This window comes from Methylobacterium sp. SyP6R (genome assembly GCF_019216885.1).
GTDB lineage: Bacteria > Pseudomonadota > Alphaproteobacteria > Rhizobiales > Beijerinckiaceae > Methylobacterium.
On record NZ_JAAQRC020000001.1, the window covers coordinates 3,215,520 to 3,327,649 of the forward strand.

At 70.3% G+C, this 112,130-nt stretch carries 102 protein-coding genes, 7 tRNA genes and 1 pseudogene (1 of these 110 only partly in view); 61 read left to right on the plus strand and 49 right to left on the minus strand.

Annotation, left to right across the window (positions count from 1 at the left end):
• Positions 1–485: 485 nt before the first annotated feature.
• From HBB12_RS14885 to HBB12_RS14895, 3 genes are all read right to left on the minus strand, one after another.
• Positions 486–575: transfer RNA gene (locus HBB12_RS14885), tRNA-Ser, on the minus strand.
• A gap of 89 nt (positions 576–664) precedes the next feature.
• On the minus strand, positions 665–1,009 hold the full coding sequence (locus tag HBB12_RS14890; RefSeq protein WP_236990068.1) for a hypothetical protein: 345 nt from the start codon (positions 1,007–1,009) through the stop codon (positions 665–667).
• A 307-nt stretch (positions 1,010–1,316) separates the two neighbouring features.
• Entirely contained in the window at positions 1,317–1,838 is a 522-nt protein-coding gene (locus HBB12_RS14895) for a cupin domain-containing protein (protein WP_236990069.1), read from the minus strand.
• 588 nt (positions 1,839–2,426) lie between these two features.
• Here HBB12_RS14895 and HBB12_RS14900 point away from each other — a divergent pair.
• A complete protein-coding gene (locus HBB12_RS14900; protein ID WP_236990070.1) occupies positions 2,427–2,624 on the plus strand; it encodes a hypothetical protein in 198 nt (65 codons plus the stop codon).
• 64 nt (positions 2,625–2,688) lie between these two features.
• Here the strand turns inward: HBB12_RS14900 and HBB12_RS14905 are convergent, their stop codons facing one another.
• Both HBB12_RS14905 and HBB12_RS14910 read right to left on the minus strand, forming a co-directional pair.
• Positions 2,689–4,323 carry an ABC1 kinase family protein gene (locus HBB12_RS14905; RefSeq protein WP_236990071.1) on the minus strand — a complete coding sequence of 545 codons (1,635 nt, stop codon included), beginning with the start codon at positions 4,321–4,323 and terminating at the stop codon, positions 2,689–2,691.
• Positions 4,324–4,728: 405 nt separating this feature from the next.
• The gene (locus HBB12_RS14910; RefSeq protein WP_236990072.1) at positions 4,729–6,078 is read right to left on the minus strand and encodes a hypothetical protein; all 1,350 of its coding nucleotides are present in this window, start codon (positions 6,076–6,078) and stop codon (positions 4,729–4,731) included.
• A gap of 373 nt (positions 6,079–6,451) precedes the next feature.
• Here HBB12_RS14910 and HBB12_RS14915 point away from each other — a divergent pair, with 373 nt between their 5' ends.
• Positions 6,452–8,488, plus strand: a complete 2,037-nt coding sequence (locus HBB12_RS14915) for a transglycosylase domain-containing protein (RefSeq protein WP_236990073.1) — start codon at positions 6,452–6,454, stop codon at positions 8,486–8,488.
• A 49-nt stretch (positions 8,489–8,537) separates the two neighbouring features.
• Here the strand turns inward: HBB12_RS14915 and HBB12_RS14920 are convergent.
• Positions 8,538–9,779 (minus strand): annotated as a pseudogene (locus HBB12_RS14920) (IS110 family RNA-guided transposase).
• A gap of 461 nt (positions 9,780–10,240) precedes the next feature.
• On the opposite strand from HBB12_RS14920, the gene HBB12_RS14925 reads away from it, so the two are divergent.
• A protein-coding gene (locus HBB12_RS14925) for an IS5 family transposase (protein ID WP_442919232.1) occupies positions 10,241–11,082 on the plus strand; the annotation gives its coding sequence in 2 pieces (ribosomal slippage) (positions 10,241–10,631 and positions 10,631–11,082; 843 coding nt in all).
• A 276-nt stretch (positions 11,083–11,358) separates the two neighbouring features.
• On the opposite strand, the gene HBB12_RS14930 is transcribed toward HBB12_RS14925, so the two are convergent.
• The 6 genes from HBB12_RS14930 to HBB12_RS14955 form a co-directional block, all read right to left on the minus strand.
• Positions 11,359–12,081, minus strand: coding sequence for an ABC transporter ATP-binding protein (locus tag HBB12_RS14930; RefSeq protein ID WP_236990074.1), 723 nt, complete (start codon positions 12,079–12,081; stop codon positions 11,359–11,361).
• Complete coding sequence (locus HBB12_RS14935) at positions 12,078–12,872, minus strand: ABC transporter ATP-binding protein (RefSeq protein WP_236990075.1); 795 nt, start codon at positions 12,870–12,872, stop codon at positions 12,078–12,080. Before HBB12_RS14935 ends, HBB12_RS14930 begins: the two co-directional genes overlap by 4 nt.
• A gap of 5 nt (positions 12,873–12,877) precedes the next feature.
• Positions 12,878–13,717: a branched-chain amino acid ABC transporter permease gene (locus HBB12_RS14940; protein ID WP_236990076.1), complete on the minus strand. Its 840-nt coding sequence runs from the start codon at positions 13,715–13,717 to the stop codon at positions 12,878–12,880.
• A 5-nt stretch (positions 13,718–13,722) separates the two neighbouring features.
• Positions 13,723–14,604, minus strand: a complete 882-nt coding sequence (locus HBB12_RS14945) for a branched-chain amino acid ABC transporter permease (protein WP_236990077.1) — start codon at positions 14,602–14,604, stop codon at positions 13,723–13,725.
• Between the two features lie 195 nt (positions 14,605–14,799).
• Positions 14,800–15,945: an ABC transporter substrate-binding protein gene (locus HBB12_RS14950; protein WP_236990078.1), complete on the minus strand. Its 1,146-nt coding sequence runs from the start codon at positions 15,943–15,945 to the stop codon at positions 14,800–14,802.
• Positions 15,946–16,168: 223 nt separating this feature from the next.
• Complete coding sequence (locus tag HBB12_RS14955; RefSeq protein ID WP_236992783.1) at positions 16,169–16,657, minus strand: META domain-containing protein; 489 nt, start codon at positions 16,655–16,657, stop codon at positions 16,169–16,171.
• Between the two features lie 264 nt (positions 16,658–16,921).
• Here HBB12_RS14955 and HBB12_RS14960 point away from each other — a divergent pair, with 264 nt between their 5' ends.
• Entirely contained in the window at positions 16,922–17,215 is a 294-nt protein-coding gene (locus tag HBB12_RS14960; RefSeq protein ID WP_236990079.1) for a helix-turn-helix domain-containing protein, read from the plus strand.
• 395 nt (positions 17,216–17,610) lie between these two features.
• Here HBB12_RS14960 and HBB12_RS14965 read toward each other — a convergent pair whose 3' ends face one another.
• The 4 genes from HBB12_RS14965 to HBB12_RS14980 form a co-directional block, all read right to left on the minus strand.
• The gene (locus HBB12_RS14965; RefSeq protein WP_236990080.1) at positions 17,611–18,831 is read right to left on the minus strand and encodes an NAD(P)/FAD-dependent oxidoreductase; all 1,221 of its coding nucleotides are present in this window, start codon (positions 18,829–18,831) and stop codon (positions 17,611–17,613) included.
• A 201-nt stretch (positions 18,832–19,032) separates the two neighbouring features.
• Positions 19,033–19,827 carry an ABC transporter ATP-binding protein gene (locus HBB12_RS14970; protein WP_236990081.1) on the minus strand — a complete coding sequence of 265 codons (795 nt, stop codon included), beginning with the start codon at positions 19,825–19,827 and terminating at the stop codon, positions 19,033–19,035.
• Positions 19,827–20,600 carry an ABC transporter permease gene (locus HBB12_RS14975; protein ID WP_236990082.1) on the minus strand — a complete coding sequence of 258 codons (774 nt, stop codon included), beginning with the start codon at positions 20,598–20,600 and terminating at the stop codon, positions 19,827–19,829. The genes HBB12_RS14970 and HBB12_RS14975 overlap by 1 nt, the downstream gene beginning before the upstream one ends.
• A gap of 5 nt (positions 20,601–20,605) precedes the next feature.
• The gene (locus tag HBB12_RS14980) at positions 20,606–21,547 is read right to left on the minus strand and encodes an ABC transporter substrate-binding protein (protein WP_236990083.1); all 942 of its coding nucleotides are present in this window, start codon (positions 21,545–21,547) and stop codon (positions 20,606–20,608) included.
• Positions 21,548–21,760: 213 nt separating this feature from the next.
• On the opposite strand from HBB12_RS14980, the gene HBB12_RS14985 reads away from it, so the two are divergent.
• Complete coding sequence (locus HBB12_RS14985; protein ID WP_236990084.1) at positions 21,761–22,792, plus strand: SDR family oxidoreductase; 1,032 nt, start codon at positions 21,761–21,763, stop codon at positions 22,790–22,792.
• A 205-nt stretch (positions 22,793–22,997) separates the two neighbouring features.
• Here HBB12_RS14985 and tyrS read toward each other — a convergent pair whose 3' ends face one another.
• On the minus strand, positions 22,998–24,272 hold the full coding sequence (tyrS, locus tag HBB12_RS14990) for a tyrosine--tRNA ligase (RefSeq protein WP_236990085.1): 1,275 nt from the start codon (positions 24,270–24,272) through the stop codon (positions 22,998–23,000).
• A 129-nt stretch (positions 24,273–24,401) separates the two neighbouring features.
• On the opposite strand from tyrS, the gene HBB12_RS14995 reads away from it, so the two are divergent.
• The 3 genes from HBB12_RS14995 to trhA all read left to right on the plus strand — a co-directional run bounded on the left by HBB12_RS14995 (position 24,402) and on the right by trhA (position 27,632).
• A complete protein-coding gene (locus HBB12_RS14995) occupies positions 24,402–25,541 on the plus strand; it encodes an anhydro-N-acetylmuramic acid kinase (protein ID WP_236990086.1) in 1,140 nt (379 codons plus the stop codon).
• 163 nt (positions 25,542–25,704) lie between these two features.
• Positions 25,705–26,814, plus strand: coding sequence for a COX15/CtaA family protein (locus HBB12_RS15000; RefSeq protein WP_236990087.1), 1,110 nt, complete (start codon positions 25,705–25,707; stop codon positions 26,812–26,814).
• A gap of 92 nt (positions 26,815–26,906) precedes the next feature.
• The gene (trhA, locus tag HBB12_RS15005) at positions 26,907–27,632 is read left to right on the plus strand and encodes a PAQR family membrane homeostasis protein TrhA (protein ID WP_236990088.1); all 726 of its coding nucleotides are present in this window, start codon (positions 26,907–26,909) and stop codon (positions 27,630–27,632) included.
• A gap of 123 nt (positions 27,633–27,755) precedes the next feature.
• On the opposite strand, the gene HBB12_RS15010 is transcribed toward trhA, so the two are convergent.
• Positions 27,756–28,004, minus strand: a complete 249-nt coding sequence (locus HBB12_RS15010) for a hypothetical protein (RefSeq protein WP_099952958.1) — start codon at positions 28,002–28,004, stop codon at positions 27,756–27,758.
• A gap of 231 nt (positions 28,005–28,235) precedes the next feature.
• On the opposite strand from HBB12_RS15010, the gene HBB12_RS15015 reads away from it, so the two are divergent.
• On the plus strand, positions 28,236–28,451 hold the full coding sequence (locus HBB12_RS15015; protein WP_236990089.1) for a lipocalin/fatty-acid binding family protein: 216 nt from the start codon (positions 28,236–28,238) through the stop codon (positions 28,449–28,451).
• A gap of 464 nt (positions 28,452–28,915) precedes the next feature.
• Here the strand turns inward: HBB12_RS15015 and HBB12_RS15020 are convergent, their stop codons facing one another.
• Both HBB12_RS15020 and HBB12_RS15025 read right to left on the minus strand, forming a co-directional pair.
• Positions 28,916–29,410 (minus strand): DUF192 domain-containing protein, encoded by a 495-nt coding sequence (locus HBB12_RS15020; RefSeq protein ID WP_236990090.1) that lies wholly within the window; start codon positions 29,408–29,410, stop codon positions 28,916–28,918.
• A gap of 116 nt (positions 29,411–29,526) precedes the next feature.
• Positions 29,527–30,165, minus strand: a complete 639-nt coding sequence (locus tag HBB12_RS15025; RefSeq protein WP_236990091.1) for a cold-shock protein — start codon at positions 30,163–30,165, stop codon at positions 29,527–29,529.
• A gap of 244 nt (positions 30,166–30,409) precedes the next feature.
• Here HBB12_RS15025 and HBB12_RS15030 point away from each other — a divergent pair, with 244 nt between their 5' ends.
• Positions 30,410–31,486, plus strand: a complete 1,077-nt coding sequence (locus tag HBB12_RS15030) for an acetyltransferase domain-containing protein (RefSeq protein WP_442919266.1) — start codon at positions 30,410–30,412, stop codon at positions 31,484–31,486.
• A gap of 17 nt (positions 31,487–31,503) precedes the next feature.
• Here HBB12_RS15030 and efp read toward each other — a convergent pair whose 3' ends face one another.
• Positions 31,504–32,073: an elongation factor P gene (gene efp / locus HBB12_RS15035; RefSeq protein WP_236990092.1), complete on the minus strand. Its 570-nt coding sequence runs from the start codon at positions 32,071–32,073 to the stop codon at positions 31,504–31,506.
• Positions 32,074–32,227: 154 nt separating this feature from the next.
• On the opposite strand from efp, the gene epmA reads away from it, so the two are divergent.
• From epmA to HBB12_RS15060, 5 genes are all read left to right on the plus strand, one after another.
• Entirely contained in the window at positions 32,228–33,295 is a 1,068-nt protein-coding gene (gene epmA / locus HBB12_RS15040; RefSeq protein ID WP_236990093.1) for an EF-P lysine aminoacylase EpmA, read from the plus strand.
• Positions 33,292–34,365 (plus strand): lysine-2,3-aminomutase-like protein, encoded by a 1,074-nt coding sequence (locus HBB12_RS15045; RefSeq protein WP_236990094.1) that lies wholly within the window; start codon positions 33,292–33,294, stop codon positions 34,363–34,365. The genes epmA and HBB12_RS15045 overlap by 4 nt, the downstream gene beginning before the upstream one ends.
• Positions 34,341–34,958, plus strand: coding sequence for a glutathione S-transferase family protein (locus tag HBB12_RS15050; RefSeq protein ID WP_236990095.1), 618 nt, complete (start codon positions 34,341–34,343; stop codon positions 34,956–34,958). The genes HBB12_RS15045 and HBB12_RS15050 overlap by 25 nt, the downstream gene beginning before the upstream one ends.
• A 91-nt stretch (positions 34,959–35,049) precedes the next feature.
• Positions 35,050–35,754: a ribonuclease activity regulator RraA gene (locus tag HBB12_RS15055; RefSeq protein ID WP_236990096.1), complete on the plus strand. Its 705-nt coding sequence runs from the start codon at positions 35,050–35,052 to the stop codon at positions 35,752–35,754.
• 26 nt (positions 35,755–35,780) lie between these two features.
• Positions 35,781–36,584, plus strand: coding sequence for a YdcF family protein (locus tag HBB12_RS15060; protein WP_236990097.1), 804 nt, complete (start codon positions 35,781–35,783; stop codon positions 36,582–36,584).
• On the opposite strand, the gene HBB12_RS15065 is transcribed toward HBB12_RS15060, so the two are convergent.
• The 4 genes from HBB12_RS15065 to HBB12_RS15080 all read right to left on the minus strand — a co-directional run bounded on the left by HBB12_RS15065 (position 36,554) and on the right by HBB12_RS15080 (position 38,347).
• Positions 36,554–36,853 (minus strand): DUF3253 domain-containing protein, encoded by a 300-nt coding sequence (locus HBB12_RS15065; RefSeq protein WP_442919267.1) that lies wholly within the window; start codon positions 36,851–36,853, stop codon positions 36,554–36,556. The genes HBB12_RS15060 and HBB12_RS15065 overlap by 31 nt on opposite strands.
• Positions 36,843–37,547, minus strand: a complete 705-nt coding sequence (locus HBB12_RS15070; RefSeq protein ID WP_236990098.1) for a DUF599 domain-containing protein — start codon at positions 37,545–37,547, stop codon at positions 36,843–36,845. Before HBB12_RS15070 ends, HBB12_RS15065 begins: the two co-directional genes overlap by 11 nt.
• Positions 37,548–37,558: 11 nt before the next feature.
• Positions 37,559–37,852, minus strand: a complete 294-nt coding sequence (locus tag HBB12_RS15075; protein WP_236990099.1) for an acylphosphatase — start codon at positions 37,850–37,852, stop codon at positions 37,559–37,561.
• Positions 37,853–37,936: 84 nt separating this feature from the next.
• On the minus strand, positions 37,937–38,347 hold the full coding sequence (locus HBB12_RS15080; protein ID WP_236990100.1) for a hypothetical protein: 411 nt from the start codon (positions 38,345–38,347) through the stop codon (positions 37,937–37,939).
• A gap of 175 nt (positions 38,348–38,522) precedes the next feature.
• Between HBB12_RS15080 and HBB12_RS15085 the strand changes: the two genes are divergently transcribed.
• Genes HBB12_RS15085 through HBB12_RS15095 form a run of 3 tightly spaced genes read left to right on the plus strand, consistent with a single transcriptional unit; the run spans position 38,523 to position 41,803 of the window.
• Positions 38,523–38,864, plus strand: a complete 342-nt coding sequence (locus HBB12_RS15085; RefSeq protein ID WP_236990101.1) for a hypothetical protein — start codon at positions 38,523–38,525, stop codon at positions 38,862–38,864.
• Positions 38,865–38,873: 9 nt separating this feature from the next.
• The gene (locus HBB12_RS15090; protein ID WP_236990102.1) at positions 38,874–40,805 is read left to right on the plus strand and encodes an AAA family ATPase; all 1,932 of its coding nucleotides are present in this window, start codon (positions 38,874–38,876) and stop codon (positions 40,803–40,805) included.
• On the plus strand, positions 40,802–41,803 hold the full coding sequence (locus tag HBB12_RS15095) for a hypothetical protein (protein WP_236990103.1): 1,002 nt from the start codon (positions 40,802–40,804) through the stop codon (positions 41,801–41,803). The genes HBB12_RS15090 and HBB12_RS15095 overlap by 4 nt, the downstream gene beginning before the upstream one ends.
• Before the next feature lie 78 nt (positions 41,804–41,881).
• On the opposite strand, the gene HBB12_RS34500 is transcribed toward HBB12_RS15095, so the two are convergent.
• Together HBB12_RS34500 and HBB12_RS15105 are read right to left on the minus strand one after the other, a co-directional pair.
• Positions 41,882–42,634 (minus strand): glyoxalase superfamily protein, encoded by a 753-nt coding sequence (locus tag HBB12_RS34500; RefSeq protein WP_442919268.1) that lies wholly within the window; start codon positions 42,632–42,634, stop codon positions 41,882–41,884.
• Between the two features lie 192 nt (positions 42,635–42,826).
• On the minus strand, positions 42,827–43,510 hold the full coding sequence (locus HBB12_RS15105; RefSeq protein ID WP_236990104.1) for a hypothetical protein: 684 nt from the start codon (positions 43,508–43,510) through the stop codon (positions 42,827–42,829).
• A gap of 333 nt (positions 43,511–43,843) precedes the next feature.
• Here HBB12_RS15105 and HBB12_RS15110 point away from each other — a divergent pair, with 333 nt between their 5' ends.
• The 3 genes from HBB12_RS15110 (at position 43,844) to HBB12_RS15120 (ending at position 46,211) form a co-directional block, all read left to right on the plus strand.
• Entirely contained in the window at positions 43,844–44,608 is a 765-nt protein-coding gene (locus tag HBB12_RS15110) for a trna delta -isopentenylpyrophosphate transferase (protein ID WP_236990105.1), read from the plus strand.
• Between the two features lie 182 nt (positions 44,609–44,790).
• Entirely contained in the window at positions 44,791–45,681 is an 891-nt protein-coding gene (locus HBB12_RS15115) for a dienelactone hydrolase family protein (RefSeq protein WP_236990106.1), read from the plus strand.
• A gap of 110 nt (positions 45,682–45,791) precedes the next feature.
• Positions 45,792–46,211 carry a response regulator gene (locus HBB12_RS15120; RefSeq protein WP_236990107.1) on the plus strand — a complete coding sequence of 140 codons (420 nt, stop codon included), beginning with the start codon at positions 45,792–45,794 and terminating at the stop codon, positions 46,209–46,211.
• A gap of 3 nt (positions 46,212–46,214) precedes the next feature.
• Here HBB12_RS15120 and HBB12_RS15125 read toward each other — a convergent pair whose 3' ends face one another.
• The 3 genes from HBB12_RS15125 to HBB12_RS15135 all read right to left on the minus strand — a co-directional run bounded on the left by HBB12_RS15125 (position 46,215) and on the right by HBB12_RS15135 (position 48,745).
• Complete coding sequence (locus tag HBB12_RS15125; RefSeq protein WP_442919363.1) at positions 46,215–46,673, minus strand: RidA family protein; 459 nt, start codon at positions 46,671–46,673, stop codon at positions 46,215–46,217.
• Positions 46,674–47,160: 487 nt separating this feature from the next.
• Positions 47,161–47,589 carry a hypothetical protein gene (locus HBB12_RS15130; RefSeq protein ID WP_236990109.1) on the minus strand — a complete coding sequence of 143 codons (429 nt, stop codon included), beginning with the start codon at positions 47,587–47,589 and terminating at the stop codon, positions 47,161–47,163.
• A 34-nt stretch (positions 47,590–47,623) separates the two neighbouring features.
• The gene (locus HBB12_RS15135) at positions 47,624–48,745 is read right to left on the minus strand and encodes an AI-2E family transporter (protein WP_442919364.1); all 1,122 of its coding nucleotides are present in this window, start codon (positions 48,743–48,745) and stop codon (positions 47,624–47,626) included.
• A gap of 283 nt (positions 48,746–49,028) precedes the next feature.
• Here HBB12_RS15135 and HBB12_RS15140 point away from each other — a divergent pair, with 283 nt between their 5' ends.
• The 10 genes from HBB12_RS15140 (at position 49,029) to HBB12_RS15185 (ending at position 57,804) form a co-directional block, all read left to right on the plus strand.
• Positions 49,029–49,316, plus strand: coding sequence for an acyl carrier protein (locus HBB12_RS15140; protein ID WP_203156095.1), 288 nt, complete (start codon positions 49,029–49,031; stop codon positions 49,314–49,316).
• A gap of 23 nt (positions 49,317–49,339) precedes the next feature.
• Positions 49,340–49,804 carry a 3-hydroxyacyl-ACP dehydratase FabZ family protein gene (locus tag HBB12_RS15145; protein ID WP_203156094.1) on the plus strand — a complete coding sequence of 155 codons (465 nt, stop codon included), beginning with the start codon at positions 49,340–49,342 and terminating at the stop codon, positions 49,802–49,804.
• On the plus strand, positions 49,801–50,940 hold the full coding sequence (locus HBB12_RS15150) for a beta-ketoacyl-ACP synthase (protein ID WP_236990111.1): 1,140 nt from the start codon (positions 49,801–49,803) through the stop codon (positions 50,938–50,940). The genes HBB12_RS15145 and HBB12_RS15150 overlap by 4 nt, the downstream gene beginning before the upstream one ends.
• Positions 50,937–52,223 carry a beta-ketoacyl-ACP synthase gene (locus HBB12_RS15155; protein WP_236990112.1) on the plus strand — a complete coding sequence of 429 codons (1,287 nt, stop codon included), beginning with the start codon at positions 50,937–50,939 and terminating at the stop codon, positions 52,221–52,223. The genes HBB12_RS15150 and HBB12_RS15155 overlap by 4 nt, the downstream gene beginning before the upstream one ends.
• Positions 52,220–52,987, plus strand: a complete 768-nt coding sequence (locus HBB12_RS15160) for an SDR family oxidoreductase (protein ID WP_236990113.1) — start codon at positions 52,220–52,222, stop codon at positions 52,985–52,987. Before HBB12_RS15155 ends, HBB12_RS15160 begins: the two co-directional genes overlap by 4 nt.
• 12 nt (positions 52,988–52,999) lie before the next feature.
• The gene (locus tag HBB12_RS15165) at positions 53,000–53,302 is read left to right on the plus strand and encodes an SH3 domain-containing protein (protein ID WP_236990114.1); all 303 of its coding nucleotides are present in this window, start codon (positions 53,000–53,002) and stop codon (positions 53,300–53,302) included.
• A gap of 271 nt (positions 53,303–53,573) precedes the next feature.
• A complete protein-coding gene (locus tag HBB12_RS15170; RefSeq protein WP_236990115.1) occupies positions 53,574–54,596 on the plus strand; it encodes a zinc-binding dehydrogenase in 1,023 nt (340 codons plus the stop codon).
• A gap of 154 nt (positions 54,597–54,750) precedes the next feature.
• Entirely contained in the window at positions 54,751–55,764 is a 1,014-nt protein-coding gene (locus HBB12_RS15175) for a lipid A biosynthesis lauroyl acyltransferase (RefSeq protein ID WP_236992786.1), read from the plus strand.
• 40 nt (positions 55,765–55,804) lie between these two features.
• Positions 55,805–56,554, plus strand: a complete 750-nt coding sequence (locus tag HBB12_RS15180) for a DUF1223 domain-containing protein (RefSeq protein ID WP_236990116.1) — start codon at positions 55,805–55,807, stop codon at positions 56,552–56,554.
• A gap of 212 nt (positions 56,555–56,766) precedes the next feature.
• Positions 56,767–57,804 (plus strand): NADP-dependent oxidoreductase, encoded by a 1,038-nt coding sequence (locus HBB12_RS15185; RefSeq protein ID WP_236990117.1) that lies wholly within the window; start codon positions 56,767–56,769, stop codon positions 57,802–57,804.
• A 4-nt stretch (positions 57,805–57,808) separates the two neighbouring features.
• On the opposite strand, the gene HBB12_RS15190 is transcribed toward HBB12_RS15185, so the two are convergent.
• From HBB12_RS15190 to HBB12_RS15200, 3 genes are all read right to left on the minus strand, one after another.
• Positions 57,809–59,053 carry an aminopeptidase gene (locus HBB12_RS15190; protein ID WP_236990118.1) on the minus strand — a complete coding sequence of 415 codons (1,245 nt, stop codon included), beginning with the start codon at positions 59,051–59,053 and terminating at the stop codon, positions 57,809–57,811.
• 131 nt (positions 59,054–59,184) lie between these two features.
• A complete protein-coding gene (locus HBB12_RS15195) occupies positions 59,185–59,496 on the minus strand; it encodes a DUF2218 domain-containing protein (RefSeq protein WP_442919269.1) in 312 nt (103 codons plus the stop codon).
• Entirely contained in the window at positions 59,493–61,850 is a 2,358-nt protein-coding gene (locus tag HBB12_RS15200; RefSeq protein ID WP_236990119.1) for a xanthine dehydrogenase family protein molybdopterin-binding subunit, read from the minus strand. Before HBB12_RS15200 ends, HBB12_RS15195 begins: the two co-directional genes overlap by 4 nt.
• A gap of 146 nt (positions 61,851–61,996) precedes the next feature.
• Between HBB12_RS15200 and HBB12_RS15205 the strand changes: the two genes are divergently transcribed.
• On the plus strand, positions 61,997–62,239 hold the full coding sequence (locus tag HBB12_RS15205; protein ID WP_236990120.1) for an acyl carrier protein: 243 nt from the start codon (positions 61,997–61,999) through the stop codon (positions 62,237–62,239).
• Positions 62,236–64,086 (plus strand): HAD-IIIC family phosphatase, encoded by a 1,851-nt coding sequence (locus tag HBB12_RS15210; protein ID WP_236990121.1) that lies wholly within the window; start codon positions 62,236–62,238, stop codon positions 64,084–64,086. The genes HBB12_RS15205 and HBB12_RS15210 overlap by 4 nt, the downstream gene beginning before the upstream one ends.
• 6 nt (positions 64,087–64,092) lie before the next feature.
• Here HBB12_RS15210 and HBB12_RS15215 read toward each other — a convergent pair whose 3' ends face one another.
• Positions 64,093–65,163, minus strand: a complete 1,071-nt coding sequence (locus HBB12_RS15215; protein WP_236990122.1) for a hypothetical protein — start codon at positions 65,161–65,163, stop codon at positions 64,093–64,095.
• Positions 65,160–66,605: an FAD-binding oxidoreductase gene (locus HBB12_RS15220; RefSeq protein ID WP_236990123.1), complete on the minus strand. Its 1,446-nt coding sequence runs from the start codon at positions 66,603–66,605 to the stop codon at positions 65,160–65,162. Before HBB12_RS15220 ends, HBB12_RS15215 begins: the two co-directional genes overlap by 4 nt.
• A gap of 149 nt (positions 66,606–66,754) precedes the next feature.
• Here HBB12_RS15220 and HBB12_RS15225 point away from each other — a divergent pair, with 149 nt between their 5' ends.
• The 5 genes from HBB12_RS15225 (at position 66,755) to HBB12_RS15245 (ending at position 68,322) form a co-directional block, all read left to right on the plus strand.
• Positions 66,755–67,453 carry a fumarylacetoacetate hydrolase family protein gene (locus HBB12_RS15225; RefSeq protein WP_236990124.1) on the plus strand — a complete coding sequence of 233 codons (699 nt, stop codon included), beginning with the start codon at positions 66,755–66,757 and terminating at the stop codon, positions 67,451–67,453.
• 19 nt (positions 67,454–67,472) lie between these two features.
• Complete coding sequence (locus HBB12_RS15230) at positions 67,473–67,943, plus strand: NUDIX domain-containing protein (protein WP_236990125.1); 471 nt, start codon at positions 67,473–67,475, stop codon at positions 67,941–67,943.
• 102 nt (positions 67,944–68,045) lie between these two features.
• Positions 68,046–68,120: transfer RNA gene (locus HBB12_RS15235), tRNA-Gly, on the plus strand.
• Positions 68,121–68,148: 28 nt separating this feature from the next.
• A tRNA-Gly gene (locus HBB12_RS15240) sits at positions 68,149–68,223 on the plus strand.
• Positions 68,224–68,247: 24 nt separating this feature from the next.
• Positions 68,248–68,322 (plus strand) — tRNA-Gly (locus HBB12_RS15245).
• Between the two features lie 884 nt (positions 68,323–69,206).
• Here HBB12_RS15245 and HBB12_RS15250 read toward each other — a convergent pair.
• A complete protein-coding gene (locus tag HBB12_RS15250; protein ID WP_236990126.1) occupies positions 69,207–69,689 on the minus strand; it encodes a peroxiredoxin in 483 nt (160 codons plus the stop codon).
• 165 nt (positions 69,690–69,854) lie between these two features.
• On the opposite strand from HBB12_RS15250, the gene HBB12_RS15255 reads away from it, so the two are divergent.
• Complete coding sequence (locus tag HBB12_RS15255; protein WP_442919270.1) at positions 69,855–70,541, plus strand: YqgE/AlgH family protein; 687 nt, start codon at positions 69,855–69,857, stop codon at positions 70,539–70,541.
• A gap of 58 nt (positions 70,542–70,599) precedes the next feature.
• Here HBB12_RS15255 and HBB12_RS15260 read toward each other — a convergent pair whose 3' ends face one another.
• Positions 70,600–71,598: a cupin domain-containing protein gene (locus HBB12_RS15260; RefSeq protein WP_236990127.1), complete on the minus strand. Its 999-nt coding sequence runs from the start codon at positions 71,596–71,598 to the stop codon at positions 70,600–70,602.
• A gap of 454 nt (positions 71,599–72,052) precedes the next feature.
• Here HBB12_RS15260 and dnaK point away from each other — a divergent pair, with 454 nt between their 5' ends.
• From dnaK to HBB12_RS15275, 3 genes are all read left to right on the plus strand, one after another.
• Positions 72,053–73,972 carry a molecular chaperone DnaK gene (gene dnaK / locus HBB12_RS15265; protein ID WP_236990128.1) on the plus strand — a complete coding sequence of 640 codons (1,920 nt, stop codon included), beginning with the start codon at positions 72,053–72,055 and terminating at the stop codon, positions 73,970–73,972.
• Between the two features lie 149 nt (positions 73,973–74,121).
• Positions 74,122–75,297, plus strand: coding sequence for a molecular chaperone DnaJ (gene dnaJ, locus HBB12_RS15270; RefSeq protein WP_236990129.1), 1,176 nt, complete (start codon positions 74,122–74,124; stop codon positions 75,295–75,297).
• Positions 75,298–75,491: 194 nt separating this feature from the next.
• Positions 75,492–76,142: a class I SAM-dependent methyltransferase gene (locus tag HBB12_RS15275; protein WP_442919271.1), complete on the plus strand. Its 651-nt coding sequence runs from the start codon at positions 75,492–75,494 to the stop codon at positions 76,140–76,142.
• Between the two features lie 212 nt (positions 76,143–76,354).
• Here HBB12_RS15275 and HBB12_RS15280 read toward each other — a convergent pair whose 3' ends face one another.
• Positions 76,355–77,404, minus strand: coding sequence for a hypothetical protein (locus HBB12_RS15280; RefSeq protein ID WP_236990130.1), 1,050 nt, complete (start codon positions 77,402–77,404; stop codon positions 76,355–76,357).
• Positions 77,405–77,560: 156 nt separating this feature from the next.
• Between HBB12_RS15280 and HBB12_RS15285 the strand changes: the two genes are divergently transcribed.
• The 6 genes from HBB12_RS15285 (at position 77,561) to HBB12_RS15310 (ending at position 83,635) form a co-directional block, all read left to right on the plus strand.
• A complete protein-coding gene (locus HBB12_RS15285; protein ID WP_236990131.1) occupies positions 77,561–78,877 on the plus strand; it encodes a replication-associated recombination protein A in 1,317 nt (438 codons plus the stop codon).
• Positions 78,878–78,981: 104 nt separating this feature from the next.
• Positions 78,982–79,812, plus strand: coding sequence for a ParA family protein (locus HBB12_RS15290; RefSeq protein WP_236990132.1), 831 nt, complete (start codon positions 78,982–78,984; stop codon positions 79,810–79,812).
• A 92-nt stretch (positions 79,813–79,904) separates the two neighbouring features.
• The gene (locus HBB12_RS15295) at positions 79,905–81,422 is read left to right on the plus strand and encodes an RluA family pseudouridine synthase (RefSeq protein WP_236990133.1); all 1,518 of its coding nucleotides are present in this window, start codon (positions 79,905–79,907) and stop codon (positions 81,420–81,422) included.
• A gap of 240 nt (positions 81,423–81,662) precedes the next feature.
• Positions 81,663–82,049, plus strand: coding sequence for a hypothetical protein (locus tag HBB12_RS15300; protein WP_236990134.1), 387 nt, complete (start codon positions 81,663–81,665; stop codon positions 82,047–82,049).
• Positions 82,050–82,139: 90 nt separating this feature from the next.
• Positions 82,140–82,802: an HAD-IA family hydrolase gene (locus HBB12_RS15305; protein WP_236990135.1), complete on the plus strand. Its 663-nt coding sequence runs from the start codon at positions 82,140–82,142 to the stop codon at positions 82,800–82,802.
• Positions 82,803–82,846: 44 nt separating this feature from the next.
• Positions 82,847–83,635 carry an ATP12 family chaperone protein gene (locus HBB12_RS15310; protein ID WP_236990136.1) on the plus strand — a complete coding sequence of 263 codons (789 nt, stop codon included), beginning with the start codon at positions 82,847–82,849 and terminating at the stop codon, positions 83,633–83,635.
• A 157-nt stretch (positions 83,636–83,792) separates the two neighbouring features.
• Here the strand turns inward: HBB12_RS15310 and HBB12_RS15315 are convergent, their stop codons facing one another.
• On the minus strand, positions 83,793–84,083 hold the full coding sequence (locus HBB12_RS15315; RefSeq protein WP_236990137.1) for a hypothetical protein: 291 nt from the start codon (positions 84,081–84,083) through the stop codon (positions 83,793–83,795).
• A gap of 87 nt (positions 84,084–84,170) precedes the next feature.
• Positions 84,171–84,512 carry a hypothetical protein gene (locus tag HBB12_RS15320; RefSeq protein WP_236990138.1) on the minus strand — a complete coding sequence of 114 codons (342 nt, stop codon included), beginning with the start codon at positions 84,510–84,512 and terminating at the stop codon, positions 84,171–84,173.
• Positions 84,513–84,942: 430 nt separating this feature from the next.
• Between HBB12_RS15320 and HBB12_RS15325 the strand changes: the two genes are divergently transcribed.
• From HBB12_RS15325 to HBB12_RS15370, 10 genes are all read left to right on the plus strand, one after another.
• The gene (locus HBB12_RS15325) at positions 84,943–86,130 is read left to right on the plus strand and encodes an aminotransferase class V-fold PLP-dependent enzyme (protein ID WP_236990139.1); all 1,188 of its coding nucleotides are present in this window, start codon (positions 84,943–84,945) and stop codon (positions 86,128–86,130) included.
• Between the two features lie 325 nt (positions 86,131–86,455).
• Positions 86,456–87,394 (plus strand): D-2-hydroxyacid dehydrogenase, encoded by a 939-nt coding sequence (locus HBB12_RS15330; protein ID WP_236990140.1) that lies wholly within the window; start codon positions 86,456–86,458, stop codon positions 87,392–87,394.
• 84 nt (positions 87,395–87,478) lie between these two features.
• Complete coding sequence (locus HBB12_RS15335; RefSeq protein ID WP_442919272.1) at positions 87,479–88,339, plus strand: NADP-dependent methylenetetrahydromethanopterin/methylenetetrahydrofolate dehydrogenase; 861 nt, start codon at positions 87,479–87,481, stop codon at positions 88,337–88,339.
• Positions 88,339–88,965 carry a methenyltetrahydrofolate cyclohydrolase gene (gene fchA / locus HBB12_RS15340; RefSeq protein ID WP_236990142.1) on the plus strand — a complete coding sequence of 209 codons (627 nt, stop codon included), beginning with the start codon at positions 88,339–88,341 and terminating at the stop codon, positions 88,963–88,965. The genes HBB12_RS15335 and fchA overlap by 1 nt, the downstream gene beginning before the upstream one ends.
• A 130-nt stretch (positions 88,966–89,095) precedes the next feature.
• Positions 89,096–90,265 carry a malate--CoA ligase subunit beta gene (locus tag HBB12_RS15345; protein WP_236990143.1) on the plus strand — a complete coding sequence of 390 codons (1,170 nt, stop codon included), beginning with the start codon at positions 89,096–89,098 and terminating at the stop codon, positions 90,263–90,265.
• A gap of 14 nt (positions 90,266–90,279) precedes the next feature.
• Positions 90,280–91,179 carry a succinate--CoA ligase subunit alpha gene (sucD, locus tag HBB12_RS15350; RefSeq protein WP_236990144.1) on the plus strand — a complete coding sequence of 300 codons (900 nt, stop codon included), beginning with the start codon at positions 90,280–90,282 and terminating at the stop codon, positions 91,177–91,179.
• Between the two features lie 269 nt (positions 91,180–91,448).
• The gene (locus HBB12_RS15355; protein ID WP_236990145.1) at positions 91,449–94,208 is read left to right on the plus strand and encodes a phosphoenolpyruvate carboxylase; all 2,760 of its coding nucleotides are present in this window, start codon (positions 91,449–91,451) and stop codon (positions 94,206–94,208) included.
• Between the two features lie 348 nt (positions 94,209–94,556).
• Positions 94,557–95,531, plus strand: coding sequence for an HpcH/HpaI aldolase/citrate lyase family protein (locus tag HBB12_RS15360; protein WP_236990146.1), 975 nt, complete (start codon positions 94,557–94,559; stop codon positions 95,529–95,531).
• Between the two features lie 413 nt (positions 95,532–95,944).
• The gene (locus HBB12_RS15365) at positions 95,945–97,150 is read left to right on the plus strand and encodes an efflux RND transporter periplasmic adaptor subunit (RefSeq protein WP_236990147.1); all 1,206 of its coding nucleotides are present in this window, start codon (positions 95,945–95,947) and stop codon (positions 97,148–97,150) included.
• A 1-nt stretch (position 97,151) separates the two neighbouring features.
• On the plus strand, positions 97,152–100,334 hold the full coding sequence (locus HBB12_RS15370; protein WP_236990148.1) for a multidrug efflux RND transporter permease subunit: 3,183 nt from the start codon (positions 97,152–97,154) through the stop codon (positions 100,332–100,334).
• Positions 100,335–101,354: 1,020 nt separating this feature from the next.
• On the opposite strand, the gene HBB12_RS15375 is transcribed toward HBB12_RS15370, so the two are convergent.
• From HBB12_RS15375 to HBB12_RS15400, 6 genes are all read right to left on the minus strand, one after another.
• Positions 101,355–101,504 carry a hypothetical protein gene (locus tag HBB12_RS15375; protein ID WP_236990149.1) on the minus strand — a complete coding sequence of 50 codons (150 nt, stop codon included), beginning with the start codon at positions 101,502–101,504 and terminating at the stop codon, positions 101,355–101,357.
• Positions 101,505–101,756: 252 nt separating this feature from the next.
• Positions 101,757–102,215, minus strand: coding sequence for a transposase (locus HBB12_RS34505; protein ID WP_442919273.1), 459 nt, complete (start codon positions 102,213–102,215; stop codon positions 101,757–101,759).
• A gap of 675 nt (positions 102,216–102,890) precedes the next feature.
• A tRNA-Ala gene (locus HBB12_RS15385) sits at positions 102,891–102,966 on the minus strand.
• 94 nt (positions 102,967–103,060) lie between these two features.
• A tRNA-Ala gene (locus HBB12_RS15390) sits at positions 103,061–103,136 on the minus strand.
• 94 nt (positions 103,137–103,230) lie between these two features.
• Positions 103,231–103,306, minus strand: a tRNA-Ala gene (locus tag HBB12_RS15395).
• A 213-nt stretch (positions 103,307–103,519) separates the two neighbouring features.
• Complete coding sequence (locus HBB12_RS15400) at positions 103,520–103,909, minus strand: TIGR02300 family protein (RefSeq protein ID WP_236990150.1); 390 nt, start codon at positions 103,907–103,909, stop codon at positions 103,520–103,522.
• 169 nt (positions 103,910–104,078) lie between these two features.
• Here HBB12_RS15400 and aroA point away from each other — a divergent pair, with 169 nt between their 5' ends.
• The 3 genes from aroA (at position 104,079) to HBB12_RS15415 (ending at position 107,876) form a co-directional block, all read left to right on the plus strand.
• The gene (aroA, locus tag HBB12_RS15405; RefSeq protein ID WP_236990151.1) at positions 104,079–105,428 is read left to right on the plus strand and encodes a 3-phosphoshikimate 1-carboxyvinyltransferase; all 1,350 of its coding nucleotides are present in this window, start codon (positions 104,079–104,081) and stop codon (positions 105,426–105,428) included.
• An 8-nt stretch (positions 105,429–105,436) separates the two neighbouring features.
• Positions 105,437–106,069 (plus strand): (d)CMP kinase, encoded by a 633-nt coding sequence (gene cmk, locus HBB12_RS15410; protein ID WP_236990152.1) that lies wholly within the window; start codon positions 105,437–105,439, stop codon positions 106,067–106,069.
• 184 nt (positions 106,070–106,253) lie between these two features.
• Complete coding sequence (locus tag HBB12_RS15415; RefSeq protein ID WP_236990153.1) at positions 106,254–107,876, plus strand: ABC-F family ATP-binding cassette domain-containing protein; 1,623 nt, start codon at positions 106,254–106,256, stop codon at positions 107,874–107,876.
• Positions 107,877–107,964: 88 nt separating this feature from the next.
• On the opposite strand, the gene HBB12_RS15420 is transcribed toward HBB12_RS15415, so the two are convergent.
• The 3 genes from HBB12_RS15420 to HBB12_RS15430 form a co-directional block, all read right to left on the minus strand.
• Positions 107,965–110,424, minus strand: a complete 2,460-nt coding sequence (locus HBB12_RS15420) for a sensor domain-containing protein (protein WP_236990154.1) — start codon at positions 110,422–110,424, stop codon at positions 107,965–107,967.
• Positions 110,425–110,565: 141 nt separating this feature from the next.
• The gene (locus HBB12_RS15425) at positions 110,566–111,849 is read right to left on the minus strand and encodes a peptide-binding protein (protein ID WP_236990155.1); all 1,284 of its coding nucleotides are present in this window, start codon (positions 111,847–111,849) and stop codon (positions 110,566–110,568) included.
• A gap of 61 nt (positions 111,850–111,910) precedes the next feature.
• Positions 111,911–112,130: the 3' portion of a helix-turn-helix domain-containing protein gene (locus HBB12_RS15430; RefSeq protein ID WP_236990156.1), read on the minus strand. 29 nt of this gene lie beyond the right edge of the window; the window shows 220 of its 249 coding nt (coding positions 30–249); the start codon falls outside the window, past its right edge; its stop codon occupies positions 111,911–111,913.

The window sequence follows — 112,130 nt, forward strand, 5'->3', positions numbered from 1 at the left end:
CCACATAACCGGCGCAATGCGCCAGGGGGTGAAGCTCGACGCCCTGATAGGTGCAGTGGAGGCCGAGAGACTGACCTCCGCAGCACTGGAGCCGGCTCGCCCAGATAGGCCTCCTCTCGCCGCAGGGCCCTTCGGCATCGGAAGTTCACGATAGCCGAATGAGCATAGCTGGAATGAAGCTGCGACTCTTCTGCAACATGCGCCAGCGCCGCCCGATCATTCAGAGTGGCGATCGCATCACTCGGCCGCGTCGCACCCCAGCGGTAAGGGCGCAACGATCACGATGCAGCTCGGGATGTGAGAGCAGATACGGCCAGTTCGGGGGGTGGGAGTCCGCTGCCAGGGCTCTCGATGCGAGTCGCAAAGACACGTCGGAAAAACCCTGATTCTTCAAGGGCCCTTGTGCCCGGTGACCAAACTATGCCGAGATCGTGGACAAGAACGCACCCTAAAAGGACAAATTATGGTGTGCGTTGCAGAATGCCTGGCGGAGAGGGAGGGATTCGAACCCCCGATGGACTTGCGCCCATGCCGCATTTCGAGTGCGGTGCATTCAACCGCTCTGCCACCTCTCCGCGGGCGCCGTCGCCAGCGCAGGCGGGGCATTAGCATGGGTTCTCGCCGGACCACAAGCGCGGATCGGCGAGAAACCGAAATTTGGCCGTCAGGCGACGGAGCGGCTGCCCGCGAGGCTGATGCGGCGCTGGCCGGGGTGGCGGGCCTCGGCGCTGCGCGGCGCGGTGCGAGACTGGGCGAACAGCACCGCCCCGGCATGGCCGGCCACCCGCACCAGGTCGGTTTCGGTGCAGGCAGAGGCGACGCGCAGGCCGAGGGCGTGAAGGTGGCTCTTGCCGTACAGGTACGTCGCGAGGCGGGCGCGGGTCGCCGACGGGATGTCGGCGAGCACCGTCTCCACCACCTCCGTATCGCCGCGATAGAGCGTGCCGAGCACGTCGAGCGAAACCGGGCAGTCGTCGGAGAAGGGCAGGCGGGCCTGCGGCGCGGGCATGGGGACCTCGGGATGATTGGGAGTTGCCCGCAGGGTCGCGCGGCGTGCTTAACAGAAGGTTAAGCACAGGCTGGAAATCCCCAACCTGCAAGTCGTCCCGAGACCTGATGCGCCGGGGCCACTGTCCTGCCGGGCGCCGTGCCCCCCCTGCCGCCGCGCCGATCCGTTGTCGCCGCAATGCAGAGGCGGCAGCGTCGGTCTGAAACCTGCGACATCGCCCCGCGGGAGACTGACGGGCCCTCGAAACCGATGGGACGGAACCCGGATTACTCTCCCGCGTTATCAAGCCCCTGCGCCGCGTGGGGTGTCACGGATGCTTGTGGATCGGGTCGACCCAGTAGACGGCTTCCGGCCGTTCGACCGGCTCGATGTCGGTGATGTTGACCACGACCGCCTCGTTGTCGGAGCGTACCAAGACGCATTCCAGCGCCTCGTCCGGCGACGCGTTGATCTCCTGGTGCGGCACGTAGGGCGGCACGTAGATGAAGTCGCCCGGTCCCGCCTCGGCGACGAATTCGAGCCGTTCGCCCCAGCGCATCCGGGCGCGGCCGCGCACCACGTAGATCACGCTCTCGAGCGCGCCGTGATGGTGCACGCCGGTCTTGGCGTCGGGCTCGATCGCCACGGTGCCGGCCCAGATCTTCTGCGCTCCGACCCGCGCGTGGTTGATCGCCGCCTGACGGAACATGCCGGGAGTCTGCGCGGTATTGGGGTCGAGCTTGTCGCCGGTGATCACCCGGACGCCGTCGTGCTTCCAGCGCGGCCCGTCGTGGGGGTGATCATGGGTATGCGAGTGATCATCGGCGTGGTCATGGGGGTCTACCGACATCGGCGGTCTCCGGTTCGTCCAGTCCTGCTTCGTTCAGGTCTGCATCCTGCGCCACGGGGCGACGGCACGCTAGACCGCTCCGTGTCCCTAGCGTTTGTTTTATAGAACGATCATCCGTCGTGCGCGAGGCAGTGGCGTAGAAAACAGCCGCGGCGCAGCGGTTCTGCTCCGGATGCGCTCGCCGGGAAAAGCTTCTTGTCTTTCAAACTGTTCCATAAAAAGAACATTCTCGTTGACAGCGGCGCCCGTTCGGCCGATCCTTTCCAGGCCTTCAGGGGTCGACGAAACGGACCCCTCGCCGCGGTGATTTGAGGCGATTGCGCCGCGAGACCAAACGCTAAAGCACCCGGGCGCCCGCGCGGCGCCTTTGGGCCAACCCGGAGATCTTCAGCGATGCTGCTGTGCCGCATGCTCTTTGCCGGCCGCCCCGTTCCGGCTTGCCCGATTCCGTGTCGCTGCGGCGGCCGCCGCGCCTGAGACGCGCGCCGTCCGCTGAGGGCCCCGAGACCGGCCCGACTCTTGCTAAGCTTATTCCTGAGACATTCTCGCGGCGCCCCGAGCGGCGGCCGCGGCCGGAGACATACGCCCATGCAGCCTGCCCGCATCGTCGAGGTCGGCGAGACCTCCGCCGGCATCGTCGTTCCCGAGACCGATGGCTTCCGGTTCTTCTCCGCCCATCCGGACTTCCACACCCTGGAAGGTCGGGTCTTCCGCAGCCCGCGCCACGCCACCCGCGCGGCCCAGGACCTGCACGCCCGCAAGCGCAGCCGCCGCCTCGCCGCCTGAGCGAAGCGCGTCACGTCGAACAGGGCAGGGGCCGTCCCGGCAGCGGGGCGGCCCCTGCCTCGTCTCAGCGGTTGCGGGCGAGCAGCAGGATCCAGCCGATCCCGATCGTCAGCACCAGGATGCCGATGGTGGCGAAGGCCGGGGTGCCGTGCTCCATCAGCCGCGGCGCGAGCTGGGTGGCGAAGGCCGCCACCACCAGGCCGACCGCGACCCGGGCGGCGGCGCGCTCGATCCCGCGGGTCAGCTTGTCCATGCCCTTGAGCTCGATCTCCACCGTGACTCGGCCCTGCTTGAGGCGCACCAGCATCAGGTGGATCAGCGTCGGCAGCTCGGAGGCCGCGCCGTAGAGCCCGGTCGCCAGGCCCTGGAACCGGCCCTTCAGGTCCTTGACCGAGAATTGCTGCCGCATGTGGCGGCTGACCGTCGGGCCGGCGGCCGCGAACAGGTCGAAGGCCGGGTCGAGCTGGCGCATCACGCCGTCGGCCGTGACCAGCCCCTTGAACAGGATCGCGAGATCGGTCGGCATCGCCAGATCGTTCTCGCGCGCCATGGTCATGAAGTCGGTCAGCACCAGGCCGAGATTGAGCGTCGCGCCGTTGTGGCGGGTGACGAAGGATTGCGAGGCCGCCTCGAGCTTGGTGAGATCCGGGTTGCTGGCGCCGGTCCAGTCGAGCAGGACCGCCATCAGCCCGTCGGCATCCTCCTGCAGCATCGCGCCGATCAGCATCAGGAGCTGCGAGCGGCGGCGCTGCGACAGCCGTCCAACGATGCCGAAATCGATGAAGGCGATCCGGTTGCCGGGCATCGCCAGCAGGTTGCCCGGATGCGGGTCGGCGTGGAAGAGGCCCTCGATCATCGCCATCTGCAGGAAGGCGTCGACGCCGCGCTGGGCCAGCACCTTGCGGTCGAGCCCGGCTTCCTCCAGGCGCTTGGTGTCCGTCGGCGGGATGCCGTGGATGAATTCCTGCACCAGCACCCGCTCGGAGGTGTATTCCCAATAGACCTTCGGGAACACGACGTCGTCGCGATCGGGGAAGAGCGCCGCCAGCATCTCGCAATTGCGGCCCTCGTTGGCGAGGTCGAGTTCCTCGCGCAGGCCGTTGGCGATGTGGCGCATCTGCTCGGTCGGCCGGTAGCGGGCCATCTCGGGCCACTCGGTCTCGACGATACGCGAGGCATGCGACAGGAGCCGCAAATCCGCCTCGATGATCTTCTGGAGCCCCGGGCGCCGGACCTTGACGATCACCTCCTCGCCGGTCTCGAGCTTGGCGCGATAGACCTGGGCGATCGACGCCGAGGCGATCGGGTTGGTGTCGAATTCCGAAAAGATCTCGGCCGGCGGGGCGCCGAGATCGGCCTCCAGCTGCGGCCGGATCACCTCCCAGGGCAGCGGCGCGACCTTGTCGTGCAGCTTGCCGAGTTCCTCGGTCCATTGCGGCGCCAGCAGGTCGGCACGGCTCGCCAGCACCTGGCCGAGCTTGATGAAGGTGGGCCCCAAGGCCTCGATCGCCCGGCGCAGGCGCTCGGGCTGCGACAGGCGGGTGAGGTCGACGGCGGGGGCGCTGCGCCAGGAGAGCCGCGGGATCGCCCGCAGACCGAGCCGGTCGACGACCTTGTTGACCCCGAAACCGATCAGGATGCCGGCGATTTCCTGGAGGCGCTGGCGGTCCCGCGCCGCGACGATGGCGGTTTTCAGCATCTGCGCGTCGACTCTGCTCGGCTGGCATGGGTGGGGGCGCCGGCGGGGGCGGGCCGGACGAATGGGGCGACGCGGGCGGGAGAGCCGCCCGGGCCGATGATGGGGATGGGCGCGCGCCTCGGCATCCTGGTCCTCCCGAACACGTCCGGCTCTTCACGCGACGCTCGCGGCCGCCTCCATGCGCGGTCAACCGGGCGGGACTGGGGCGGCCGGCGCGGGCTGTCCGGCGGTAGCGCATGACCCGGGTGAGCACAATCACATCGGCGCCCGGAGCCATCGAGGCCTGGGCGCTCCAATGCCGCAACACGCCGCCTCACGCTCCGTCCGCTCCCTTCCACGCGCGAAGGCCGGCCCCGGGGAGCCCCGGGACCGGCCTCGTTCCTCGTCGGACGATGGGATGCCGGATTACATCCGGCCGCCGGCTCCTGCGCCGCCGGACTGGCCGGCCTTGGCACCGCCCTCCTGCATCGACTTGCCATCCATCGACTTGCCACCCATGGACTTGCCGTCCATCGACGTGCCGCCCGGCTGGCCGCCGCGCCGGGTGCTGCCGGTGGTCTCCGGGCCGGTGCCGCGGCCGCCCATCTGGCGGTCGTTCGCCTGCCGCTCGTTCATGCCGCGCTCGGACCCGGTGCGGCCGGGCTGGTTGCCGGCGGCCTGCTCGGGCTTGGTGCCGGTGCGCTCACCCATCTCGCGGCGGTCGTTGCCGTCCTTCTTCGTCTCGCCCCGCGACAGGTCGCGGTTGCGCTCGCGGTCCATCCGGCCGTCGCGGCGCTCCTCGCTGCGGCTCAGGCGATCCTCGCGGCGCTCGCTGCGGACGTCCTCACGGCCGCGGACGCTGCCGGTGACGCTGGTCCGCTCGCTGACCGACAGGCGGCGATACTCGGGCGAGCCGACGAGGACGCGCCGGCCGGAGATCACGACGTAGCGGTCGGCGCCGGTGCGCTCGGACACGATCAGGCGACGATATTCCGGCGAGCCGTAGATCACCCGCTGGCCGCGGACCACGACGTACCGGCGCGGTCCGCTCTTCTCGCGGATGACGAGGCGGCGGTACTCGGGCGAGCCGACCCGCACCCGGCGGCCCTCGATCGTCACGAACTCGACCCGGCCGGGACGCACCCGCTGCTCGCGCCGCTCGACCACGACGAGGCGGCGATACTCCGGCGAGCCGTAGATCACCCGCTGACCGGCGATGGTCACATAGCGGCGGCCGCCGACCGTGGTGATCCGGTCCTCGCGCGCCTCGCTGCGGAAGCCGGCCCGGTGCTCGCGATGCTCGATGCGGTCGGCCCGGTCGCCGCGGCGATCCATCCGGCGGTCGCCGTCGCGGCGCTCGTCCATCGCCCGACGGGTGTCGCGGTCGCCTCCGCGTGTGGTCTCGGCACGGTCGCGGGTCCCGTCCTTGCGGTCCGCCGCACCATCCTTGTTCATTGCGGACTCTTTGGCGGACTCCTTGCCGGCGCCCTGGCGGCTCTGCTCGGCGCGGGCCTGGCCCATCCCGGCCTTGCCGGCGTCACCCTTGCCTGTGTCGCCCTTGCCAGCGTCACCTTTGCCCATCTCGCCGCGGGCCTGCTGGCCGGCGCCCATCTGGCCGCCCTGCGCGCCGCCCGGCCCGGCCTTCGGGCCGGACTGGCTCATCTCGCCGCCACGACCCGCCGCACCGCTCGGGCTGGCACCCGGGCTCCCTGCGGTCTGCGCATAGGCCGAAGTGCTGAGCAGCAGCGCGGCCAGTCCAACTGTCAATCTGTTCATGGTCGGTCGCCTCCCTGCGCGCCGGGATTGGGTGCGGCGGCGCTTTGAAGATGCTTCAAAACGCCGACTTCAAAATATCGTTCCGGACTATTCGTCTGTCGTCTGACGTATCGTGCACTCGAACGGCCGAGCTTGCAAATGAAGACTTGCCGTCACGCTGCGCGGCACCGGGCGGACTGGGTCACGTCCCGGCGCCCCGCTCACGCGCGGGCATCGCCGCGCGGAACTGTTTCCGCAGCGCCAACGTTGCTGCGACCGTAGCCGTTTTGTCTCTCGCGCCGACGGCGCGGGAGCGTCGGCACGGCATCGCAACGGGGGTCGAGCGGGCAGGATGGTGGCGGAGCCGATGTCGACGCAGCCCGGACGGGATTGGATGGACCTGTCCAGCCCGCCGCCGCAGGTGAGGACGGACATCCCCGATCCCTCCCGCGCCTCCACCGCCCGCAGCGGCTTCGTCACGGGGCTGGCCTGGATCCGCACCGGCGCGGCGCGGGCCGGGAGCGCCGCCGCAGGGCATTTCCAGCCGGTCGTCTCGGCGGCCGCCGCGCCGCTGCGCCGGGTGGCGCCCGCCTGGCAGGGCGCGGCCAAGCGCGTCGGGTCCCATCCGTTCGCCTCCCGCGCGGCCGGCGCGGCGCGGCGGGCCGGGGCGCTGCCCTGGGGCCGCGCGCTGCTGCTCGCGGGCCTGGGCGTGGTCGGCCTCGCCGCCCTGTTCCTGGTCTGGTGTGCCGCGACGCTGCCGCCCCTGCGCGGGACGCTGCCGACGCCCCGCACCGTCACGGTGCAGGCGCAGGACGGCACGCCGATCGCCCGCCGCGACGTCGCACGGGGGCGGGCGCTCCCCCTGGCCTCGGTGTCGCCGGCCATGATCCAGGCCTTCCTGGCGGCGCAGGATCCGTGGTTCGAGGACGGGTACCGGCTCGATGCCGGAGGGATCGCCGCCGTGATCCGCCGCTCGTTCCGCGACACGATCAGCGACGGCCCCCGCTCCGGCGGCCCGCGCCTGACCCAGCGCCTGGTCCGCCGCGATCTGATCGGGGCGGTTCCCGGCGAGCCGCGCAGCCTCGCCGACCGGGTGCGGGAGGCGATGCTGGTCCTGTGGCTCTCCGCCCGGGAGAGCGACGCGCAGATCCTGGCCCGCGCCCTCGACCTCGCGCGCTTCGGCCCCGACCTCGTCGGGGTCGACGCGGCCGCCCGGACCCTGTTCGGCAAGGAGCCGGCAACGCTCGGCACGGCCGAGGCAGCCTATCTCGCCGGCTCGACCCTCGCCCCCGCCCAGCAGCCCGACCGCGACGTGACGGAGATCCGCGCCCTCGGCCATGCCGTCCTCGACGGCATGGTGATGCGCGGCCGCTTGAGCGCGGCGGAGGCCACGGAGGCCGGGCGGGCGCTCGACGGCCTCAGTCCTGTCGGCACCACGCCGGTGATCCGCAGCGGCTTTCCCGATCTCGTCCTCTCCGGGGCGGCCGACCGCCTCGGCCCCGACGCACCGCGCGAGGCGGTGGTCCGCACCACCCTCGACCGCGACCTCCAGGCGATGGCCGAGAAGGCAGTCGACCGCCGCCTCGACGCCGCCGGTCGCGGCGGCACCCGGGCCGGCCTCCTGGTCCTCGGCCCCGATGGCGGCGTGCAGGCGGTCGTCGCCGGCGGCACCTCCCTCGCGGACACGCCGGCGGCTCGCCGTGCTGCGAGCGCCAGCCTGCGCCATCTCGGGCGCGACGGCCGCCCGGTCTATGACCGGCTCGTCGCCGGGCCGATGCCGGCGGCGGCGCGGCGCACGGCCCTGCTCGCACTGCTCGCCGGCCTCGCCCGCCCGCCGGAAGGAAGCGACGATCCGGCGAGTCGGGACGGTCTGTTCGTCGGCCCGGTCGGTGATCTCCTGGTCGGCACTTATCTGTCGGGGAGTGCGGCCGAGAACGGGGCCGGCGACGGGCCGGAGGCGCTGTTCCAGGATCTCGCCGCCCAGGTGGCGAAGGCCCGCCCGGTGCCCGTCGCCGAGGCGCGCGAGGGCGCCCGGGACAGCGCTCGGGAGACCGGCAGCACGGCCCGGGCCGCCCCCCGCCCGGCCTGGCAGAATCCCGGCGAGCGCCCGGCCGCGAGCCCATCCCTCCGTGGAGTGCCGCGGGTGATCGATACCGGCCGCCTGCGCCTGGATGGGCAATCCGTGCGCCTCGCCGGTGTGGAAGGGCAGGGCGGCGCGCTCGCCCGCGAGTTCCGTCAGTACCTGCGCCGGCGCGAGGTGACATGCCAGGCGGCCGGCGGGGCCGACCTCTACCGCTGCCGGGCCGGCGACCAGGACCTGTCCGAGGTGGTTCTGTTCAACGGCGCCGGGCGGGCTGCGCCGGGCGCTCCGCCGGAACTGCAGGCGGCGGAGGCGAACGCGAAGGCGCGCAAGGCGGGGTTGTGGCAGTGAGGGCTACGGCATTTCCAGATCGCGTTGCAGCACGGTACCCAATAGTGGCCTAAATAGAAACTGGCTCTACGGGTTTGATTTCGCACGCAAATCCAAGGCGCTCGATCTGCCGCACGAGCGCCTTGGCGCGGATGGTCGGGGCCGCCTTGCGGCCGTGATCAGGCCCGGGATCGACGTAAGCCGTGCCGGCCTTGAGCATGTGATAGATCGCGGTCAACATCGAAGCGGCGACCGCGCAGATCGCCTTCTTGGGGCCGCGCCGGCCGCGCAAGCGCTGGAACTGCGCCCTGATGTAGCTCGCCTTCTTGCGCACTCCGGCCCAGGCGGCCTGCACCAAGGCCGTCTTGAGCCAGGGCGCGCCCTTGCGCAGTCGCGTCGAGCGCCGCTTGCCCGCGCTCTCGTCGTTTCTCGGGCACAGCCCGGCCCAGGAGATCAGATGGCCGGCGGTCGGGAAGCGGCTCATGTCGGGGCCGATCTCGGAGAGGATCACCTGCGCGGTGAGGTCACTGATGCCCGGGATCGTCACCAGCAGCTTCACCGCTTCCCGGAAAGGGCCGAGGTCGCGCTCCACCTGCGCGTCGATCTCCGCGATCGCTCGCCCCAACCCGTCGTACTGGCGTAGATGCACACCGAGCAGGAAACGGTGGTGATCCCCGATCCGGCCCGTGAGCGCGGCCCGGATCGCCTCGGGCGCCGCCTTCACCCGCGGGCTGACCAGCGCCTGCAGCCCAGCCGGATCGCGCTCGCCCTTGACCAGCGCGTCGAGCACGGCGCGACCGGACTGGCCCATGATGTCGGTGAGCACCGAGGCGAGCTTGAGGTTGGCCTCCTCGAGGGTCTTCTGGATGCGCTGGACGTGGCTGGCCTGCTCGCGGACCAGTTGCTTGCGGGTGCGCAGCAGGTCGCGCATCGCCTGGGTCTGGGCCTCGGGCACGAAGCTGGCGCGGATCAGGCCGTGGGCGAGCAGGTCGGAGAGCCAGACCGCGTCGGCGACGTCGGTCTTGCGGCCGGGCACGTTCTTGACATGGGCGGCATTGGCCAGGATCAGGGTGCGGCTGTCGGCGTCGAGGACCTGCCAGACCGGGCGCCAGTAGATGCCGGTCGCCTCCATGGCGACATGGGTGCAGGCGTGCTCGTCGAGCCAGGCGGAGAGGTCGAGCAGGGCGGGCGTGGTGGTGGCAAACGTCCGCACCTCACGCTGAACCTAGCTGCTCTCGGCCCGGCGGATGGCTGCGACGACGGTGTCCTTGTGAACATCGAGGGCGGCGCAGCGGGGGTAGAGGACCTTCATCACGATCTCCTTGCCGTCAGGCCGCCGGCGCAGGCTCCCGTGAGATCAAATCTAAATGACGCGCTCCGGGGCTGGCCCGAGGACCGGCCCGTGACGCAAGCGAGGGGACTGAAGAGGAGCCCGGATCCAACTGATACGCGGGGTCTGGCACACCAAAGACGAACCGATCTCTCCGCCGACGGCAAGTCCACTCTGCCATATGTTTCATCCGCAAGGGACCGCGAAGCCGGTGACGAACTGATACGGAATCCGGAAGATCACTTCCGGATTCCGTATCATCAGCCCGCGCGGCGCCTGAGCGAAGCCGCTTTCCGCATCGCGAAGCGATCAACCGGAAAGCGTATGAAACCTGCCGACCATCGGCCTCTCCCACCCTCATCCTCATCCTGAGAGTCTGTCCGGGAAGAATTTGTTTTTTCGGAGCGCGTTGCGGTTCGCGCCGACAGGCGTATGCTTGAGCGATGTGGACGCCTGAGAACCGCCAGCGGTACGACCGCAGCAAGCTTCGCTATCCCACTGATTTGACGGATGAGGAATGGGCGCTTGTTGCTCCCCTTCTCCCGCCGGCTCGACGCGGGGGAAACAAACGAACGGTTGATCTGCGCGAGGTGGTCAACGGCTTGATGTATGTCCTTGGAACGGGGTGCCAATGGCGCGCTATCCCAAAAGATCTACCGCCTCGCTCGACGGTGCATGGCTACTTCGATCTATGGGATTACGACGGAACTCTCCTGCGCATCCATCACACCCTCTACGTTCTCTGCCGCGAACAGGCAGGACGTGAGGCCAGCCCAACGGCAGCGATCATTGACAGCCAGAGCGTCAAGAGCGCGGAAAAAGGGGGCGCACGATCGACCCGTCCGGCTATGATGCGGGCAAGAAGATCAAAGGCAAGAAGCGCCATCTCCTCGTCGATACGCAAGGTCTGCTGATGCATGCTCTGGTGCATCCGGCCGACGTGCAGGATCGTGATGGCGGCGTATGGGTCATGGCGACGCTGTTTAGTCTCTACCCGTTCCTGCTGAAGCTGTATGCAGATGGCGGCTACCAGGGGCCGGTGTTCCGGGAGGCGTTGGAACGGGTCTGCCGGTCTGTGACGGTGGAAATCGTCAAGCGGTCGGATCAGGCGGTCGGGTTCGAGGTCCTGCCCAAGCGCTGGATCGTGGAGCGGACGATTGGTTGGCTCAATCGCTGCCGGCGGCTGGCGAAGGATTGGGAGTGCCGCACCCGCAAGGCGCTGGCTTTCCTGCGCCTTGCTTCCATCCGCATCATGCTCAGAAAACTCTGCCAACAATCAGCATGATCCCGGACAGACACTGAGGTGTTGGTCGATCGAAGATCGACTGACCTCGAAGGAGGGCTCCAGATAGCTCCGCGATCCCTGGAGCCCTCCTTCGAGGCTCACTTCGTTCGAGTGCGATCTTCGATCGCCAGCGCCTCAGGATGAGGTCGTGGGTGGGAGGTGGCGGCCCTTCATGTGAACGGCCCTGTTGTGTACCGTACGCTGCCCCCCCGGGATGACGGAAAGGGTTGCAAGTCCGTCATGCACGATCCGATGTCGGATCGGACGAAGTACCGCTCACACCCCCAGATACGCCGCCGTCACTTCCGGATTGCGGGCGATCTCCGCCGCCTGGCCCTGCAGCCGGATGCGGCCGGTCTCCAGCACGTAGGCGTAATCGGCGACGGCGAGCGCCGCGCTGGCATTCTGCTCGACGAGCAGGATGGTGCGCCCCTCTGCCCGCAGGGAGGCGATGATGGAAAAAATCTCGTCGACGATCAGCGGGGCGAGGCCCATCGAGGGTTCGTCGAGAAGGAGCAGGACCGGCTCGGCCATGAGGGCGCGCCCCATCGCCAGCATCTGCTGCTCGCCGCCCGAGAGGTAGCCCGCCTGCTGGCGCAGGCGCTCGGCGAGCCGGGGAAAGCGCGTCTCGACGGCCGCTTGCCGCCGCGCCGCCTCCGGGCCCGGCACGTGGTAGGCGCCCAGCCGCAGGTTCTCGGCCACCGTCATGTTGGCGAAAACCTGGCGGCCCTCCGGCACCTGCACGATGCCGCGCCGGGCGATGCGGTGGGCCGCCTCGCCGGCGATGTCGACGGGAGCGTCGTCGCCGAACATCACCCGGCCGGACCTGGGCTTCATCAGGCCCGACAGGCTGCGCAGGATCGTGGTCTTGCCGGCGCCGTTCGAGCCGATCAGCGACACGATGCTGCCGCGCCGGACCGACAGGCCGATGCCGTGGACCACGTCGGCCCGGCCGTAGCCGAGGCGCAGGCCTTCGACCGCGAGAAGTTCAGCCGTCACTGCACCGCTCCCCGGCTCACGCTGACCTCGTGGCTGCCGGTGCCGAGATAGGCCTCGATCACCGCCGGATGGGCGCGCACCTCGGCCGGCGTGCCGTCGGCGATCCTGCGGCCGAAATTCAGGACCGTCAGGCGGTCGCACAGGCTCATCACCAGGGGCATGTCGTGCTCGACGAGCAGCAGGGTCAGGCCGCGCTCGTCGCGCAGCCGCCGCAGGAGGCCGAGGAGCGCATGGGTCTCGGCCGGGTTCATGCCGGCGGCGGGCTCGTCGAGGAGGACGAGGCGCGGCTCGCAGGCGAGCGCCCGGGCGATCTCGAGCCGGCGCTGGTCGCCGTAGGGAAGGTCGCCGGCGCGGGTGTCGGCGGCGTCCGCGAGGCCGACGAAGGCCAGGAGATCGCGGGCCTTGGCCTTGGCCTGGCGCTCCTCGGCCCGGAAACCGGGACCGCGCAAGACGATGCCCCAGGTCGAGGTGAGCCGGGTGTGCAGGCCGGTCATCACGTTCTCCAGCACCGTCATCTCGGAGAAGATGCGGATGTTCTGGAACGTGCGGGCAAGCCCGAGCGCGGTACGCCGGTAGGGCGCCAGCCCGTCGAGCGGCTGGTCGCCGAGGCGCACGCTGCCGGCACTGGGGGCCAGCACGCCCGAGACGAGGTTGAACAGGGTGGTCTTGCCGGCGCCGTTCGGGCCGATCAGGCCATGGACGGTGCCGGGCTGGACGACGAAGTCGACCGAATCGACCGCGACGAGGCCCTGGAAGCGGCGGGTGAGACCCTGGACGGTAAGCAGTGCCATGGTCGTCAGCCGGTCCGGGCGATGCGCCAGGGCAGGATGCCCCGCGGCATGAACAGGACGGCGAGCACGATGATCAGGCCGTTCACCATCAGGCGGAAATCGGCGAGCGGCCGCAGCACCTCCGGCAGCAGGGTCAGGATGGTCGAGCCGAGCACCGGTGCCAGCGGCGAGCCGATGCCGCCGAGGAGCGCGTAGCTCAGGATCGTCACTGCGGCCTCGAAGCCGTACTCGTTCGGGCCGATGAACGACGAGACATGGGCCGAGAGGCAGCCCGCCACCCCGGCCATGGCCGACGACACGACGAGGGCCACGAGCCGATAGCGCGGCAGGTTCACCCCCATCACGCCGGCCGCGGCCTCGTCCTCGCGCATCGCCTCCATGGCGCGGCCGACGCGGGAGCGCGCCACCAGCGTCAGGCCGATCAGCAGCACCGCCAGGGTGCCGTAGATCGCCGGCACGCCGCCGCGCTCCGGGATGCTGGAGAGGCCGAGCGCGCCGCCGGCATAATCCCAGTTCAGGAATACGATGCGGGTGATCTCGCCGAGCCCAATCGTCGCGATGGCGAGATAGACGCCGGTGAGCCGGAGCGTCGGCCCGCCGACGACCAGCGCCAGCAGGGCCGGTACGGCGGCCGAGGCCAGCATCGACACGGCGAAGGGCGTGCCGAACTTCATCGAGAGAAGGGCGCCGGTATAAGCGCCGACACCCATGAAGGCGGCCTGGCCGAGGGAGAGCTGGCCCACCGCCAGCACCACGTAGACCGACAGGGCCAGGATGCCGTTCACCCCGATCCCATGGATCAGGCTCTGGTAGGTCCAGTAGAAGTCGTCGAGGGCGTCCCACATGGTCTTCAGGCCCGCTTGGCGGCGGCGCGGCCGAACAGGCCGAGCGGACGGAACCACAGGGTGGCGACGAGGAGCGCGAAGGCGATCATGTCCTTGAGGGTCGAGGAGAGGTAGGCGGCGGTGAGCACCTCGGCGAGGCCGAGCAGCAGACCGGCCAGCAGCGCGCCGCGCAGGTCGCCGAGACCGCCGACGATGATGACCGCGAAGCCCCGCAGCATCATGTGCTCGCCCATGAAGGGCTGGATGGCGTTGAAGTTGAGCCCGACGAGCACCCCCGCCGCGCCGCCGATGGCGCCGGACAGGAACGACACCACCCGCAGCATCAGGGCGCCGTTGATGCCCATGAGCGCCGCGGCGTCCGGGTTCTCGGCCACCGCCCGGATGGCGAGCCCGATCCGCGAGCCGCGCACCAAAGCCAGCAGCGCCAGCATTAGGACGATCGCCGCGGCGAGGATCAGGATCTGCGTGGTCCCGACCCGCACGTCGCCGAGGCTGTAGGCGCCGCCCGAAAACACTTCCGCCGGAAAGCGCCGGATCTCGGTGCCGAGCGCCGCCGCCATGCCGGCATAGAGGAAGAGGGTGGCCCCCAGCGTCACCATCAGCGAGGCGAGCTCGGGCGCCTTCGCCTTGCGCAGGCGGGTGAGGAGCAGCATGTCGAGGAGGACCGCGATCAGGCCGGCGACCAGCGCGCCGACCGGCAGGGCGGCCCAGATCGGCAGGCCGAGCGCTTGCGTGCTCCAGAGCGCCGCGAAGGCCCCCAGCGCGAAGTACACCCCGTAGGTGAGGTTGATGACGCCCATCACCCCGAACATCAGCGTGAAGCCGATGGCGAAGAGGGCGTAGGTTGCGCCGAGCACGACGCCGTTGACGAGCTGCTGCTCAAGCATGGGGGCTGAAGAATTTCGGTAGGGCGCCCGGCGCCCGCTGCGGCCCGGCCTCAGGGCCGAACAGGATGATGGGGATGCGACGTGGCCGATATCGCGCCGCGGGTCAATCGGTGGGGAGTGGCGGGAATTGTTTCAGAATGCAGCGCCTTCCCCTCCCCCTTGTGGGGAGGGGAGGTGCATCACGTCCAGACGTCGCTACTGCAACAGCTGGAACTTGCCGCCCTTCATCACCAGCACCACCACGCCGGAGGTATCCGCCGGGTCGCGGGTGTCGGAGAAAGCGAACGGGCCCATCACGCCGGTGTACTTCACCTTGATCAGCGCATCCTTGATCTTCTCGGAATCGGGCGCGCCGGCCGCGTCGATCGCCTTGGCGACGATGTGCAGGGTGTCGTAGGCCTGGGCCGCGAACTGGTCGGGCAGGTCGCCGCCGTACTTGTCCTTGAAGGCGTTGACGAAGGCTTGGTTGGCGGCGTCCGGCTTGCCGATGAACCACGGGCTGCCGACCAGCGTGCCGTCCGCCGCCTTGCCGGCGATGTCGCCGAGCTTCGGCGAGTTCAGGCCGTTGCCGCCGATGAAGAACACCTTGTCGGGGATGCCGAGCTGGCGCGCCTGCAACTCGATGCCCGAGGCCGCCTCGACCAGCGCCGACAGCACGATCGCGTCCGGGTTCAGCGCCTTGATCTTGGTGAGCTGGGCGGAAAAGTCCGAATCCTTTGCGCCGAAGGTCTCGGTCGTCAGGGTCTCGATGCCGAGTTTTTCCAGCGAGGCTTTCATCACGTCGTAGGCCGACTTGGTGAAGGCGTCGTCGTTGCCGTACATCACGGCGACACGCTTGATGCCGAACTTGTCCTTGGCGGTCTTGAGCGTGACCGGGATGACGTCGGATTCCGGCAGCGAGGTGCGGAAGACGTAAGGGCCGATCGCCGTGATGCCGTTGGCGGTGGTCGAGGTGCCGACGATCGGCACCTTGCGCTCGTTGGCCACGGGGCCGGCGGCGAACATCTCGTTCGACAGGGTGGGGCCGAGGATCAGCGGGACCTTGTCGCGGCCGATGAGCTTGCGGGCGGCGTTGAGCGCCTGCTCCTTGGCGCCGGCCGAATCCTCGTAGACGAGGGCGAGCGGGCGGCCGCCGAGCACGCCGCCGGCCTTGTTGATGTCGGCGAGCGCGAGGTCGAAGCCGCGCTGGATCGCGATCCCGTAGCGGCTGTTCGGCCCGGTCAGGATCTCGATCGCACCGAGCTTCACCGGCGTCTTGTCCTGCGCCTGCGCGCCGGCCAGGTTTCCTCCCAGCAGGCTGCCGCCTAGCAACGCCGCCGCCAGCAGCACCCTCCTCGACATCGACCGCATCCGGGTTCCTCCTCGCAATCCGCTCTTCTCGTTGGGCCGCGCGGCGGCGCGGGCGGGGGCCCGGACCGTCACGCTGGACGAGAGAGCGCCTTAAAGCACTGGAGCGCGGCGGTAAATCGTTTCTCCCGGCCGCGCACATGCGCGAACGGCCCCGCCGAGGGGCGGGGCCGTCCTGGCATGCTGCGAAAGGATGATGGCGCGGGCGCGCACGCCTTTAGAGTGCGCGGTCGAAGCGCAGCTCGCCGGCCTGGCTCTTGATCACCAGCTGCGAGCCGACGATGTCCCATTGGCCCGAGGTGCGCAAAGCGGTGAAGAACTGCATCTCCGAGGCACCGACCGCCTTGTCGCAGTTGCGCTTGGTCAGCGCCAGCGGACCGACCGCCAGGTGCTGCTCCTTGAGCGGGAAGGCGGTCGCCGCAAAGGTGTTGCAGCCGCCGAAGCCGCGGGCGCGGTACTGCTTGTCGATGATGAAGCTCGGCCGCTCGACCCCGGCGAAGGGTTTGCCGTTGAGGCTCACCGCCGTCCAGGTCGAATCGAGCGGGAAGATCTTTTCCTGGGCCTTCATCGGCGGGATGTATTGCGGCGCGTTGGCCTTGTCCCGGTTCTTCTGGCCGTAGCCCAGCATGTTCTGCGCCGAAGCCTGCGTCGCCGACGCCAACAGCGCGACGGCACCGGCGGCCAGCGCAACCTGCATCGCCTTCATCGCATTCCCCATTCGTCTTGTCGTGTTGCGGCGGACCGTAGAGAGGGCACCCCGCGCCCGCAACCCTGGCGGCAGGCGTGGACGCCCCGCATCGGCATCTTGCCGACGACTGTTGCAAATATGCGGCGAGCTTGGCCGTAATATGGCAGGACTCGCGAAAGCTTGTCGGTGTGGCAACGAAAGCGGGGCCTCGCCGTTAGCCAGGATGGCGCGGCGACGGCCGCGGCGTGGATCAGGCACCCAGAGCAAGGGGGACGAGCGTCAGTGAACGGTGCAGACGACATCACGGCGGCGCAGCTGCGCCGGGCACGGGAGCTGCTGGGCTGGTCGGAGGACGATCTGGCCCTGCGCGCCAACGTCGATGCGGAGAGCATCCGCCAGTTCGAGGCCGGCCGCTACCCGCCCTCCGCCGAGCAGCGGGGTGCGATCCGCGGCGCCGTCGTCGCCGCGGGGGTGGAACTGACCGACGGGGCGTATCCGGACGCCCGGCTGCGTGCGGACGATGCACCGGACAAGGGGATCCACCCGAGCGAACTCACCACCGAGAACGATCGCTGAGAGGCTTGAGCACTTGCTGCGATAAGTATGGAGAAATTTATTGCCAGAATATTTTATTGCATAAAGAAATATTTAAACGTAGCCTGGCGCACCGATTAGACGCGCCAGGCTACAAACTTGTTATTATATAAAAATTATAATATATTTTGACGACCGCGTAAGCTAATGCATGCGACATTGTGATTCGCCTGCCATCAATAAATTTCCAGCGGACTGATTATTATGAATAGCAATTTATTTAATGTATATATCAAGCACTCAAAATTGAATATTATAGTTAACATAGATAATAAGGACATCCAAGCCAAGACCTACGCTCTGTAAATAAATTATATCCATTGATGCCATCCAAAATCTGAATTTAACTAACGGACGAACTTATACGCTAACAAATTTCATGAGAGCGCTAGCGCCTTGATATCGAAGCCGGGATCCGCCGCCTGGTCGGGCATCGGGCTCCGTCCCGCCTGGAGCAGGCGGCGGGCGATCATGTGATCGGCCGGACGGTTGAGCGATTCGACCCCGGCGAGGCGCCCGCCCCGGTAGCAGAACACCGAGACGCCCCCTTGTTCGGGGTCGCCCCGGCGCACGGCGAGGTCGTGCGGCTGGCACAGGCCGGCGATCTGCAGCTTGAGCGGCCCCTGGTCGCTCCAGAACCACGGCACCGCCGTGAAGGCGGCGGGCCGGCCGGTGAGGCGCGTGGCGACGCAGCGGGCGCCGTCGACGGCGTTCTGAACCGATTCGATCCGCACCCGGGCGCCGTCGGCGTGGACTGAGGGGAAGCTGGCGCAGTCGCCGATCGCCGAGATCGCCGGATCCGCGGTCGCCAGCATCGCGTCGACGGCGATCCCGTTCTCGACCCTCAAGGCCGCCGCCTTCGCCAGATCGTCGTTGGGCAGCACGCCGATGCCGACGAGGACGAGATCTGCCGCGACCTCGCGCCCATCCGCCAGCGCCACCGCGCGGACGCGGTCCGGCCCGACCAGCCCGGCAACCGCGCTGCCGAACAGGAAGCGCGTGCCGGACGCGACATGCGAGGCCTCGATCAGCGCCGCCATGGTGGACGAGACCGAGCGGCCGAGGGGACGGTCCAGCCCCTCGATCACCGTGATGGAAATCCCTTTCTGGGCGCAGATCGCCGCGAATTCGAGCCCGATGAACCCGGCTCCCACCACCGCGACCGCGCGAGCCCCGGCGAGCGCCGCCTTGAGGGCATCGGCCTCGGCAAGCGTGCGCAGCTGGTAGACGCCGGCCAGACCGGCGCCGGGCACCGGCAGCGGCCGGTTGCGCGAGCCGGTCGCGAGGACGAGGTGGTCGTAAGCGAGTGCCTCTCCGGAGGCGAGGCGCAGGCGTCGCGCCGCCCGGTCGATCGCGACCGCCCGCTCGCCCGCGCGCACGATCAGGCGGTGCTCGGCGAAATAGGCCTCTGGTCGCAAAGACAGGCCCGGCGCATCGGTCTTGCCGAGCATGTAGGCCTTCGACAGGGGCGGCCGACCGTAGGGCAGGCCCGGCTCCTCGCCGACGAGGGTCACCGGGCCGGCATAGCCGCTCTCCCGCAGGGAGGCCCCGAGCTGAAAGCCGGCCTGGCCGGCGCCGACCACCACGATTCCGTTCATCGTCAGGACATACCCTGGAAGCCGCAGCGCCGTCGAGCTTGCGCGCCAGCGTTCCGCTTCATCCTGAACCGTCAGCGGTTCCGGATCCCGGGTTCCGCTCTCGCGGTCCCGGGATGACCCGGAGGGCTTCAATTCGGCCGGCTGATCCGAACAGGTTCCCGGGGTGAGGTGGGAGCCCGAACCGCATCGCCCGGACCGTCCTCAATGCTCTTGCGCCGCCAGCACCGCCTCCGCCCGGATTTCCTCGGTGAGCTGCGCCTTCAGCCGCGAGAATTCGGGGCTGGTCTTCACCGTGTAGTGGCGCGGATGGCCGAGATCGACCGGGACATCGGCCTTGATCCGCCCGGGACGGGCCGTCATCACGATCACCCGCGAAGCCATGAAGATCGCCTCCTCGATGTCGTGGGTGACGAAGATCACGGTCTTGCGCTCGCGCTCCCAGATGCCGAGCAGCAATTCCTGCATCAGCCCGCGGGTCTGGTTGTCGAGCGCCCCGAACGGCTCGTCGAGGAGCAGGATGGCGGGATCGTTGGCGAGCGCCCGGGCGATGGCGGTGCGCTGCTGCATGCCGCCGGAGAGCTGCTTGGGGTAATGCCCCTCGAAGCCGCGCAAGCCCACCTTGTCGATGTAGGACGCGACGATCTCGCGGCGCTGAGGCGCCGGCACGCCGCGCTCGCGCGGGCCGAAGCCGATATTCTCGGCCACGGTGAGCCACGGGAACAGGGTGTAGGACTGGAACACCATGCCCCGGTCGGGGCCGGGCCCGCGTACCTCGCGCCCTTCCACCAGGACGCGGCCGGCGCTCGGCCGGTCGAGCCCGGCGATGATGCGCAGCAGCGTCGACTTCCCGCACCCGGACGGGCCCAGGATGGTGATGAAGTCGTTCTTGGCGACCGTGAGATCGGTGGGCTTGAGGGCCTGGACGGGCTTGGCGCCGCGGATGCCGGGGAAGACCCGCGCCACGCCTTCGACCGCGACCTCGATAGAGTCCCGCATCAGGCGAGCTTCCAGGGAAACAGGAGCCGGTTGGCCGCCTTGAACAGGAAGTCCGAGACGAGGCCGATCAGCCCGATGACGATGATGCCGAAGATAATCTGCCCGGTGGCGAGCAGGGCCTGGCTCTCGATGATCATGTGGCCGATGCCGGACGAGGAGCCGATCAGCTCGGCGACGATGACGTAGGTCCAGGCCCAGCCGAGCACGAGGCGCAGGATCTCGGCGATCTCGGGGGCGGTGGCCGGCAGCAGCACCCGGCGGATGATGCCGGCGTCACCCGCTCCCAGCGTGTAGGCCGCCTCGACGAGATCGCGCCGGACCTGGCCCACCGCGACCGCGATCATCAGGATCAGCTGGAACACCGAGCCGATGAAGATGACGAGCAGCTTCTGCGTCTCGCCGATGCCGGCCCACAGGATCAGGAGCGGCACGAAGGCCGAGGCCGGCAGGTAGCGGGCGAAGGACACGAACGGCTCGAAGAACGCCTCGACCGGCTTGTAGGCCCCCATCATCACGCCGAGCGGCACGGCGATCAGGGCGGCGAGCACGAAGCCCCCGAGCACCCGCCACACCGTGATGCCGATGTCGGACATAAAGTCGAACCGGGTGAGCAGCAGCCAGCCGTCCTGGACCATGGTGATCGGATCGGCCAGGAAGGTCTTCGGGACGAGCCCGCCCAGGGTCGCTGCGGCCCAGGCCGCCACGAACAGCACGAAGAAGCTGAGGCCCAGCAGAACCTTCGCCGGGCCGCCGACCGGTTGCAGCGGGCGCAAGCCGGTCACTGCACGAAGCGCGGGTCGGCGAGGGCGGCGATGTCCGGCTTCTGCCGGATCACGCCGATCTCGAGCAGCAGGTCGGCCGCCTGCTCGGAGAACTTCTGGTGCTCGCCGCCGAAGAACGCCTTGTTGGCGGCCCGGTCCTGCCAGCGCAGGAACTGGGCCGACTTGCCGAAGGCCTCAGCCGTTTGCTTCACGTCGGCGCCCATGATCTCGTAGGACTTTTGCGGGTCCTTGGCGATCATGTCGAGCGCCTCGAAGTAGCTGTCGGCGAGCGCCTTGGCGGCCTTCGGGTTCTGGTCGAGGAATTCGGGCGTGCAGCCGAAGGTGTCCATCACCATCGGGTAGTCGAGGGTGGTGGCGATGATCTTGCCGGCCTGCGGCGCGGCGCGCACCGACGACAGATAGGGCTCGTAGGTCATCGCGGCGTCGTTCTGGCCGGCGATGAAGGCCTGCGCCGCCGGGCCCGGCTCCAGGTTGACGACCTTCACGTCCTTCAGCGACAGGCCGTTGGCCTTGAGGATCCAGGCGAGCCCGAAATACGGCGCGGTGCCGGGCACGGATGCCGCCACCGTCTTGCCCTTCAGGTCCCTGATCGACGAGACGTCGTTGCGCACGGCCAGCCCATCGGCGCCGTAGGACTTGTCGAGCTGGAAGATCTGCTTCGTCGGCACGCCGTTGGCGTTCCACGCCACCCAGGTCTCGACCGTGGTGGCAGCGCATTGCACGTCGCCAGAGCGGATCGCGAGGTGGCGACTCGCCTGCGGGATCTTCTTGAGCGAAACGTCGAGGCCGTTCTTCTTGAAGATGCCGGCTTCCTTGGCGAGCGTCAGGGGGGCGAAGCCGGTCCAGCCGGACAGGCCGACGGTCGCCTTGGTCTCCTGCGCGGCGGCCTGACCGGCCAGCGCGGCCGCGACCACCAAACCTGCGGCAACCGCCTTCATCGTTCCCTCCCGCCGAGCGCACCCGCCAAGCCGATCAGCCAAGCCGACCAGCCAAGCCTCGCCTGTCGTACCGTCGGCGCAGCATTGTGTATAGACATAAGAACGGGCAGCCTGCCCGCCGATCCGGCGCAATCCCCTGTTTGACGGACACTGCACCCGAACGGCCCGGCGCGCGTTGTCGGAGCTGACGCAAGTGTCGCGAGGAGCAGTCGAATGAGCGGAACAACGCGCCCCACCGTGGTGGTGACCGGCGGCAGCGCCGGGGTCGGGCGCGCGGTCGCGGTCGCCTTCGGGCGCCGGGGCTGGAATGTCGGCATCGTGGCCCGGGGCCGGGCGGGCATCGCCGCCGCGGTCGACGAGGTGCGGGCGGTCGGGGGCCGGGCGCTGGGCTACCGGGCCGACGTCGCCGATCCGCGGGCGGTCGACAGGGCGGCGGATGCGTTCGCCGAGGAGTTCGGCGGCATCGACGTCTGGGTCAACAACGCCATGGTGACGGTCTATGCCGAGGTCGCGCAGATGAGCCCGGACGAGTTCCGGCGCGTCACCGAGGTCACCTATCTCGGCCAGGTCCACGGCACGCTGGCGGCCCTGCGCCACATGCAGGCATCGGATCGCGGCACCATCGTGCATGTCGGCTCGGCTTTGGCTTACCGGTCGATCCCGCTGCAATCGGCCTATTGCGCCGCCAAGTCGGCGGTGCGCGGCTTCGTCGACAGCCTGCGCACCGAGTTGCTGCATCACCGCAGCGGTATCCGCCTCACCATGGTGCAGCTACCGGCGGTGAACACGCCGCAATTCGACTGGGCCCGCTCGCGCCTGCCGCGCCGCCTCCAGCCGGTGCCGCCGATCTTCCAGCCCGAGGCGATCGCCGAGGAGATCGTGCGCGCCGCCCACGACGCGCCGCGCGAGCTCTGGATCGGCACCCCGTCCTGGCTCGCGATCCTGGGCGCGCAAGCCGCCCCGGCTTTCAGCGACCATTACCTCGCCCGGCACGGCTATCGGGGCGAGATGACCGACGAGCCGGCCGCGCCCGGGCGGCCCGACAACCTGTACGACCCGGTCGATGCCCACCACGATCACGGCGCCCATGGCCGGTTCGATGGGCAAGCCAAGGGCAGCGTCGTCGCGGCGGATCCGATGTGGCTGCATATCGGGATGATCGCGGCGGCGGGGCTGGTTGGTGGAGCGGCGCTTGCCGCGGCGCGGCGGAGCGGGCGGGGGGAGATTCGTCTCGCTGGTGGCTGATGGGCGAGGGGCTCACCCGCCTTACGCACCGGCTTCTCCGGGACGGCGATCGGGACGAGCATGGCGCGGGTTTCCCCCTCCCCGCCCGCGGGGAGAGGCGAAGCCCGCGCCTTTTCTTAAGCCAGTCAGGCGGGAGCCGCGCGTGACAAAGGCAAGGTCAGGCACGGGCGCGCGACATCACGCCCTCCACGCCGGAAAATCCGACCTACACCACCCGCAACAACACGTGCTTCTTGCGCCCGAAGGACAGCTTCACCACGCCCTCCGGCGTCACGTCGCTCGCGCCGATCACCGCGCGCTCGTCGGTGACGGGCGTATCGTTGATCTTGAGGCCGCCGCTCTTCACCTGCCGGCGCGCTTCGCTGGTCGAGGGCACCAGGCCGGCATGGTCCGGCCCGAAAGCCGAGAGCACGCCGAGCCCGGCTTCGATGACCGCACGCGATACCTCGACGGTCGGCAGGCTCTGGGCGAGCGCGCCCTCCTCGAAGGTGCGCCGCGCCGTCTCGGCAGCACTCTCCGCCGCCTCGCGGCCGTGCAGCAGGGCGGTCGCCTCGGTGGCGAGCACCTTCTTGGCCTCGTTGATCTCCTGGCCCCCGAGCTCTTCGAGCCGGGCGACCTCGTCGAGCGGCATCAGGGTGAACAGGCGCAGGAAGCGGCCGACATCGGCATCCTCGGTGTTGCGCCAGAACTGCCAGTACTCGTACGGGCTCAGCATGTCCGGGTTGAGCCAGACCGCGCCGGAGGCCGTCTTGCCCATCTTGGCGCCGGACGCGGTCGTCATCAGCGGGCAGGTCAGGGCGTGGAGCTGCGGCGTGCCGAGGCGCCGGCCGAGATCGATGCCGGTGACGATGTTGCCCCACTGGTCCGAGCCGCCCATCTGCAGCGTCACGCCGTAGCGGCGGTTCAGCTCGGCGAAGTCGTAGGCCTGCAGGATCATGTAGTTGAATTCCAGGAACGACAGTTCCTGGTCGCGCTCCAGCCGCAGCCGCACGCTGTCCATCGACAGCATCCGGTTGACCGAGAAGTGCCGGCCGATGTCGCGCAGCATCTCGATGTAGTTGAGCGTCGTCAACCACTCGGCGTTGTCGGCCATCAGCGCGGCGTTCGGGCCGGCGCCGAAATCGAGGAAGCGCGAGAAGGTCTTGCCGATCTCGGTCTTGTTGGCCTCGATCTGGTCCAGCGTCAGGATCTTGCGGGTCTCGTCGCGGCCCGACGGGTCGCCGACGCGCGTCGTGCCGCCGCCCATCAGCGCCACCGGCTTGCCGCCGGTCGCCTGGAGCCAGTGCAGCATCATGATCGAGAGCAGGTGGCCGATATGCAGCGACGGCGCCGTGCAGTCGTAGCCGACATAGGCCGTCAGCCGGCCCTCGCGGGCGGCCTCGTCCACGCCCGCGAAATCGGAGCATTGATGGACGTAGCCGCGCTCGATGAGGACGCGGAGGAAGTCGGAACGCGGCGCGAAGTCGGTGGGCGCGGCCATGGAACTCTCGATCGGTCTCGTGAAGGGCGGCGGCCGCGACAGCGCGGTGCCGCCATGCTAGCTCCGTCGGAAGCGGAACGGGTCGGTGCATAGCAGTGCCTGCCCCGAAAGGCACGGGGGCGATTCGGGATGACGATGCGGCGCGCGATCGGGCTGATGAGCGGCACCTCCCTCGACGGCGTCGATGTCGCGTCGATCGAGACCGACGGCGAGACGATCCGGGTCGAGCGCAGCCCCAACGGCTATCTCGAGCCGCTCGGCCCCACCGGCTACCGCGCCTATTCCGACGACGACCGGGCGCTGCTGCGCCAGGCTCTCGTCGATTCCGAGGCCGTGACCGAGCGCAGCGAGCGCCCGGGCTGCTTGAGGGAGGCCGAGGATCTGGTGACCCGCCTCCATGCCGAGGCGGTCGAGAATTTCCTCGCCGAGAACGGCCTGACCGCTGCCGACATCGACGTGATCGGCTTCCACGGCCAGACCGTGGTGCATCGGCCCGACCAGAAGATGAGCGTGCAGATCGGCGACGGGCAAGCGCTCAGCCGTCGGCTGGGCATCAAGGTGGTGTCGGATCTGCGCCACGCCGATATCGAGGCGGGCGGGCAGGGGGCGCCGCTGGTGCCGGTGTTCCACCGGGCGCTGGCCCAGGCCTCGGGCTTCACCGACAGCCTCGGCATCCTCAACATCGGGGGCGTGGCCAATGCGACGCTGATCGCCCGCGACGGCCGGATCCTCGCCTTCGATACCGGGCCCGGCAACGCGCTGATCGACGACTGGATGCGCGAGCGCACCGGCCACGCGCTCGACGACAACGGCCGCACCGCCGCCCGCGGGCGGCCCGACGAGCCGCTGCTGGCCTGGCTGCTGATCCACCCGTTCTTCTCGCGCAAGCCGCCGAAGTCGCTCGATCGCAACTGGTTCTCGCACAAGCTCGCCGGCCAGCTCTCGACCGAGGACGGCGCCGCGACGCTCACCGCCTTCACCGCCCGGGCGGTCGCCCGCGCCCTCGACCACGCCGTCGAGGCGCCGACTCGCTGGATCGTCGCCGGCGGCGGCGCCCGCAACGGAGAGCTGCTGCGCCAGCTCAATTACCACCTGCGCGCCGAGATCACGACGGCGGATGCGATCGGCTGGTCCTCCGCCTTCCTGGAGGCCCAGGCCTTCGCCTATCTGGCGGTGCGCTCGGTGGAGGGCCTACCGATCACCTTCCCGTCGACCACCGGGGTGAGCCAGGCGATCAGCGGCGGCGTTCTGGCGCGGCCGGAGGAGTGACCCCCGCAGCGCCGCTCGGCGCTGAGGCAAGCCCGAATGGGCGCCGGCGTTCATGCGCCGGACGCCCTGCCGGCGGCAAGGCACCAGGGATGCCGGCCGGAAAGGCCGGTGCGGCACCGCAGGGCGTTGCACGCGACCCGCTCCCGCCGCTAAGCGGGCGCGCATGAGCAGCACCTCGACCCTCAGCCTCGCCCCCGCCACGGCGCCCGTCGCCGCCGCGCCCCGGTCCCGCCGCGCCGTGCGGACCTGGCTCTTCGTCATGGCCGCCCTGGTGGTGGCGATGGTGGCGGTCGGCGGCGCGACCCGGCTGACCGGCTCCGGCCTGTCGATCACCGAGTGGAAGCCGGTCACCGGCGCGATCCCGCCGCTCTCAGGGCAAGCCTGGGCCGAGGAATTCGCCAAGTACCAGGCAACGCCGCAATACACGCTGCTCAACCAGGGCATGACCCTGTCCGAGTTCCAGTTCATCTACGGCTGGGAATGGGGCCACCGGCTCCTCGGACGGCTCATCGGCTTCGCGTTCTTCCTGCCGCTCGTGTTCTTCTGGTGGCGCGGCCAGCTCGACCGGCGCCTCGGTCTCAGTCTTCTCGGCCTCGGCGTGCTCGGGGGGCTCCAAGGCGCGGTGGGCTGGATCATGGTGGCGTCGGGCCTCCAGCCGGGCATGACCGCGGTGGCGCCGGTCAAGCTCGCCCTGCACCTGACACTGGCGAGCGCGATCTATGCCGGTCTCGTCTGGCTCGCCGCCGGGCTCGACCGCAGGCGCGACGCGGTCGTGCCGGCGCGGCTCGCGCGGACGGCGCTGGCCCTGATGGCCCTGGTGCTGGTGCAGATCGCGCTCGGCGGCCTCGTCGCGGGCTCCAAGGCGGGGCTGACCTACAACACCTGGCCGCTGATGGATGGCAGCCTCGTCCCCACGGGACTGTTCTCCGGCACGCCCTGGATCGAGAACTTCGTCGACAACGTCACCCTGGTGCAGTTCAACCACCGGCTGACCGCCTACGCGCTCCTGATCCTTGCCGTTCTCCATGCCGTCGACGCGCGGCGCAGGGCGCCCGGCACCGGCGCGGCACGGCGCGCCACGGCCCTCGCCGGCCTCGTCGCCGCGCAGGCGAGCCTCGGCATCGTCACCCTGCTCCTGGTGGTGCCGCTCTGGGCGGGCCTTGCCCACCAGGTCGCCGCCATGCTGGTTCTCGGCATGGCGAGCGCCCATGCCCGGCTCTGCCGGATGCCCAAGGAGGACCGCGCGCCTGCGGCGGCGCTGCGGGCGGCCTGAGTGTCGCGGGAACGTTCGTCCCACGTTCATGCTTGCGCTTTAACCTCGACCGATCGGGAGGCCGTCTCCCGTCGTCGAGGAGCGGAGGCCCGATGCCCGTGCAGGAGCAATCCCTGACCCCGTCCCCAGCCTTGAATGCACGCTTCGCCCCCGACGGCCGGCCCCTGAGCCTCGTCTGGACCTACACGCCGCGCGAGTTGCTGGCCGACGGCGTCGTCCACGTGGTCGGGGTCAGCCTCGGCGTGATCGGTGCCCTGGCGCTGACGATCGGCGCCGTCCTGTCGAAGCTCAGCCCCGCCGAGACGGCGTCGGTCGCGATCTACGCCGCCGGCCTCGTTGCGATGCTCGGCACCTCCGCCGCCTACAACATGTGCCCGGTCGGCCGGCTGAAATGGCGCCTGCGCCGGGCCGACCATGCCACCATCTTCCTGATGATCGCCGGCACCTACACGCCGCTCGTCACCCTCGTCGGCACCGACAGCTTCGCCTTCGGCCTGCTCGCCGGGATCTGGCTCGTGGCGGCGGCGGGCGCGATCGTGAAGCTGACCCTGCCGGGCCGCTTCGACCGGCTGGCCATCGCGCTCTACCTGGCGCTCGGCTGGAGCGGCATCATGGCCTACGAGTCGGTCATCGCCGCCCTGTCGCCCCCGGCCCTGTGGCTGCTCGCCGCCGGCGGCCTGCTCTATTCCCTCGGGGTGATTTTTCACGTCTGGCGGCAATTGCCGTTCCAGAACGCGATCTGGCACGGCTTCGTGCTGGCGGCCGCTGCCTGCCACTACGGCGCGGTGTTCCGCAGCGTGCTCGATGCGGGAATGTGAGGCGCATCGAGCGGGATGGCCCTGCCTCGGCGACGCCGAGATGGGCGTACACCATTCATCCTATCCGGAACCTCAGGACGAGGTCGGGATGGGACGACGCGTACGATACCGTCGAACCAGCGCTCAGAACGGCGTGTAATCCCCGCCATCCGTGATCGTGTCGAGCGCCCGCTCGATCGACGTCACGGCATCCAGCACCATCTGCACCGTGCGCTCGGCCTCGGTGCGCGGCCGGCCAAGGGCGGCGGCGCGGGCGCCGATGTCGTGCAGCTGCTCGGCGATCGTCACCAGGTCGGAGACGACCGACGCGGTGGCGCGGGCGGCGGCATCGGGCGCCGGACGCGGGCGCAGCAGGGGAACGACGTTGCTCATCGGGCCGGACTCTCGCGCAAAGCTCGGGACTCCGCCAGCCGGAGAATCGCAGCCCTCCACACATTCCGCACGGCGCGGCGCGGGAGGCACAGGGGAGGGGCTTTACCGCCGTCGCCGCCCCCGGCGCCTTGACGGGGGGACGGGAGCCGGGCACCCCGGCTGGACTGTCAGATCCAAAACGCCCTCGATTCGACATCCGCGAGTCGGCAGGCCCGAACGTCAGGACCCTCCATGCGCTTCCTTCATGCCGCCGCGGCGTTCACCCTCGCCTGCCTCGCCGCCGCCTGCACCAGCAGCGGCGACCCGCGCGGCACCGGCCTCGCCGAGAGTTTCGACACCAAGAACTACGTGCGCTCGAACGACACCAACGGGACCCAGCGCCGGCCCGACGTGAACCGCGTCTTCACCCAGCCGTCGATCCCGAGCATCTCGAACCGCGGCTTCTGACCCCGTCATCCGGCGGCGAAAGCACCGCAAGATCGCGTCGTGACACGGGATATGACAGTGGCCCGACGCCTGCCGGTCATCGGACTTTCCCAGCCTCAACCTCATCCTGATACCAACGGTCGTTGGAAACGACCTTTGGTTCCGCTCTCGAATTTTCGCCAAGCCTCTGGCTTGAAATCGAAAATTCGAGATGGATCAATGGCCCGATGCGTCAGCATCTTGGGCCATTGGTATGAGGTGTCAGTCGATCAAAGATCGACTGACCTCGAAGGAGGGCTCCAGATGCCACGGCAATTCCTGGAGGCCTCCTTCGAGGCTCAGCGATCTCCGATCGCCCGCACCTCAGGATGAGGTCGCGGGTGGGACGGGCCGGAGCCCGTAGGTGAACGGTCCTGTCGTGCACCGTGACGTTGCAGCCGGCATTCGCTCCAATCAGACATTACTCGAGCGCCGCCGGCCTCCCGTCAGCGCCCGCGGAACAGCGGATGCTCGACCTTGTCGCCCGGATGCAGACCGAGGCGCGCGGCGGTGCCGGCATTGAGCTCGAGCACGCCGAGCACCGGCTCGCCGGAGGTGATGGTGCGGGTCGAGAGCGGCTCGGTATCGGCGGCGATGCGCGCCACCGTGCCGTCGGCGCGGATGAACAGCATGTCGAGCGGCAGGTAGGTGTTCTTCATCCACATCGCGACCGGCTCGGTGCGTTCGAAGTCGAACAGCATGCCGCGGTCGGGCGCCATGGAGCGGCGGAACATCAGCCCCTGGGCGCGCCCGGCATCGTCGCGCATCACCTCGACCTGGAAGGTGTGGCGGCCGTTGCGGGAGGCGATGGTCAGCGGCTCGAACGGACCGTCGGCGAGAACCGCCGAAGGCAGGAGCAGGAGGATGAGGGCGGCGAGGAGCCGGCGGGGGGAGGCCACCAGGGCCGAGGCCGCGAGGGGCCGTGCGAAGCGGAGCGACATGAGGGTGAGCTAGCGCATTCCGCCGCGAAAGGGATGGGGGCTCGGCGACCGGAAACACAGGCGAATCGAAAATGCCGCGCCGCCCGCCTGGCGGCGCACGGCGTGGTGCCAGGCGCTCAGTGCGACGAGGGCGGCCCCGCCCCCACGCTCGCCTCGCTCAGGAGGCGGACCTCGGCGGCCATCAGGCCCTTCGAGCCGTCGCCGTAGCGCACCATGACGTGCTCGCCGGGCTTCAGCTCGGCGATGCCGTAGCGGCGCAGGGTCTCCATGTGGACGAAGATGTCCGGCGTGCCGTCGCCGCGGCTGAGGAAGCCGAAGCCGCGCAGGCGGTTGAACCACTTCACCACCGCGGTCTCCAGGCCGCTGGTCGGCACCACGGTGACGTGGGTGCGCGGCATCGGCAGCTCGGCCGGATGGGTCGCCGTCGACTGGTCGAGGGAGATCACCCGGAAGGCCTGCCAGCCGCGGGGGCGCTGCACCGCCTCGACCACGATCCGCGCGCCCTCGCTGGCGCTCTGGTGGCCGTCGCGGCGCAGGCAGGTGACGTGGAGCAGGACGTCGGCTGCGCCGCTATCCGGCACGATGAAACCGAAGCCCTTCGCCACGTCGAACCACTTGATGCGGCCGCTCACCTCGACGAGTTCGGTCGGGCGTTCCACCGCCGCGTCGAGCACGGGTTTGGTGTCGCGCGCGCCGTCCCCGAACGCACCCGCTGGCCGTTCCCAGGCGTGGCCTGAACCGAACTCGTCCGACATCGTAAGCAACCCACTCGAATCGCGTCGCGCGCTTCACCGGCAGATTAACAAAGTCATGACTCCGGGGAAGCCCAAATCGGCCGAGTTGAGACGGAGAAGGGGTGATGTCCTCGCCGGATTCGCCCGGCCGGCGGGCATTCTGCAATCCGGTGAGGCAAGTTTCCGGAGTCGCGCGCGAGGATTGCGGCACCGACTAAAATCCTACACCCGCTCCTGCGCGTTTTCGTCGCAGGGGCGGACGGGGATGCCGGCCGCGATCCGGCTCGGCTATGAGCACGCCGGCACATGCCGCTTCGGAGACGCCGCGATTCAGACCTCGATTCCCTCCGCTCCGCCCCCTGCCGCCCCGCCCCTTGCCGCCGCGCCGGTCCGGCGCCTCGCCGTCATCGACCTCGCCCGCGGCGTCGCGCTCCTGGCGATGGCGCTCTATCACCTGACCTGGGACCTCGGTTTCCTGCGGCTGACGCCCGAGAATGCCGCCCTGTCGTCGGTCGGGAAGGCGTCGGCGCACGGCATCGCCGGCAGCTTCCTGGTGCTGGTCGGGATCAGCCTCGTTCTGGCAAGGGGCCGGAGAGCCGGGTGGTGGCGCCCCTACCTGGCGCGCCTCGGTCGCATCGCCCTGGCGGCGGTCGCCATCTCGCTCGCCACCTTCTTCCTGTTCCCTGATTCGTGGATCTTCTTCGGCATCCTGCACTGCATCGCCCTGTCGAGCGTGCTGGCCCTGCCGGCGCTCGTGGCGCCGCTGCCGCTGGTCGCGCTCGCCGCTGCTCTCGTCTTCGCCGGCCCGACGCTGGCGGGCCTCACGGGCACACCGGCCGTCCTCGACGCGCCGGGGCTGTACTTCCTCGGGCTCGGCGCCGTCGTGCCGACGACGAACGACTACGTGCCGCTGTTTCCCTGGTTCGGTTTCGTGCTGGCGGGGGTGGGGCTCGGCCGGCTCGCCCTGCCGCGCCTCGCGGCGTCGCGGATCGGAGCCTGGGCGCCGCGCAGCCGGATCGGGCGGCTCGCCACGGGAGCCGGGCGGCACAGCCTCGCGGTCTATCTCGTGCACCAGCCGCTGCTGCTCGGGCTGCTCTACGGGGTCGCGTCGGTGAGCGGGCCGCATCCCCGGGCGGGACAGGCGCAGTTCCTGCGCGAGTACCGGGCCAATTGCGCGGAGGCCGGCGGCGGCACGGCGACCTGCCGGGTGGCGGCGCGCTGCGTGCTGGGGCGCCTGCGCGACGAGGGCCTGTGGCGGGCAGGCGGCGACTTCACGGGCGAGGAGCAGGCCCGGGCGATCGCGGTGTCGCGGACCTGCTTCAGGGAGGCGGGCGGGGGTTGAGCCCCGCCCGATATCGATCAGTCCTTGGCGCGCTCGACGTAGGCGCCGTCCGCCGTCATGACGACGATGCGGGTGCCGGTGCCGATATGCGGCGGCACCAGGGTGCGGATGCCGTTCGAGAGCGTGGCGGGCTTGTAGGACGAGGACGCGGTCTGGCCCTTGGTGACCGGCTCGGTATCCGTCACCTCGAGGGTGACGCGCTGGGGCAGCTCGAGGGCCAGCGGCACGCCGTTATGGGTCGAGAGCATCACCGCCATGCCCTCCTGGAGGTAGGCGGCCTGGTCGCCGATCACGTCCTGCGGCACGGCGATCTGCTCGTAGGATTCCGGGTTCATGAAGTGGAACCCCTCGCCGTCGCTGTACAGGAAGGTGTGCTCCCGGTCCTCGACATAGGCGCGCTCGACCTGCTCGGTGGTGCGGTAGCGCTCCGAGACCTTCACGCCGTCGGTGATCCGGCGCATGTCGAGCTGGGTGACCGGGGTACCCTTGCCGGGATGGATGTTCTCGGCGGAGAGGATCACGTAGAGCCGGCCGTCCTTGTCGACGACGTTGCCTTTGCGGAGTGAGCTGGCGATGACCTTCGGCACGGGGCGAATCCTGGACTGGAAGCGTTGACAGAGAGCGGCGGCGTCCGCCAAGCCGCGGGCGTCGCGCGCCGCGCCGGCAGAGGATGCCTTCGGCCCGCCCTATCGCATCTCAGGCGCCACCGCCAGTCGCCCGCCACTCGATGATAGCCGACCCATGACCTCCGCTTCGCCCTGGTGGGCCCCTCACGTCCATGCCGACCGTCGGCCGCGGCTCCTGGCCCGCAACCGCATCGCCGCCGCCCTGCGGGCGTGGTTTTCGGCCCGCGACTTCGTCGAGGTCGAGGCCGCGATCCTCCAGGTCTCGCCCGGCAACGAGGCGCATCTCTCGGCCTTTTCCACCACGGCGATCGGGCCCGACGGGGCGGAACACCCGCTCTATCTCCACACCTCTCCGGAATTCGCCTGCAAGAAGCTGCTGGCGGCGGGCGAGGCGCGGCTGTTCAGTCTCGGCCCGGTCTACCGCAACCGCGAGCGCGGGGCGCTGCACCACCCGGAATTCACCATGCTCGAATGGTACCGGGCGGGCGAGACCTATGACGGCCTGATGCGGGACTGCGCCGCTATCTTGCGCCTCGCCGCCGAGACGGCCGGCACCACGATCTTCACCTGTCGCGGGATCGAGGCCGATCCCTTCGCCGAGCCGGAGCGGCTCACCGTGGCGGAGGCCTTCCGGCGCCATGCCGGCATCGACCTGCTCGCGACGGTGGCGCCGGATGCGGGCACCGACCGGCCGGCGCTCGCCGCGGCTCTGCACGAGGCCGGCATCCGCACCGCGCCCGATGACACCTGGGCCGACCTGTTCAGCCGGGTGATGGTCGAGCGGGTCGAGCCGGCCCTCGGCCGCGGCCGGGCGACGATCCTGTGCGAGTATCCGATTCCCGAGGCGGCGCTGGCCCGGCCGAGCCCGGCCGATCCGCGGGTGGCGGAGCGGTTCGAGCTCTATGCGTGCGGCGTCGAGCTCGCCAACGCCTTCGGCGAACTGACCGATCCGGCCGAGCAGCGCCGGCGCTTCACCGCCGAGATGCACGAGAAGGAGCGCGTCTACGGCGAGCGCTACCCCCTCGACGAGGATTTTTTGAGTGCTCTCGGGCAGATGCCGGAGGCGAGCGGCATCGCGCTCGGCTTCGACCGGCTCGTCATGCTGGCGACCGGCGCCCGCCGGATCGAGGACGTGATCTGGACGCCGATGGCCGAGTATTCCCAGTCCGAGGGACCACGGTGAGCGGGGCGATCCGCAACGCGGGCGATCTCGCGGCGCGCGGGCTGGTGCCGGCGCAGCGCCTGCCGGCGCTCGAACGGGTGGCGGCGCGCTACGCGGTGTCGATCACCCCGGAGGTGGCCGAGCTGATCGGGGACCCCAACGACGGCATCGGCCGGCAATTCGTGCCGCGGGCCGAGGAGCTGGTCACGACCCCGGAGGAGCGGGCCGACCCGATCGGCGACGAGGCCCATGCGCCGGTCCCCGGCATCGTCCACCGCTATCCCGACCGGGTGCTCCTGAAGCCCCTCCATGTCTGCCCGGTCTATTGCCGCTTCTGCTTCCGCCGCGAGGTGGTGGGGCCGGACGGGCAGGGCAGCCTCACCGAGGCCGAGCTCGATGCGGCCCTGGCCTACATCGCCGCCCGGCCGGAGATCTGGGAGGTGGTGGTGACCGGGGGCGATCCGCTGGTGCTCTCGCCCCGGCGCCTCGGCCGCATCGCATCGGCGCTGAAGGACATCCCGCATGTCCGGGTGCTGCGGCTCCATACCCGCGTGCCGGTGGTCGATCCGGCCCGGGTCGATGCGGCGCTGATCGCGGCGCTCAAGTCGTTCGAGGGCGCGGTGTTCGTCGCGCTCCATGCCAACCACCCGCGGGAATTTTTCGACGACGCCCGCGCGGCCATCGCGCGGCTCGTCGATGCCGGGATCCCGATGGTGAGCCAGTCGGTGCTACTCGCTGGCGTCAACGACGATCCCGACACGCTGGCCGCCCTGATGCGGGCCTTCGTCGAGAACCGGATCAAGCCCTATTACCTGCATCACGGCGACCTCGCCCCGGGCACCGGCCACCTGCGCACCACCCTCGATCACGGCCGGGACCTGATGCGTGCCTTGCGCGGCCGGCTGTCCGGGCTGGCGCAGCCGACCTACGTCCTCGACATCCCGGGCGGATACGGCAAGGTGCCGGTCGGACCGGGCTATCTGGCGGGAGGGCCCGTCGGCTGGACCGTCACCGACCCGACGGGCGCGACCCACGCCTACCCGCCGAGATCTGAGGAGGACACGCCATGCGCAGGCTCTGGGGACGGCTGAGTTCCGTCAACGTGCAGAAGGCGGTGTGGGGGCTCGAAGAGCTGGGTCTCGCTTACGAGCGCATCGAGGCCGGCGGCGCCTTCGGGCGGGTGCGGGATCCGGACTACGTCTCTCTCAATCCCAACAGCCTCGTGCCGGTCATGGAGGAGGACGGCTTCATCCTCTGGGAATCGAACGCGATCCTGCGCTACCTCGCCCGCGGCCACGGTCTCGGCGGGTTGTGGCCGGAGCATCCCCAGGCGGAGGCCCTCGTCGACCAATGGCTCGACTGGCAGGCGACCCGCTTCACGCCCGCGACCCGGGATGCGTTCTGGCAGACCGTGCGTACCCCGCCGGAGAAGCGCGACCAGGCGGTGATCGACCGCTCGGTCGCGGCCTCCGAGGAATGCGCGGCAATCCTCGACGGGCACCTGATGGGCCGCGCCTACGCGGTCGGCGACCATTTCACCGTGGCCGACATCGCGCTCGGCGCCGCGGCGCATCGCTGGCTCCACCTCGACGTGCCGCGCATCGAGCGGCCGGCCCTGCGGGCCTGGTACGAGCGCATCCGGGCCCGGCCCGCCGCCGGCGTGGCGCTGCCGCCCTTGAGCTGAGCCATAGGGCCATGCACCCATGGCGTGGCCGGCCGCCGCCGGATCGGCTACGTCTCGACCCGTCCTTTTCCTCTACGCCCCCGAAGGCCCGATGCCGCTCGACAAGACCCTCCTCGACGCCCTGCAGGCCGTCACCACCGCCACCCTCACCACGGTGCTCCTGAAGAAGGGCATCCGCCGCTGCTGGATGCGCGGGCCGATGCCGCGCTTTGCCGCCGGGCAGCGGGTGGTCGGCCCGGCCTTCACCTTGCGCTTCGTGCCGGCCCGCGAGGATCTGGCGACGCCGGAATCCTGGTCGAGCCCGACCTCGACCCGCGCGGCGATCGAGGCGATGCCCGAGGGCTGCATCGCGGTGGTCGACGCGATGGGGATTCAGGATGCCGGCATCTTCGGCGACATCCTGTGCGCGCGGATGAAGAAGCGCGGCGTCGCGGCGCTGATCACCGACGGCGTCGTGCGCGACGGCGAGGGCGTCGACGGCACCGGCCTGCCGGTCTGGTGCTCGGGCGTCGCGGCGCCGGCCTCGGTGGCGGGCCTCACCTTCGTCGGCTGGGGCGAGCCGGTCGGCTGCGGCGGCGTCGCGGTCTATCCCGACGACATCGTGGTGGCCGACGGCGACGGCGCGGTGCTGATCCCGGCGGCGCTCGCCGAGGAAGTGGCGCTCGCCGCCGTCGAGCAGGAGCGCCTCGAACTCTGGATCATGCGCGAGGTCGACAAGGGGTTGGCCCTGCCGGGCCTCTACCCGCCGAATGCCGAGACCCGCGCCCGCTACGAGGCCGAGACGAACAAGGGCTGAGCCACGCCTGGGCCGGGACGATCCCGGTGTTCTTCGTGCTCTCGAAGGTGCTGTGGTTTCTCGCAGCGCCTTCGAACCTGCTCCTGCTCCTGGTCCTCGCCGGGGCAGGGCTCGCGGGTTCACGACTCGCCTTGCGCTGGCGGCGCCTCGGCCTCGGTCTCGCCGCCGCGTCCGGCCTCGTCCTCCTCGTCGGCGGCGTCTCGCCGCTGGCCTCCCTGGTCTTCGGCCCGCTGGAGAACCGCTTCCCGGAGTTCCGCGACGACGGCACGCCGGTCACCGGCATCGTGGTGCTCGGCGGCGCGGTCGAGACCGGGCTGTCGGCCGCCCGCGGCCAGCTCGTCGTCAACGATGCCGGCGAGCGCATGATCGCGCTCGGCGACCTCGCGCGGCGATACCCGTCGGCCACCCTGGTCTTCGCCGGCGGCTCCGGCCGGCTCACCGGCGACGGCGCGATGTCCGAATCGGAGATCGTGCGCCGACACGCCGCGTCGCTCGGCGTGTCGCCGGAGCGGATCACCTACGACGACCGCTCCCGCAACACCCGCGAGAACGCCGCCTTCAGCGCCGAACTGGTCAAGCCGAAGCCCGGCGAGCGTTGGCTCCTCGTCACCTCGGCCTGGCACATGCCGCGGGCGATGGGCTGCTTCCGCCGCGCCGGCTTCACGGTGACGGCCTATCCGGTCGATTACCGCACCGGGCCGGGTGCCGTCGGGCTCCATTCCACGGCCGGCGACGGCCTGTTCGAACTGGACGTCGCGGTGCGCGAATGGCTCGGCCTCGTGGCGTACCGGGCCTCGGGCTACACCGAGTCGGTGTTTCCGGGGCCCTGATCCGCCGAGCGCGGCAACGACAGCCGGTAGACCCCGCGAAAATCGTCCGGATCCGCCACCACCTTGCCCTTGCGCAGGATGGCGATCCGGCCCTGCTTCATCAGGCGCACCGCCTGGCGGCGGACCGGCTGCATCAGCGGGCCCCAGCCGTCCGGGTGGGGCCCGCCCAGCGCCCGGGCCACCTCGGAGGGGCAGACGGTCTTGTCGGCCCCGCGATCGGTGACGAGGCGCACCAGGGTGAGTTCGATCTCGTAATCGTCAGGGATCATCGTAATCCTGCAGGGCCCGGCGGGCGTCGGAGGCGAATTGGCGCTGCCACATCACGGTGAGCACCATCGCCGTGGTGGCAAACAGCACGTAGGCGCTGACGAACCACCCGAGATAGGCCAGCGCGAAGAAGAACGCACGCTGCCCGCGGTTGAAATGGCCGCCCGCCACCACGTTCATGGCCGCCGCCCGCCGCGCCGCCCGCTCGATCCGGACCGGATCGCCGTCGCGCGGCGGCACCGCGCCGATCAGGATCGCGCCGTAGTTGAACAGCCGGTAGGCCCAGGCGAACTTGAAGAAGGCGTAGACGAAGATCAGGGCGAGGCCCGCCACCTTGATCTCCCACACCGCCCGGGTCATCGGCGCGCCGAAGGGCAGGGTGGAGAACAGCGTCAGGGCATCGTCGGCGGAGCGCGACAGGGTGAGCGCGCTGCCCAAGGCGATCAGCGCCGTCGAGGCGAAGAAGGCGGTGCCGTTCTGGAGCGAGGCGTTGATGGTGGTGTCGACCACCCGGTTCTCGCGCACGATCTGCTGGTCGGCCCAGGCGTGGCGGTAGCGGTTCATCATGCCGTTGAGGCTGCGCTTGCCGCCCGACAGATGCTCGACCGCGTAGGAATAGCCCCACCATGCCGAGAGGAAGCAGAGCAGGGCCGCGAGGTCGAGGAGCGAGAAACTGCTGCCCAGATCCGGATGCATGCCGGGCCCCGTCAGGCGGTCGGCAGGATCTGCACGCCGCGCGTGCCGGCAGGGCCCGCGGCCTCGCGCTCGCCGACCGTCAGCTCCTCCACCCTGGCGCCGGGCGGGCCCTGTCTGCAGGCCTCGATCACCGCCGCGACGGCATCGACCGGCCCGGCGAGATGCGCTTCCACGCTGCCGTCGTGCCGGTTGCGCACGGTGCCGGAGAGGCCGCGCGCCTCCGCCACGCCCTTGGTCCAGGCCCGGTAGCCGACGCCCTGGACCCGGCCCCGGACGATGATCTCCACGCTGCGGTGTCCGCTCACCAAAGTCCGCTCCCCGCACATGCCGCCGGGGCGGGCTCTAGAGCATTTCCAGGTCTTAGGGGAGAGTCTTCACGACGTGGGCCGTCAGGCGCTCGCCGCCACCAGCGGGCGGACCGAGACGTTCGTGCGCAGCGCGGGCGCCCGGAAGCGCACGAGGTCGGCGAGCGGCACGAAGGCGTCCGGCGCGGCGCCGCCGACCCGGGTGCCGAAGCCCAGCGCGAAGGAGAGGGTGAGCTTGCGGTCGGGCGCGATGCCGAAGGCGTCGAGCGCGGCGGCGAACGCCTCGCGGAAGCTGCGCACGCCGCACCAGCTCTTCTCCGAGAGGTGGAGCGGCCATTCCCAATGGCCGTCCGGCCGCCGGGCGTTCAGGGTGTCGCGGTCGATGAAGTAGCCGGTCTCCCGGTGCTCCAGGCCCTCCGCGTGGAGGCGCCAGTCCCGGTTCTCGAACAGCGGGGCGGAATCGGCCGCGTCGTCGTCCAGACGGGTGGTCGCCATGCGGGTCTCCCATGGTTCCACTGCGACGCCGCGCCGCCTCCCGGACCGGCCCGCCGCATGGAACATTTAAGGAACACTGGGCTGATTTGCACAGGTCGTCAACAGGGATCGACGAAGATTTCTCGACTGCCGGCGCGTTGCCAAACCGCGCTCCGGATGCCACCTGAATCCGGTGATGACGGGGAGACAGATGGAGCGCAGCCGCAAGGGGCAGGATGCGGGTTCGCGGGAGCCGGGCCCCGATCTCGAGGCCCTGCGCCGCCTCGAGGCGTTGCAGCCGGCCTATGAGCGCCTGCGCGCCGACCGGATCCGGGCCGAGAGCGACGTCGAGCGCCTGACCGCGGAACTCGCCGCCGCCCGGGCCCAGGCCCGCGAGGAGCTGGGCACCGACGACGAGGCCGAGATCCGCCGGATGATCGAGGAGGCCCGGGCCGAGAATGCCCGCCGGGTCGAGGCCTTCGCGCAATCCCTGCGCGCGGTCCAGGACCGCCTCGACGCCCTCGATGCGGGCCGCTGAGACGCGCCCGTGACCCCTGCCGAGATCCAGGACGCGCTGACCCGCGCCGACCGCCGGCTCGCCCGCCTGGAGGCGACCCGCGACGGCGACCGGAAGAACCTCGCGGAGCGCACGCGGCTCGTCGCCGCCGGCAAGGGCCGGCTCGCCCAGCGCGACGCGGTCGATACCTACCTGCGCGAGTTGCAGCAGGACGCCAACCGGCGCAGCGTCGCGACCTTCGAGACCCTGCTCACCGCCCTGGTCCAGGAGGTCCTGCCCGGCGAGAAGCCGGTGCGCCTCGACCTCACCACCGAGCGCGGCCTGCCGGCCCTCGATATCGGGGTCGAGCGCCCGGATGGCGGGCGCGAGGACGTGCTGGAGGACAATGGCGGCGCGATGACCAACGTGGTCGGGATGGCGCTGCGCCTGATCGCGGTGGTCAAGGCCGGCGTCGGCCGCTTCCTCGCCCTTGACGAGGCCGATTGCTGGATCGCGCCCGACCGCGTGCCGGCCTTCTACCGGGTGCTCGACGACGGCGCCGCCCGGCTCGGGGTGCAATGCCTGGCGATCTCCCACCACGACGTGGCCGGGTTCGATGCCGGCCTCACCGTCAGCCGCATCGCCGGCCGGCCCGAGACGGGGGTGGCGATCGAGGGGCCGGCGGCGGCCTGCGCCGCCGAGTGGTCTCCCGAGATGCGGGGCTTCCGCTTCATCCGCCTGGTCGACGTCCAGGGGTTTGCCGACGCGACCCTGCCGCTCGCGCCCGGGGTCAACGCGCTCGTCGGGCCGAACAACCACGGCAAGTCGACGGTGATCCGGGCGCTCCGCGCCGTGTTCTACGGCGAGGTGCGCGACAGCCTGGTGCGGGCCGGCGCGAATGCCGCGCGGGTCGAGATCGGCGTCGCCGGGGGGCGGGTGCTGCGCTACGTCCGCCAGCCCAAGCGCACGCCCGTCAACCTGTGGTCGCTGCACGAGGCGGACGGGGCGCTGGTGCAGGAGAGCGGCACCACCTTCGAGACCGGCGGGCGCGACGTGCCGGCATGGGTCGAGCGGCTGTTCGGCATCACCCGGGTCGAGGAACTGGACGTCCACGTCGCGCACCAGAAATTCCCGGTCTTCCTGCTCGGCGAGAAGCCGGCCCGGCGCTCGGCGGTCCTGTCGATCGGCCGCGAGGCCGGGCTGATCCGCGACATGCAGGCGCTCCAGCGCGAGCGCGTCACCGAGGACCAGCGCACGATCCGCGAGGGCGAGCGCGAGATCGCCCGCCTGCGCGAGAGCGTGGCCGCCCTCGACGGGCTCGACGCCCTGGCGGAGATCCTGCGCGGGCTGCACGATCAGGCCGGCGCTCTCGCCGAGGACGCGGCCCGCCTGCGCGATCGCACGGCCCTGACCGAGCGGCTCGCCCGCGCCTCCCGCCTCGCGACCGGCGCCGCCGCCCGCGCCCGCGCCCTGGCCGACCTGCCGGGGCCGGAGGTCGGGGCCGAGTTGGGGCGCCGCCTCGCCGAGGCGCGCAACCGGGCGGCCCTGGGCCGCCGGGTGATCGCCGCCGCCGCCGATCTCGCCGCCGCGCAGGGCAGGGGGGCGGCCTTGGCCGACCTGCCGCCGGACGCGCCGATTCCGCGGGAGACGGCGCAGGCCGCGGCCCATGCCGCCCGCTTGAGCCGCCTGGCCCGCGGCCTCGCCCAGGCGCAGGCGCGGGAAGCGACCCTGCGCGACCTGCCGGCGGCACCCTCGCCGGTGCTCCGCCGGGATGCCGCCGCGACCGGCCGGCGCCTCGCCGGGATCCGCGACCGCCTCGCCGAGGCCGAGGCCCGGGCGGCGGCGGCCCGCGACGGCCTCGCCGCGGCGGAGGCCGAGATGGCGGAGGTGCTGGCCTCGACCGGCGGGCGCTGCCCCGCCTGCGGCAATCCGGCTGCGCCGGCATCCCTTCTCGCCGGCCACCGCCACGGAAAGGCGGCATGATCCTCGGACGCGAGCGGCTCGACGCCGCGCCGGTGCCTTGCGCCGGTCTCCTCGTCATCGGCGATCCGCACGTCTCGTCGCGCCGCCCCGGCCGGCGCAAGGACCCGGACTGGCCGGCGCCGATTCTCGCCAAGCTCGAGCATTGCGTCGCCCTCGCCAACGACCGCGACCTCGCGCCCGTGCTCCTCGGCGATCTGTTCGAGCGGCCGGTGGAGCCGGACGAGAGCCTGAAGTCGCGCCTGATTCGCATCCTCAAGGCGTTCCGGCACCGGCCGCTGGCCAATGTCGGCAACCACGACATCCGCCACACCCGCCTCTCCGACGGCGACAGCCTGGCGATGCTGGCGGTGAGCGACGTCCTCGACGCGGTGCCGGAATCCGGTCCGGCGGCGCACTACCACATCGGTGGGCGCCTGATCGGCCTCGGCGCCACGCCGTTCGGGCAGGCGATCCCGACCGATGCGCGCGGGCTGTTTCCGGGATCCGACGCCGTCGTCTGGCTCACCCACCACGACCTCGCCTTCGGGGCGGGCTATCCCGGCGCGGTGCCGCCGGAGGCGATCCAAGGTTGCGCCCTGGCGCTGAACGGCCATGTCCACAAGCGCCACTCGGCCATACGGATCGGCGACACGCTGTGGGTCAATCCCGGCAACATCACCCGCGGCTCGGTCGACCTGATCGCCCATGTGCCGGCCGTCTTCGTGCTCTCGGGCGATCTCTCCCTCACCGAGGAGCGTCTGCCCTACACCGTGGACGTGTTCGACCTCACCGGCCGCCAGGTCGCCGCCGATGCCTCGCAAGAGGCGATCGGCCGGATCGAGAGCGCCTTCGTGTCCCTGCTCCAGGCCGAGACTACCACCGACCTCGCGCGCAGCGACGACGGCGCCCTGATCCGCGAGGAGATCGAGGCGAAGTTTTTTCGCGACGAGACCCCGGAGCCGGTGCGGGCGGCGATCCGTTCGCTGGTCGAGGCGGCGGTGGCGAAGCGGGGTGGTTGACGATCCGGGCAGTGCCCGGGCGCGGGACGCGAAAGGGTACGGCCCCTGATCCGAGCTGGAAGCAGGCTTCGGGGCCGGTCAGCCCGCGGTTGCCCTCGCCTCCATCGCCTGGGCGAAGTCGAGGTTGGTCGGCTCGGGGCGGACGCGGGCGAGCACCGTGGCGGCATCCTCGGGGGAGGCTTCGCGCAGGGCGAAACCGCCGGCCCAGGCCCGGCCGCTGCCGCGGAGGTAGAAGCCGAAATGCAAGGTCTCGGCTTCGGTCGGAACATCGAGCACGATGCGTCGGCTGGTCCAGCCTCGGGTACCTGTGAGCGGCCCGTCCGTCGCGCGCTCCTCCATGTTGTCGAACGCGACGGTCCGGCCGATCGCCGCATCGGCCCGCAGCCATAGGGTAGCGGCACCAGCGACGTCCCGAACCCGAAGGTCGGCGCTGAGGCAGACTCGTCGTCCGCGATAGGGAGCGGCCACGATGCTCTGCATCATCGTGGCGAACCCCTTCTCCATCGCCGCGTAGGCGGGATCGTCCTCGGCGTAGCGGCAGCGGATCAGCGCTGCCCGACCGTCCCCGTAAGGCATCGCGGGATCGATGCCCATGTCGTAGAGGTGCGGCTTCGAGCCGGAGACGATCCAGCCGGCCGGCTGCACCAGGGCGGCTTCCGGCCCCGGTTCCGCGGAAGCGGTGAGGCTTGCGGACAGGATGTTCCAGTTGTCGAGGCCGAACTGGCGGGCGACGATCTCCAGGCACTCGCCGTGGGACAGGGCCGAGCCCCGCCGGCCCAGTTCTTCGCGAAGGGCTTTCGCCATCGCCTTGGCATCGCGATAGGTGCGCATGATTCAATCCCTGCTCGCGGGCGAACCAGTGGGATCAGTGCCTGCCTTGCTGACCGGTTCGCCCGACGGACGGGAGAAGAACGGACGCGCCTCGCATGGATGCATTCACCGTACCCCGGACGGGGCGCAGGCGGCGGGCTGCATCGGCCCTGCCGCCATGAAACGGCAACTCAGGCCGCAACGTCAAGACGCTCAAAACCCGAACGGATCCGGATACGGCAACGCCCGCCGTCTGACCGGCGTCTCCGGCAGGATCGGGCGCCCGATATCCACCGCCACCAGCCCCTCGACGGCGAGTGCCAGCACCGCCGCGACGCCGTCCTGGGCGTTGATCGCCACGGCGGCGCATTCGACGAGGCGGCCGGTGCCGCATTCGTCGAGGTGGTGCAGGATCCGCACCCGGTCGCCGGCCGAGACGTGGGTGCGGCGGCAGGCCATGATGAGCCGCACCGTCGAGATGCGCGGCTCGGCCCTCAAGGTGGCGGCGCTCTCGATGAGAAAGCGGCGGCCATCCTCCGCCACGACCGGCTCTCCCGCCACGTAGGCCGTGCGGAAGGGATGCCGCCCGAGATCGCCCTCCGCCACCACGTCGACGAGGAGGCCGGGCTCGTCGGTGCGCGCCTGCTCGAAATCGGCGGCGTGCTCCACCGCCGTGTCGCCGAGGATCAGGCGAACCGGGGCGGGGGCGGCGCGCAGGCGCTCCACCGCCGGGTCGAGGGCCGCGATGGCGAGGAAATCCGCCACCAGGGCCGGGCGCGGCACCGCGGGCAGGAGGGCCGCGCCGCTGCGGCGAGGCGCAGTGCTCCGCACGGCGCTGCGGCGCTGGCCCGGGCGGTCGAGCAGGGTCGAGGCATCGAGGAGGGCGGGGGTGCTCATGCGGGGCTCCGGGCCACGGCCGGCGCCGACGCACCGACCTGCCAAAGTTCTAGGCGTCACTCTCTTTAGGAACATTTAGCGAACATACCCACCCCGGGCAACGCGGCGCAATCGTCGCCGTGACGGCGTGGCCGCTCCGGTGGGGGATCGTCTGCACGGGGCACCGAGCGGAGCAAGGGTGCGACAAGAAGATCATCCTCCGACGACGCTTCGTCTCGCCTCGATATCGCGAAAACGCTCGCGCATCCCTCCCTGGCGTGATAGAGAACAAATGTGGAACCGGCCGATTTCCCCGCCGTCCGGAGCCGCCGTCAGCAGGTGAGATCGATCGAGATGAGCGCAACCACGGACAAGCAGATCGCGGACATCCTCGCCACCTATGGCGAGCCGCTGGCCGGCAACGTCTGGCGCGTGCAGGGCACCGCCGTGATCTACCACAAGGCCCTGGAGCGGATCGCCGTACAGGCCCGCATCCGTTTCGACGCCCCGGTGATCGTGCGGGCCGAGCGGGACGAGGCGGTGATCCTGGTGACCGGCCACATGCCCGGCCCGAACGGCGACCGCACCGAGTGGTCGATCGGCGAAGCCCTGATCGGCGTGAACTATCGCGTCTCCGGCAAGCAGGCGGCCTACGTCTTCGCCATGGCGGAAAAGCGGGCCAAGGACCGGGTGATCCTCAAGCTCGCCGGCCTGCACGGCCTCCTCTATTCCGAGGACGAGGCCGACGAGTTCAAGGCGAGCCGGCCCGATCTCGTGGCGGCGAACCAGTCGCGCCGGCCCGAGACCGGGCGCGGGCCGCACGCATCCGAGGAATCCGACCGTGAGGCCGAGGCCGCGAACGATGCCGACGTCCAGCGCGAGGATGCGCCGCGCACCGACGCCGCCGCATCGGAAGCCGACCTGACCGCCCGCATCGACCAGGCACAGTCGATCAACGCGGTGACCGATCTGATGCTCGCCCCCGAGACGCAAGCGGCGCTCGCCGCGATGCCGCCGGGCCTGCGCGACGAGGTCCGCGAGCACGCCAAGGCTCGCCTCGTGGCCCTGGGCTGGCCGGCCCGCAGCAACGCCAAGTCCCGCAAGGCCGCGGTGGCGTGAACGGGAGATCGGGGTCGATCGAAGGGCCGTCCGCTCGCGCGGGCGGCCCTTTTTCTTGCCCAACTTCTTCGCGCCTGACCGGATCGTGACCGTGAACCACGGGCGTTCGCGCTTGCCCTGGCGCGCTCGGCCCGCATGATCGCGCCCCGGCGCGACAAGGCGCCAGGCATGGGAGGACCAGAATGGCGACGAGCGACGACGCGCGGACCGACGACCTCGAACAGCTCGACGGCCTGGTGATCCCGCCCTTCTCCCGGCGCGGCTTCGTGATGACGAGCCTGATGACCGGGCTGACGCTCGCCACCACCCGGGTCGAGGCGCAGGCGATCCACACCGACGAGGCCGGCATCGTCGCCGGCGAGGTGCGGATCCCGGTCGGCGACGGGCCGATGCCGGCCTACCGGGCGATGCCGCAGGGGGCCGGGCCGTTTCCGATCGTCCTCGTGGTCGAGGAGATCTTCGGGGTCCACGACTACATCAAGGACATCTGCCGGCGCCTCGCCAAGGCCGGCTACACCGCGGTGGCGCCGGAACTCTTCGCCCGCCAGGGCGATGTCTCGAAGATGACCGACGTGCAGGAGATCGTCCGCGAGGTGGTGTCGAAGACGCCGGACGCGCAGGTGATGGGCGACCTTGACGCCACCGCCGCCTGGGCCGCCGCCGAGGCGAAGGGCGATGCGGGCAAGCTCGGCATCACCGGCTGGTGCCGCGGCGGGCGCACCGTGTGGCTCTACGCCGCCCACAGCGCCAACCTGAAGGCGGGCGTCGCCTGGTACGGCAATTTCGGCGGCACCCGCACGGGCATCCAGCCGAAGACCGCCGCCGACGTGATCCCGGAAATCCGTGCGCCGATCCTCGGCCTCTACGGCGCCGCCGACACCGGCATCCCGGTCGCCGACGTCGAGAAGGCGCGCGAGGCGGCGAAGGCGGCGGGCAAGGAGGTCGAGATCGTGATCTTCCCGGACGCGCCGCACGGCTTCCACGCCGATTACCGGCCGAGCTACCGCAAGGGGCCGGCGGAGGACGGTTGGGGTCGGATGCTCGCGTGGTTCCGGAGCCACGGCGTCGCCTGATCGTCTCCCCGTGACGCGGCAAGCCTTGCATTGCCGCAACACCTCGGAAAGGATGAACAGAGGCCTCCGGGAGCTATGCAACCACTGGGCCGCAAGCTCGTTCCCTGCACATGACCGAGTCCAGCGCCGCCGCGAAGACCCAGCCCGTGATCCTGGTCGTCGAGGACGAACCGGAGGAGCGTTTCCTCGCGGCCACGCTGCTGGAGGAAACGGGCTTCCGCGTCATCGAGGCCGAGACCGCCGAGAAGGCGCTCGCCATCCTGCGCGAGCGGGGCGACGAGGTGAACGTCGTCTTCTCGGACGTGCGGACCCCGGGCCAGATCGGCGGGTTCGAGCTGGCGCGGATCATCGGCGTCACCTGGCCGCGGGTCCACGTGCTGCTCACGTCCGGCGATGCCGGCGACCAGCCGAGCGACCTGCGCATGTCGGCCACCTTCATCCCCAAGCCCTGGCGGGCCCTCGACATCCTCACCCTGGTCGAGCAGGCCGCCGGCTACCATACCGGCGGCGCCGCGAGCGACGCCCGCTAACCTTCACCTCACCTCGAAGATACCGTCGACCTCGACGCTCGCATCGGCCGGCAGGCTGGCGACGCCGATCGCCGTGCGGGCGTGGCGCCCGGCCTCGCCGAACAGCTCCGCCATAAGGTCCGAGGCGCCGTTGACGGCCTTCGGCACGTCGGGCCAGCCCTGCTCCACCTGCACGAAGCCGCCGAGGCGGTGGCAGCGCACGACCCGGTCGAGGTCGCCGTCGAGGGCGAGGCTCAGCGAGGCCAGCAGGTTCAGCGCGCAGATCCGTGCCGCCTCCTGCCCGGTCGCGATGTCGGTCACCGGCCCGGTGAACCGCACCTCGCCTTCCCATTCGCAGATCTGGCCCGCGAGCCACAGGGTCGTGCCGATGCGCGAGAACGGCAGGAAGGCGCCGCGCGGTTCGGGGACTCGCGGCAGCGCGAGGCCGAGGGCGGCGAGGCGACGGGCGGGCTCGCCGCGCAGGGTCGGGGGTTGCTTCATCGGGACCTCGCGGGGGATAGGTGAGTTTTCCGTGCCTGTTTGCTCATGGGCGACAACGTACGTTTCTCATCTTTCTCATCTTGCAGCCGCACCGTGAAAATCCCGGATCATACAGTTTTCCGATTGATCGCTTTGCGATGCGGAAAGCGGCTTCGCTCAGGCGCCGCGCGGGCTGGTGATCGGTACATGACACGGGCATGAATCCCGTCGGTAGGGGCCTCTCCCATCCACAACCTCATCCTGGGGTGTCGGCCCATCGAAGATGGGCTGACCGCGAAGGAGGGTTCCAGAAGTCTCCAAGATCCGTGGAGCCCTCCTTCGAGGCTCGACGATCTTCGATCGCCCGCACCTCAGGATGAGGTCGTGGGTGGGACAGGCGGGAGCCGCGGACCTGCCGTCCCGTCGCATCCTGCGTGCCTGAAGAGGAGCCCGCGCTTTCTCTCGCGCGGAGCGATCGAGCCGAACTCGATCAGTAGCGGTTTGCCCCCGGAATCGGCGGCGGTACGACGAAGACCCCGCTAGGCGGGGGCGGCGGCACGGTGCCCGGCCCGTAGGGCGGGGGACCGTAACGGTCATACGGCGAGGGGCCGTAGCGGTCGTAACGGTCCGCCCGGGAGCGATCGTCCCGCCAGCGCCCTTCCGCATCCCGGTGGCCGCGATCGTCGCGGTCGCGGCGGCGCGGCATGATCTCGTCGGGATCGCCGCGCTCGACCTCGCGGCGGTCGCGCCGGTCGAGATCCCGGGGACGGTCGTCGTCGCCGAAGCGCGGGCCGGGATCGCGGCGGCCGTCGTCGTACCGGTCGCCGCGCCGGGCGGTCGTGCGGTCGTCGTCCCATTGCGCCGCGGCGGGACAGGCGGAGAAGCCGGCGAGCAGGGCCGCGGCGAGCCAGACTCTCATCGGGAAACAGTCCTTCGAGCAGCGGATCGGCGAATCAGGCGACGGCCTGGTCGTCTCCCGCCGTGTATTCTCGCCACAGCAACACCAACGCCGCCATAACGGCCGGCCCCAGGAACAGGCCGAGGAGCCCGAAGCTCTCGACGCCGCCGAGGATGCCGAGCAGCACCCACAGGAACGGAAGGCGGGTCGCGCCGCCGATCAGGACCGGCCGGACGAAGTGATCGGCCACGAAGGTGACGACGAGGCCGGCCGCCGCCACGACGATCGCCGCCGTCACTCCTCCTTTCGCGGCGGCGAGCAGGGCCGCGAGGCCGAAGGCCACGGGCGCCCCGAACGGGATCATCGCGGCCAGCGCCGTGAAGGCGCCGAGCAGCACCGGATGCGGCACGCCGGCGAAGAAGTAGACCACGCCGAGCAGAAAGCCCTCGCCGAGGCCGACCAGCACCAGCCCGTCCACGGTGCCGTGGACCGAGGCCGCCATCTGCGTTGCCACCCGCTCGCCCCGCGGGCCGAACAGGCGGCGGGTCGCCGAAAGCCCCTGCGCGGCCAAAGCGGGCCCGTCGCGGAAGAGGAAGAACAGGGCGAGCAGCGTGAAGCCGAACAGCATCGCCCGGTGGACGATCTGGCTGCCGAAGGTGCGCCCGAACCCGACCAGCGACGAGTGGTTGATCGATTGGTCGACCCGCTTCAGGACCTCGGACGAGCCCTGCGGGTGGCTCAGGTTCTCCTGCCACCAGGCCGAGACTTGGGCGGCACCGAAGGGCAGGTGCGAGACGAAATCCGGCACGGGCCAGCCCTGTTCCTCGATCTGGCGCCAGAACGCGACCGCGTCGTGCGCCTCCCGCGCCGCCTGGATGGCGACGACGATCAGCGGCACCAGGATCACCAGGGCGACCGCGAGCGTCAGCACGGCCGGCCACAGGAGATTGTGCTTGCCGGGCCGCTTGATCCGCACCAGCCGCTCGCGCAGGGGCCACAGGGCGATCGCCAGGATCACCGCCCAGACCAGCGCCGGCAGGAAGGGATGCAGCACCCAGAGGCCCAGCGCCCCGAGCGCGATGACGAGCGCCGCACGGGCGAAGGCGGAGGTGCCGGCCGCGGGCGAGGGCGGGGCCGCCGGGGCGGGGCCGGGCCGGGGTCCGGTCGGGGGCTTCACGTGTTCCATGCCGGTTTCATCCTTCCCGCATGTCAAGCGGGCGCGTCGTCCGAGCTGACCTAGGGCAGGGGGCGCCTTGGGGCAGGGGGCGCCTTGGGGCAGGGGGCGCCTCGGGGCAGGGAGCGCGGTTGCCGGCCCGTCCCCCCTCGTGTATGCGGGCCCCTCGACCGGGCCCTGCCCGGCGGACCCTTTTCGGGGAGGCGGTTTCGTGGCCGGGGTGCGGGCGGTGCCCGGAGGTCGCGCCGTTCGAGCCAGACCTCAGCAGGAAGACGGCTGCACGTCCATGTCCGACACCTTCGACCGCGTCGCCACCATCATCGCCGACGTCGCCGACATCCCGCGCGAGAAGATCACGCCGGAGAGCCACGCCATCGACGATCTGGGCATCGACAGCCTGGCCTTCCTCGACATCGCCTTCGAGATCGACAAGTCCTTCGGGATCAAGCTGCCCCTCGAGCAGTGGACCCAGGAGGTCAACGAGGGCAAGGTTCCGGCCGAGCAGTACTTCGTGCTGAAGAACCTCTGCGAGCGCATCGACGGCCTGGTGGCCGAGAAGGCCGCCAAGGTCTGATCCGGGTTTAGGCGGCCGCCGGGATGCGCCTCGAATATTTCGACATGATCGACCGGGTCGTGAGCCTCGACCGCGCCGAGGGGCGCATCGCGGCTTTGGCCACGGTGCCGGACGCGAGCCCGGTCTTCGAGGGGCATTTCCCCGGCCACCCCCTGGTGCCCGGCGTGCTCCTCACCGAGACGATGGCGCAGGCCTCCGGCTACCTGCTGCTCGCCCGTGCGTCGTTCAGCCACATGCCGTTCCTGATGGGCGTCGACAAGGCGCGCTTCCGCTCCTTCGTCGGCCCCGGGGCCGTGCTGGAGGTCGAGGCGAGCCTGGAGCATGACGGCTCGGGCTACGCCGTGACCAAGGCGGCGATCCGCTCCGACGGCAAGCCGATCTGCAACGCCGAATTGCGGTTCCGGACCATGCCGTTCCCGGATGGTCTCGGCGCGCTCATGCGCGAGCGCACCGCCCGCATCGGCCTCCCCGACGGAGCGGATTCGTGACCAGGCCTGTTGTCGTCACGGGCCTCGGGCTCGTCTCCTGCGCGGGCGAGGGCGTCGAGGCGCATGTCTCGGCCTACCGGGCCGGCGAGGCGCCGCGCACCGAGACCGAGACCTTCGCGCCGTATCCGGTCCATCCGGTCGTGCCTCTGACCCTCGACGGGCAGATCCCCAAGAAATCCGACCAGCGGCAGATGGAGCCGTGGCAGCGGCTCGGCGTCTACGCGGCCGGCCTCGCTCTCGAGGCGGCCGGCGCCAAGGCGGATACGGTGCTCAAAAGCGCCATGCATCTCGTCGTGGCAGCGGGCGGCGGCGAGCGCGACTACGCGGTCGACGGCCAGATCCTCACCGGGCTGCGGGAGGCCGCCGATCCCGGCCGCTACCTCAACGAGCGCCTGCTGAACGACCTGCGGCCGACGCTCTTCCTCGCCCAGCTCTCCAACCTGCTCGCCGGCAACATCGCCATCGTGCACGGCGTCACCGGCGCCTCGCGCACCTTCATGGGCGAGGAATCGAGCGGCGTGGATGCCTTGCGCATCGCGCAAAGCCGCATCGCCGCCGGCCAGCTCGACATCGTTCTCGTCGGCGGCTCGTACAATGCCGAGCGGGCCGACGTGCTGCTGATCCACGAGATGGGCGGCTACCTCCGCAAACCCGATTACCGCCCGGTCTTCGAGCGCGGCGACGCGCCGGGCTTCATTCTCGGCTCCGGCGCGGCCTTCCTGGTTCTGGAGGCCGAGGACCACGCCAGGGTCCGCGGCGCCCGGGCGCTGGCCCGGCTCGACGCGGTGGCGAGCGACCGCACCAAGCGCCTTGACGGCAGCGTGGCGGCGAGCCTGAAGGGTCTTTGGGGCCAAGCGGGCATCACCCAGCCGGACGCCGTGATCTCGGCCGCCACCGGCTGCGCCGGCATCACCGGCGAAGAGCGCGATGCGCTGAAGGCCCTGGCGCCGCAGGCACCGGTCCGGGCGCTCGGCGACCTGACCGGCCACACGCTGGAGGCCGCCGCGCCCTTCGGCGCCGCCATTGCCGCCGCTCTGGTGGCGGCGGGCGAGGCGCGCGAGGTCGCCGTCACGACGGTCGGCCATCGCCGGGGCGAGGGTGTGCTGCGCCTCACCACCGCAGGGGAAACCGCATGAGCCGCGACCGCGACGCGATGGGCCGCCCCCTGGTGGCGGTCACCGGCCTCGGCATGGTGACCTCGCTGGGCCAGGGCGCCACCGACAACTGGGCGGCGCTGACCTCCGGGCGCTCCGGCATCCACGCCATCACCCGCTTTCCGACCGAGGGCCTGCGCACCCGCATCGCCGGCACGGTGGACTTCATCGCCGCCGACCCGATGGTGGCGCCGCTCCTCTCGCAGCGTTTCGCCGAGGCCGCGGCCGACGAGGCAGTGGCGCAGGCAGGCCTCTCCGGCGATTTCCCGGGCGCGCTGTTCATGGCGGTGCCGCCGGTCGAGATCGAGTGGCCGCAGCGCCAGGCCCTCGCCGAGGCCGCGGCGACCAACGGCGACGTGACCTACGCGGACCTGTTGCGGGCCGCCGCGAGCCGGCGCTTCGACGACTGGCACGACCTGTTCATCTTCGGCACCGTCGCCGACCGGATCGCCGATCGCTTCGGCACCCGGGGCTCGCCGATCTCGCTCTCGACCGCCTGCTCGTCGGGCGCGACCGCGATCCAGCTCGGCGTCGAGGCGATCCGCCGCGGCGAGGTCGAGGCGGCGCTCTGCATCGGCACCGACGGCTCGGTGAACCCGGAATCGCTGATCCGGTTCTCGCTGCTCTCCGCCCTCTCGACCCAGAACGACCCGCCCGAGGCCGCCTCCAAGCCCTTCGCCAAGAATCGCGACGGCTTCGTGATGGGCGAGGGCGCCGCCGCCCTGGTGCTGGAGAGCGCAGGCCACGCCCGGGCCCGCGGCGCCACAATCCTCGGCTACGTCCTCGGCTGCGGCGAGAAGGGCGATGGCTTCCACCGCACCCGCTCGAGCCCCGACGGCGCCCCGGTCGTCGCGGCGATCCGCGCGGCGCTCGACGATGCCGGCCTGCATCCCGACCGGATCGACACGGTGAACGCCCACGGCACCGGCACGCCGGAGAACGACAAGATGGAGGCGATGGGCTGCCTCGCGGTGTTCGGCGAGCGGATGCGCTCGGTGCCGATCTCCTCCAACAAGTCGATGATCGGCCACACGCTCACCGCCGCCGGCGCCGTCGAGGCCGCGTTCTCGCTCCTTACCATCGCCCATGGCAGGGTGCCGCCGACCCTGAACTACACGATCCCCGATCCGGCGATCCCCCTCGACGTGGTGACGACCGCCCGGGACGTGCCGGTGACGACGGTGCTCTCGAACTCCTTCGGCTTCGGCGGACAGAACACCTGCCTGGTGTTCGGGGCGGAGCCGGCAGGAGCCCCCATTCGATGAGCGCTGCGATCCATAACCGCCGCGTACTCGTCACCGGTGGCGGGCGGGGCTTAGGGGCCGCGATCGTGCGGGCGCTGATGGCGTCCGGCCACGACGTCGACTTCACCTATCGCGGCTCGCAAGCTGCGGCCGAGGCTTTGGCCCTCGAACTCACCGCCCTCCACCCCGAGCAGCGGGTGCGGCCCCACGGCCTCGACCTCGCGGACAAGGCGGCGCTCGACGATTTCTGCGCCGTAATGGAGGGCGAGGGGATCTTCGGCCTCGTCCACAATGCCGGCCAACCCTGCGACAGCCTCGCCGCCGTGCTCGACCAGGACCGGGCGGAAGCTGCGATGCAGGTCAATTTCTGGTCGCTGACCCGCCTCGCCAAGGCGCTGGTACGGCCGATGACCCGGGCCAAGACCGGGCGCATCGTGGCGATCGGCTCGGTGGCGGCGCTCCGGGCCAATCCGGGGAATGCCGCCTACGCCGCGACCAAGGGCGCGCTGATCGCCTATTGCCGCACGCTCGCGATCGAATCCGCGCGCCGCGGCGTCACCGTCAACGTGGTCGCGCCGGGCTTCATCGATACCGACATGATGGCGCCCTACGCCGCCCACCGGTCCGGGATGGAGAAGCAGATCCCCGCCGGGCGCTTCGCCGCACCGGCGGAGGTGGCCGATCTCGTCGCATTCCTGCTGAGCCCCGGGGCGGGCTACATCACCGGCGCGGTGCTGCCGGTGGATGGCGGGCTGACCGCGATGATGGGCATCCATCGCACCTGACGAACCGGATCCATGCGGCACCCTCTCGTGCGCGCCGCCGCGGCGGCGCTCCTCCTCCTCGCACCGGCCTCCGTCCAGGCGCAGGACTTCGGCCGGCTGGAGGTCTTCCGGGTCGAGGGGCTGCCCCCGGGGGACACGCTCAGCATCCGCGAGGCACCGGACGCCGACTCGCCGGCCCTGGGCCAGGCCCCGCCCCGCGGGCGCCTGCGCGGCTTCGGCTGCACCAACGACACCCCGAGCGGCCTGACCTGGTGCCGGGTGAAGCTCGGCCCCATCGTGGGCTGGGCGCGGCGGCGGTATCTGACGCCGGAGTGACGTCGGTTGTCGTTCCCGGCCCGCCGGTTTACCTCCGGCTGACACGAAGGCGCGGGATACCCTCTCCCGTGTGTTCTTCCGTTTACATGTAGCGCGCCTCTCCTCCCCCCGGCGATCCCGGGCTTGCCCGGTATCGCTGCAAGTTGTGGGGAGGAGCCGGAGGTGGGGGTAGTGCCGCGTAGAGCAGCGCGAGGCCTCTCCGGCACCACCCCCACCCCTAGCCCCTCCCCACAGGGGGGAGGGGAAGGCGCTCGTCTGACGAAGGACCCCCATGAAAGCCCTCCAGCTCTTCGGCGACCGCGACCTGCGCCTGACCGAGGTCCCCGACCCGGATGCCCCCGGCCCCGGCGAGGTGCAGATCCGGGTCCGCGCCGTCGGCCTGAACTTCATCGACGTGTGGGGCTTTCGCGGCATGGCCTTCGCCAAGCGCAAACTGCCGCTCACCGTGGGGGCCGAGGCGGCCGGCGAGGTCGCGGCCCTCGGCGAGGGCGTCGAGGGTCTCGAGGTCGGCGACAAGGTCGCGCCCTACGGTGCGCTGACCTGCGGCAAATGCCGCGCCTGCCGCGAGGGCCGCGACAACCTCTGCGAGGATGTCGGCGGCGTGCTCGGCTTCCACGTCGATGGCTTCGCCCGCGACTACGTCAACCTGCCGGCGCGCCTCGTCGTGCGGGTGCCCGACAACGTCAGCTTCACCGACGCCGCCTGCGCGCCGATCGCCTTCGGCACCGTGCAGCACATGCTGTTCGACAACGCGAAGCTCGAGCCCGGCGAGACCATCCTGGTCCATGCCGGCGGATCGGGCATCGGCACCACCGCGATCAAGATGGCGAAGGCGATCGGCTGCACGGTGTTCACCACCGTCGGCGACGATGCCAAGGGCGAGAAGGCCAGGGCCCTCGGCGCCGACCACGTCATCAACTACCGGACCGAGCGCTTCGAGGGCGAGGTGCGCAAGGCCACCAAGCGCAAGGGCGTCGACGTGGTCTTCGAGCATGTCGGGCCGGAGACCTGGAACGGCTCGCTCCTCTGCCTCAAGCGCGGCGGGCGGCTCGTCACCTGCGGGTCGACCTCGGGCGTCTCCACCACCATGAACCTGATGCAGCTGTTCCAGCAGCAATACCGCATCACCGGCTCGTTCGGCTGCCGCATCGCCAATATCCGCGACGCCCTCGACAAGATGGCGGGCGGGATGAATCCGGTGATCGACACCGTGCTGCCGCTCGGCGATTTCGCGCAAGGCCTGGAGCGGCTCGAATCGCGCAAGGTGTTCGGCAAGATCCTGGTGACGCTCTAAAGGCCACGGTTGCACAGGAAGTGCGCGGGGACCGCCCGCGCGCCCTTGCGCAAACGCATCCGGCGCGAGAAGACGCGACGGGCAGGGCGTGACAATCCTGCGCGATACCGCCGCCTTGCCTGTTCTCTCGCCCGGATTGCTTCGTGAGATCGTCGTGCTGCGCCTGAAGCTGAGGCTCTACCGCGCCCTGTCCCGCCTCGCCGGCCTGCCGATGGTCTTCGTGGTCCGCGCGCTGTTCGCGCTCGCCCGCCTGCTCGGCCCGGCCCGCGCCGCGGCGGCGGGTGCGGCGATCGCCCGGGCGATCGGTCCCCGGCTGCCCTCGCACCGCACGGCTCTCAAGAACCTGCGCCAGTCCTTCCCCGAGAAGAGCGAGGCGGAGATCGCCGCCATCGCGCTCGGCTCCTGGGACAATCTCGGCCGGACCGGCGCCGAATACGCGCATCTCGCCGAGATCTTCGACTACGACCCCGCAGCGACGAAGGCCGGGCGGATCGAGGTCGAGGGCATCGAGCACTTCTTCGGTTTACGCGACGACGGCAAGCCGGGGCTGATCTTCTCGGCCCATCTCGGCAACTGGGAATTGCCGGCGATCTGCGCCGCCCGGTTCGGCCTGGAGGCGAGCGCGGTGTTCCGCCCGCCGAACAGCCCGGCGGCGGCGCAGCTGGTGCAGGAGGTCCGCCGCGCCACCATGGGCGGCCTGACCGCCGCCGGGCCCGGCGCCGCCTTCAAGATGCAGGGCGTGGTCGAGCGCGGCGGCCATCTCGGCATGCTGGTCGACCAGCACTTCACCCGCGGGGTCGTGGTCGATTTCCTCGGGCACCCGGCCCTGGTGAACCCGCTCCTGGCCAAGCTCGCCCGGCACTACGACTGCCCGGTCCACGGGGTGCGGGTGATCCGGCTGCCCGGCGACCGGTTTCGCCTGGAGCTGACCCCGGCGCTGACCCTGCCGCGGGACGCGAGCGGCGCCGTCGACGTGCAGGGGGCGATGCAGGCGATGACCGACGTGATCGCCGGATGGGTGCGCGAGCATCCGGAGCAGTGGCTGTGGATGCACCGGCGCTGGCGCCCGGCGATGCTGCCGAAGGTGCGGGTCCCGGCGCCGGCGGTCCAAGCCTCGAACGCCCAAGCCTCGAACGTCCAAGCCTCGAACGTCCAAGCCTCAAGCTAACGTGACTTCTCTCCGCGGTCCGGCCGGGTGTTGATGAGGCATGACGCGCGTAGCCCTCCTCCGCCTGCTCGCCGGCTTCGGTCCGGCCTGGCTCGGCCTCCCCGGGCCGGCCTGCGCCGGTGAGGCGAACCCGCCGCGGGCGGTGGTCGAGCTGTTCACGAGCCAGGGCTGCTCCGCCTGTCCGCCGGCCGACCGGCTGGTGACCGAGCTGGCGCGCGATCCCGGCGTGATCGCCCTGACGCTGCCGGTCACCTACTGGGATTATCTCGGCTGGAAGGACACGCTCGCCAGCACCTCGTTCACCGCGCGCCAGCGCGCCTATGCGAGCATGCGCGGCGACCGGCAGGTCTTCACCCCGCAGGCGGTGGTGAACGGCGCCGCGACGGTGGTCGGCTCCGACCGGGCGGCCCTGGAACGCAGTATCCGCGACCCCGGCACCGCCGCGAGCCTGCCGGTCGCGATCCACAGCGAGGCGGATCCGCACCGCATCGTCATCGATGTCGGTCCGGCGCCGGAGGCCGGCCGCACGGCGGAAGTGTGGCTGCTGCCCGTCACCCGCGCCCGCGAGGTCGCGATCGGGCGGGGTGAGAATCGCGGCCGCACCGTCACCTACCGCAACGTGGTGCGGGGCATGCACCATGTCGGTTCCTGGCACGGCGCCCCGGCTCGGTACGAGGTACCCCGCACCGCCCTCACCGAGGCCGACGCCGATTCCTACGTCGTGGTGCTCCAGGCGGAGAATAACGGGCCGGGGCGCATCCTCGGGGCCGCCAGGGGGCCGGGCTTGTGAGTGCCTGTTTGACTCGCCTGGCGAATTCGGTTCCATCCACGACCTCAACCTGAGGCGTCGGCGGTCGCAGATCGACTGATGTCGAAGGGGGCTCCAGGGATCTCGCCGATATCGGGAACCCTCCTTCGAGGCTCCCTGCGGTCGCACCTCAGGATGACGTCGTGAATTGGATGCGTGACGCCCACAGACGGCGCCGCCAGGAGGAGACGCGCGTGACCGGCCCGACCGACATTCCCGCCTATACGCTCCCGGACCGCAACCGCCGGGTGCTGCTCGCCCGCCGCCCCACGGGCATCCCGCAACCCGACGATTTCGGCCTCGACGCCGTCCCGGTGCCGGAGCCGGGCCCGGGCGAGATCCTGGTGCGCAACCTCTACCTCTCGGTCGATCCGGCCCAGCGCGGCTGGGCCAGCGCCGAGGCCAACTATTCCCAGCCCGTGCCCCTCGGCGGGCCGATGCGGGCGCTGGCGGTGGGCGTCGTGGTCCGCTCGAACAGTCCGGAGGTGGCCGAGGGCGCGTTCCTGTACGGCTGGTTCGGCTGGCAGGATTACGCCGCGGTCCCGGTCTCGGCGATCTTCCGGCGCTGCCGGGAGGCGGTGCCGCTCTCGGCCCATGCCGGGCTTCTCGGCCTCAACGGGCTCACCGCCCATCTCGGGCTGACCGAGCTCGGCCGGCCGCGGCCGGGGGAGACGGTGCTGGTCTCGACCGCCGCGGGCGCCGTCGGCAGCCTCGTCGGCCAGATCGCCCGCAACCTCGGCTGCCGCCCCCTCGGTCTCACCGGGGACGATGCCAAGGTCGCCCGCTGCCGCGAGGCCTACGGCTACGAAGCCGCCTGGAACTACCGTACGGAGGAGTGGAGCGCGGCTCTCGCCCGGGAGGCGCCGGAGGGGGTGAACGTCTATTTCGACAATGTCGGCGGGCCGATCCTCGATACGGCCTTGCGGCGGATGGCCGTCGGTGGCCGGATCGTCCAGTGCGGCACCGCCTCGGTGGCGAGCTGGACCGAGACGCCGACCGGCCCCCGTGTCGAGCGCGAGATCCTGACCCGGCGCCTCGTCTGGAGCGGCTTCGTGGTGCTCGACCACAAGGCGCGGTTCGAGGCGGCGATCGCGGATCTCGCCGGCTGGTACGCGGAGGGGCGCATCGCCCTCGACGAGGACATCTCCGAGGGCATCGAAGCCGCCCCCGGCGCGATCGCCTCGCTCTACCGCGGCGAGAACCGGGGCAAGCGCCTGATCTACGTCGGATAGCGGGTCAGTCGACCCACTCGCCCCGGCGCATCAGCGGCTCGGACCGGCCGTCCGGCGTGATACCATCCACGTCGACCTCGTCCGAGCCGATCATCCAGTCGATGTGGATCAGGCTGCGGTTGGCACCGCGCTCGGCGAGGTCCTGCTCGCTGAGGCCCGCGCCGCCGTTGAGGAAGCACTTGCTGTAGGCCTGGCCCAAGGCGATGTGGCTCGCGGCGTTCTCGTCGTAGAGGGTGTTGCAGAACAGGAGCCCCGAGGCCGAGATCGGCGAGGAGGCCGGCACCAGGGCGACCTCGCCGAGGCGGCGCGCGCCCTCGTCGGTGTCGATCACCTTGGCCAGCACGTCGGCCCCGGTGCGGGCCCGCGACTCGACGATGCGGCCCTCCTCGAAGCGCACCGCGATCCCGTCGATCAGGGTGCCCTGGTAGGAGAGGGGCTTCGTCGCGCTGACATGGCCCTGCACCCGCATCTTGTGGGGCGTGGTGAAGACTTCCTCGGTCGGGATGTTGGCGTTGCAGACGATGCCGTTCTTCGCCGTGGTGGCGCCGCCGCACCATTCGTGGTCGTCGGCGAGGCCGACGGTCAGATCGGTGCCGGGCCCGCGGAAATGCAGGGCGGCGTAGCGGCGGGCGTTGAGGGAGGCCGTGCGGTCGCTGAGTGCCCGATTGTGCGCCTCCCAGGCGCCGACCGGATCCGGCCCGTCGACCCGCGAGGCGGCAAAGATCGCGTCCCACAGCCGGGCGACCGCTTGATCCTCCGGCAGATCCGGGAACACCGTGCGGGCCCAGGCCGGATTCGCCGCCGAGACGATGGTCCAGTTGGTGGCGAAGTTGGCGATCTGCTCGAGCGCCGGCATGTAGGCCTTGGACCGGGCGCGGTTGGCGCGCGCCACCTTGTCCGGGTCCTGGCCGGCAAGGAGCGACGGGTCGTCGCCCGAGATGGCGAGCCGCGCGGCACCGCTGCGATAGGCCTGCGCCATGCCCTCGTAGAGCCAGCCGGCCGCCTTGTCGAAGGCGTCGTCGTGGCCGTTCTCGAAGCGCGCCAGCGTCGCCTGGTCGTCGGAGAGCAGGGTCGTCACCACCGAGGCACCGGCCTTGTAGGCCTGGACGGTGATGCGGCGGGCCAGCGGCAGCGCCTCCAGGGGCGCCGTCATCACCAGTTCCTGCCCGGGCTGGAGCCCGAGCCCGACCCTCACGGCGACCTCGGCGAGCCGGTCGAGGCGGGCGTCGAAGTCAGGGGTGTTCGTCATGGATGCGGTTACCTCTGGTTCGCACGTGGTCGGCGCGGTGAGGCCAAGCGCCATTCGATGTCGGGCGATTCGACGCGCCTTCCGGCATTGTCGATCCTATCCGCGACCTCATCCGGTCGGAGTGTGGGATCTCACCCCACCCGCGTCCAGGCGATGCCGCCCAGATCCTCCCGGAAGGCGAAGCGGGCGAGGTGCTCGGCCACCACGCCCTGCATCCGGGTCAACGCCTCCAGGTCCGGCGCCTCGACCCGCAGGGTCAGGCCCTCCGGGTCGGCCTCCGCCGTGAAGCGGCGGTCCTCCCCGAACGGCACCACGCCGCGCTCCGGCGTGAAGGTCGTGTCGGGGAACTTGTGGCTCCAGTGCTTGCACAGCTGAGTCAGGTAGCGGCTGCCGTTCGCCGTCTCGACGCGGGCTTGCGCCGCCAGGATCACGGGCTCGCTCATGCGGCCGTCTCCGCGTCCCGCAAGGCCGACCAGATCGCCTGCGGCGTCGCCGGCATGTTGATGTGGCGGATGCCGCGGGGGCGCAGGGCATCGACGAGGGCGTTCATCACGGAGGGCAGCGAGCCGGCGCAGCCCGCCTCGCCGCAGCCCTTCACCCCGAGCGGGTTGGTGGTGGCGGGCACCGCGTGGCTCTCGAAGCTCATCGGCGGCGCGTCGGAGGCCCGTGGCAGGCAGTAATCCATGAACGAGCCGGTCACGAGCTGGCCCTGCTCGTCATAGGCCGTGCGCTCCATCAGCGCCTGGCCGATGCCCTGGACCACGCCGCCATGGAGCTGGCCCTCGACCAGCATCGGATTCACCAGCGTGCCGAAATCGTTGACCGTGGTGTAGCGCACCACCGTGGCCACACCGGTCTCGGGGTCCACCTCGACCTCGGCGACGTGGCAGCCGTTGGGGAAGGCCGAGGGCGATTCCTTGTGGGTATGGGCGACGTCGAGGCTTTTCGGCGCCGATGGGTCGGGCAGGCCGGCCCGCACCTTGGCGGCCAGCTCCAGGAGGCCGATGCCCCGATCGGTGCCCGCGATGGTGAAGCGGCCGTCGCGGAACTCGATGTCGGCAGGCCCGGCCTCCAGTACCGAGGCCGCCGCCTCGCGGCCCTTGGTGATGACGAGGTCGCCGGCCTCGACGAGCGCCGTGCCGCTCGCCATCAGCGATTTCGAGCCGCCGGTGCCGCCACCCGCAATGAGCTGGTCGCTGTCGCCCTGGAGCAGGCGGACGCGGTCGAGGGGAATGCCGAGGCGGTCGTGCAGCACCTGGGCGAACGGCGTCAGGTGGCCCTGGCCGTAATCGAGGGTGCCGGTGACGATCGTCACCGTGCCGTCGGCCTCGAAGCGGATGCCGCCCATCTCGTTGGTCGGCGGCGCGGTGATCTCGAGATAGTCGCCGATGCCGATGCCGCGAAGCTTGCCCCTGGCCTCGCTCTCGGCACGTCTCGCGGCGAACCCGTCCCAGTCGGCGGCATTCAGCGCCCGGTCGAGCACGGCCGGGAAGTCGCCGCTGTCGTAGGTGAGGCCGGACGGCGCCTTGTAGGGCATGTCGGCCGGGCGGATGTGGTTGCGGCGGCGCAAGTCCACCCGGTCGAGGTTCATCTCCGCGGCGGCGGTGTCGATCAGGCGCTCGATGAAGTAGTTGCCCTCGGGCCGGCCGGCACCCCGGTAGGCGCCGATCGGCGTGGTGTTGGTGAACAGGCACTCCACCGCCACGTCGTAGACGGGGGTGCGGTATACGCCGACCATGTTGCGGGCGATGTTGACCGTCTGGAACAAGGGCGAGAGCGGGTTGAGATAGGCGCCCATATTGGCGCGGCCCTTGACCCGGAAGGCCAGGAAGTTGCCCTCCGCATCGAGCGCGAGTTCCGCCGTCACCGCGACGTCGCGGCCGTGATGGTCGGAGAGGAAACTCTCGGAGCGCAGGTCGGTCCACTTCACGGGCCGGCCGAGGCGCTTGGCGGCCACCAGCAGCGGCAGGTATTCGGGATAGACCGGCGCCTTCATGCCGAAGGAGCCGCCGACATTGCCGGTGAGCACCCGCACCTTGTCGCGGGGCAGCCTCAACACGCCCTCGGCGAGGGAGTTGCGCAGGCCGAACACGCCCTGCGAGCCGACATGCAGGGTGAAGCGGCCCTCTGCCCGATCGTGGACGCCGATGGCCGAGCGCGGCTCCATCGGGTTGATGACGAGGCGGTTGTTGAGGAGATCGAGGGAGGCGACATGCGCCGCCCGCGCGAAGGCGGCCTCGGTTGCCGTCTGGTCGCCGGTGCGGAAATCCAGCGCCAGGTTGCCGGAGGCGTCGTCGTGGAGGAGGGGGGCGCCCTCGGCGGCGGCTTCGTCGGGCGTGGTCACGACGCCCAAATCCTCGATGTCGAGCACCACGGCCTCCGCCGCGTCGCGGGCCTCGGCCAGGGTCTCGGCCACCACCAGGGCGACAGGCTCGCCGACATAGCGCACCTTGCCGATGCTGAGCGAGGGATGGTCCGGCTTGCGCATCGGCGTGCCGTCCTGATTCTTGAACGGCAGGCCGTTGCCGATCGTCCCGTAGCCGTCGAGGTCGGCGGCGGTGATCACCGCGAGCACGCCCGGCATCGCGAGCGCCGCCTCGGCATCGAGGCCGCGCAAGGACCCGTGGGCGACCGGGCTCCTCACGAACACGCCGTAGGCCTGGCCGTCCAGGGCGAGATCGTCGGTATAGCGGCCCTCGCCCCGCACCAGGACGGGATCCTCGGCCCGCGGCACCGGCTGGCCGATGCCGAATTTCTGCGGAGTGGCGAAGTCGCGGGCGTCGGGACGGGCGTTCATGCCGGGGATTCTCCGGGATTCTCGTCGGCTTGAGCTACCAACTCGGTAGCGTCATGCAAGACGCTAAGCAGGCAGCCCACCCCGGCGCGCAGGGCACGGCTCGCGTGACGGCATGGGTTCGAGCTGGTAGACCAAAGGCCACGATCATGACCGAAGACTCCGCCCTCGCGGCCCTGGCCCCGCTCTTCGAGGAGGTGTTCGGCGAGCCGATCCCGCTCACGCCCGAGCTGACCGCCGAGGACGTCGAGGGCTGGGATTCGACCCGGATGATCGAGCTGATCGTGGCGGTCGAGGCGCAGTTCGGCATCAAGCTCACCACCCGGGAGGTCGATGGCCTCCACAGCGTCGGCGACCTCGCGGCGGTGATCGCCCGCAAGGCGCCACGGTGAGCGCCGACCTCTCCTGGCTGCCGGCGCCGCCGGCGGACTTCGCCGCCCGAATCGGCGAGATCGAGGCTCTTCCCGACGCGGAAGCCTGGGACGCCCTGGCGGCGCTCGCCCGCACCCGCCTCGATCCGGCGCGGACCGGTCGGCTCGACCGGGCCCTGCAGCGGCGTTTCCCGTCCGGCCCCCCGTCCGGATCGACCTGGCGCCTCGCGCTCCTCGGTTCCTCGACGCTCGCCCATCTTGCCGCCGGGATCCGGGTCGGGGCCCTGCGCCGCGACCTTCATCTCTCGGTGCACGAGGGGGCTTATGGCCAGTACCGCCGGGAGATCGACGGCGAGGCCCTGCGCGCCGTCCGGCCCGATGTCGTGCTGCTCGCCCTCGACGCCGCCGACCTCCTCGGACCGAGCGACCCCGATGCCGGGGAGGCGGGCCTCGCCGAGGCGATCGAGCGGCTGACATCCCTCTGGGCCCGGGCTCGGGCGGCGCATGGCTGCGGCGTGATCCAGCAGACGCTGCTGCCGACCGCAGTACCGCTGATGGGCGGCAACGAGCATCGGATGCCGGGTTCGCTCGCCGCCCGCAGCTTGCGCCTCAACGCCGCCCTGCGCGATGCGGCGGCCGAGGAGGGCGTCGACCTTCTCGCCCTCGACGACGCCGTCTCGCGCCACGGCCTCGACGCCTGGCACGATCCGGCCCTTTGGCTGCGGGCCCGCCAGGCGGTGACGCCGGCCGCCGGTCCGCTCTACGGCGACCTCGTCGCCCGGCTCGTCGGCGCCCGGTTCGGCCGCTCGGCCAAGGCCCTGGTGCTCGACCTCGACGACACGCTCTGGGGCGGGACGATCGGCGAGGATGGGCTGTCCGGACTCGTCGTCGGCCAGGGCAGCGCACTCGGAGAATCCTTCCTGGCGCTCCAATCGTATGCTCGCGACCTCGCACGCCGCGGCATCGTGCTCGCCGCCTGCTCGAAGAACGACCCCGAGACGGCCCGGCTTCCCTTCGCCGAGCATCCCGACATGCTGCTGCGTCTCTCCGACTTCGCCGCCTTCGTGGCGAACTGGGACGACAAGGCGACCAACCTCCGGCGCATCGCCGAGGAACTCCGGCTCGGCCTCGAGTCCCTGGTCTTCGTCGACGACAATCCGTTCGAGCGCGCGCTCGTGCGCGAGCACCTGCCGATGGTGGCGGTGCCCGAGGTGCCCGACGAGCCGGCGCTCGTCGCCCGCTGCCTTGCCGATGCCGGCTACTTCGAGGCCGTGGCCCTGACCGACGAGGATCGCGGGCGGGCCCGCGCCTACGCGCAGGACGGCGAGCGCCGGTCCGTCGGCAAGACCGACCTCGCCGCGACCCTCGCGGGGCTCGGCATGCGGCTCGTCTGGCGCCCGTTCGACGCGCTCGGGCTTCCGCGCATCGTCCAGCTCGTCAACAAGACCAACCAGTTCAACCTCACCACGCGGCGCCTGCGCGAGGCCGAAGCCGCGGCGCTGATCGAGGATCCCGACGCCGTGACGCTCCAGTTGCGCCTCACCGATCGACTCGGCGACAACGGCGTGATCGCGGTCGTCATCGGCCGGCTCGGCGGCAGCGACCTCGTCGTCGAGACCTGGCTGATGAGCTGCCGGGTGCTCGGGCGGCGGGTCGAGGAAGGGACGCTCGCGGTGCTGGCGGCGCAGGCGGCCCGCCGGGGCGCCCGGCGCCTCGTCGGGCTCTACCGGGCGAGCGGGCGCAACGGGATGGTGGCCGATCTCTACCCGCGACTCGGCTTCACCGCCGACAGGGAGGGGCGCTGGGTGCTCGATCTCGCCGGCTACGCGCCGCCGGCAGATCTGCCGATGGCGGTGGCGGCGGGCTGAGGGCCGTCACCCCACCCCCGGCAGGCACCCTTCCGTCACCCGCCAGTTCCGCGTCTCGACCGCGGTGCCCGCGGGACCTGCCAGAATCAGGCCGATCGTCGCCTCGGCCTGGCGCTTGCGGGTCCGGGTGGCGGTGTAGATCGTCTGCCAGGCGCCGCGGCAGGCGGGGTCCGCCTCGCGGCGGGCATGAGGCGCAGTATCGACGAAGGTGAGGGCGGCCCGGGTCCCGGAAAAATCCTCGCCTAAGCGGATCTCCGCCGAAACGACGTGGAGGCGGTTTCCCCGCAATCCGGAGACGGGGCGGGAGGCAGCGAGCGTTCCGGGATCGGGTGCGGCGGCATCGAGGGCGTGGCGGGCGGTCGCGGGGTCCGCGAGGAGCGGCGGGCCGTCGGGTGCCAGAGCGGGGGCCTCGACCAGGCTGTGGCGGAGCGCGTAGGCCCGGCCGCAGACCGCGAGCCAGCCGGCGAGGTCGGCATCGGTCGCCGTGGCATAGGGCGCGAAATGCGGCAGCGTGCCCTGCATCAGTCCCTCGCCGCGCCAGACGACCCGGCCGGGCGGGACCTCGCCCGCCTCGCAGACCCGCAGCAGCGTCACCGGCCCGATCGTCCGGAGCGCCGCGAACAGGCGGCGCACCGCGATGTCCGTCTCTCCGGGCGGTCCCTTGCGGACGAGGATCTTGTCTCCCACCGCGAGATCCGCGAGCAGCCTGTCCTTCAGGTAGTCGACCCGGCGGATCTCTCGCGCGAGGATGTCGGCCGGCTTCACCCGGGGCGCCGTGTCGCCCGTATGGTAGGCGAAGCCGTAACGCCGGCTGTGGCAGAACAGGTAGCCGCCGGCACCGACCCGGACCTCGATGTCCTCCGCACCGCCGTAATGCGAAAACCGCGTCTCGACCGCGTGGGTCAGGTCGGCGATCGGCGCCGAGGAGAGGCGGAACAGCCCGAGGGGATCGATGCCGGCATAGCGCTGGGCGATGCCGAACTCGCAATTGTCGCCGAGGCTCTCGAAGGCGCCGAGCAGGGCGGCCGCGGTGAGCCCCGCCGGGGCCGCGGGTGCCTGACGGAATAGCGAGATCATGAGGCCGCGACCTTGACCGGAAACGCCGCCGGCCCGCCCTCGACCGGCGCCAGCACCTTGCCGGGATTGAGGATTCCCATCGGGTCGAGGGCGCCCTTGAGGCGGCGCATCAGGTCGAGGGCGACCGGGTCCTTGTAGCGGGGCAGCTCGTCGCGCTTGATCAGCCCGACGCCGTGCTCGGCGGCGATCGAGCCGTCCATGGCGTGGACGATGTCGTGGACGATGCGGTTGAAGCGCGGCCACTCGGCGAGGAAGGCCGCCTTCTCGACCCCGACCGGCTGGGTCAGGTTGAAGTGGATGTTGCCGTCGCCGAAATGCCCGAACGCACAGACCCGCACCCCCGGCAACGCCGCCTCGCAGGCGGCCGAGGCCCGCTCCAGGAACTCCGCCACCCGGGAGACCGGTACCGAGACGTCGTGCTTGATCGAGCCGCCCTCGTGCCCCTGCATCTCCGACAGGCTCTCGCGCAGGCGCCACAGGGCGGCGGCTTGCGCCTCGCTCTGCGCCAGGACCGCATCCTCGGCGAGGCCGGATTCGATCAGGCCGCCTAAACGCGCTTCCAGTTCCTCGCCGGCGTCGGGGCCCGGCGAGGACAGTTCGACGAGGGCGTAAGAGTGGTGGTCACCGGCAAGCGGGCGCACGGCGCCGGGCAGGTGGCGCAAGACCACCTCCAGGGGAAAGCGCGGCACGTATTCGAAGGCGGTGAGCCGGGGCCCGAGCCGGTCGCGCAGGGCCCCGAAGGCATCGAGCGCGGCCCGCGCCGAGGCAAGGCCCAGGAAGGCGGTCGCCTTCGAGACGGGCCTGGGGTGCAGCCGCAGCACCGCCGCCGTGATGATGCCGAGCGTCCCTTCCGAGCCGACGAAGAGGTTCTTGAGGTCGTAGCCGGAATTGTCCTTGCGCAAAGCGCGCAAGCCGTTCCAGACCTGTCCGTCCGCCAGCACCACCTCCAAGCCCAGCGTCAGCTCGCGGGCATTGCCGTAGGCGAGCACCGCCGTGCCGCCGGCGTTGGTGGCGAGGTTGCCGCCGATCCGGCACGAGCCCTCGGAGGCGAGCGACAGCGGAAACAGCATGCCCGCCGCATCGGCCGCCTGCTGAACGTTGGCGAGCACGCAGCCGGCCTCGACCGTGATGGTGGCATCCAGCGGATCGACCGCCCGCACCCGATCGAGGCGGGACAGCGAGATCACCACGCCGCCATACGGCACGCCGCCGCCGACGAGCCCGGTATTGCCGCCATGGGCCACCACCGGCACCCGCGCCGCGGCGCAAGTCCCGACCGCGAAGGCGACTTCCTCGGTGTTGCGCGGGCGCACGACCGCCAGCGCCTCCCCGCGATAGAGGCCGCGGGTCTCGGCGAGGTGGGGGGCGATGTCGGTCGCGGCGGTGAGGACGTGCGCGGCCCCGAGGCGGGAGCTGAGCGTATCGATGAGGCTGTGGGTCACGGGGGGCGCCGGGGCGAAGCGTCTGCAGGGGAGGGGGTTGCGGCGGGGCGGGATGGCGCCTTGCCGAACCGCCCTCTAGATAACCGTCGGCCGGCCTTTTTTCCAAGATGCGCGGCCCTTCGCGAAACCTCGCCCGAGACAGCAGGCACATGCTCTCCGTGATCCCGAACCCGCCGCGCACCGCGCTCCCGATCCAAGGCACCGACGACCTGTTTCCCGTGCGCCGGGTGTACTGCGTCGGGCGCAACTTCGCCGCCCATGCCCGCGAGATGGGCGCCGACCCGACCCGCGAGCCGCCGTTCTTCTTCATGAAACCCGCCGATGCGCTCCAGGTGGTGCCCGACGGCGAGACGGTGGAGCATCCCTATCCGCCCAAGACCGCGAACTACCACCACGAGGTCGAGCTGGTGGTGGCGCTCGCGAAGGGCGGTCGCGACATCCCGGTGACCGAAGCCCTCGACCACGTCTACGGCTACGCGGTCGGCCTCGACATGACCCGCCGCGACCTCCAGGACGATGCCAAGGCGCTGCGCCGCTCCTGGGAGCTCGGCAAGGCCTCGGACCTGTCGGGCCCGGTCGGCACCCTGAAGCCGGCCTCCGTCATCGGGCACCCGGACAAGGGCGCGATCACCCTCTCGGTCGACGGCGCTCTGCGCCAGAAGGGCGACCTCTCCGACATGATCTGGTCTGTGGCCGAGCAGATCGCCTATCTCTCGACCTACTTCGTCCTGGAGCCCGGCGACGTGATCTTCGCCGGCACGCCGGAGGGCGTCGGCGCGGTCACCCGCGGCCAGACCATGGTCGGGACGATCGCCGGCGTCGGCGAGATCCGCCTGACCGTCGTCTGAAAGACAGGGAGATTGCGGGATGACGCGCCGACAGGCCCTGCTGATGCGGGGCGCCCACCTCGTCTGGCGCTTCACCCGCGGGATGACCCTCGGGGTGCGCGGGGCGGCGATCGATCCGGAAAACCGGGTCTGCCTCGTGCGCCACACCTACATGGCCGGCTGGCACCTGCCGGGCGGCGGCGTCGAGCCGGGCGAGACCGCGCTCGACGCCATGGCCCGGGAATTCCGCGAGGAGACCGGGATCGTGCTCGACGCGAGCGCCACGCCGGCCTTGCACGGCTTCTACTTCAACAACCGGTCCTCGCAGCGCGACCATGTTGCGCTCTACGTCGCCCGCACCTTCACGCTGCCGGTGCCGAAGCGTCCCGACCGCGAGATCGCCGAGGCCGCCTTCTTCCCCCTCGACGCCCTGCCGCCGGATGCCACCCCGGCGACCCGGGCGAGGCTGATCGAAATCCGCGACGGCACCCCGCCCGCCGCCACCTGGTAGAACCTGCCCGAAGCCGGCTCCGGAACCCCTTGCACTCCCCGGCGGAATGGTGTTTATGCCGCTCATCGGCGCCGCCACGGTGACGCCGACGGAAAACAGCGAGCGGGTGTAGCTCAGGGGTAGAGCACAACCTTGCCAAGGTTGGGGTCGAGGGTTCGAATCCCTTCGCCCGCTCCAGTTTTTCCATGAGGCCGAACGAGTTTGGGCGGGTGTAGCTCAGGGGTAGAGCACAACCTTGCCAAGGTTGGGGTCGAGGGTTCGAATCCCTTCGCCCGCTCCAAGTTCGACAGGCCTGACAGTGTGAGCGGGTGTAGCTCAGGGGTAGAGCACAACCTTGCCAAGGTTGGGGTCGAGGGTTCGAATCCCTTCGCCCGCTCCAGTTGTCCCATGACGATCAAGCCAGACACGGCAGTGCGCACTGAGCAACCTGGCGACGAGCCATTGGAAATCGGTGTGTGCAAAGCCGGCAGTGAGACCGTCACTAATGGGTCGCCGCCGGGTGGCGCCGGTCTCGACCTCGAACGCGTCCACCAAGACTCACATCTCATCGATCTGTGACCCGTTGCCTGATCGACACGACAGGTTGCACGGTGCGGGCGCGACGGTCGGGAGCATGGGCCTTCCCCCCTCCGCGCGGGGCTGTCCGGGGAAGGAAGAGGCGCAGGACATTCCCTCTCCCCGCGGGCCTAGCGGATTCACACTTCTCCTCAGAGAGATAACCCTCTGTAAATATGCGCGCTTCCCCTCCCCCTTGTGGGGAGGGGTCAGGGGTGGGGGTGGTGCAGGAGGCACCATAGCGCTCGATCCGGCACCACCCCCACCCCTAGCCCCTCCCCACAAGGGGGAGGGGAAGCGCGCTACCTTTGAGCGGGAAAACACTCGAACCAAGATGTGTGAACACGCCAGCCCTGCGGGCGGGGAGAGGGCCTGGGGATCGAAGATCCCACCACCGTTCAGGTGACACGGCAAGCGGAGGCGAAAGCCGAAGCGGGGGTGAGGGGGTCTCGACGAGTGAGGCTCCTCCGGAAATACCCCCTGACCCTCGCCCTTCGGGCTCCCTGAGCCCCTTCGGAGCTCAGGCCTCTCCCCGCCAGCGGGGAGAGGGGAACCCCGCGCCTTTTACCTGTCCCCGGACAGCCCTGCCGCAGAGAGGGGGGAAGGGGCTGCGCGCGGCGACCGTCGCGAGTTCGGGCAACTCACTCAAACAGGCCCTTGACAATGGTCAGGCCTGCCGGTCTTCCCGACGAGGCCTCGACCGTACTCTCAAAGCGCCTTCAACAGCGCCTCGGCCCCCGACGCGTCCGCCTTCGACGGCGCGTCCTCGACGTTGAGCACCCGCACCACCCCGTCCTCGACCAGCATGGCGTAGCGCTTGGACCGGATGCCGAGGCCGAAGCCGGTGCCGTCCATGTCGAGGCCGAGCGCCTTGGCGAAGTCGCCGTTGCCGTCGGCCAGGAACTCGATGCCCTCGGCGCCGGCCGCCTTCGACCAGGCGTCGAGCACGAACACGTCGTTGACCGAGGTCACCGCGATCGCGTCGATGCCGCGGGCCAGGATGTCGGCGCGGCGGGTGACGTAGCCCGGCAGGTGGTTGCGGTGGCAGGTCGGGGTGAAGGCGCCCGGCACCGCCACCAGCACCACGCGGCGGCCCTTGAACACGTCGTCGGTGGTCTTCGGCGTCGGGCCCTCGGGGCCCATCACCCGGAAGGTCGCCTGGGGCAGGTGATCGCCGACCTGGATCGTCATCGTGGGTCTCCTGACGGAATGGTTGGGTCGGGGTCTAGCGCGGCGGTCTCGGTGAGTCGAGGCGGGACCCCGCGGGCCTTCCCGCGCGTTCCCGCCCGATTGGACGCCGGACCGGATGGATGCCGGACCAAGCGGACTATGGACAACGCCGGGGCGGAGCGTAGCATGGGCTTCATGCGCAGCAGATTTCCACAGGACCTCCTCTCCCCCGACCCCGCCTCCGGCGGGGCGACGGACCCGCGCGCCGGCGATCGGGAGAGTGCGGCTGGTGCGCCGAGCTACCTCGACGGGCAGCTCCTGGTGGCGATGCCGGGCATGGCCGACGAGCGCTTCTCGCGCTCGGTGATCTATCTGTGTGCGCATTCGGCCGAGGGGGCGATGGGGATCATCGTCAACAAGCCGGCCGCCGACCTCAACATGCCGGACCTCCTGGTCCAGCTCGACATCATCGCCGAGACCGACGCGATCCGCCTGCCGAGCCGCATCGGCCACATGCCGGTTCTGATGGGCGGACCGGTCGAGGCGAGCCGGGGTTTCGTGCTGCACTCGCCCGATTTCCACATCGACCAGTCGACCCTGCTGATCGACGACGGCATCTGCCTCACTGCGACGATCGAGATCCTGCGGGCGATCGCGGCCGGCAACGGGCCGGCGAACGCGGTGCTGGCGCTCGGCTATGCCGGCTGGCAGGCCGGCCAGCTCGAGAGCGAGATCCAGGCGAATGGCTGGCTGCACTGCCCGGCCGATCCGGAGCTGATCTTCAACACCTCTCTCGAGACCAAGTACGACCGGGCGTTGCGCGGCATCGGCATCGAGCCGGCCATGCTCTCGGCCACCGCCGGCCACGCCTGACGGGATGGTGTCGGCCCGGCGGCGCTCGTGCCCTGCCGGGCGGAGTCCGGCGAGCGTGCTACTGGTCCTGCGCGCCGGCCTCGAAGCCCGGGTTCATCCCCTCGACGGCCGGGGCCGGACGCCGGACGCGCGCCGCCGGGCGCGGCGCGTTGCTGGCCGTCGGGGCGGCCGTCGACAGGCCGAGGCGAGTGGCGAGCGAGAGCGCCCGCGCCTCGGAGAAGCGCAGGTGGCAGAATCCGTGCGAGCCCTCGCGGACATAGGCGCGGCAGAACTGCTCCCGGTCGGCCGAGAAGGCGGCCTGCTCGGTCACGATCGGCCGCACGTCCTCCCGTGACGCGCGGCGGGTCATCACCTTGTAATTCTCGCGCACCGCCTTGTCGGCGACGCCGCGCGCCGCGTCGAATTCCTGCGCCCGCGGCAGCAGGGTGGCGGCGCCCGGCCCCCACATCCCCTTCGGCGTCGTGGCGCAGTCCGACGCGGTGAAGACGCAGGCCTCGCCCTCGCCGAGCGGCGTGACCATCACGCTACCCTCCAGGATCTCGAACCGCAGCGGGCAGGCCGGGCCGGAGGAGGCCAGTTGCGTCACGCCGTTGGGCTTGCCCTGGTCGGTGAGCGCCAGCGGCTGCCCGTCGCCGAGGGAGACCTTGCAACTTTCCGTCGGCTGCGAGACCTTCGTGCCGGCCAGCGTCAGGCGGGCCGTGAAGCCGCCGCCCGCCCGCTCCAGGCGCAAGGAGCCGGCATTGCCGTTCTGCTGCAGGTCCTGGCCGAGGATCGCGTCGTCGTTGGGGGTCTTCAGCACCACGGGCTTCGGGGGCGCCGGCGGGGCGGGAGCGGGCCGGGGCGCGGCCTCGGGCAGCGGCGCCTCGCCCGGAGCGCGTCCGCCGGGCACCGGCGCCGGGGGCACCGGCGGACGCGCGGCGCGGCCGATGCCGAACAATTCCTCGAGGAAGGACTGGGCCGAGGCCGGAGCCGGCGCCACCATCAGGACCGCCGCGAGGGGCAGGGCCGCCAGCACGGGCAGGGCCACCGGGCGGGGGGAGGGGCGAACGGGCGTCATCAGGCTCCAGGCGAAAAGGCACGGGGCAAAAGGCACAGGCCGAACGGCATGGGCATCGATGTCCCCCAGGGTCCTGAGACGGAGTCCTAGCATGCGGTCCGTGGCAGAGGCGTGGCAAGCCCGCAACATTGTCGTGGCGGCTTGACCATAGGGCGGAGAGACGACCGCCGACGCAGAGCCGGTCCCGCAGCCCGTTCCCACGGTCCCATGTGAGCCTCGTGCAACGAGTGGGCCCCACGCAAATCGCGATGCGCGGGCCGGCCCGGCTCGCCTTGCGGCCCCCAAAAGGCCTTCTTATATCCGGCTCGGCGCGGGCAACTCCCCCGCTCGCCGGGTTCCCGGCGAGGCGCGGTCCGGCCCGCCCGGGCTCAAACCATTCGACAAGTACCGCCATGGGCCGAGCTGCTTCGGGGCTCGGCGGTCTGCTTAAAAAACACCAACGAGGGATCCCACCATGGGTAAAGTGATCGGCATCGACCTTGGCACCACCAACAGCTGCGTGGCCGTGATGGAAGGCACGCAGCCCAAGGTCATCGAGAACGCGGAAGGCGCGCGCACCACCCCGTCGATCGTCGCCTTCACGGACGACGGCGAGCGGCTCGTCGGCCAGCCGGCCAAGCGTCAGGCGGTGACGAACCCCGAGCGCACCTTCTTCGCGATCAAGCGCCTCATCGGTCGCACCTACGACGATCCGATGACGCAGAAGGACAAGGGGCTCGTCCCCTACAAGATCGCCCGCTCGAGCGGCGGCGACGCCTGGGTCGAGGCGGACGGCAAGTCCTACTCCCCGTCGCAGATCTCCGCCTTCACGCTGCAGAAGATGAAGGAGACGGCCGAGTCGTATCTCGGCCAGCCGGTCACCCAGGCGGTCATCACCGTCCCGGCCTACTTCAACGACGCCCAGCGCCAGGCGACCAAGGATGCCGGCAAGATCGCCGGCCTCGAGGTGCTGCGCATCATCAACGAGCCGACCGCGGCGGCGCTCGCCTACGGCCTCGACAAGAAGAAGGCCGGCTTGATCGCGGTCTACGACCTCGGCGGCGGCACCTTCGACGTCTCGATCCTGGAGATCGGCGACGGTGTGTTCGAGGTGAAGTCGACCAACGGCGACACGTTCCTCGGCGGCGAGGATTTCGACAACCGCATCGTCGAGTACCTGGCGGCCGAGTTCAAGCGCGAGCAGGGCATCGACCTGACGAAGGACAAGCTCGCTCTCCAGCGCCTCAAGGAGGCCGCCGAGAAGGCGAAGATCGAGCTGTCCTCGGCCACCCAGACCGAGATCAACCTGCCCTATATCACGGCGGATGCGAGCGGCCCGAAGCACCTGGCGCTGAAGCTCAGCCGCGCCAAGTACGAGTCGCTGGTCGACGACCTGGTGCAGCGCACGATCGAGCCGTGCCGCAAGGCGCTCAAGGATGCCGGCGTCTCGGCGGCCGAGATCGACGAGGTGGTGCTCGTCGGCGGCATGACCCGCATGCCGAAGGTCCAGGAGCAGGTGAAGACCTTCTTCGGCAAGGAGCCCCACAAGGGCGTCAACCCGGACGAGGTCGTGGCGATCGGCGCCGCGGTGCAGGCCGGCGTGCTCCAGGGCGACGTCAAGGACGTGCTGCTCCTCGACGTCACCCCGCTCTCGCTCGGCATCGAGACGCTGGGCGGCGTGTTCACCCGGCTCATCGACCGCAACACCACCATCCCGACCAAGAAGTCGCAGGTGTTCTCGACGGCCGAGGACAACCAGAACGCGGTCACCATCCGGGTCTTCCAGGGTGAGCGCGAGATGGCGGCCGACAACAAGCTGCTCGGCCAGTTCGACCTCGTCGGCATCCCGCCGGCCCCGCGCGGCCTGCCGCAGATCGAGGTGACCTTCGACATCGACGCCAACGGCATCGTCAACGTGACGGCCAAGGACAAGGCGACGGGCAAGGAGCACCAGATCCGCATCCAGGCTTCCGGTGGCCTGTCCGACGCCGACATCCAGCGCATGGTGCAGGAGGCGGAGGCCAACGCGGCCGACGACAAGAAGCGCCGCGAGCTGGTCGAGGTGAAGAACCAGGGCGAGAGCCTGATCCACGCCACCGAGAAGTCGGTGACCGAGCACGGCGACAAGGTGCCGGCCTCCGACAAGGCCGCGATCACCACCGCCATAGACGCCCTGCGCCAGTCGCTCGCCGGCGAGGACGTCGAGCAGATCAAGGCCCGCACCACCGACCTGATGCAGGCCTCGATGAAGCTCGGCGAGGCGATGTACGCCGCGAGCCAGGCCGGTCCGGACGCCGCCGCGGGCGCGGCCCCGGGCGCCGAGCCCAAGAAGGACGACGTCATCGACGCCGACTTCCAGGAAGTCGACGACAAGGACCAGAAGAAGCGGGCGTAAAACACGCCTTGAGGTTGCCGCACGGATCTGAGATCCGTGCGGCCCAGTGATCTTTGCAGCGCGACCCGGTCCCCGGCGCCGACAACGGCGCCGGGGACCGGACGTGTATGGACGATGCCCGACGGGGTACGGCGGGGCCGGGGACAGGAATGTCGAAGCGCGACTATTACGAGGTGCTGGGCGTCGCCCGCACCGCGACCGACGGTGAGATGAAGTCGGCCTTCCGCAAGCTGGCGATGGTCTACCACCCCGACCGCAACCCCGGCGACAAGGAGGCCGAGCTCAAGTTCAAGGAGCTCAACGAGGCCTATCAGTGCCTGTCCGACGGGCAGAAGCGCGCCGCCTACGACCGTTTCGGCCACGCCGCCTTCTCGCAGGGCGGGCAGGGCGGCCCCGGATTCGGCAACGAGTTCGGCGACTTCATGTCGGACATCTTCGACACCTTCTTCGGCGACGCCCGTGGCGGTCCCGGAGGTGGGCGCCCCGGCGGCGGCCAGGGCGGGCGTCCGGGCGGCGGCCGCGAGCGCGGCGCCGACCTGCGCTACAACCTCGAGATCAGCCTCGAGGAGGCCTTCACCGGCAAGACCGAGACGATCAAGATGCCGACCTCGGTCACCTGCGAGGTCTGCGCCGGCTCGGGCGCCAAGGCGGGCTCGAAGCCCAAGACCTGCCCGACCTGCGCCGGCTACGGCCGCGTGCGGGCCGCGCAAGGGTTCTTCGCCATCGAGCGCACCTGCCCGGCCTGCCACGGCCGTGGCGAGATCATCGAGGATCCGTGCCCGGCCTGCTCGGGTGCCGGCCGCGTCACCCGCGAGCGCACGCTGTCGATCAACGTGCCGGCGGGCGTCGACGACGGCTTGCGCATCCGGCTCGCCGGCGAGGGCGAATCGGGCCTGCGCGGAGGACCTGCGGGCGACCTCTACATCTTCCTGTCGATCAAGCCGCACCCGTTCTTCCAGCGCGACGGCGCCGACCTGTTCTGCCGCGTGCCGATCTCGATGGTGACCGCGGCGCTCTCGGGCGAGATCACCGTGCCGGTGATCGACGGCTCGCACACCTCGGTCCGGGTGCCGGCCGGCACCCAGACCAACAAGCAGTTCCGCCTCAAGGGCAGGGGCATGCCGGTCCTGCGCTCGCGCGACGTGGGCGACCTCTACATCCAGGTCTTCGTCGAGACGCCGCAGAACCTCACCAAGCGCCAGCGCGAGCTGCTGCAGGAATTCGACACCCACGGCACGCAGGCCGACAACCACCCGGAGAGCGCCGGCTTCTTCTCCCGGGTGAAGGAATTCTTCGACGGCCTCAGCGGCTCGGGCCGCGCCTGACCCTCACGACGGCGGCTCGGTCCCTGCCTGACGGATTAGGCCGGCGAACCGGGGCAGCCGTTGCGCGTTCTCCCGCGCGAGTGGGATTGCGTGGTTCGCGGGGCGTTCCGGGCGCGTCAGGCTTGACGGCGGCGCGCCTTTGAACGACAGCCGTTCCCCGACCTACTTTTTCGCGTGTTCAAGGGTCTTCGGTCTTGCCTTTGCCTCACCGATCCAGGGCCAAAGCCGTCGCGGTCTCGAGCCCGCTGCCCCACTCGCAGCCGAAGCCCCAGAAGAAGCGCGACATCCTCGAGGACGAAGCGCGGTTCCTGCGCTCCTGGTTCGAGCGGCCCCTGGTCACCGGCGCCGTGACGCCTTCGGGCCGGATGCTCGCCCGCACCATGGCCTCCTACGTCGATCCGCGCCTCACCGGGCCGGTGATCGAGCTCGGTCCCGGCACCGGCCCGGTGACCGACGCTCTGGTGCGCCGCGGCATCGCCCCGGAACGCCTCGTCCTCGTCGAGTACAACCCGGATTTCTGCACGCTGCTGCGCCGGCGCTTCCCGAAGGCCACGGTGCTCCAGGGCGACGCCTACGACATCCGCGCCACTCTGGAGGGCGTGGTCGCCGAGCCGGCCTGCGCCACGATCTCGAGCCTGCCGCTCTTCACCAAGCCGCTGGAGCAGCGCCTCGACCTGCTGACGGCGGCCCACGACCTGATGCATCCGGACGCGCCGTTCGTGCAGTTCACCTACGCGGTGGTGCCGCCGATCCCGGCCAAGTCCACGACCTACACCGCCAGCCGCTCGAACAAGGTGTGGCTGAACCTGCCGCCGGCACGGGTGTGGGTGTATCGCCGGCCCTGAGGGGCACCGGTTCGACGAGTCCGGCCGGCAGCTTTTGGCGGTCCCACCCGTGACCTCATCCTGAGGTGCGACCAACGGGAGCCTCGAAGGAGGGCTCCAGCCTGCGCTGAGGCTTCTGGAGCCCTCCTTCGAGGCCTGCGCTACGCTTCGGCACCTCAGGATGAGGTCGAGAGCGGGATCAGCCGAAGCTTACCTCGACAGGAGCAAGGCGCTCACGCCTTCTCCCACTGGTTCTCGATGATGGTGTAGACCTTGTCGCTGAGGTTGATGTCCATCTCGACGAGCCCGAGCGTGTTCTTCACCCGGCTCAGGGTCTCGGCGAGTTCCAGCACCGGCTCGGGGACCCTGCGCTCCGGCACGGCCGGGCCCTGGAGCTGCAGCACGTCGGCCAGCATCGCCGTGTAGGCGCCCCAGAAATGCTGGTGGCCGATGACGTGGAAGCGCGACAGCGCCTCGATCGCCAGGGTCCAGTGGCCCGGCTTCATCGCCTCGCCCGGGAACGTGCAGGAGAGGTCGCGGGTCAGCGGGTTCTCCAGCCAGGAAAAGGTCTCGAGATCGATCCGGTCGAATCCCTTGCGCAGGGCCGACACGCTGCCGAGATCGAGCCCGGCCGCGAAGGCGCAAGGGGCCTGCAGGTGGTCGACGCGCCAGCTCTGGGCCGGGTCCTTGCCGATCTCCGCCATCCGGCGCAGGTACAGGATGCGCTTGGCCAACTCCACATACGGGTCGACGACCAGGATCGTCTTCACGTACTCGCCCGACTGGATCACGTCCTCGTAGCGTTTCAGGAGCACGCTACCCTGCAGCAGCAGCGAGTTGCTGTACTTGATGTCGATGATGCAGCGCAGAAGGTCGAAGTGGATGTCGTGGATGCCGAAATACGCCATGGCGAATTCCGGGAAGAGCATGTCGCGGGCGGCGTTGTCCTGGTGGATCGTGTAGTCGAGCGCGAGGACGCGGGCCGGGCGATGCGCGGAGTCACTGCCGTGCCGGTAGAGCAGGATGTTGGTGTCGGCGTCGACGATGTCGTAGCGCCCGGCCTGGTCCAGGCCGGGGCAGCTCTGGCCGTCGAGCTTGAAGCCGCAGACGCCGTGGGCGTGCCAGCCGAACTCCTTCAGCTGCGGGTAATGGACCCAGGCCTCGATCACGGTCTCGCGCGTCCGGTCCATGACCACGCGGACGCGCGGCGTGCGGCGCATGTCGTCGGGGGCGATCCAGAGCTCGAAGCTCGCCGGGCCGACGACGTTGAAGTTGAATCGCATGCTGCTTGCTAGGCTGAAGACGGCGTCGCGGCAAGGTCGCGGCGGAGGGGCCCGGGGAGCGCCAGCCTAGCAGCTTCGGCTCGCCGGATCACCCTCGCGGTGGGCAGCGGCCGGGAAGCCCTTGCGGCCGCAGGCCCGCCCGGTCTTGATGCGGCCATGTCCGACTTGTTCGCCTCCGCGGGCCTCGACCGCGACGCTCCCCGTCCCCTCGCCGACCTGTTGCGGCCGACAACCCTCGCCGAGGTCGTCGGGCAGGAGCACCTGACGGGGGAGGGAGGCGCGCTGACCCGGCTCCTGCGCGGACGCAATCTCGGTTCGCTGATCCTGTGGGGACCGCCCGGCACCGGCAAGACCACGGTGGCGCGGCTGCTCGCCGGCGAGACCGACCTGCATTTCGAGCAGATCTCGGCGATCTTCTCCGGCGTCGCCGAACTCCGGAAGGTGTTCGAGGCGGCCCGGGCCCGGCGGGCGGCGGGACGGGGCACGCTGCTCTTCGTCGACGAGATCCATCGCTTCAACCGGGCGCAGCTCGACGCCTTCCTGCCGGTGGTCGAGGACGGCACGGTCACGCTGGTCGGCGCCACCACCGAGAACCCCTCCTTCGAGCTGAACGCCGCGCTCCTGTCCCGGGCCCGGGTGCTGGTCTTCCGCGCCCTCGACGAGGCGGCGATCGCCAAGCTCCTCGACCGGGCCGAGGCGGTGACCGGCCGGACCCTGCCCCTCGACGGGCAAGCCCGCGCGGTGCTGGTGCGGATGGCCGACGGCGACGGGCGGGCGGCGCTGACCCTGGCCGAGGAGGTGTGGCGCTCGGTGGGACCCGGCGAGACCCTGGATGCCGCCCTGCTGCAGGAGCTGATCCAGCGTCGGGCTCCCGTCTACGACAAGGCGCAGGAGGGCCACTACAACCTCATCTCCGCGCTGCACAAGACGGTCCGCGGCTCGGACCCCGACGCCGCCCTCTACTATCTCTGCCGGATGCTGGATGCCGGCGAGGACCGGCTGTTCATCGCCCGCCGGCTGGTGCGGATGGCGGTGGAGGATATCGGGCTCGCCGATCCCCAGGCTCTGGTGGTGGCGAACGCCGCCAAGGACGCGTTCGACTTTCTCGGCTCGCCGGAGGGCGAGCTGGCGCTGGCGCAAGCCGCGGTCTATCTCGCCACGGCCCCGAAATCGAACGCAGTCTACACCGCCTACAAGGCCGCAACGCGCTTGGCCAAGGAGCACGGCTCGCTGCCGCCGCCCCGCACCATCCTCAACGCGCCGACCAAGCTGATGCGCAGGCTCGGCTACGGCGAGGGCTACCGCTACGACCACGACGAGCCCGACGCCTTCTCGGGCCAGGATTACTGGCCCGAGCGCCTGGGGCGCCAGCGCGTCTACGTGCCGACCGACCGCGGCTTCGAGCGCCGCGTCGCCGAGCGCCTGGAGTGGTGGGATGCGCGGCGCCGGGAGCGCACCGACGACGATTCGTGACGGCCGTGTGAACAACTGGACCGATAGGCGTTGACGCGCCACTCTCCCTTAAGTCAGCCTGCGGGAATGAGACGGAATCTCCTCCTCCCGCACGGTCCAGCCGGATGACGGCGCGGGTTCTCTCGATCGCCAATTGCAAGGGCGGCACCGGCAAGACCACCTCCGCGGTCAATCTCGCGGCCGAGTTCGGCGCCAGGGGGCATCGGGTCCTGGTGGTCGATCTCGATCCGCAGGGCCATGCGGGATTGGGGCTCGGAGTCACGGCCCGGCTCGGCTCGCCCAACGCCCATACGCCGCTCCTGCGGCGCCAGGCCGGCCTCGACGGCGCCGCCCAGGCCACCGACGAGGACAACGTCGCGGTGGTGCCGGCCGACCGGGGCTTCGACGGGCAGCTCGGTACCAATGACATCCGCTGCCTGGCCGACGCCCTCAGCCCCTTGAGCCGCGTCCACGACCTGGTGCTGATCGACGTGCCGCCGGCCTCCGCCGCCCTCACGGTCTGCGCCCTGATGGCGAGCGACGGCGTCGTCGTCCCCACCACCCTCGACCCCCTCGGCCTGGAGGGCGTGCGCCAGTTCGCCCGCTCCTATCACGACACGATGCTGCGCTTCCGCGCTGCGCCCCTCGGGCTCGCCATCGCGCCGATGCGGATCGACCTGCGCACCAATGTCGAGCGGGAGAGCTTGGGCAGCTTGCGCACCGCCTTCGGGCCGGGCCAGATGGTACGCGGCGTGCGCACCGACGTGGCGGTGAGCGAGGCCTTCGCCCGGCGCCAGCCGGTGCGCCGCCACCGCCCCCATGCCCGTGCGACCGAGGATTTTTCGGGCCTCGCCGACGATCTCGTGCAGCGCTTCGGCATCGACTGCGCCGCCGCCTTCGCGGAGCCGTCCTACGGGCGCCAGGAGGGGTTCTCGCGCGGGATCTCCTGGCGATGACGATGGGCGAGGACGGGGATTTTCAAGGATGACGGGCCGGCGATGATTCGCCGGGCGTGACGGAAGGGCTTGCGGGTGCTACGAGCCGCCGCATGACGAAGCCTCCTTCTCGCGGTGGTACCGGGCGGTCGCGGACCGGCCCGGGCGGACCCGCCTCGGGCCGCCCGCCGCGGGCCCGCACCGGACCGCGCAACACCGCGCGCGACGCCGCCGAGCGCGCCGCCGGCCTGGTTGTCTCCAACCGCGCTCCTCCCACGGCTCGCGCCGCCTTCGGCCGCGACATGAGCGACGCTGCGCCCTGGGAGCGCGACGAGGCGCCGGCCCGTGCCCCGGCCGGCAAGTTTCCGGCCAAGCCGAAATCCGATAAGCCGAAATCCGATAAGCCGAAATCCGACACGCCGAGATCCGATCGTCCGCGCACGGGTGCGGCGGAGCGGCCGGCCCGAAGCTTTTCCGAGGGCCGCGCGCCGGCCCGGCCGCGGCGCGATGAGCGCCAGGACGAACGCCGGGCCTCCGGCGAGGCCCCGCAGCGCCGCGCTCCCGCGGACGACAAGGGCCCGGCTGCCAAGCCCCCGACCCGGCGGGCACTCCGCGAGGCGACCGCCGAGGCGCTGGCCACCGGCGTGCAGACCCTGGAGGTGACGCCTGACGAGGCCGGGATGCGGATCGACCGCTTCCTCTCGGCCCGCTTCCCGCAATTGCCCTTCACCCGCATCCAGAGCCTGGTGCGCAAGGGCGAACTGCGCGTGAACGGCAAGCGCGCCAAGGCTGCCGACCGGGTCGAGCCCGGCGCCAGCGTCCGCGTGCCGCCGCTCAGCCTGGAGGCGCGCCCACCCGCCCCGAACTCCCCCCGGGCGGAGGGCGACCTCGCCTTCCTGCGCTCCCTGATCCTCTACGAGGACCAGGACATGATGGTGCTCAACAAGCCCTTCGGCCTTGCCGTGCAGGGCGGCTCGGGCACCACCCGCCACGTCGACGGCCTGCTCGAGGCGATGCGCGACAAGGACGGCCAGAAGCCGCGCCTCGTCCACCGCCTCGACAAGGACACGGCGGGCTGCCTCATCATCGCCAAGACGAGGCTCGCCGCGGCGACGCTCGCCAAGACCTTCCGGTCGCGGGCGGCGCGCAAGATCTACTGGGCGCTCGCCGCCGGCGTGCCGAAGGTGCGCCAGGGCCGGATCTCGACCTATCTCGCCAAGGAGGAGATCGGCGACGCCGATGCCCGCATGCGGGTCGCCAAGCACGGCGACGAGGGGGCGAGCCACGCCCTGACCTACTACGCGCTGGTCGACCAGGCCGGGCAGAAGCTCGCCTGGCTGTCGCTCAAGCCGGTCACCGGCCGCACCCACCAGTTGCGGGCGCATGCGGCCCATATCGGCCACCCGCTCATCGGCGACCCGAAATATTTCGACATCGAGAACTGGGAATTGCCCGGCGGCATCCAGAACCGCCTGCACCTGCTCGCCCGGCGGATCGTGATCCCGCATCCGCGCACCGCCAAGCCGATCGACGTGACGGCGCCGCTCCCGCCCCACATGGTGCAGAGCTGGAACCTGCTCGGCTTCGACGCCGCGCGCTACGACCCGATCGTCGAGGCGCCGGAGAGCTGACGCTACGGCCGTCCAGCCTAGGCCGGACCATCGGGGCAAGCCCTTGGCAGGACGGCGGCGCGCCTTATTCTCAAGGTGGGCCGCGACCACGGCAGAAGCGTGGGCTTGGATTAGCGTCCGCTCGCGTTGCGAACGGACGCCGATCCAGGTCTTCGATTGTGCCGCATTGTCTCCGACGAACCGGTATCCACCTCGTCGGACAATGCTCCAGCGGCTCCGTCCGGGAGTGAGACAAGCCAGATGAGACCCGCCGCGCTCGCCAGCCTCGGCCTGATCGGATTCCTCGCCTTCGCCGGGACGGCGCAGGCCCAGCCCGCCCCCGCCACCCCGGCACCGGCCGCCGCTCCTGCGGCGCCCGTCGCCCGTCCTGACGGCAAGGCCGCGGCGACCCGGCCGGACGGGCGCCAGCAGGACGGACGGAACGCCCCCGCGGAGGGCGGTGCGGCGGCCAAGCCGGCCGCGCCCGAGCGGACCACGCATCGCCGCCGCCGGCCGAGCTACGCCGCCTGCAACCGCGCCTCCCAGCGGCGCAGCCTGCATGGCGGCGCACGGCGCCGCTTCCTGATCCGCTGCCGCCTGGGCTATGAGCGGATCCAACCGGGCCAGCCGGCCCGCGCCAGGCCCTGAACGGCGGCGGGCCGCGCCCGGTGCGACAGCGCGGCCCGAACCCCCAAAGATCCTGCCGAGGTCCTGCCAAGATTCTTCAATGATCCTGCAATGATCCTGATCGTCTTCGACGTCGACGGCACCCTCGTCGACAGCCAGCACCTGATCGTGGCGGCGCAACGCGAGGCCTTCGCCTCGGTCGGGCTGCCGGCGCCGACGCGGGAGCGCTCGCTGTCGGTGGTCGGGCTGTCGCTGCCGCAGGCCTTCACCGCCCTCGTCGGCGCCGACGGGCCGGTCGTGGCCCTGTCGGACGCCTACAAGCAGGCCTTCGGCCGGCTGCGGGCCAAGGCCGAGATCCGCGAATCGCTGTTTCCCGGCGCCGCGGACCTCCTGGCCCGGCTCAACCGCGAGCCGGCGGTGCAACTCGGCATCGCCACCGGCAAGTCCCGCCGCGGGGTCGACCATCTCGTTGCCGTCCACGGTTGGGAGGGCTGGTTCTCGACCGTGCAGACCGCCGACGACGCTCCCTCGAAGCCGCATCCGGCGATGCTCGAGCAGGCGATGGCCGAGACCGGCGCCGCGCCGGACCGGACGGTGATGATCGGCGATTCGACCTACGACATGGTGATGGCGCGCGGCGCCAAGGTCGCCGCGCTCGGCGTCGCCTGGGGCTACCACACGCCCGAGGCCTTGCGGGCCGCCGGGGCGCATGCGGTGATGGAAAGCGTCTCCGCGCTCGAAGCCGACCTGTTCCGGCGGATCGCGGCGGCCTGATCGCCGTCTCGCAACCCAAGTCCCGAGGCCCTATCTTTCCACTCATGAGCAACGACGTGACCAGCGACTGGCTCGGGGACCCGGAGGGCGTACCCGATCCGGTCCGCGCCGCCCGCCAATCGGCGAAGCCCGCGCTGCCGAAGCGCTTCTACACGGAAGCCAGCGTCGCGCCGGCCGAGGACGGCTACCGCCTCGTCCTCGACGGCCGCCCGGCCCGCACCCCCGCCCGCCGCTACCTCGCGGTGCCGCAGGCGGCGCTGGCCGAGGCCCTGGCCGAAGAATGGGGGGCGCAAGAGGAGTTCATCGACCCCGCCCGGATGCCGCTGACCCGCCTCGTCAACTCGGCGCTCGACGGCGTAGCCGAACGGCGCGAGGCGGTGGTCGACGATCTCGCGGCCTATGCGGGGACCGACCTCGTCGTCTACCGGGCCGGGGACCCCGCCCGGCTCGTGGCGGCACAAGCGGCGGCCTGGGACCCGGTGCTCGACTGGGCGCACGAAGCCTTGAACGCGCGGTTCATGCTGAGCGAAGGGGTGATGCACGTTACCCAACCGGCGGAATCGCTGGCCGCCATCCGATGCGCCATCGAGGCGGTGGCGAGCCCGACCGCGCTCGCGGGACTTCATTCGATGACGACCCTGACCGGCTCGGTTCTGATCGCGCTCGCGGTTCTCCGCGGCCGGCTGACGCCGCAGGCGGGCTGGGCCGCGGCCCATGTCGACGAGACGTTCCAGGCGGAGGTCTGGGGTCGGGATGCGGAGGCCGAGGACCGCCTGGCCCGGCGGCGGACCGAATTCGAAGCCGCGGCGCGGGTCGCGGCGCTCAGCGCGTGATCGGGCCGGGGCGCTGCGCCCCGGCCGCGCGACCTCCTACGATTTCCGACCGATCGCTTCGCGATGCGGAAATCGGCATCGCTCAGGCGTGTGGAGCAAAGCTCCGCCGTCGCGGGCTGGTGATGCGAGGTCCGGAGATAATTTTCCGGACTTCGTATCACTTCTTCAGCGAGCCGGTGGCGATGTCGGCGTTCGGGTCCATCGCCGACGGCACCGACGGGCCGAAGGCCACGAGGCCGTTGGTGTCGATCCCGCGGACATCAACCTCGGCGCCCGGCGCCATGCGGGGCAGGGCGGCGAAGAGCGGCATGCCGGCCGGCACGCTGGCCGAGAAGCCCGGAACGTCGAGGACCGGGATGCCGGCCTGATCCAGGGTGGTGCCCTCGGCGCGCGCGGCGGCGGAGCCGGCCAGAACGAGGCCGGCCGCGATGACGGTCTTGAGAAGCATCTCGGTGTCTCCGGTGCGAGGCAGGTCTTGCTAAGGGTTTCTTGGCTAGACAATGCGCAGACCCCGGCCGCGGTTCTCCAAAAAAGCTTATCCGGCGGCGCGCCAACCCTCCCGCGGTAGCGGCTCCCGGGGAGCCGCGGCAGGCAACTGGTGGAACAGGTGGAAGCCGCTTGTCTCGGCGCCGCGCTCGGCGATCTCGGCCGAGAAGCCGGGCGGCGCCTCGGACGGGGCTTCGATGCTGCCGGCATAGGTCCAGGCCTCGCCGGTGACGAAGGCCGGCACCGGGAAGTCGTTCGGCACCGCGCAGACCAGGTCCGGCTCCTCGCGCCGACGGAAGAGATTGTAGGTCGGCCAGCGCCGTACCGTCCGCGGCCAAGGCCGGCCGAACTCCCCGCGTGTGAGCCCCGGGCCCGCACTGCTCGCAATCATGGTGTGTCTCCCCCCGGGTTCGGCCGGTTGCATCTTGGGGCCGATGCATATCCGCCAGGACCGGAACCGCTGATCACATTCGATAAGATTTGCGACTTTTCTATGCAATACTGCCGATACGGCATAGCCTGGATTGATCCGTGCGGCGGAAGGTGCAGCCGCCTACCCCTTTAGGCCAAGCTGTTGGCCGGCATTTCAAAATTTTGAAGGTGGGGCTCAGTTTTTTCAGTTTTCCTTGGTCCGCGCGGGCCCGCATAGTCGCCCTCGACACGGCGATCCGGGGCGGCCGGCGGCGACGAACCGCCTGCTTCCCGAGCGCCGCGCCTGCGCCGACCCGAGCCGGCATCGTGCCGGCGGCGCGCACCCGAATTCACGAGACCGGACGGGCAACGTCCGGGATGTTCAGGCCGTAGGGGCCGGAGGAGACACCATGGCTGGATCGAGACGTCCGGGACGCAACTTCCTCTTCGTTCCGGGTCCGACCAACATCCCGGATCGGGTCGCGCGCGCGATGATCGTGCCGTCCGAGGACCATCGCTCGTCGTCCTTCCCCGAGCTGACCCTGCCGCTGTTCGAGGAGACCAAGAAGGTCTTCAAGTCCCGCGAGGGCCAGGTCTTTCTCTTCCCGGCGACCGGTACCGGCGCCTGGGAAGCGGCGCTCACCAACACGCTCTCGCCCGGCGACCGGGTGCTGGCCCCGCGCTACGGCCAGTTCAGCACCCTGTGGATCGACATGGCCCGCCGGGTCGGCCTCGACGTCGAGGTCCAGGAGGAGGAGTGGGGCACCGGCGCCAACCCCGAGCGGATCGAGGAGGCCCTTCGCGCCGATCGCGAGCACCGGATCAAGGCGGTTCTGGTCGTCCACAACGAGACCACCACCGGCGTCACCTCCGATATCGGCGCGGTGCGCAAGGCTCTCGACGCGGCGAACCACCCGGCGATGCTCTACGTCGACGGCGTCTCGTCGATCGGCAGCATCGACTTCCGGGCCGAGGAGTGGCGGGTCGATTGCGCCATCACCGGCTCGCAGAAGGGGCTGATGCTGCCGGCGGGCCTCGGCCTCGTCTGCGTCAGCAAGCGGGCGCTGGAGGCCGCCAAGACCGCCGAGTGCCGGCGCGTCTTTTTCGACTTCGCCGACCAGGCCAAGGCCAACGCCACCGGCTACTTCCCCTACACGCCGTCCGTGCCGATGCTCTACGGCCTGCGCGAGGCGCTGGCTTGCGTCGAGGACGAGGGGCTGGAGAACATCTTCGCCCGCCACCGCCGGCTCGCCGACGGCACCCGCGCGGCGGTCAAGGCCTGGGGCCTGACGCTGTGCGCGAAGGAGCCGAAGTGGCATTCCGATACGGTGAGCGCCGTGATGGTGCCGGAGGGGATCAACGGCGCCGAGGTGATCGACATCGCCTATCGCCGCTACAACCTCGCGCTGGGCGCCGGCCTGTCGCAGGTGGCGGGCAAGCTCTTCCGCATCGGCCATATCGGCGACCTCAACGAGCTGATGCTGCTCGGGGCGCTCGCCGGCGTCGAGATGGCGATGCAGGATGCCGGCATCCGCATCACCCCCGGCAGCGGCGTCGCCGCGGCGACGGAGCATTTCCGGAATACGCGGGAAGTGTAGGCACGGGTCTCTCCTCTCCCCGCGGGCGGGGAGAGGCCCGATCACCCCTCGTCGGGTGATCGGGGAGCCCGAAGGGCGAGGGTGAGGGGGTGTCTCCGGACGAGGCTCCTCCGGCACCACCCCCTCACCCTCGCTCCGGCTTCGCCTCCGCTTGTCACGACCCCGGCAAGGGGGTCGTGACCCTCTCCCCGCCCGCGGGGAGAGGAGAAGGGGCGCTCTACGCCCAAAACCGGCTGCCGGGACCCGGCCCGGCATGCCATTGATGCTACGCCCCGCCCGCCCCGAGAGCGGGGATCACGAAAAGATTGCCGGAGAACGCCGCCCCATGTCCCACCGCATCGTCTTTCTCGACCGCGAGACCCTGGATGCGACCGTGCGGCCCCCGAGCTTCCCGCACGAATACGCCGAACACGCGGTGACGGCGCCCGACGAGATCGTGGCGCGGCTGCAAGGCGCCCAGATCGCCATCATCAACAAGGTGCCGATGCGCGAGGAGACTCTCGCCCAGTTGCCGGACCTGAAGCTGATCGCGGTCGCGGCGACCGGCACCGACGTGGTCGACAAGGCCTTCGCCAAGTCCCGCGGCATCACGATCGTCAACATCCGCAACTACGCCTTCAACACCGTGCCGGAGCACGTGATCGGGCTGATCTTCGCCCTGCGGCGGGCGATCGTGCCCTACACCAACTCGGTCCGGCGCGGCGATTGGGCCAAGGCGCGGCACTTCTGCTACTTCGACTACCCGATCCGCGACGTGGCCGGCTCGACCTTGGGCATCGTCGGCTACGGCGCGCTCGGCAAGTCGATCGGCCAGCGCGCCGAAGCGTTGGGCATGCGGGTGCTGGCCTACGACGTGATGCCCCAGCCCGGCCTCGTCGACCTCGACACGATCATCCGCGAGAGCGACGTCATCACGCTCCACGCGCCGCTGACGCCGGAGACCCGCAACATGATCGGGCGGGACGAGCTGGCGCGGATGAAGCGCGACGCGATCCTCATCAACACCGCCCGCGGCGGCCTCGTCGACGAGGCGGCTTTGGCCGAGGCCTTGACCGCCGGCACGATCGGCGGCGCCGGCTTCGACGTTCTGACCTCGGAGCCGCCGCGGGACGACAACCCGCTGCTCGCCCTCGACCTGCCGAACCTCATCATCACCCCCCACGTCGCCTGGGCGAGCCGCCAAGCCATGCAGATCCTGGCCGATCAGCTCGTCGACAACATCGAGGCCTTCGTGGCCGGCCGGCCGCAGAACGTGGTGGAGTAGGGCGGGGCGGAGCGCTAACCCGCTCTCGCCAACTCGAACGATGCCCCGCGCCGGCTTCGGATGCCCGCGGCGGAAAGGATGACGATGAAGAAGCTTCTGTTCCAATTCGACACCGACCCGATGCCCAGCGTGTTCGACGTGGTGGTGGGCTACGACGGCGGCGCCGACATCATCACCGGCTACCCCAACGTGACTCCCGACAATGTCGGGGCGCTGGTCGACGGCACGATCTACACCCGCGGCGGCTCGGAGAAGAAATCGACCGCGATCTTCGTCGGCGGCGGCAGCATGGCTGCCGGCGAGGCGGTGTTCAAGGCGGTGCGCAAGCGCTTCTTCGGCCCGTTCCGGGTGTCGTGCATGCTCGACTCCAACGGCTCGAACACCACGGCGGCGGCGGGCGTGGCCCTTGTCGCCAAGGCGGCGGGCTCGCTCCAGGGCAAGCGCGCCCTGGTTCTCGCCGGCACCGGCCCGGTCGGCATGCGCTCGGCGGCGCTCCTCGCCAAAGAGGGCGCGACCGTGACGCTCGCCGGGCGCAACCTCGCCAAGGCGCAGGAAGCCGCCAAGGCCATCGAGACCCGCTTCAAGGTCGCGATCCGGGCGATCGAGACGGCGGATGCCGAGTCCCGCGGCGCGGCTTTGGCCGAGGCCGAGGTGGCCTTCGCCGCCGGCGCCATCGGGCTCGAACTCGCCTCCGAGGCGCAGTGGAGCGGCGCGAGGGACCTCGCCTTCCTGGGCGACTACAACGCGCAGCCGCCGCTCGGCTTCGGCGGGATCGAGGCCACCGACAAGGGCAAGGAGCGCCACGGCAAGGTCGTGTTCGGCGCGCTCGGCATCGGCGGGCTGAAGCTCAAGCTGCACCGGGCCTGCGTCGCCAAGCTGTTCGAGAGCAGCGAGCTGGTCCTCGACGCGGAAGAGATCTACGCGCTCGCGAAAGAGATGGCGTGATGGCGAACGAGGACACGATCCCGGGCTTCCTCGACGCCCTCGCCAGCGAGCGCCCGACCCCCGGCGGCGGCGGTGCCGCGGCGATCTCCGGCGCCATGGGGGCCGCCCTGGTCTCGATGGTCTGCAACCTCACCATCGGCAAGAAGAAGTATGCCGAGGTCGAGGCCGAGATGATCGCGACCCGCGACCGTGCCGAAGCCCTGCGGGCCGAACTCACCGGCATGATCGCCGAGGACGTGAAGGCCTTCGACGCGGTGATGGGCGCCTACGGCCTGCCGAAGGCGAGCGACGACGAGAAGGCGGCCCGCGCGGCCGCCATCCAGGACGCCCTGCGGCTCGCCACCGATGTCCCGCTCGCCTGCGCCAAGACCTGCAGGGCGGTGATCGACCTGTGCGAGGGGATCGCCGAGCGCGGCAACCTCAACGTGGTCAGCGATGCCGGCGTCGCCGTGCTGGCGGCCCAGGCCGGCCTGCGCAGCGCCGCCCTCAACGTCTACGTCAACGCCAAGGCGATCGAGGACCGGACCTTCGCGGAAGGCCGTCTCGCCGACCTCGCCCGGGCGCTGGACGGCGCCGATGCCCTGACCGAGTGGGTCTACGGGCTGGTGAAGTCGAAGCTGACCTAAGGGTCGGCGCGCCTGGATCGGTATCCGGGCGATCATTTGAAGCAACGCAACCGCGCTTTTTGAGCCGGGCGCGAGGGACCCCCTCGCGCCCGGAACGGGAAGCCTTTGCCTGAAACGACAGGAGGACGCCATGGACGTGCACGAGTACCAGGCCAAGGAATTGCTCGCGAGCTTCGGCGTGCCGATCCCGAAGGGCGCCGTGGCCTTCAGCCCCGACCAGGCGGTCTACGCCGCCACCGAGCTGGGCGGCGCCCACTGGGCGGTGAAGGCGCAGATCCATGCCGGCGCCCGCGGCAAGGCCGGCGGCATCCGGCTCTGCCGGACCACCCACGAGGTGCGCGACGCCGCGACCGACCTGCTCGGCCGCCGCCTCGTCACGCACCAGACCGGCCCCGAGGGCAAGCCGGTGCAGCGGGTCTATATCGAGACCGCCGACCCGTTCGAGCGCGAGCTCTATCTCGGCATCGTCCTCGACCGGAAGGTCGAGCGGGTGCGGGTCGTCGCCTCCAAGGCCGGCGGCATGGACATCGAGGAGATCGCCGCGACCGATCCCGACGCGTTGCTGCAAGTGGTGGTGGAGCCCGCGGTCGGCCTCCAGCCCTTCGAGGCGCGGGAACTCGCCTTCCAGCTCGGCCTCACCATCAAGCAGGTCGGCGCCGCCGTGAAGACGATCATGAGCGCCTACCGGGCGTTCCGCGATTGCGACGCGGTCATGCTGGAGATCAATCCGCTGGTCGTGACCCGCGACGACCGGGTGCTGGCGCTCGACGCCAAGATGTCGTTCGACGACAACGCCCTGTTCCGGCGCCGCCAGATCGCCGACATGCACGATCCGTCGCAGAGCGACCCGCGCGAGGCCCAGGCCGCCGAGCACAACCTGAACTACATTGGTCTCGACGGCGAGATCGGCTGCATCGTCAACGGCGCCGGCCTCGCCATGGCGACCATGGACATGATCAAGCACGCGGGCGGCGAGCCGGCGAACTTCCTCGATGTCGGCGGCGGGGCCTCGCCGCAGCGGGTCGCCACCGCCTTCCGCCTCGTCCTGTCCGATCCGAACGTGCGGGCGATCCTGGTCAACATCTTTGCCGGCATCAACCGCTGCGACTGGATCGCCGAGGGCGTCGTCCAGGCCGCCCGCGAGGTGAAGATCGGCGTGCCTCTCGTGGTCCGGCTCGCCGGCACAAACGTCGAGGCCGGCAAGGCGATCCTGGAGAAGAGCGGGCTCGACCTCATCACCGCCGACACCCTGACGGAGGCCGCCGAGAAGGCGGTGGCCGCCATCCGCACCAAGAACTGAAGAGGGGACGCCCGATGAGCATCCTGATCGACGAGAAGACCCGGATCCTGGTCCAGGGCATCACCGGTGACAAGGGTAGCTTCCACGCCCGCGAGATGATCGAGTACGGCTCGAACGTCGTCGGCGGCGTCACCCCGGGCAAGGGCGGCCGCACCGAGCACGGCGTGCCGGTCTTCGACACCGTGCGCCAGGCGGTGCAGGAGACCGGCGCGGAGGCGAGCATCACCTTCGTGGCGCCGCCGTTTGCCGCCGACGCCATCATGGAGGCGGCCGATGCCGGCATCCGGCTGATCTGCTCGATCACCGACGGCATCCCGGCCCAGGACATGATGCGGGTGAAGCGCTACCTGCGGCGCTACCCGAAGGAGCGCCGGCCAATGGTGGTCGGGCCGAACTGCGCCGGCATCATCTCCCCCGGCAAGTCGATGCTCGGCATCATGCCCGGCCACATCTACCTCAAGGGCAATATCGGGGTGATCTCCCGCTCCGGCACCCTCGGCTACGAGGCCGCGGCGCAGATGAAGGCGGTGGGTCTGGGCATCTCGACCTCGGTCGGCATCGGCGGCGACCCGATCAACGGCTCGTCGTTCCTCGACCACCTCGCCCTGTTCGAGGACGACCCGGACACAGCGGCGGTGCTGATGATCGGCGAGATCGGTGGTCCGCAGGAGGCCGAGGCCGCGGCCTGGATCCAGGCCAACATGAAGAAGCCGGTGGTCGGCTTCGTCGCCGGCCTCACGGCGCCGAAGGGCCGCAAGATGGGGCATGCCGGCGCCATCATCTCGGCGGCCGGCGACAGCGCCGGGGAGAAGGCCGAGATCATGCGCTCCTACGGCCTCACCGTGGCCCCGAGCCCGGGCGCCTTCGGGACCACCATGGCGCAGGTGATGTCCGGGCACCGCAAGGCGGCGTGAGCCAGCTCCTCCCTCGGCCCGCGCTTCGGGCCGTGCGCATTCCTCCTCTCTCCGCGGGCGGGGAGAGGGCTGTGTCCCCGTTCAGGGGACACAGCGAGGCGGCAGCCGAGGGTGAGGGGGAGGTGCCGGATGAGCCTCCTCCGGAAATACCCCCTCACCCTCGCCCTTCGGGCTTGCCGCTGACCCGACAAGGGGTCAGCAGCCCTCTCCCCGCCCGGCGGGGAGAGGAGAGACTGGCGCACACCCTCGACCCCCACGGGGAGCCCCCGATGATCCACACTCCCGTTCCCGACACGCCGTTCGTTCCGCCGCTGATCACCGGCACCGAGGACCGCGTCGCCCTCGACGTGCTCTTTCGCTCGCTGGTGGATGTCTGCCGGCGCCACCAGCCGGAGCTGGAAGCGGTGCTGCGCGGGCAGGCCGACATTGCCGGCCTGTCGCCGGAGCTGACCGCGCGGGCGTTGCAGGTCCAGGGCATCTGGTTCCAGCTGATCGCGATCGCCGAGCAGAACACCGCCATGCGCCGGCGCCGCCATGTCGAGCGCAATGCCGGCCGCGACCGGCTGAAGAACTCCTTCAGCGCCGTGCTGGCCCGGGCCGCCGCCCAGGGCGTGCCGGCCGCGACGGTGCATGAACTCCTCACGTCCCTGCGCGTGCGCCCGACCCTGACGGCGCACCCGACCGAGGCCAAGCGCGTCACGGTGCTGGAAAAGTTCCGGCGCATCTACCTGATCCTGAAGGAACTGGAGATGCCGCGCTGGACCGAGCGCGAGCGCCAGGCCCTGATGGACGACCTGCGCGACGAGGTCGAGCTGGTCTGGATGACCGGCGAACTGCACCTCGAGAAGCCGACCGTCGACCGGGAAGTGGCCTGGGGCCTGCACTTCTTCGACGAGACCCTGTTCGAGATGCTGCCCGAGACCCTCGGCTCGCTCGAGGAGGCGCTGGCGAGTGCCTATCCGGGCGCCCGGTTCGAGGTCCCGGCCTTCTTCCAGTTCGGATCGTGGATCGGCGGCGACCGCGACGGCAACCCCTTCGTCACCGCCGAGGTGACCCGGCGCACCCTGCGACGCAACGCGCTCGCGAGCCTGCGGCGCTACCGCGACGGCGTGGCCGGCCTCGCCCGCACCCTGTCGATCAGCGCCCGCGCCCTGCCGGTGCCGGATGCCTTCGCGAGCGCGCTCGCCGGTGCGCTGGCGCTCCAGCCGGACGGCGAGGCGATCGCGCGGCGCAACCCGGGCGAGCCCTACCGCCAGTTCCTGACCTGCCTCAGCCGCCGCCTCGACGCGACGGTCGCCGGGCTGGAGGACTCGTCGGCCGCGCCCGAGAACAGCACCCCGACCGGTCCCGGCTACGGCGATGCCGACCTGCTGATCGCCGACCTGCGCGCCCTCGAACAGGGCCTGTCCGAGGCCGGCTGCCCGTCGCTGGCCGCCAACCGGGTGCGGCCGGTGCGCCGGATGGTCGAGATCTTCCGCTTCTCGACCGTGCGGCTCGATATCCGCGAGAACACCACCCGCACCACCCGCGCGCTCCAGGCTCTGTGGCGCGGCACCCACGAGGGCGAGCCGCCGGACGTCGATTCCCCGGACTGGACCGCTTGGCTCGAAGCCGAGCTGGCGCGGCCGCTCGACGGCCTGCCCGATCTCTCCGGCCTGCCCGAGGAGGCGCAGGAGACGCTCGCGACCTTCCGGCTGGTGGCGGAGATGCGCGGCAGCCTCGACCGCGAGGCCTTCGGGTCCTTCGTCCTGTCGATGACCCATTCGGTCCCCGACATCCTCGGCGTCTACCTGCTGGCCAAGACCGCCGGCGTCTTCCTGGATGCTGCCGGCATCGAGGTCTGCCCGCTGCCGATCGTGCCGTTGTTCGAGACCATCGACGACCTGCGCGCCGCCCCCGCCATCATGCGGGCCTTGCTCAAGATCCCGGTCGTGCGCCGCTCCGCCCGCCAGCAGGGCGGGGTGCAGGAGGTGATGATCGGCTACTCCGATTCGAACAAGGATGGCGGCTTCGTCGCCTCGAACTGGGAGCTGGCCAAGGCGCAACGGCTGCTGACCCAGGTCGGCGAGCAGGCGGGGATCGGCATCGCCTTCTTCCACGGCCGCGGCGGCTCGGTCAGCCGCGGCGGCGCGCCGACCGCCCGGGCCATCGCGGCGCAGCCGCCGGGCTCGATCCGGGGCCGCTTCCGCACCACCGAGCAGGGCGAGGTGGTGTCGTTCAAGTACGCCAACCGCGGCACCGCCGCCTACCAGATGGAGCTGCTCGCCTCCGCGGTGCTCGCCCATGCCCTCGACGGGGCGGCGGACGGGATCCCGGCGGCGAACCCGGAATTCGACGACGTGATGGAGGCCTTGTCGGGTGCCTCGCGGGCGGCCTACGCGCAGCTCCTGACGCATCCGGACCTCGTGACCTATTTCGGCGCCGCGAGCCCGCTCGACGAGATCGCGCTGCTCAACATCGGCTCGCGCCCGGCCCGCCGCTTCGGCGCCCGGAGCCTGGCCGACCTGCGGGCGATCCCCTGGGTCTTCGCCTGGAGCCAGAACCGCCACGGCATCACCGGCTGGTACGGGGTCGGTAGCGGCTTGAAGAGCCTCCTCGACGTGCGCGGGGATGGCGGCCGGGCGCTGCTGCGGCGGATGTTCGAGCAATCGCCGCTCTTCCGCCTGGTCATGGACGAGGTCGAGAAGACCCTGCTCACGGTCGATCTCGACATCGCCCGCGACTTCGCCGGCCTGTGCCCGGACGAGGGCGCGCGCGAGGCGGTCTTCGCGATGATCGAGGCCGAGTACCGGCTGACCTGCGCCATGGCCCTGGAGGTGAGCGGGGCGCGCAGCCTCGCCGAGCGCTTCCCGCTCTATCGCGGGAGGCTGACCGAGCGGCTGCCGGTGCTCAACCAGGTCAGCCGCGAGCAGGTGGACCTTCTCCGCCGCTTCCGGGCCGAGACCGACGAGGCGCAGCGGGAGACGCTGAAATCGGCGCTGCTCTTGTCGATCAACTGCGTCGCCACCGGGTTCGGGGCGACGGGGTGAGGTCTTGCCGCCCGGTTGCCGGATGAGGCGCCCCTTCTCCTCTCCCCGCGGGCGGGGAGAGGGCCGCTGACCCCTTGTCGGGTCAGCGGCAAGCCCGAAGGGCGAGGGTGAGGGGGTGTCTCCGGAGGAGTTTCACTCGTCGAGACCCCCTCACCCTCGCTCCGGCTTTCGCCTCCGCTTGCCGTGTCTCTTGGACAGAGACACGGCCCTCTCCCCGCCCGCGGGGAGAGGGGGAGAGCCCGCGCCTCTCCTTCCCCCTTCCCCCCGCATAGCCCCACACCCCCCACCTTCCGCCACGTTGCGTCCGTCCGCGACGGACCGCCAAATGATCTCCAGGAGGAAACACGAATGAGCTTCACCCTCGTCCAGCAAGCCACGCCGCGCCTGCACCGTTCCGAACTGGCGGTGCCGGGCTCCAACCCGACCTTCATGGAGAAGTCGGCCAAGTCCTCGGCCGACGTGATCTTCCTCGATCTCGAGGATGCGGTCGCGCCCGACGACAAGGAGCAGGCACGCAAGAACATCGTCCAGGCCCTCAACGAGATCGATTGGGGCACGAAGACGATGATGATCCGCATCAACGGCCTCGATACCCACTACATGTATCGGGACGTGGTCGACATCGTCGAGGCCTGCCCGCGCCTCGACATGATCCTGATCCCGAAGGTCGGCGTGCCGCAGGACGTCTACGCCATCGACGTGCTGGTGACGCAGATCGAGCAGGCCAAAAGCCGCGAGAAGAAGCTCGGCTTCGAGGTGCTGATCGAGACGGCTTTGGGCATGGCCAATGTCGAGGCGATCGCCCAGTCCTCGAAGCGCCTGGAAGCGATGTCCTTCGGCGTCGCCGATTACGCCGCCTCGCTGCGCGCCCGCTCGACCGTGATCGGCGGCGTCAACCCGGATTACTCGGTGCTCACCGACAAGGACGAGGCGGGCGGGCGCCAGACCCACTGGCAGGATCCGTGGCTGTTTGCCCAGAACCGCATGCTGGTCGCCTGCCGGGCCTACGGCCTGCGCCCGATCGACGGCCCGTTCGGCGATTTCTCCGATCCGGACGGCTACGTCTCGGCGGCCCGGCGCTGCGCGGCCCTCGGCTTCGAGGGCAAGTGGGCGATCCACCCCTCGCAGATCGACCTCGCCAACGAGGTGTTCACCCCGAGCGAGGCCGAGGTGACCAAGGCCCGCCGCATCCTGGCGGCGATGGAGGAGGCGGCCAAGGCCGGCCGCGGCGCCGTCTCGCTCGACGGGCGGCTCATCGACATCGCGTCGATCCGCATGGCCGAGGCGCTGATCGGCAAGGCCGACGCCATGGCGAAGGCATAACGGGGACCGCGAGAGCCGGCCTGCGGGCCGGCTCTTCCACGACGGAGAGCCGACCGCCCTGCATGGGTGATGGGCCAGGCTTGCTCACCGCGCGGACGCGCCGCACGGATCTCGCACACGCTAGAAACAGTCGACTGGCATACGTTCGACAGATACCGGTTCGCGCGGCCGCTTAGGCGGCCGTTCACGTGTGTCTCGTACAACTCCCGCTGCGCCGATACTGCCGGAATGAACGGCGCGGGCGATCGGGAGTTGTGTGTGAGACACGGAGACGCCTCGCGACCCGGCCCTGGACTGGATCGGCTGCGGTCGCCCGACCGCCCTGCGCTGCTCCCGGTCTTCGACGTTGCTGCATGGCCCGATGGCGCTACTTTTGCACCATCGGACGATGCCCCAGTGGAAGCGTGCAACCGATGAGATCAGAACAGGGCGCCGACCCGACGAAACGCCGGCACGGCGGATGGCTCCTGGCCCTCGCGATCCTGGCCGGCGCCGGCGGCGCCTATGCGTGGCACACCCGCGAGCACGCGGCCGCGGCGAAACCCGCGGCCCGCGCCCCGGCTGCCGTTCCGGTGACCTTGGCGCGTGTCGAGCAAGGCCCGCTCGCCAAGGAGCTCGGCGGGCTGGGCACGGTGCAGGCCTACAACACCGTGCAGGTGCGTAGCCGGGTCGACGGCGAGATCCTGAAGATCGGCTTTCGCGAAGGCCAGGTGGTGAAGAAGGGCGACCTCCTCGCCCAGGTCGATCCGCGCCCCTACCAGGCCGCCCTCGACCAGGCCAAGGCGAAGAAGGCCCAGGACGAGGCCAACGTAAAGAACGCGAAGGCCGACCTGGAGCGCTACACCAAGCTCGGCGACTACGCCTCGCGCCAGCAGACCGAGACGCAAGGCGCGCAGGTCAACCAGCTCACCGCCCAGATCGCCGGCGACCAGGCGGCGATCGACAACGCGGCGACGCAGCTCTCCTACGCGACGATCCAGGCGCCGATCGATGGTGTCACCGGCTTCCGGCTGATCGACGTCGGCAACATCGTCAATGCGGCGCAACAGACCGCGATCGTCACCATCACCCAGGTCGAGCCGATCTTCGTGGTCTATACCGCCCCCGAGGAGCAGCTCGGCGAGGTGATGCGGGCGCTCGCCGCCGGCCCGGTCCCGGTCGAGGCCTGGAGCACCGACGGCATGACCCGGCTGTCCGAGGGGCGCCTCGATCTCGTCAACAACCAGGTCGACACCGCCACCGGCACGATCCGGCTCAAGGCCTCCTTCGCCAACAAGGACCACGCCCTGTGGCCTGGCGTGTCGGTCTCGACGAAGATGCGCACCGGCACGATCCCCGACGCCGTCACGGTGCCGGACGACGCGGTGCAGCACGGGCCGAAGGGCCTCTACGCCTTCGTGGTCGACGACCAGAACCACGCCCACATGCAGCCGATCGCCGTCGGCCGCGCCACCGACGGCCGCACCCAGGTGACCAAGGGGCTGACGCCCGGCCAGACGGTCGTCTGGCGCGGCCAGTCGCGGGTGCAGGAGGGGGCGCTGGTCGCCGAGGCGAAGCCCGCGGGTCCCGCGGCCCATTCGGCGGACAACGCCGCCCTGGCGTCGAGCGAGGCGCGCTGACATGCAGCTCGGCACCGGGCAGGGGGAGGCCGCGCGCGGCGGCATCTCCGGCTACTTCATCCGCTTTCCGATCGCGACCTCGCTGATCATGGCCGGGATCCTGTTCATCGGGATCGTGGCCTATCCGCTGCTCGGCGTCGCGCCCCTGCCGCAGGTCGACTTCCCGACGATCCAGGTTACCGCGCAGCTGCCCGGCGGCAGCCCCGAGACCATGGCCTCGACGGTGGCCCAACCGCTGGAACGGCAATTCGCGCAGGTGCCCGGCGTCAGCCAGATGACCTCGACGAGCGCTCTCGGCATCTCGTCGATCACCGTGCAGTTCGACCTCTCCCGCAACATCGACGGGGCGGCGAACGACATCCAGGCGGCGATCAACGCCGCCGGCGGGCAGCTCCCGAAGAACCTGCCGAGCCCGCCGACCTACCGCAAGGTGAACCCGGCCGATTCGCCGATCCTGCTGCTCTCGGTCACCTCCGACACCCTGCCGCTGATCGAGGTCGACGACGCCGCCGACGTGCAGCTGGCGCAGCGCATCAGCCAGGTCTCGGGCGTCGGCCAGGTGCTGATCGGCGGCCAGCAGAAGCCGGCGGTGCGGGTGCAGATCGACCCGGCGAAGCTCGTCGCCAAGGACCTGTCGCTCGAGGACGTCCGCAGCCAGCTCTCGATCACCACGGTCAACAGCCCGAAGGGCAGCTTCGACGGCCAGACCCGCAGCTACACGGTCTATGCCAACGACCAGCTCACCCGGGCCAAGGACTGGAACGACGTCATCATCGCCTACCGCAACGGCGCCCCCTTGCGGGTCCGCGACATCGGCCAGGCGGTGGCGGGGCCGGAGGACGTGAAGCAGGCGGCCTGGGCCAACGGCCAGCGCGGCGTGTTCCTGGTCATCTTCAAGCAGCCCGGCGCCAACGTCATCGACACGGTGGACCGGATCAAGGCCGAATTGCCCCGCATCACCGCCTCGCTGCCGGCCGGCGTGAAGGTGCAGACGCTCAGCGACCGCACCCAGACCATCCGCGCCTCGGTCGAGGACGTGCAGTTCACGCTCCTCATCACCATCGCGCTGGTGGTGATGGTGATCTTCGTGTTCCTGCGCTCGCTCTGGGCCACCATCATCCCGAGCGTGACGGTGCCGCTGGCGCTGCTCGGCGCCTGCGCGCTGATGTGGATGGCGGGCTACACCCTCGACAACTTGTCGCTGATGGCGCTCACCATCGCGGTCGGCTTCGTGGTCGACGACGCGATCGTGGTGCTGGAGAACATCGCCCGCTACGTCGAGGAGGGGATGAAGCCGATGCAGGCGGCGCTCAAGGGCGCCGGCGAGATCGGCTTCACCATCGTGTCGATCTCGGTGTCGCTGATCGCGGTGCTGATCCCGCTGCTGCTCATGGGCGGCATCATCGGCCGGCTGTTCCGCGAATTCGCCGTCGTGCTGTCGATGACGATCGGCGTCTCGGCCTTCGTGTCGCTGTCGCTGACCCCGATGATGGCCTCGCGCTTCCTCAAGGAGCACAAAGCCGAGCATCACGGGCGCCTCTACCGCTGGAGCGAGCGCGTCTTCGACGGGATGCTGTCGGCTTACGAATCCGCCCTCGACGTGGCGCTCCGCCACCATGTCGTGACGTTCCTGACCTTCCTCGGCACGCTGGCGCTCACCGGCTACCTGTTCGTGGTGATCCCGAAGGGCTTCTTCCCGCAGCAGGATACGGGCCTGATCGTCGGCATCACGGAAGGCGGGCAGGACATCTCGTTTGCCGCCATGGAGGACCGTCAGCGGGCGGTCGGCGCGGTGATCCAGGCCGATCCGGATGTCGCGAGCATCGCGATGTCGATCGGCGGCAGCGGCCAGGCGCTCAATTCCGGCCGGATGTTCATCACGCTCAAACCCCGGGACGATCGCGAGGCCAACGCCTTCCAAATCATCGACCGCTTGCGGCCGAAGCTCGCGAAGCTCGAGGGCGTGAAGGTCTTCCTCCAGGCCTCGCAGGACGTACGCACCGGCGGGCGCGCCTCGCGCACCCAGTTCGAGTACACGCTGCAGGACCCGAACCTCGACGAGCTCAACACCTGGTCGCCGCGCCTGCTCGACAAGCTGAAGACGCTGCCGGAACTGCGCGACGTCGCCACCGACCAGCAGACCGACGGCACGACGTTGACGCTCACGATCAACCGCGATGCCGCCTCGCGCTACGGCATCACCCCGCAACTCATCGACGACACGCTCTACGACGCGATCGGGCAGCGCCAGGTAGCGCAGTACTTCACCCAGCTCAACAGCTACCACGTCGTCATGGAGATCCTGCCGGCGCTCCAGGGCAATCCGGACAGCTTGCACAACATCTACGTGAAGTCCCCGACCACCGGCGGGCAAGTGCCGCTTGCCGCCTTCGCGACCTGGACCACGGTACCGGTGCGCCCGCTCTCGATCAGCCACCAGGGCCAGTTTCCGGCGGTGACGATCAGCTTCAATCTGGCGCCGAACGTCGCCCTCGGCCAGGCGACGGCGGCGATCGACAAGGCGGCCCGGGATCTCGGCATTCCGGCGACGCTCGCGACCGGCTTCCAGGGCACCGCGCAGGCCTTCCAGCAATCGCTCTCGACGGTGCCGCTCCTCATCGTCGCCGCCCTGGTGGTGGTCTACCTGATCCTCGGCATCCTCTACGAGAGCTACATCCACCCGCTGACGATCCTCTCGACCCTGCCCTCGGCCGGCGTCGGCGCGCTCGCGATGCTGCTGTGGTTCGGCTACGATTTCAGCCTGATCGCCTTGATCGGCATCATCCTGTTGATCGGCATCGTGAAGAAGAACGGCATCATGCTGGTCGATTTCGCGATCGTCGCCGAACGCACCGAGGGGATCGGCCCCGAGGAGGCGATCCGCAAGGCGGCCTTGTTGCGCTTCCGCCCGATCCTGATGACCACGATGGCGGCGCTGCTCGGCGGCATTCCGCTGATGTTCGGCACCGGCACCGGCTCGGAGATTCGCCAGCCGCTCGGCTACGCCATGGTCGGCGGCCTCGCGGTGAGCCAGGTGCTGACGCTGTTCACCACGCCGGTGATCTACATCTACCTCGACAAGCTCGCGACGTGGCTGTCCGGCGGCTCGCACGGGGCGGAGGTGAAGGACGACGCGCCGGAGGAGGGGGAGGCGCCGTCGCGGTTGCGGGAGGCGGCGGAATAGGGAGCCGTCTTCCGTGCAGACGGTCACACTCAGCTCGGGCTCTAGAGCTTTTTTCCGACAAAGCGGATGTTATTTCGTCGAAAAAATAAAATCGAGTTATTATTCGATAGCTTTGTTAGATTTCAATAGATTCATATGTTAGCTAATGATAAGTCGCATAGACGTCATAATTTTTCAATTTCCATTTTCCATGCTTTTTTCTATATACAAAGACTATAATTTCTCCGTCCCCGAATCTGCGATATTTCTCATTCTCTGTCTTTACCCAGTTATCGCGTGAGTTGTCTCGGACGACGAAGGCTGTGCGGTAATCGGTATCGAAGATTGGATAACTGAACTCTCTCCGTGCCGTGCTGGCGGATCCAAGGATTTTCTGTCCCCTGAAGGTCCCGCCTCCCGAATGAGTCGGAGCACTCAGCACGGCGTCCGTGCGTGCCGACCGCTCGGTCTCGCTGCATATCAAAGGGTCTGCGCCCGTCCCTCTTCCGATAATATCTTTGGGGACCGTCATATGATGCGGAGGAGAAAGGTCGCCACGGACCGGGTATTTCATGTAAGTCCGCACAGTTTGGCCAAAAACAGAATAAACAAGCCATTTATCCGATATCGTGCAGGCCGTGAAAAATTTTTTGTCCGTCGATATGATGTGATCGAACAGCGATATTGCTTCTCGATCAGATCTGTCCAAATTTTCCTTCGAAGACGCCGGCACACAACCGAGCACGCCGAATGTAAGAGCGGTTACAATAAAATTGGCTCTGCGCGCACGCCTAAACATCATTCACATCCAAAACGAATCCGCGCCGCTATCCTGGCCGAATACCCGAGGTCGTCGCCCCCGTCGAGGGACGGCGCTCCGCCGAAGCGTGTCGTGCCGGCCGCAGGACGTTCTGCGCCTGTTCCCCGACCGCCGCCCCTCGTGCGGCCTCTCCGGTCCGCACACCCCTCTCCCGCACGGGTCAGGGAGATGCGCGCGACCTTCACCGAACGGATCAGGCGGACGCACCTGACGTTGCCGGTTCACGCTGCCGCGATGAACTCCCGCAAGACCGCGAAGGCGCACTCCGGCTCGTCGCCGAACAGGTTGTGGCCGCTTTCCGCGAAACCTCCGAAGCGCACGTGGTCGGGCGGCAAGGCGGCGACGAGTGTCTCGCTGACGGAGGGCGCCACCGGCGAATCGTACGCACCGCCCATGACCAGGACGGGACAGCGCGGGCGCCGTGGTCGAAGCCCGGGCCGTCATGCAGGAGCGGCAGGGCCGGCTTCTCCCGCATCGTGCCGCCCGCGGGAACGGGCTCGGCATTCCCGACGTCGACGACGAGACGGACGCCGTTGACGGCGACGAATATCGGGCGGCTTTCCTCCTTGCCGGGCGGTGCGGAATTCGGATGTCCGGGCCGCCTCCCGCCGTGGCGGCTGCCCTCAGGCCACCGCGGCCTGCTTCTGCAGGCTCAGCAGCATGTTGGCGATCTGGCGCACCTGCAACTCGCTGTCCTGCAGCTCCTTCTTGCGGGCACCGCCATAGGCGTACTCGTCGTGGTCGATCCCCGGAACCGGCAGGCCGCTTTCCTCGAAGTAGCGTTCGAGGCGGGCCAGCAGCTGTTCCCAGACGCCGAGGCGGGACCAGCGGATGAAGGTCTGGGCCGCCATCCACCACGGGCCGTAATGCGCCGGGACGGCGCGCCAATTGGTATCGTGCCAGTGCCGCCAGAGGATCGCGTCGATGGTCCGCTTGAGATCGTGAGGCTGCGTCTTGCCGCGAGGCCTGCAGCCTTCGAGCAATGGCACGAGTATGGCCCACTGCGCCTCCGTCAACATCCAATTCCCCTCGCTCACGCTTCCGCCGGGAATCATATTACCAAGGGTAATCTGCTTCTTCAATCCGGGTATCCACCGCCGGTTGAACTTTGTTGACTCGCTGCAACAGGGGAAGGGCCCGATATCGTTTGTGTTCGAACATGATCCCAAACGGATTAATCCTACCATTGCTTTAAAGATTAGATATTTCGGTTTGTAAATACTTTTAAATGATACCGGCTGACCGGCCAGCAAAAAATCTGACGAGAAGCCCATAAATCGCGTGCGCTGCGTCGCAGCGTCAGCTGCGAAAACGTTAAAGATTGTAACAATTATGGCAAAATTTATCGTAGTTGTTTCTAATTTATTCAAATGCGGTGATCGACGCTACAAATTGCATAACTGTATTTTCGCGAGACTGTCGCTGCGTCGCACAACCGAAGGGGGCCGCACAGCCCGCCGGCAGTTGGGGCACATGCCCACTGTCAGGGCGGCCCGGGGTTATGCGCAGGTTTCGAGGGAGGACGGGAGCGCCGCTCGTCCAACCCGCATCCGTCACCGTTTCGTTGCGGGCAGGCGAGAAGGCGGAGGCAGCGGCCGTGAAACAGGATATCGGGTGAGTGCTTCGACGGGTCTCCGTTCGGAGGGCGCAGATCGTGCTCCGGGGCGGGCGGTACACCGCTCCCGGGATACGCAGCGCAACGCAAAAAGGCCGCCGAGGCGACCTCTCCTGCCATTCGGTTCGAGCGAGGGGGGAGATGGTGGAGCTTAGCGGGATCGAACCGCTGACCTCCTGCATGCCATGCAGGCGCTCTCCCAGCTGAGCTAAAGCCCCATCCTTCAACCGCGGCACTGGGAATGCCTGCGGGTCTCGTCATCGGCGATCGCTCAGCACGATCGGATCAACCCCGGCACAGCCTGGGAAGATTTGGTGGAGCTTAGCGGGATCGAACCGCTGACCTCCTGCATGCCATGCAGGCGCTCTCCCAGCTGAGCTAAAGCCCCATCCGTCAGCCGCGGCACTGGGAATGCCTGCGGGTCTCGTCATCGGTGATCGCTCAGCGCGATCGGATCAACCCCGGCACAGCCTGGGAAGATTTGGTGGAGCTTAGCGGGATCGAACCGCTGACCTCCTGCATGCCATGCAGGCGCTCTCCCAGCTGAGCTAAAGCCCCACGCTGCAGGACGTATGGGATCCGTCCCGGAACCGACCGTGCCCTCGGGGAGGGCGCCGCCGGTGAGCGGCGGTATATGAGGGTGTGGCGCCGGACACAAGCCCTCGGGGCGGGTCTTCGCGAAGTTTTCGTGACTGCCGCGAATTCCGCAGTGATCTGAGGGGGTTGTGACGGCGGCGGTCCTGCGCCGCCGTCGTCCGCCCTCCGAGAGGATCAGGATTCCTCGTCGTTCTCGATGTCGCCGTCGATCAGGTCGGAGACGTCGTCGCCGCTTTCCTCGTCCTCCTCCAGGAAGGTGTCGTCGTCGCCGCCGGCATCGGCCACGTCGGCATCGTCGTCGTCGACCGAGACGTCGGCGCCGTCCTCGGCGGCCTCGACCTCGTCGAGGGAGACCATCTCGGGGGCGCCGGCCTCCTCCTCGGTCTCCTCCTCGCGCGGGGCGCGGTTGGCGATCGCCGGCGCGGGGACGCGCGATGAGGTGAGGGCGGCGACCTGATAGACGGTGCCGCATTTCGGGCACACGGCAGGGTCCCTGCTGAGGTCGTAGAACTTCGCGCCGCAGCTCATGCACTGGCGCTTCAAGCCGAGTTCCGGTCTGGCCACGGTCGTTTCGTTCCTGTCGATGTCGTTAAGAGTGGGTCCGGTTAGTCGCGCCTGCCAGCCCTGTCAAATAGCTGTCGGGCCGGCGGATGACGGCGCGGCGCCCGCATGGTAACGACCCGGCCGTTTTCCCGCGCTTCTTCGCGGTTCTCGAGAATCAGGCCGTCTGCCCGTGTCGCACGATTCCACTCCGTCCCCGATCACCGCCCAGGCCGGGACGGCCCTGCGGGGCCGGCTGCGGCCGCCCGGCGACAAGTCGATCTCGCACCGGGCGATCATCCTCGGCCTGCTAAGCCTCGGCGAGACCCGGATCGAGGGCCTGCTCGAAGGCGACGACGTTCTGCGCACCGCCGCCGCCGCCAGGGCGCTCGGCGCCGGCATCGATCGCGACGGGGAGGGGCGCTGGCGGGTACGCGGCGTCGGGGTCGGCGGCCTGACCGATCCGGCGGGTGTGCTCGATTTCGGCAATGCCGGCACCGGCTCGCGGCTGATGATGGGCGTGGTCGGCGGCCATCCCGTGACCGCGACCTTCGACGGCGACGCCTCCTTGCGCAAGCGGCCGATGCGCCGGATCCTCGATCCGCTGGTGCAGATGGGCGTCACGGTGGTGGAGCAGGCCGAGGGCGGCCGGGTGCCGCTCACCCTGCGCGGTCCCCGCGAGGCGGTGCCGATCACCTACGAGAGCCCGGTCGCCTCGGCGCAGGTGAAGTCGGCGGTGCTGCTCGCCGGGCTCAACGCGCCCGGAATCACCACGGTGGTGGAGGCCGCCGCGACCCGCGACCACACCGAGCGGATGTTGCGCCTGTTCGGCGCCACCGTCGAGGTCGAGGCGATCGGCCCCGGCGGCCACGGCCGCCGCATCGCGCTCACCGGTCAGCCGACCCTCACCGCCACCGACGTGGTGGTGCCGGCCGATCCGTCCTCAGCCGCCTTCGCGCTGGTCGCCGGCCTGATCGTCCCGGGCTCCGAGGTGGTGATCGAGGGGGTGATGATGAATCCCCTGCGCACCGGCCTCCTCACCACGCTGCTCGAGATGGGCGGCGACATCGAGCGCCTGAACGAGCGCGAGGAGGGCGGCGAGACCGTCGCCGACCTGCGGGTGCGCCACAGCCGCCTGAAGGGCGTCACGGTGCCGCCCGAGCGGGCGCCGGCGATGATCGACGAATACCCGGTGCTCGCGGTGGCGGCGGCTTGCGCGGAAGGCACCACCCGGATGCAGGGCCTGCACGAATTGCGGGTCAAGGAATCCGACCGCCTCGCCGCGGTGGCGGTGGGCCTGAAGGCCAACGGCGTCTCCCACCTGGTCGAGGGCGACGACCTGATCGTGCACGGCGATGGATCGGCGCCTGTGGGCGGCGGCACGGTCGAGACCCATCTCGACCACCGCATCGCCATGGCGTTCCTCGTGCTGGGCATGGCCGCACACAGGCCGGTGACGGTCGATGACGGCGCGATGATCGCCACGAGCTATCCCGCCTTCCTCTCCGACATGCGGGCGCTCGGCGCCGCCTTCCCGGCATGAACGGGCCGATGGTCATCGCGATCGACGGGCCTGCGGCCTCCGGCAAGGGCACGCTCGCCAAGCGTCTTGCGGCGCATTACCGGCTGCCGCACCTCGATACCGGCCTGCTTTACCGGGCGGTGGCGCTGACGCTCCTCGACGCGAATCGCGACCTCGCGGACGCGAAGGCGGCCGCCGCCGCGGCGCGAGCGCTCGAACCGGCCTTTCTCGCCGATCCGCGCCTGCGCGGTGCCGCCATGGGCGAGGCGGCCTCGATCGTCTCGGCGCAAGCCGCGGTGCGCGCCGCGCTCCTCGACTGGCAGCGCCGCTTCGCCGGCTCGGCCGAAGGCGCCGTGCTCGACGGGCGCGACATCGGCACCGTGGTCTGCCCGGATGCCGCCGTGAAGCTGTTCGTGACCGCTTCCGCCGAGGAGCGCGCCCGCCGCCGCCACCGGGAGCTCGGCGGACGCGGCGAGGCGGTCGCGTACGAGGCGGTGCTCTCCGACATCCTGCGCCGCGACGCCCGCGACGCCGACCGCGACGCGGCGCCCCTGCGGGTGGCCGAGGATGCGGTGGTGCTCGACACCACGGTGCTCGACGCCGACGCCGCCTTCCGGGCCGCCATCGACGTGGTCGACGGGCGGGGCGGCGCGAGAGACTGAGCGCCCTATCGACGCTTCTCCCATTCCCGACCTCAGGATGAGGTCGTGGATGGGATGAAGCGTGACGACGGCATCAGCCGGTCGAGAATCCCGCCCGACACCACGCCGCCACGAATCCGTGGCATGCGTATCCAACGACATGGCGCGCGATCCGGCGCGCCCTCACTTCGGACGTCCGCCTCCCATGATCCGCCTCGACAAGATCGGCAAGCAGAACGGCAACCAGCTCCTCTTCATCGAGGCTTCGGCGGCGTTGCAGCGCGGCGAGAAGGTCGGCCTCGTCGGCCCGAACGGCGCCGGCAAGACCACCCTGTTCCGGATGATCACCGGCGAGGAGCAGCCCGACGAGGGCCAGGTCTCGGCCGATCGCGGCATCACCATCGGGTATTTCAGCCAGGATGTCGGCGAGATGGCCGGCCGCTCGGTCCTGTCCGAGGTGATGGACGGCGCAGGTCCCGTGAGCGAGATCGCCGCGGAGCTGCGCGAGATCGAGACCGCGCTCGCCGATCCCGACCGGGCCGACGAGATGGAGGCCCTGGTCGAGCGCTACGGCGAGGTGCAGGGGCGGTTCGAGGAACTCGGCGGCTATGCGCTCGAGGGCCGGGCGCACGAGGTGCTGGCGGGCCTGAGCTTCTCGCCCGAGATGATCGAGGGCGATGTCGGCGCCCTGTCGGGCGGCTGGAAGATGCGCGTGGCCCTCGCCCGCATCCTCCTGATGAACCCCGACGTGATGCTGCTCGACGAGCCGAGCAACCACCTCGACCTCGAGAGCCTGATCTGGCTCGAGGATTTCCTCAAGGGCTTCGACGGCGCCCTGCTGATGACCTCGCACGACCGGGCCTTCATGAACCGGATCGTCGGCAAGATCATCGAGATCGATGCCGGCTCGCTCACCACCTATTCCGGCGACTACGCCTTCTACGAGCAGCAACGCGCGCAGAACGAGGCGCAGCAGCAGGCGCAGTTCGAGCGCCAGCAGGCGATGCTGGCCAAGGAGATCAAGTTCATCGAGCGCTTCAAGGCGCGCGCGTCGCACGCCGCCCAGGTGCAGAGCCGGGTGAAGAAGCTCGACAAGATCGAGCGCGTCGAGCCGCCCCGCCGCCGCCAGAGCGTGGCCTTCGACTTCCCCGCCGCGCCGCGCTCCGGCGACGACGTGATCAGCCTGAAATCCGTGGACAAGCGCTACGGCAGCCGCACGATCTACGAAGGCCTCGATTTCGGGATCCGCCGCAAGGAGCGCTGGTGCGTGATGGGCGTCAACGGCGCCGGCAAGTCGACGCTGCTCAAGCTCGCCACCGGCACCATCGCGCCGGATTCGGGCATCGTGACGATCGGCGCCAGCGTCAAGCTCGGCTACTTCGCCCAGCACGCCATGGACACGCTCGACGGCGAGCGCACGGTGTTCGAGTTTCTGGAGGACTCCTTCCCGCAGGCGGGGCAGGGGTCCTTGCGCACCCTCGCCGGCTGCTTCGGCTTCTCGGGCGACGACGTCGAGAAGCGGTGCCGGGTGCTGTCGGGCGGCGAGAAGGCCCGTCTCGCCATGGCCCGCATGCTCTACGACCCGCCGAACTTCCTCGTCCTCGACGAGCCGACCAACCACCTCGACGTCGGCACCAAGGACATGCTGATCGCCGCGCTCGCCCAGTACGAGGGCACGATGCTGTTCGTCTCGCACGACCGGCACTTCCTCGCCGCCCTGTCGAACCGGGTGCTGGAGCTGACGCCGGACGGCATCCACAAATATGGCGGCGGGTATTCGGAATACGTCGAGAAGACCGGGCGCGAGGCGCCGGGCCTGCGGCACTGAGGGGCAGGAGGCGGCGCGTCTCCCGCAACGGCTCCAAGACCATTCATCCCGGGGCCGCGCAGCGCGGCCCGGGTTGACCGCGAGGGCTTCAGACGCGTCGGCGCACCCTCGCCACGCTGTCTCCCATCAGCATCGGCGCCACCGCGTCGGCCGGGACCGGCCGGCTGATGAGGTAGCCCTGCACCTCGGTGCAGCCCGCCCCGCGCAAGTGGGCCAGTTGTTCCTCCGTCTCGACGCCCTCGGCGGTGGTGGACATGCCCATGCTGTCGGCGAGCGTCGTCACCGCCCGGACGATGGCCAGCGCGTCGGGTCGCACCGAGAGGTCGGCCACGAAGGCGCGGTCGATCTTGATCTTGTCGAACGGGAAGGCGCGCAGGTAGCCGAGCGACGAGTAGCCGGTGCCGAAATCGTCCATGGCGATGCGCACGCCGATCCCCTTCAGCCGGTGCAGCATGGCGACGGTCGAGGCGTTGTCCTGCAGGAGCACGCCCTCGGTGATCTCCAGTTCGAGCCGGTGCGGGTCGAGACCGGCGTCGCGGAGCGCCGCGATCACCGTGGCGTCGATGTCGCCGCTGCGGAACTGCACCGGCGAGAGGTTGACCGAGACCCGGACGGCGTCCGGCCAGCGCGCCGCCTCGCGGCAGGCCTGGCGCAGGACCCACTCGCCCAAAGGCACGATCATGCCGGTCTCCTCGGCGATCGGCACGAAGGCGGCGGGGCTCACCACGCCGCGGATCGGGTGATGCCAGCGCACCAGGGCCTCGAATCCGGCGATCCGGTTGTCCGACAGGCCGAGGAAGGGCTGGAACGCCAGGGCGAATTGCTGCTCGGCGAGCGCCGCCCGGAGGTCGAGCTCGACGCCGCGCCGGGCCTGGATCGCCACGTCCATGGCGGGCTCGAAGAAGCGATGGACGCCCCGCCCTTCGGCCTTGGCGCGGTAGAGCGCCATGTCGGCGGCCCGCAGGAGCCCTTCCGAATCCCGCGCGTCCGTCGGCGCGAGCGCGATCCCGATGCTGAGGCCCACCGCGACGCGCTTGCCGTCGATCTCGTAGTCGCGCGCGACCGCCTCGATCAGCCGGGCGGCGAGGCGCCCGGCCTTGAAGCGCGAGGTCGGGTGCAGGATCACCGCGAACTCGTCGCCGCCGAGCCGGGCCAGGGTGGCGTGGCCAGCCTCCGCCTCGTCGCAGGTCGCGGCGGTGAGGCGGGTGGTGACCTGGCGCAGCAGCTTGTCGCCGACGGCGTGGCCGAGGGTGTCGTTGACGTTCTTGAAGCGGTCGAGGTCGAGGCAGAGGACCGCCGTGGCGGCGCCCCGCGCCGCAGGGCTCCTGGCCAGCGCCTCGGCCAGTCCCTCGTGCAGCAGCGCGCGGTTGGGCAGGCCGGTCAGGGCGTCGTGGCGGGCCATGTGGACGATCTGCGCCTCGGCCCGCTTGGCGGCCGTGACGTCCTCGTGCACCGTCACGAAGCCGCCCTCGGGGGTCGGCGCGTAGGTCACGGCGATGACCCGCCCGTCGACGAGGGTCTGGTCGAGCCGGTAGCGGGCGCGGGTCGCCAGCCGCTCGCGCACCTGGCGCCAGGCCTCCTCCGGGGAGAGACCCGGGAAGTTGCCGGCCTCGGTGCGGCGGTGGATCAGCTCCTCGGCGGTGATGCCCGGATGCACCGTCTCGGCCGACAGGCCGTAGAGGTCGAGGAACTGCCGGTTGACGACGGTCACCCGGTGATCGGCGTCGAACAGGACGAGCCCGTGCGACATGTGGGTGAGCGCGTGGTCGAGGCGGTTCTTCTGCTCGGCCAGCCGCGCATCGGCCCGCGCCCGGTCGGTCGCATCCTCGTGGACCACCAGGGTGCTGCCGTCCGGCAGCGGCACGATGGTGGTCTTGAGCAGGACGCCGCCCGGCAGCTGCCGCTCGCGCTGCAGGCGGACCCGCTGCGCGATGCGCGCCGACGCATAGGCCCAGGCCTCGTCGGGGTTCATCTGCGGGTAGTTGCCGCTGCCGGCGCTGGTGCGGATCATGTGCTCGAGCGGTGTGCCGAGGCGCAGAAGCTCCGGCGGCAGGCCGAAGATCTCGTGAAGCCGCCCGTTCACGGCGATCAGCCGCAGGTCGGCGTCGAACAGGCTGACACCGATCGGCATGTTCGCCACCACCGCCTCGAAGCGTCGCGTCTGCTCCTCGAAGCGTCGCGTCTGCTCCTCGCAAAGCCGCGCCGCCTCGATTTGCGCCACCGCCGGTCCGGATAGCTCGGCGCAGTTCCCGTGCCAGCCCGCGATCGTCCCGTCCGCTGCGAGACGCGGCGCACCGCCGAACCGGAACCAGCGGATTCGCCCGTCCCGATGCCGGTGCGGCAGGACCAGGTCGCGGAACGGCACCGGCCGCCGCAGCGGCCCGTCATCGACCGGTTCGTCACCGGCGAGCCCCGGCCAGGAACGCCCGACCGGCTCGACTTCCCCGGTCAGCGCCGCGTAGCGCCCGCGCACGTTCGTCAGCCGCAGGTCTGCATCGGTCTCCCAGACCCAGTCGGCGGCGAAGATGTCGAGATCGTCTGGCAGCATCACGCGGTCTTCTTCTGGCCGGCCATGACTCTCACAAATTCGCTGCGATTTCCTTTCGCGGGTTGTAGGACTGGCGGACCCGCTACCTGCGGATCGGCTTGGCCGACGGTGCGGTGACGTGACTCACTCCACCCGCTTCCTTTACCGGAACGAGGCCGCCTCGGCCTCGATCTGGAGCGGAACGCCGTCCCGCTCCAGATCGAGGCGGCGACGGGTGCCCGCCCGGCCCGATAGGGCGGAGAGGACGGCGTCGGGTGCGAGCCCGGCAATCGGGCGGCCATCGACCCGGCGCAGGACGTCTCCCGGCGCGGCGCCATCGACGAGGGAGAAACCGGCCCGCGTCACGACCCGGCCGACGGCGTAACCCTCGTCGTGCCTCACGAGGGTAAGGCCGATCCCGTCGAGGTCGTTCGGATCGGGTCGGCGCTGACGCTCGAACCGGGCCCAGCCGGCGGCGTAGTCGATGGTCAGGCGACCGTCGCCGAGGACGTTGTTGCCGAGCCAGCCGTCGACCTGTCGGCCCGCCGGCTTCTGCCAGGTGTCCCAGAAGATCTCCCCCAGGGCCGCCTCGGCGACGGCTCCGCCGAGGGGGCCGGTCGCAAGCGCGCCGACCTCCGGCAGCACCAGAGGCCCGAGTGCCATCTCGGGGAGGCGCAGGACCGTGCCCTCTTGTTCCAGCCCGAGATCCACCATCGCAATTGCACTGCGTCCGACGGCACCCTGCGCCCGCTCCCAATTTGGATGACGCTCGCGCCACGATGCGGCCGTGCGGCCACGCAGCCAGGTATAGGAGGCGCCGGGATCGAGGACGAGGGTCAGCCGCTCATTGGCGACCGCAGCTTCGGCGGTGACAAGGCCGCTCTCCGGGACGATCGCCACCGGCACCGCGACGCCGCGGGCCGGCAGGCTGCCGGAGAGCCCGAGGGTCAATGTCCCAGCGGCCGGATCGAGGGCGACCGCGAAGGCCCGCAGCACGCCCGCGGGCAGAACCGCCTCAACCGGACGCGGGGCGAAGATCTGCGCCAGCAGATCCTGACCGCCCGGGAGGCGCGGGCCGTCCACCACGGAACTCCCGGCGAGCCGGACCGTGGCGGCGCCGAGGCGGAACGCGAGGTCGCAGCCCTGATCGAGACCCAGATCGCGGAAGAGCGCCCGCGACAGGACCGGGGACGGCATCCCGAGATTGACCCAGGCCAGCGCTCGCCGCTCGCTGCCGTCCGGCCGTAGGAAGACGAGATCGATGAGCCAGCGATGCGAGGCCTGCACTAGCGGCAGCGTCACCGGCCGGACGGGGCCGGGGGGCCAGGTCACGGCTACCCTGCCGGTGGCGATGTCGTCCTTCCGAGCCGGCGGATGGCAGGATGCGGTGCAAGCGGCAAGAAGGGCGGCCAGGAGCTTGGTGAAGGACGGGAAGGAGGTTCGCATGCGCACATCTCCGGTCGCCGCAGCGCCGGCGGCGTGGCTCGAAATGGAGGCGAGATATCGGTCACCCGGCCCGGCTGAGGTCGGGTGTAGCCTCGCCGGATTCCTCGTCGGGTACGAAGTCGAGGAGGTCGCCCGGCCGGCAATCGAGTTCGCGGCACAGGGCCGCCAGGGTGGCGAAGCGGACGCCTTGAACCTTGCCGGACTTGAGCAGCGACAGGTTCGCCTCGGTCATGCCGATGGCGCGGGCGAGGTCCTTGCCGCGCCGCTTGCGCTGCGCCAGC

Bases quoted from the DNA above. Each gene is read 5' to 3' on its own strand.
- HBB12_RS14890 (WP_236990068.1), bottom strand. From the start codon at position 1,009: ATGCCCGCGCCGCAGGCCCGCCTGCCCTTCTCCGACGACTGCCCGGTT.
- HBB12_RS14895 (WP_236990069.1), bottom strand. From the start codon at position 1,838: ATGTCGGTAGACCCCCATGACCACGCCGATGATCACTCGCATACCCAT.
- HBB12_RS14900 (WP_236990070.1), top strand. From the start codon at position 2,427: ATGCAGCCTGCCCGCATCGTCGAGGTCGGCGAGACCTCCGCCGGCATC.
- HBB12_RS14905 (WP_236990071.1), bottom strand. From the start codon at position 4,323: ATGCTGAAAACCGCCATCGTCGCGGCGCGGGACCGCCAGCGCCTCCAG.
- HBB12_RS14910 (WP_236990072.1), bottom strand. From the start codon at position 6,078: ATGAACAGATTGACAGTTGGACTGGCCGCGCTGCTGCTCAGCACTTCG.
- HBB12_RS14915 (WP_236990073.1), top strand. From the start codon at position 6,452: ATGGACCTGTCCAGCCCGCCGCCGCAGGTGAGGACGGACATCCCCGAT.
- HBB12_RS14935 (WP_236990075.1), bottom strand. From the start codon at position 12,872: ATGGCACTGCTTACCGTCCAGGGTCTCACCCGCCGCTTCCAGGGCCTC.
- HBB12_RS14940 (WP_236990076.1), bottom strand. From the start codon at position 13,717: ATGTGGGACGCCCTCGACGACTTCTACTGGACCTACCAGAGCCTGATC.
- HBB12_RS14945 (WP_236990077.1), bottom strand. From the start codon at position 14,604: ATGCTTGAGCAGCAGCTCGTCAACGGCGTCGTGCTCGGCGCAACCTAC.
- HBB12_RS14950 (WP_236990078.1), bottom strand. From the start codon at position 15,945: ATGTCGAGGAGGGTGCTGCTGGCGGCGGCGTTGCTAGGCGGCAGCCTG.
- HBB12_RS14955 (WP_236992783.1), bottom strand. From the start codon at position 16,657: ATGAAGGCGATGCAGGTTGCGCTGGCCGCCGGTGCCGTCGCGCTGTTG.
- HBB12_RS14965 (WP_236990080.1), bottom strand. From the start codon at position 18,831: ATGAACGGAATCGTGGTGGTCGGCGCCGGCCAGGCCGGCTTTCAGCTC.
- HBB12_RS14970 (WP_236990081.1), bottom strand. From the start codon at position 19,827: ATGCGGGACTCTATCGAGGTCGCGGTCGAAGGCGTGGCGCGGGTCTTC.
- HBB12_RS14980 (WP_236990083.1), bottom strand. From the start codon at position 21,547: ATGAAGGCGGTTGCCGCAGGTTTGGTGGTCGCGGCCGCGCTGGCCGGT.
- HBB12_RS14985 (WP_236990084.1), top strand. From the start codon at position 21,761: ATGAGCGGAACAACGCGCCCCACCGTGGTGGTGACCGGCGGCAGCGCC.
- tyrS (WP_236990085.1), bottom strand. From the start codon at position 24,272: ATGGCCGCGCCCACCGACTTCGCGCCGCGTTCCGACTTCCTCCGCGTC.
- HBB12_RS14995 (WP_236990086.1), top strand. From the start codon at position 24,402: ATGACGATGCGGCGCGCGATCGGGCTGATGAGCGGCACCTCCCTCGAC.
- HBB12_RS15000 (WP_236990087.1), top strand. From the start codon at position 25,705: ATGAGCAGCACCTCGACCCTCAGCCTCGCCCCCGCCACGGCGCCCGTC.
- trhA (WP_236990088.1), top strand. From the start codon at position 26,907: ATGCCCGTGCAGGAGCAATCCCTGACCCCGTCCCCAGCCTTGAATGCA.
- HBB12_RS15010 (WP_099952958.1), bottom strand. From the start codon at position 28,004: ATGAGCAACGTCGTTCCCCTGCTGCGCCCGCGTCCGGCGCCCGATGCC.
- HBB12_RS15015 (WP_236990089.1), top strand. From the start codon at position 28,236: ATGCGCTTCCTTCATGCCGCCGCGGCGTTCACCCTCGCCTGCCTCGCC.
- HBB12_RS15020 (WP_236990090.1), bottom strand. From the start codon at position 29,410: ATGTCGCTCCGCTTCGCACGGCCCCTCGCGGCCTCGGCCCTGGTGGCC.
- HBB12_RS15025 (WP_236990091.1), bottom strand. From the start codon at position 30,165: ATGTCGGACGAGTTCGGTTCAGGCCACGCCTGGGAACGGCCAGCGGGT.
- HBB12_RS15030 (WP_442919266.1), top strand. From the start codon at position 30,410: ATGCCGGCCGCGATCCGGCTCGGCTATGAGCACGCCGGCACATGCCGC.
- epmA (WP_236990093.1), top strand. From the start codon at position 32,228: ATGACCTCCGCTTCGCCCTGGTGGGCCCCTCACGTCCATGCCGACCGT.
- HBB12_RS15050 (WP_236990095.1), top strand. From the start codon at position 34,341: ATGCGCAGGCTCTGGGGACGGCTGAGTTCCGTCAACGTGCAGAAGGCG.
- HBB12_RS15055 (WP_236990096.1), top strand. From the start codon at position 35,050: ATGCCGCTCGACAAGACCCTCCTCGACGCCCTGCAGGCCGTCACCACC.
- HBB12_RS15065 (WP_442919267.1), bottom strand. From the start codon at position 36,853: ATGATCCCTGACGATTACGAGATCGAACTCACCCTGGTGCGCCTCGTC.
- HBB12_RS15070 (WP_236990098.1), bottom strand. From the start codon at position 37,547: ATGCATCCGGATCTGGGCAGCAGTTTCTCGCTCCTCGACCTCGCGGCC.
- HBB12_RS15080 (WP_236990100.1), bottom strand. From the start codon at position 38,347: ATGGCGACCACCCGTCTGGACGACGACGCGGCCGATTCCGCCCCGCTG.
- HBB12_RS15085 (WP_236990101.1), top strand. From the start codon at position 38,523: ATGACGGGGAGACAGATGGAGCGCAGCCGCAAGGGGCAGGATGCGGGT.
- HBB12_RS15095 (WP_236990103.1), top strand. From the start codon at position 40,802: ATGATCCTCGGACGCGAGCGGCTCGACGCCGCGCCGGTGCCTTGCGCC.
- HBB12_RS34500 (WP_442919268.1), bottom strand. From the start codon at position 42,634: ATGCGCACCTATCGCGATGCCAAGGCGATGGCGAAAGCCCTTCGCGAA.
- HBB12_RS15105 (WP_236990104.1), bottom strand. From the start codon at position 43,510: ATGAGCACCCCCGCCCTCCTCGATGCCTCGACCCTGCTCGACCGCCCG.
- HBB12_RS15110 (WP_236990105.1), top strand. From the start codon at position 43,844: ATGAGCGCAACCACGGACAAGCAGATCGCGGACATCCTCGCCACCTAT.
- HBB12_RS15115 (WP_236990106.1), top strand. From the start codon at position 44,791: ATGGCGACGAGCGACGACGCGCGGACCGACGACCTCGAACAGCTCGAC.
- HBB12_RS15120 (WP_236990107.1), top strand. From the start codon at position 45,792: ATGACCGAGTCCAGCGCCGCCGCGAAGACCCAGCCCGTGATCCTGGTC.
- HBB12_RS15130 (WP_236990109.1), bottom strand. From the start codon at position 47,589: ATGAGAGTCTGGCTCGCCGCGGCCCTGCTCGCCGGCTTCTCCGCCTGT.
- HBB12_RS15140 (WP_203156095.1), top strand. From the start codon at position 49,029: ATGTCCGACACCTTCGACCGCGTCGCCACCATCATCGCCGACGTCGCC.
- HBB12_RS15145 (WP_203156094.1), top strand. From the start codon at position 49,340: ATGCGCCTCGAATATTTCGACATGATCGACCGGGTCGTGAGCCTCGAC.
- HBB12_RS15155 (WP_236990112.1), top strand. From the start codon at position 50,937: ATGAGCCGCGACCGCGACGCGATGGGCCGCCCCCTGGTGGCGGTCACC.
- HBB12_RS15160 (WP_236990113.1), top strand. From the start codon at position 52,220: ATGAGCGCTGCGATCCATAACCGCCGCGTACTCGTCACCGGTGGCGGG.
- HBB12_RS15165 (WP_236990114.1), top strand. From the start codon at position 53,000: ATGCGGCACCCTCTCGTGCGCGCCGCCGCGGCGGCGCTCCTCCTCCTC.
- HBB12_RS15170 (WP_236990115.1), top strand. From the start codon at position 53,574: ATGAAAGCCCTCCAGCTCTTCGGCGACCGCGACCTGCGCCTGACCGAG.
- HBB12_RS15180 (WP_236990116.1), top strand. From the start codon at position 55,805: ATGACGCGCGTAGCCCTCCTCCGCCTGCTCGCCGGCTTCGGTCCGGCC.
- HBB12_RS15190 (WP_236990118.1), bottom strand. From the start codon at position 59,053: ATGACGAACACCCCTGACTTCGACGCCCGCCTCGACCGGCTCGCCGAG.
- HBB12_RS15195 (WP_442919269.1), bottom strand. From the start codon at position 59,496: ATGAGCGAGCCCGTGATCCTGGCGGCGCAAGCCCGCGTCGAGACGGCG.
- HBB12_RS15200 (WP_236990119.1), bottom strand. From the start codon at position 61,850: ATGAACGCCCGTCCCGACGCCCGCGACTTCGCCACTCCGCAGAAATTC.
- HBB12_RS15205 (WP_236990120.1), top strand. From the start codon at position 61,997: ATGACCGAAGACTCCGCCCTCGCGGCCCTGGCCCCGCTCTTCGAGGAG.
- HBB12_RS15215 (WP_236990122.1), bottom strand. From the start codon at position 65,163: ATGATCTCGCTATTCCGTCAGGCACCCGCGGCCCCGGCGGGGCTCACC.
- HBB12_RS15225 (WP_236990124.1), top strand. From the start codon at position 66,755: ATGCTCTCCGTGATCCCGAACCCGCCGCGCACCGCGCTCCCGATCCAA.
- HBB12_RS15230 (WP_236990125.1), top strand. From the start codon at position 67,473: ATGACGCGCCGACAGGCCCTGCTGATGCGGGGCGCCCACCTCGTCTGG.
- HBB12_RS15250 (WP_236990126.1), bottom strand. From the start codon at position 69,689: ATGACGATCCAGGTCGGCGATCACCTGCCCCAGGCGACCTTCCGGGTG.
- HBB12_RS15255 (WP_442919270.1), top strand. From the start codon at position 69,855: ATGGGCTTCATGCGCAGCAGATTTCCACAGGACCTCCTCTCCCCCGAC.
- HBB12_RS15260 (WP_236990127.1), bottom strand. From the start codon at position 71,598: ATGACGCCCGTTCGCCCCTCCCCCCGCCCGGTGGCCCTGCCCGTGCTG.
- dnaK (WP_236990128.1), top strand. From the start codon at position 72,053: ATGGGTAAAGTGATCGGCATCGACCTTGGCACCACCAACAGCTGCGTG.
- dnaJ (WP_236990129.1), top strand. From the start codon at position 74,122: ATGTCGAAGCGCGACTATTACGAGGTGCTGGGCGTCGCCCGCACCGCG.
- HBB12_RS15280 (WP_236990130.1), bottom strand. From the start codon at position 77,404: ATGCGATTCAACTTCAACGTCGTCGGCCCGGCGAGCTTCGAGCTCTGG.
- HBB12_RS15285 (WP_236990131.1), top strand. From the start codon at position 77,561: ATGTCCGACTTGTTCGCCTCCGCGGGCCTCGACCGCGACGCTCCCCGT.
- HBB12_RS15290 (WP_236990132.1), top strand. From the start codon at position 78,982: ATGACGGCGCGGGTTCTCTCGATCGCCAATTGCAAGGGCGGCACCGGC.
- HBB12_RS15295 (WP_236990133.1), top strand. From the start codon at position 79,905: ATGACGAAGCCTCCTTCTCGCGGTGGTACCGGGCGGTCGCGGACCGGC.
- HBB12_RS15300 (WP_236990134.1), top strand. From the start codon at position 81,663: ATGAGACCCGCCGCGCTCGCCAGCCTCGGCCTGATCGGATTCCTCGCC.
- HBB12_RS15305 (WP_236990135.1), top strand. From the start codon at position 82,140: ATGATCCTGATCGTCTTCGACGTCGACGGCACCCTCGTCGACAGCCAG.
- HBB12_RS15310 (WP_236990136.1), top strand. From the start codon at position 82,847: ATGAGCAACGACGTGACCAGCGACTGGCTCGGGGACCCGGAGGGCGTA.
- HBB12_RS15315 (WP_236990137.1), bottom strand. From the start codon at position 84,083: ATGCTTCTCAAGACCGTCATCGCGGCCGGCCTCGTTCTGGCCGGCTCC.
- HBB12_RS15320 (WP_236990138.1), bottom strand. From the start codon at position 84,512: ATGATTGCGAGCAGTGCGGGCCCGGGGCTCACACGCGGGGAGTTCGGC.
- HBB12_RS15325 (WP_236990139.1), top strand. From the start codon at position 84,943: ATGGCTGGATCGAGACGTCCGGGACGCAACTTCCTCTTCGTTCCGGGT.
- HBB12_RS15330 (WP_236990140.1), top strand. From the start codon at position 86,456: ATGTCCCACCGCATCGTCTTTCTCGACCGCGAGACCCTGGATGCGACC.
- HBB12_RS15335 (WP_442919272.1), top strand. From the start codon at position 87,479: ATGAAGAAGCTTCTGTTCCAATTCGACACCGACCCGATGCCCAGCGTG.
- fchA (WP_236990142.1), top strand. From the start codon at position 88,339: ATGGCGAACGAGGACACGATCCCGGGCTTCCTCGACGCCCTCGCCAGC.
- HBB12_RS15345 (WP_236990143.1), top strand. From the start codon at position 89,096: ATGGACGTGCACGAGTACCAGGCCAAGGAATTGCTCGCGAGCTTCGGC.
- sucD (WP_236990144.1), top strand. From the start codon at position 90,280: ATGAGCATCCTGATCGACGAGAAGACCCGGATCCTGGTCCAGGGCATC.
- HBB12_RS15355 (WP_236990145.1), top strand. From the start codon at position 91,449: ATGATCCACACTCCCGTTCCCGACACGCCGTTCGTTCCGCCGCTGATC.
- HBB12_RS15360 (WP_236990146.1), top strand. From the start codon at position 94,557: ATGAGCTTCACCCTCGTCCAGCAAGCCACGCCGCGCCTGCACCGTTCC.
- HBB12_RS15365 (WP_236990147.1), top strand. From the start codon at position 95,945: ATGAGATCAGAACAGGGCGCCGACCCGACGAAACGCCGGCACGGCGGA.
- HBB12_RS15370 (WP_236990148.1), top strand. From the start codon at position 97,152: ATGCAGCTCGGCACCGGGCAGGGGGAGGCCGCGCGCGGCGGCATCTCC.
- cmk (WP_236990152.1), top strand. From the start codon at position 105,437: ATGGTCATCGCGATCGACGGGCCTGCGGCCTCCGGCAAGGGCACGCTC.
- HBB12_RS15415 (WP_236990153.1), top strand. From the start codon at position 106,254: ATGATCCGCCTCGACAAGATCGGCAAGCAGAACGGCAACCAGCTCCTC.
- HBB12_RS15420 (WP_236990154.1), bottom strand. From the start codon at position 110,424: ATGCTGCCAGACGATCTCGACATCTTCGCCGCCGACTGGGTCTGGGAG.
- HBB12_RS15425 (WP_236990155.1), bottom strand. From the start codon at position 111,849: ATGCGAACCTCCTTCCCGTCCTTCACCAAGCTCCTGGCCGCCCTTCTT.